Annotated in this window: 105 protein-coding genes and 1 tRNA gene (1 of these 106 only partly in view); 49 read left to right on the top strand and 57 right to left on the bottom strand. The window is 64.7% G+C overall.

The window, feature by feature from the left end; translation table 11 throughout:
• From BJF92_RS02770 to queF, 4 genes are all read left to right on the top strand, one after another.
• Positions 1-1996 carry the 3' portion of an anthranilate synthase gene (locus tag BJF92_RS02770; RefSeq protein ID WP_075633248.1) on the top strand. Its footprint begins 194 nt before the window's first position, so the window shows 1996 of its 2190 coding nt (coding positions 195-2190); its start codon lies off the left edge, out of view; its stop codon occupies positions 1994-1996.
• A complete protein-coding gene (locus BJF92_RS02765; RefSeq protein WP_075633247.1) occupies positions 1993-2520 on the top strand; it encodes a GNAT family N-acetyltransferase in 528 nt (175 codons plus the stop codon). The genes BJF92_RS02770 and BJF92_RS02765 overlap by 4 nt, the downstream gene beginning before the upstream one ends.
• Before the next feature lie 338 nt (positions 2521-2858).
• The gene (locus tag BJF92_RS02760) at positions 2859-3779 is read left to right on the top strand and encodes a cation diffusion facilitator family transporter (RefSeq protein ID WP_075633246.1); all 921 of its coding nucleotides are present in this window, start codon (positions 2859-2861) and stop codon (positions 3777-3779) included.
• Positions 3776-4240, top strand: coding sequence for a preQ(1) synthase (queF, locus tag BJF92_RS02755; RefSeq protein WP_075633245.1), 465 nt, complete (start codon positions 3776-3778; stop codon positions 4238-4240). Before BJF92_RS02760 ends, queF begins: the two co-directional genes overlap by 4 nt.
• Before the next feature lie 117 nt (positions 4241-4357).
• Here queF and BJF92_RS02750 read toward each other — a convergent pair whose 3' ends face one another.
• Positions 4358-5230, bottom strand: a complete 873-nt coding sequence (locus tag BJF92_RS02750; RefSeq protein WP_075633244.1) for a DUF2076 domain-containing protein — start codon at positions 5228-5230, stop codon at positions 4358-4360.
• 404 nt (positions 5231-5634) lie between these two features.
• Between BJF92_RS02750 and BJF92_RS02745 the strand changes: the two genes are divergently transcribed.
• Positions 5635-6216, top strand: a complete 582-nt coding sequence (locus tag BJF92_RS02745) for an ATP-dependent Clp protease proteolytic subunit (protein ID WP_075633243.1) — start codon at positions 5635-5637, stop codon at positions 6214-6216.
• A 75-nt stretch (positions 6217-6291) separates the two neighbouring features.
• Here the strand turns inward: BJF92_RS02745 and BJF92_RS02740 are convergent, their stop codons facing one another.
• On the bottom strand, positions 6292-6705 hold the full coding sequence (locus BJF92_RS02740; protein ID WP_075633242.1) for a type II toxin-antitoxin system VapC family toxin: 414 nt from the start codon (positions 6703-6705) through the stop codon (positions 6292-6294).
• On the bottom strand, positions 6702-6992 hold the full coding sequence (locus tag BJF92_RS02735) for a type II toxin-antitoxin system Phd/YefM family antitoxin (RefSeq protein WP_075633241.1): 291 nt from the start codon (positions 6990-6992) through the stop codon (positions 6702-6704). Before BJF92_RS02735 ends, BJF92_RS02740 begins: the two co-directional genes overlap by 4 nt.
• A gap of 134 nt (positions 6993-7126) precedes the next feature.
• On the opposite strand from BJF92_RS02735, the gene BJF92_RS26235 reads away from it, so the two are divergent.
• Positions 7127-7252, top strand: coding sequence for a hypothetical protein (locus BJF92_RS26235; protein ID WP_280938370.1), 126 nt, complete (start codon positions 7127-7129; stop codon positions 7250-7252).
• 170 nt (positions 7253-7422) lie between these two features.
• Entirely contained in the window at positions 7423-9126 is a 1704-nt protein-coding gene (leuA, locus tag BJF92_RS02730; protein WP_075633240.1) for a 2-isopropylmalate synthase, read from the top strand.
• Between the two features lie 258 nt (positions 9127-9384).
• Here the strand turns inward: leuA and BJF92_RS02725 are convergent, their stop codons facing one another.
• The 3 genes from BJF92_RS02725 to BJF92_RS02715 all read right to left on the bottom strand — a co-directional run bounded on the left by BJF92_RS02725 (position 9385) and on the right by BJF92_RS02715 (position 11871).
• Positions 9385-10230, bottom strand: coding sequence for an anti-sigma factor family protein (locus BJF92_RS02725; protein WP_075633239.1), 846 nt, complete (start codon positions 10228-10230; stop codon positions 9385-9387).
• Positions 10231-10234: 4 nt separating this feature from the next.
• A complete protein-coding gene (locus BJF92_RS25850; RefSeq protein ID WP_210187597.1) occupies positions 10235-10639 on the bottom strand; it encodes a sigma factor in 405 nt (134 codons plus the stop codon).
• A 329-nt stretch (positions 10640-10968) separates the two neighbouring features.
• Entirely contained in the window at positions 10969-11871 is a 903-nt protein-coding gene (locus BJF92_RS02715; protein WP_075633237.1) for a metallophosphoesterase family protein, read from the bottom strand.
• A 446-nt stretch (positions 11872-12317) separates the two neighbouring features.
• Here BJF92_RS02715 and BJF92_RS02710 point away from each other — a divergent pair, with 446 nt between their 5' ends.
• Positions 12318-12821, top strand: a complete 504-nt coding sequence (locus BJF92_RS02710) for an NUDIX domain-containing protein (RefSeq protein WP_075633236.1) — start codon at positions 12318-12320, stop codon at positions 12819-12821.
• Positions 12822-12825: 4 nt separating this feature from the next.
• On the opposite strand, the gene BJF92_RS02705 is transcribed toward BJF92_RS02710, so the two are convergent.
• The gene (locus BJF92_RS02705) at positions 12826-13812 is read right to left on the bottom strand and encodes a glutathione S-transferase family protein (RefSeq protein ID WP_075633235.1); all 987 of its coding nucleotides are present in this window, start codon (positions 13810-13812) and stop codon (positions 12826-12828) included.
• 56 nt (positions 13813-13868) lie between these two features.
• Positions 13869-14120, bottom strand: a complete 252-nt coding sequence (locus BJF92_RS24895; protein ID WP_143523863.1) for a hypothetical protein — start codon at positions 14118-14120, stop codon at positions 13869-13871.
• On the opposite strand from BJF92_RS24895, the gene BJF92_RS02700 reads away from it, so the two are divergent.
• Entirely contained in the window at positions 14103-14612 is a 510-nt protein-coding gene (locus BJF92_RS02700; RefSeq protein ID WP_075633300.1) for a GNAT family N-acetyltransferase, read from the top strand. The two genes, BJF92_RS24895 and BJF92_RS02700, sit on opposite strands and share 18 nt — an antisense overlap.
• Before the next feature lie 176 nt (positions 14613-14788).
• On the top strand, positions 14789-15622 hold the full coding sequence (locus tag BJF92_RS02695) for an alpha/beta fold hydrolase (RefSeq protein ID WP_078057804.1): 834 nt from the start codon (positions 14789-14791) through the stop codon (positions 15620-15622).
• Between the two features lie 6 nt (positions 15623-15628).
• Here BJF92_RS02695 and BJF92_RS02690 read toward each other — a convergent pair whose 3' ends face one another.
• The gene (locus tag BJF92_RS02690) at positions 15629-16051 is read right to left on the bottom strand and encodes a DUF779 domain-containing protein (protein ID WP_075633233.1); all 423 of its coding nucleotides are present in this window, start codon (positions 16049-16051) and stop codon (positions 15629-15631) included.
• Positions 16052-16296: 245 nt separating this feature from the next.
• Entirely contained in the window at positions 16297-17805 is a 1509-nt protein-coding gene (gene adh, locus BJF92_RS02685) for an aldehyde dehydrogenase (protein WP_075633232.1), read from the bottom strand.
• Between the two features lie 250 nt (positions 17806-18055).
• On the opposite strand from adh, the gene BJF92_RS02680 reads away from it, so the two are divergent.
• Entirely contained in the window at positions 18056-18694 is a 639-nt protein-coding gene (locus BJF92_RS02680) for a LysE family translocator (protein WP_075633231.1), read from the top strand.
• Between the two features lie 35 nt (positions 18695-18729).
• On the opposite strand, the gene BJF92_RS02675 is transcribed toward BJF92_RS02680, so the two are convergent.
• Positions 18730-19413 (bottom strand): hypothetical protein, encoded by a 684-nt coding sequence (locus BJF92_RS02675; RefSeq protein WP_143523862.1) that lies wholly within the window; start codon positions 19411-19413, stop codon positions 18730-18732.
• Between the two features lie 466 nt (positions 19414-19879).
• On the bottom strand, positions 19880-20824 hold the full coding sequence (locus BJF92_RS02670) for a GAF domain-containing protein (protein WP_075633229.1): 945 nt from the start codon (positions 20822-20824) through the stop codon (positions 19880-19882).
• Between the two features lie 316 nt (positions 20825-21140).
• Between BJF92_RS02670 and BJF92_RS02665 the strand changes: the two genes are divergently transcribed.
• Positions 21141-22319, top strand: a complete 1179-nt coding sequence (locus BJF92_RS02665) for a benzoate/H(+) symporter BenE family transporter (protein WP_075633228.1) — start codon at positions 21141-21143, stop codon at positions 22317-22319.
• A gap of 9 nt (positions 22320-22328) precedes the next feature.
• Here the strand turns inward: BJF92_RS02665 and BJF92_RS02660 are convergent, their stop codons facing one another.
• Complete coding sequence (locus BJF92_RS02660) at positions 22329-24368, bottom strand: putative bifunctional diguanylate cyclase/phosphodiesterase (RefSeq protein WP_075633227.1); 2040 nt, start codon at positions 24366-24368, stop codon at positions 22329-22331.
• A 456-nt stretch (positions 24369-24824) separates the two neighbouring features.
• Between BJF92_RS02660 and BJF92_RS02655 the strand changes: the two genes are divergently transcribed.
• From BJF92_RS02655 to pth, 4 genes are all read left to right on the top strand, one after another.
• Positions 24825-25439 (top strand): 50S ribosomal protein L25/general stress protein Ctc, encoded by a 615-nt coding sequence (locus BJF92_RS02655; protein ID WP_075633226.1) that lies wholly within the window; start codon positions 24825-24827, stop codon positions 25437-25439.
• Between the two features lie 226 nt (positions 25440-25665).
• Entirely contained in the window at positions 25666-28089 is a 2424-nt protein-coding gene (locus tag BJF92_RS02650; RefSeq protein WP_342585768.1) for an EAL domain-containing protein, read from the top strand.
• A 43-nt stretch (positions 28090-28132) separates the two neighbouring features.
• Positions 28133-28849: a substrate-binding periplasmic protein gene (locus BJF92_RS02645; protein WP_075633224.1), complete on the top strand. Its 717-nt coding sequence runs from the start codon at positions 28133-28135 to the stop codon at positions 28847-28849.
• Between the two features lie 254 nt (positions 28850-29103).
• Complete coding sequence (gene pth, locus BJF92_RS02640; protein WP_075633223.1) at positions 29104-29856, top strand: aminoacyl-tRNA hydrolase; 753 nt, start codon at positions 29104-29106, stop codon at positions 29854-29856.
• A gap of 21 nt (positions 29857-29877) precedes the next feature.
• On the opposite strand, the gene clpS is transcribed toward pth, so the two are convergent.
• Positions 29878-30183 (bottom strand): ATP-dependent Clp protease adapter ClpS, encoded by a 306-nt coding sequence (gene clpS / locus BJF92_RS02635; protein WP_075633222.1) that lies wholly within the window; start codon positions 30181-30183, stop codon positions 29878-29880.
• Between the two features lie 330 nt (positions 30184-30513).
• Here clpS and ychF point away from each other — a divergent pair, with 330 nt between their 5' ends.
• Entirely contained in the window at positions 30514-31617 is a 1104-nt protein-coding gene (gene ychF / locus BJF92_RS02630) for a redox-regulated ATPase YchF (protein ID WP_075633221.1), read from the top strand.
• Positions 31618-31706: 89 nt separating this feature from the next.
• On the opposite strand, the gene BJF92_RS02625 is transcribed toward ychF, so the two are convergent.
• Positions 31707-32252: an adenine phosphoribosyltransferase gene (locus BJF92_RS02625; RefSeq protein ID WP_075633299.1), complete on the bottom strand. Its 546-nt coding sequence runs from the start codon at positions 32250-32252 to the stop codon at positions 31707-31709.
• Positions 32253-32517: 265 nt separating this feature from the next.
• Here BJF92_RS02625 and BJF92_RS02620 point away from each other — a divergent pair, with 265 nt between their 5' ends.
• A complete protein-coding gene (locus BJF92_RS02620) occupies positions 32518-32709 on the top strand; it encodes a DUF1059 domain-containing protein (RefSeq protein WP_075633220.1) in 192 nt (63 codons plus the stop codon).
• Between the two features lie 76 nt (positions 32710-32785).
• Here the strand turns inward: BJF92_RS02620 and BJF92_RS02615 are convergent, their stop codons facing one another.
• The 5 genes from BJF92_RS02615 to BJF92_RS02595 all read right to left on the bottom strand — a co-directional run bounded on the left by BJF92_RS02615 (position 32786) and on the right by BJF92_RS02595 (position 36301).
• Positions 32786-33154, bottom strand: coding sequence for a HepT-like ribonuclease domain-containing protein (locus BJF92_RS02615; protein WP_075633219.1), 369 nt, complete (start codon positions 33152-33154; stop codon positions 32786-32788).
• A complete protein-coding gene (locus tag BJF92_RS02610) occupies positions 33151-33441 on the bottom strand; it encodes a nucleotidyltransferase family protein (RefSeq protein WP_075633218.1) in 291 nt (96 codons plus the stop codon). The genes BJF92_RS02615 and BJF92_RS02610 overlap by 4 nt, the downstream gene beginning before the upstream one ends.
• A gap of 285 nt (positions 33442-33726) precedes the next feature.
• The gene (locus BJF92_RS02605; RefSeq protein ID WP_075633217.1) at positions 33727-34992 is read right to left on the bottom strand and encodes a CCA tRNA nucleotidyltransferase; all 1266 of its coding nucleotides are present in this window, start codon (positions 34990-34992) and stop codon (positions 33727-33729) included.
• Entirely contained in the window at positions 34989-35621 is a 633-nt protein-coding gene (locus tag BJF92_RS02600) for a CoA pyrophosphatase (RefSeq protein ID WP_075633216.1), read from the bottom strand. Before BJF92_RS02600 ends, BJF92_RS02605 begins: the two co-directional genes overlap by 4 nt.
• Positions 35618-36301 carry a DUF1285 domain-containing protein gene (locus BJF92_RS02595; protein WP_075633215.1) on the bottom strand — a complete coding sequence of 228 codons (684 nt, stop codon included), beginning with the start codon at positions 36299-36301 and terminating at the stop codon, positions 35618-35620. Before BJF92_RS02595 ends, BJF92_RS02600 begins: the two co-directional genes overlap by 4 nt.
• A 287-nt stretch (positions 36302-36588) precedes the next feature.
• Here BJF92_RS02595 and BJF92_RS02590 point away from each other — a divergent pair, with 287 nt between their 5' ends.
• From BJF92_RS02590 to BJF92_RS02575, 4 genes are all read left to right on the top strand, one after another.
• The gene (locus tag BJF92_RS02590; RefSeq protein ID WP_075633214.1) at positions 36589-37605 is read left to right on the top strand and encodes an AAA family ATPase; all 1017 of its coding nucleotides are present in this window, start codon (positions 36589-36591) and stop codon (positions 37603-37605) included.
• Between the two features lie 14 nt (positions 37606-37619).
• Positions 37620-38561 (top strand): DUF58 domain-containing protein, encoded by a 942-nt coding sequence (locus BJF92_RS02585; RefSeq protein WP_075633213.1) that lies wholly within the window; start codon positions 37620-37622, stop codon positions 38559-38561.
• On the top strand, positions 38558-41371 hold the full coding sequence (locus BJF92_RS02580) for a DUF4159 domain-containing protein (protein ID WP_075633212.1): 2814 nt from the start codon (positions 38558-38560) through the stop codon (positions 41369-41371). Before BJF92_RS02585 ends, BJF92_RS02580 begins: the two co-directional genes overlap by 4 nt.
• A 98-nt stretch (positions 41372-41469) precedes the next feature.
• Positions 41470-43539: a hypothetical protein gene (locus BJF92_RS02575; protein WP_075633211.1), complete on the top strand. Its 2070-nt coding sequence runs from the start codon at positions 41470-41472 to the stop codon at positions 43537-43539.
• Between the two features lie 9 nt (positions 43540-43548).
• Here the strand turns inward: BJF92_RS02575 and BJF92_RS02570 are convergent, their stop codons facing one another.
• Positions 43549-45447, bottom strand: coding sequence for a hypothetical protein (locus tag BJF92_RS02570; protein WP_075633210.1), 1899 nt, complete (start codon positions 45445-45447; stop codon positions 43549-43551).
• 322 nt (positions 45448-45769) lie between these two features.
• Between BJF92_RS02570 and BJF92_RS02565 the strand changes: the two genes are divergently transcribed.
• Positions 45770-46792: a glycosyltransferase gene (locus BJF92_RS02565; protein WP_075633209.1), complete on the top strand. Its 1023-nt coding sequence runs from the start codon at positions 45770-45772 to the stop codon at positions 46790-46792.
• Positions 46789-47163 (top strand): GtrA family protein, encoded by a 375-nt coding sequence (locus BJF92_RS02560; protein ID WP_075633208.1) that lies wholly within the window; start codon positions 46789-46791, stop codon positions 47161-47163. The genes BJF92_RS02565 and BJF92_RS02560 overlap by 4 nt, the downstream gene beginning before the upstream one ends.
• Before the next feature lie 86 nt (positions 47164-47249).
• On the opposite strand, the gene BJF92_RS02555 is transcribed toward BJF92_RS02560, so the two are convergent.
• The 7 genes from BJF92_RS02555 to lgt form a co-directional block, all read right to left on the bottom strand.
• Positions 47250-48182: a ribose-phosphate pyrophosphokinase gene (locus BJF92_RS02555; protein ID WP_075633207.1), complete on the bottom strand. Its 933-nt coding sequence runs from the start codon at positions 48180-48182 to the stop codon at positions 47250-47252.
• Between the two features lie 323 nt (positions 48183-48505).
• A complete protein-coding gene (locus BJF92_RS02550; protein WP_075633206.1) occupies positions 48506-49411 on the bottom strand; it encodes a hypothetical protein in 906 nt (301 codons plus the stop codon).
• 292 nt (positions 49412-49703) lie between these two features.
• A complete protein-coding gene (locus BJF92_RS02545) occupies positions 49704-50855 on the bottom strand; it encodes a M24 family metallopeptidase (RefSeq protein WP_075633205.1) in 1152 nt (383 codons plus the stop codon).
• Position 50856: 1 nt separating this feature from the next.
• Positions 50857-51645, bottom strand: coding sequence for a peptidoglycan editing factor PgeF (gene pgeF / locus BJF92_RS02540; protein WP_075633204.1), 789 nt, complete (start codon positions 51643-51645; stop codon positions 50857-50859).
• Between the two features lie 356 nt (positions 51646-52001).
• Positions 52002-52733, bottom strand: a complete 732-nt coding sequence (locus tag BJF92_RS02535; protein WP_075633203.1) for a sulfite exporter TauE/SafE family protein — start codon at positions 52731-52733, stop codon at positions 52002-52004.
• A 39-nt stretch (positions 52734-52772) separates the two neighbouring features.
• Positions 52773-53873 (bottom strand): class I SAM-dependent methyltransferase, encoded by a 1101-nt coding sequence (locus tag BJF92_RS02530; RefSeq protein WP_075633202.1) that lies wholly within the window; start codon positions 53871-53873, stop codon positions 52773-52775.
• Positions 53873-54724: a prolipoprotein diacylglyceryl transferase gene (lgt, locus tag BJF92_RS02525; RefSeq protein WP_075633201.1), complete on the bottom strand. Its 852-nt coding sequence runs from the start codon at positions 54722-54724 to the stop codon at positions 53873-53875. The genes BJF92_RS02530 and lgt overlap by 1 nt, the downstream gene beginning before the upstream one ends.
• Positions 54725-54887: 163 nt before the next feature.
• Between lgt and BJF92_RS02520 the strand changes: the two genes are divergently transcribed.
• The 5 genes from BJF92_RS02520 (at position 54888) to BJF92_RS02500 (ending at position 57818) form a co-directional block, all read left to right on the top strand.
• Positions 54888-55184, top strand: coding sequence for an accessory factor UbiK family protein (locus tag BJF92_RS02520; RefSeq protein WP_075633200.1), 297 nt, complete (start codon positions 54888-54890; stop codon positions 55182-55184).
• Positions 55185-55682: 498 nt separating this feature from the next.
• Complete coding sequence (locus BJF92_RS02515; protein ID WP_075633199.1) at positions 55683-56174, top strand: type III secretion system chaperone family protein; 492 nt, start codon at positions 55683-55685, stop codon at positions 56172-56174.
• 5 nt (positions 56175-56179) lie between these two features.
• The gene (proC, locus tag BJF92_RS02510) at positions 56180-57001 is read left to right on the top strand and encodes a pyrroline-5-carboxylate reductase (RefSeq protein ID WP_075633198.1); all 822 of its coding nucleotides are present in this window, start codon (positions 56180-56182) and stop codon (positions 56999-57001) included.
• Between the two features lie 5 nt (positions 57002-57006).
• On the top strand, positions 57007-57348 hold the full coding sequence (locus tag BJF92_RS02505; protein WP_075633197.1) for a tRNA-binding protein: 342 nt from the start codon (positions 57007-57009) through the stop codon (positions 57346-57348).
• Positions 57349-57431: 83 nt separating this feature from the next.
• Positions 57432-57818: a VOC family protein gene (locus BJF92_RS02500; RefSeq protein ID WP_075633196.1), complete on the top strand. Its 387-nt coding sequence runs from the start codon at positions 57432-57434 to the stop codon at positions 57816-57818.
• 41 nt (positions 57819-57859) lie between these two features.
• Here the strand turns inward: BJF92_RS02500 and BJF92_RS02495 are convergent, their stop codons facing one another.
• The 3 genes from BJF92_RS02495 to BJF92_RS02485 all read right to left on the bottom strand — a co-directional run bounded on the left by BJF92_RS02495 (position 57860) and on the right by BJF92_RS02485 (position 60776).
• Positions 57860-59236, bottom strand: coding sequence for an ATP-binding protein (locus BJF92_RS02495; RefSeq protein WP_075633195.1), 1377 nt, complete (start codon positions 59234-59236; stop codon positions 57860-57862).
• A gap of 323 nt (positions 59237-59559) precedes the next feature.
• Positions 59560-60264, bottom strand: a complete 705-nt coding sequence (locus BJF92_RS02490) for a response regulator (protein WP_075633194.1) — start codon at positions 60262-60264, stop codon at positions 59560-59562.
• Positions 60265-60308: 44 nt separating this feature from the next.
• A complete protein-coding gene (locus BJF92_RS02485; RefSeq protein WP_075633193.1) occupies positions 60309-60776 on the bottom strand; it encodes a MarR family winged helix-turn-helix transcriptional regulator in 468 nt (155 codons plus the stop codon).
• Positions 60777-61208: 432 nt separating this feature from the next.
• On the opposite strand from BJF92_RS02485, the gene BJF92_RS25450 reads away from it, so the two are divergent.
• Together BJF92_RS25450 and BJF92_RS02480 are read left to right on the top strand one after the other, a co-directional pair.
• The gene (locus BJF92_RS25450) at positions 61209-61379 is read left to right on the top strand and encodes a hypothetical protein (protein ID WP_176218610.1); all 171 of its coding nucleotides are present in this window, start codon (positions 61209-61211) and stop codon (positions 61377-61379) included.
• 177 nt (positions 61380-61556) lie between these two features.
• Positions 61557-62198 carry an MBL fold metallo-hydrolase gene (locus tag BJF92_RS02480; protein WP_075633192.1) on the top strand — a complete coding sequence of 214 codons (642 nt, stop codon included), beginning with the start codon at positions 61557-61559 and terminating at the stop codon, positions 62196-62198.
• A gap of 98 nt (positions 62199-62296) precedes the next feature.
• On the opposite strand, the gene BJF92_RS02475 is transcribed toward BJF92_RS02480, so the two are convergent.
• The 5 genes from BJF92_RS02475 to BJF92_RS02455 all read right to left on the bottom strand — a co-directional run bounded on the left by BJF92_RS02475 (position 62297) and on the right by BJF92_RS02455 (position 65885).
• Positions 62297-62746, bottom strand: a complete 450-nt coding sequence (locus BJF92_RS02475) for a BA14K family protein (RefSeq protein WP_075633191.1) — start codon at positions 62744-62746, stop codon at positions 62297-62299.
• A gap of 635 nt (positions 62747-63381) precedes the next feature.
• Positions 63382-63597, bottom strand: a complete 216-nt coding sequence (locus BJF92_RS02470) for a cold-shock protein (RefSeq protein WP_075633190.1) — start codon at positions 63595-63597, stop codon at positions 63382-63384.
• Positions 63598-63984: 387 nt separating this feature from the next.
• Entirely contained in the window at positions 63985-64872 is an 888-nt protein-coding gene (locus tag BJF92_RS02465; protein ID WP_075633298.1) for a DMT family transporter, read from the bottom strand.
• Positions 64873-65232: 360 nt separating this feature from the next.
• Positions 65233-65457: a hypothetical protein gene (locus BJF92_RS02460; RefSeq protein ID WP_075633189.1), complete on the bottom strand. Its 225-nt coding sequence runs from the start codon at positions 65455-65457 to the stop codon at positions 65233-65235.
• Positions 65458-65459: 2 nt separating this feature from the next.
• The gene (locus BJF92_RS02455; RefSeq protein WP_075633188.1) at positions 65460-65885 is read right to left on the bottom strand and encodes a hypothetical protein; all 426 of its coding nucleotides are present in this window, start codon (positions 65883-65885) and stop codon (positions 65460-65462) included.
• Positions 65886-66376: 491 nt separating this feature from the next.
• Here BJF92_RS02455 and BJF92_RS02450 point away from each other — a divergent pair, with 491 nt between their 5' ends.
• On the top strand, positions 66377-67579 hold the full coding sequence (locus tag BJF92_RS02450; RefSeq protein ID WP_075633187.1) for a pyridoxal phosphate-dependent aminotransferase: 1203 nt from the start codon (positions 66377-66379) through the stop codon (positions 67577-67579).
• A gap of 215 nt (positions 67580-67794) precedes the next feature.
• A complete protein-coding gene (locus tag BJF92_RS02445) occupies positions 67795-68952 on the top strand; it encodes an MFS transporter (RefSeq protein ID WP_075633186.1) in 1158 nt (385 codons plus the stop codon).
• Between the two features lie 24 nt (positions 68953-68976).
• Here BJF92_RS02445 and BJF92_RS02440 read toward each other — a convergent pair whose 3' ends face one another.
• A complete protein-coding gene (locus tag BJF92_RS02440; RefSeq protein ID WP_075633185.1) occupies positions 68977-69909 on the bottom strand; it encodes a LysR family transcriptional regulator in 933 nt (310 codons plus the stop codon).
• A 93-nt stretch (positions 69910-70002) separates the two neighbouring features.
• On the opposite strand from BJF92_RS02440, the gene BJF92_RS02435 reads away from it, so the two are divergent.
• The gene (locus tag BJF92_RS02435) at positions 70003-71016 is read left to right on the top strand and encodes an NAD-dependent epimerase/dehydratase family protein (RefSeq protein ID WP_245294646.1); all 1014 of its coding nucleotides are present in this window, start codon (positions 70003-70005) and stop codon (positions 71014-71016) included.
• 125 nt (positions 71017-71141) lie between these two features.
• Here the strand turns inward: BJF92_RS02435 and BJF92_RS02430 are convergent, their stop codons facing one another.
• The 4 genes from BJF92_RS02430 to trxB all read right to left on the bottom strand — a co-directional run bounded on the left by BJF92_RS02430 (position 71142) and on the right by trxB (position 75390).
• Entirely contained in the window at positions 71142-72257 is a 1116-nt protein-coding gene (locus tag BJF92_RS02430; RefSeq protein ID WP_075633184.1) for an alkene reductase, read from the bottom strand.
• Positions 72258-72322: 65 nt separating this feature from the next.
• Positions 72323-72616, bottom strand: a complete 294-nt coding sequence (locus BJF92_RS02425) for an ArsR/SmtB family transcription factor (protein ID WP_075633183.1) — start codon at positions 72614-72616, stop codon at positions 72323-72325.
• A gap of 629 nt (positions 72617-73245) precedes the next feature.
• The gene (locus tag BJF92_RS02420) at positions 73246-74142 is read right to left on the bottom strand and encodes a LysR family transcriptional regulator VtlR (RefSeq protein ID WP_075633182.1); all 897 of its coding nucleotides are present in this window, start codon (positions 74140-74142) and stop codon (positions 73246-73248) included.
• 273 nt (positions 74143-74415) lie between these two features.
• Positions 74416-75390 carry a thioredoxin-disulfide reductase gene (gene trxB, locus BJF92_RS02415; RefSeq protein ID WP_075633181.1) on the bottom strand — a complete coding sequence of 325 codons (975 nt, stop codon included), beginning with the start codon at positions 75388-75390 and terminating at the stop codon, positions 74416-74418.
• Between the two features lie 463 nt (positions 75391-75853).
• On the opposite strand from trxB, the gene BJF92_RS02410 reads away from it, so the two are divergent.
• The 4 genes from BJF92_RS02410 to BJF92_RS02395 all read left to right on the top strand — a co-directional run bounded on the left by BJF92_RS02410 (position 75854) and on the right by BJF92_RS02395 (position 79432).
• Positions 75854-76762 carry a glycosyltransferase family 2 protein gene (locus BJF92_RS02410; RefSeq protein ID WP_245294645.1) on the top strand — a complete coding sequence of 303 codons (909 nt, stop codon included), beginning with the start codon at positions 75854-75856 and terminating at the stop codon, positions 76760-76762.
• Between the two features lie 123 nt (positions 76763-76885).
• On the top strand, positions 76886-77353 hold the full coding sequence (locus BJF92_RS02405) for an Lrp/AsnC family transcriptional regulator (RefSeq protein ID WP_075633180.1): 468 nt from the start codon (positions 76886-76888) through the stop codon (positions 77351-77353).
• A 90-nt stretch (positions 77354-77443) separates the two neighbouring features.
• On the top strand, positions 77444-78259 hold the full coding sequence (locus tag BJF92_RS02400; RefSeq protein ID WP_075633179.1) for a glycosyltransferase family 2 protein: 816 nt from the start codon (positions 77444-77446) through the stop codon (positions 78257-78259).
• Between the two features lie 150 nt (positions 78260-78409).
• Positions 78410-79432 carry a glycosyltransferase gene (locus BJF92_RS02395; RefSeq protein ID WP_075633178.1) on the top strand — a complete coding sequence of 341 codons (1023 nt, stop codon included), beginning with the start codon at positions 78410-78412 and terminating at the stop codon, positions 79430-79432.
• A gap of 7 nt (positions 79433-79439) precedes the next feature.
• Here the strand turns inward: BJF92_RS02395 and BJF92_RS02390 are convergent, their stop codons facing one another.
• Both BJF92_RS02390 and greA read right to left on the bottom strand, forming a co-directional pair.
• Positions 79440-80510: a glycosyltransferase family 4 protein gene (locus tag BJF92_RS02390; RefSeq protein ID WP_075633295.1), complete on the bottom strand. Its 1071-nt coding sequence runs from the start codon at positions 80508-80510 to the stop codon at positions 79440-79442.
• Positions 80511-80696: 186 nt separating this feature from the next.
• Positions 80697-81173 carry a transcription elongation factor GreA gene (gene greA, locus BJF92_RS02385; protein ID WP_075633177.1) on the bottom strand — a complete coding sequence of 159 codons (477 nt, stop codon included), beginning with the start codon at positions 81171-81173 and terminating at the stop codon, positions 80697-80699.
• A 394-nt stretch (positions 81174-81567) separates the two neighbouring features.
• Between greA and BJF92_RS02380 the strand changes: the two genes are divergently transcribed.
• Entirely contained in the window at positions 81568-81939 is a 372-nt protein-coding gene (locus BJF92_RS02380; RefSeq protein ID WP_075633176.1) for a hypothetical protein, read from the top strand.
• Between the two features lie 41 nt (positions 81940-81980).
• Positions 81981-82325 (top strand): hypothetical protein, encoded by a 345-nt coding sequence (locus BJF92_RS02375; RefSeq protein ID WP_075633294.1) that lies wholly within the window; start codon positions 81981-81983, stop codon positions 82323-82325.
• A 33-nt stretch (positions 82326-82358) separates the two neighbouring features.
• Here the strand turns inward: BJF92_RS02375 and BJF92_RS02370 are convergent, their stop codons facing one another.
• The 4 genes from BJF92_RS02370 to BJF92_RS02345 form a co-directional block, all read right to left on the bottom strand.
• Positions 82359-83582 (bottom strand): T6SS phospholipase effector Tle1-like catalytic domain-containing protein, encoded by a 1224-nt coding sequence (locus BJF92_RS02370; RefSeq protein ID WP_075633175.1) that lies wholly within the window; start codon positions 83580-83582, stop codon positions 82359-82361.
• 619 nt (positions 83583-84201) lie between these two features.
• A complete protein-coding gene (locus tag BJF92_RS25920; RefSeq protein ID WP_245294644.1) occupies positions 84202-84801 on the bottom strand; it encodes a hypothetical protein in 600 nt (199 codons plus the stop codon).
• Positions 84802-84834: 33 nt separating this feature from the next.
• Complete coding sequence (gene carB / locus BJF92_RS02350; RefSeq protein WP_075633293.1) at positions 84835-88320, bottom strand: carbamoyl-phosphate synthase large subunit; 3486 nt, start codon at positions 88318-88320, stop codon at positions 84835-84837.
• A 183-nt stretch (positions 88321-88503) separates the two neighbouring features.
• Complete coding sequence (locus BJF92_RS02345; protein WP_245294643.1) at positions 88504-89394, bottom strand: LytTR family DNA-binding domain-containing protein; 891 nt, start codon at positions 89392-89394, stop codon at positions 88504-88506.
• A 186-nt stretch (positions 89395-89580) separates the two neighbouring features.
• Here BJF92_RS02345 and BJF92_RS02340 point away from each other — a divergent pair, with 186 nt between their 5' ends.
• The 3 genes from BJF92_RS02340 to ypfJ all read left to right on the top strand — a co-directional run bounded on the left by BJF92_RS02340 (position 89581) and on the right by ypfJ (position 92364).
• On the top strand, positions 89581-90081 hold the full coding sequence (locus tag BJF92_RS02340; RefSeq protein ID WP_075633171.1) for a DUF2306 domain-containing protein: 501 nt from the start codon (positions 89581-89583) through the stop codon (positions 90079-90081).
• Between the two features lie 75 nt (positions 90082-90156).
• The gene (locus tag BJF92_RS02335; protein ID WP_075633170.1) at positions 90157-91263 is read left to right on the top strand and encodes a helix-turn-helix transcriptional regulator; all 1107 of its coding nucleotides are present in this window, start codon (positions 90157-90159) and stop codon (positions 91261-91263) included.
• A 180-nt stretch (positions 91264-91443) separates the two neighbouring features.
• Positions 91444-92364 carry a KPN_02809 family neutral zinc metallopeptidase gene (gene ypfJ / locus BJF92_RS02330; protein WP_075633169.1) on the top strand — a complete coding sequence of 307 codons (921 nt, stop codon included), beginning with the start codon at positions 91444-91446 and terminating at the stop codon, positions 92362-92364.
• 78 nt (positions 92365-92442) lie between these two features.
• Here the strand turns inward: ypfJ and BJF92_RS02325 are convergent, their stop codons facing one another.
• Complete coding sequence (locus BJF92_RS02325; RefSeq protein ID WP_075633168.1) at positions 92443-93651, bottom strand: sugar MFS transporter; 1209 nt, start codon at positions 93649-93651, stop codon at positions 92443-92445.
• A gap of 392 nt (positions 93652-94043) precedes the next feature.
• Here BJF92_RS02325 and BJF92_RS02320 point away from each other — a divergent pair, with 392 nt between their 5' ends.
• Together BJF92_RS02320 and BJF92_RS02315 are read left to right on the top strand one after the other, a co-directional pair.
• Positions 94044-95276, top strand: a complete 1233-nt coding sequence (locus BJF92_RS02320) for a TCR/Tet family MFS transporter (RefSeq protein ID WP_075633167.1) — start codon at positions 94044-94046, stop codon at positions 95274-95276.
• A 159-nt stretch (positions 95277-95435) separates the two neighbouring features.
• Entirely contained in the window at positions 95436-96836 is a 1401-nt protein-coding gene (locus BJF92_RS02315; protein WP_075633292.1) for an MATE family efflux transporter, read from the top strand.
• A gap of 188 nt (positions 96837-97024) precedes the next feature.
• On the opposite strand, the gene carA is transcribed toward BJF92_RS02315, so the two are convergent.
• Positions 97025-98233 (bottom strand): glutamine-hydrolyzing carbamoyl-phosphate synthase small subunit, encoded by a 1209-nt coding sequence (gene carA / locus BJF92_RS02310; protein WP_075633166.1) that lies wholly within the window; start codon positions 98231-98233, stop codon positions 97025-97027.
• A 555-nt stretch (positions 98234-98788) separates the two neighbouring features.
• Here carA and BJF92_RS02305 point away from each other — a divergent pair.
• From BJF92_RS02305 to BJF92_RS02295, 3 genes are all read left to right on the top strand, one after another.
• Positions 98789-99238, top strand: a complete 450-nt coding sequence (locus BJF92_RS02305) for a GatB/YqeY domain-containing protein (protein ID WP_075633165.1) — start codon at positions 98789-98791, stop codon at positions 99236-99238.
• Positions 99239-99513: 275 nt separating this feature from the next.
• Positions 99514-100380, top strand: a complete 867-nt coding sequence (locus BJF92_RS02300) for a DUF4747 family protein (protein ID WP_143523859.1) — start codon at positions 99514-99516, stop codon at positions 100378-100380.
• A gap of 79 nt (positions 100381-100459) precedes the next feature.
• Positions 100460-100885 carry a hypothetical protein gene (locus BJF92_RS02295; RefSeq protein ID WP_245294642.1) on the top strand — a complete coding sequence of 142 codons (426 nt, stop codon included), beginning with the start codon at positions 100460-100462 and terminating at the stop codon, positions 100883-100885.
• 174 nt (positions 100886-101059) lie between these two features.
• On the opposite strand, the gene BJF92_RS02290 is transcribed toward BJF92_RS02295, so the two are convergent.
• Positions 101060-101135 (bottom strand) — tRNA-Ile (locus BJF92_RS02290).
• A 661-nt stretch (positions 101136-101796) separates the two neighbouring features.
• On the opposite strand from BJF92_RS02290, the gene BJF92_RS02285 reads away from it, so the two are divergent.
• A complete protein-coding gene (locus tag BJF92_RS02285; RefSeq protein WP_075633162.1) occupies positions 101797-102534 on the top strand; it encodes an SIMPL domain-containing protein in 738 nt (245 codons plus the stop codon).
• 488 nt (positions 102535-103022) lie between these two features.
• Here BJF92_RS02285 and BJF92_RS02280 read toward each other — a convergent pair whose 3' ends face one another.
• The 7 genes from BJF92_RS02280 to recQ all read right to left on the bottom strand — a co-directional run bounded on the left by BJF92_RS02280 (position 103023) and on the right by recQ (position 111740).
• Positions 103023-103388 (bottom strand): hypothetical protein, encoded by a 366-nt coding sequence (locus BJF92_RS02280; protein ID WP_075633161.1) that lies wholly within the window; start codon positions 103386-103388, stop codon positions 103023-103025.
• A gap of 274 nt (positions 103389-103662) precedes the next feature.
• Entirely contained in the window at positions 103663-104067 is a 405-nt protein-coding gene (locus BJF92_RS02275) for a nuclear transport factor 2 family protein (RefSeq protein ID WP_075633160.1), read from the bottom strand.
• 34 nt (positions 104068-104101) lie between these two features.
• Positions 104102-104524, bottom strand: coding sequence for a secondary thiamine-phosphate synthase enzyme YjbQ (locus tag BJF92_RS02270; protein ID WP_075633159.1), 423 nt, complete (start codon positions 104522-104524; stop codon positions 104102-104104).
• Between the two features lie 369 nt (positions 104525-104893).
• The gene (locus tag BJF92_RS02265) at positions 104894-105433 is read right to left on the bottom strand and encodes a GNAT family N-acetyltransferase (protein WP_075633158.1); all 540 of its coding nucleotides are present in this window, start codon (positions 105431-105433) and stop codon (positions 104894-104896) included.
• A 313-nt stretch (positions 105434-105746) separates the two neighbouring features.
• Complete coding sequence (locus BJF92_RS02255) at positions 105747-106883, bottom strand: DUF930 domain-containing protein (protein ID WP_075633156.1); 1137 nt, start codon at positions 106881-106883, stop codon at positions 105747-105749.
• A gap of 331 nt (positions 106884-107214) precedes the next feature.
• Complete coding sequence (gene rpoD, locus BJF92_RS02250; protein ID WP_075633155.1) at positions 107215-109266, bottom strand: RNA polymerase sigma factor RpoD; 2052 nt, start codon at positions 109264-109266, stop codon at positions 107215-107217.
• Between the two features lie 611 nt (positions 109267-109877).
• On the bottom strand, positions 109878-111740 hold the full coding sequence (gene recQ, locus BJF92_RS02245; RefSeq protein ID WP_075633291.1) for a DNA helicase RecQ: 1863 nt from the start codon (positions 111738-111740) through the stop codon (positions 109878-109880).
• Positions 111741-111867 lie beyond the last annotated feature (127 nt).

Genomic DNA, 111867 nt, shown 5'->3' with positions numbered 1-111867 from the left:
CATTGTCGATCCGCCGCTCGGCATCTCGTCTTTCGGCCGCGCGCTGTGGATCGAGGCCTATAATGAGCGGGGCGAGGTGCTGCTGGAACTCATCGCCGCCCATCTTGAGGGCACGGACGATGTGACGCTCGGCGCGCGCACGGCGCGGCGCCTCGATCTCACCATCGATCCGCCGACCCGCGTCTTCACCGAGGAAGAGCGCTCGAAGATGCCGACCGTCTTCACGGTGCTGCGTGCGATTACCGGCCTGTTCTTCTCGCCCGAGGATGCGAGCCTCGGTCTCTATGGCGCCTTCGGCTATGATCTCGCCTTCCAGTTCGACGCGATCGAACTGAAGCTGAAGCGTCCCGACGACCAGCGCGACATGGTGCTGTTTCTGCCCGACGAGATCCTTGTCGTCGACCATTATGCCGCCAAGGCCTGGATCGACCGCTATGATTTCGCCAAGGGGGATCTGACGACCGAAGGCAGGGACGGCGACGTGGCGCCCGAGCCTTTCCGCACGGTGGACAGCATTCCGCCCCATGGCGATCACCGTCCTGGCGAATATGCCGAGCTTGTCACCAAGGCCAAGGAGAGCTTCCGCCGGGGCGACCTGTTCGAGGTGGTGCCGGGCCAGAAGTTCTTCGAGCGCTGCGACAGCCGCCCCTCGGAGATCTCCAACCGCTTGAAGGCGATCAATCCCTCGCCCTATTCCTTCTTCATCAATCTTGGGGTGCAGGAATATCTGGTCGGTGCCTCGCCGGAGATGTTCGTGCGCGTCTCGGGCCGGCGGATCGAGACCTGCCCGATCTCCGGCACGATCAAGCGCGGCGAGGATCCGATCGCCGATAGCGAGCAGATCCTCAAGCTCTTGAATTCCAAGAAAGACGAGTCCGAGCTGACCATGTGCTCCGACGTCGATCGCAACGACAAGAGCCGGGTGTGCGAGCCGGGCTCGGTCAAGGTCATCGGCCGTCGCCAGATCGAGATGTATTCGCGCCTGATCCACACGGTGGACCATATCGAGGGACGCCTGCGCGACGGCATGGATGCCTTTGACGGCTTCCTCAGCCATGCCTGGGCGGTGACCGTAACAGGCGCGCCGAAGCTCTGGGCCATGCGATTCATCGAAAGCCATGAGAAGAGCCCGCGCGCCTGGTATGGCGGCGCGGTCGGCATGGTCGGCTTCAATGGCGACATGAACACCGGCCTGACGCTGCGCACCGTGCGCATCAAGGACGGTATTGCCGAGGTGCGCGCCGGCGCCACGCTGCTCAACGATTCCAATCCGGACGAGGAAGAAGCCGAAACCGAACTGAAGGCCTCCGCTATGATCGCCGCCATTCGTGATGCCAAGACCGGAAACCGCGACAAGATCGCCCGCGATGTCGCCCCCGTCGGCGCCGGCGTGAAGATCCTGCTGATCGACCATGAGGACAGCTTCGTCCATACGCTGGCCAACTATTTCCGCCAGACCGGCGCCACCGTCGTCACCGTGCGCACGCCGGTGCCGGAGGAGGTGTTCGACAGCGTCAAGCCGGATCTGGTCGTGCTCTCGCCCGGTCCCGGCCGCCCGAAGGATTTCGACTGCAAGGCGACGATCAAGAAGGCGCGCGCGCGCGAGCTGCCGATCTTCGGCGTGTGCCTGGGCCTGCAGGCGCTGGCCGAAGCCTATGGCGGCGACCTGCGCCAGCTTGCCGTGCCCATGCATGGCAAGCCCTCGCGCATCCGCGTGCTGGAGCCCGGCCTGGTCTTTTCCGGCCTGGGCAAGGAGGTGACGGTCGGGCGCTACCACTCGATCTTCGCCGATCCTTCCACCCTGCCGCGCGATTTCATGATCACCGCCGAAAGCGAGGACGGGACGATCATGGGCATCGAGCATGTCAAGGAGCCGATCGCCGCGGTGCAGTTCCACCCGGAATCGATCATGACGCTCGGCCATGATGCCGGTATGCGGATGATCGAGAATGTGGTGGCGCATCTGGCCAAGCGGGCGAAGGTCAAGGCGGCCTGAGCTTCGTGGCCGATGATGGGATCACGATCGAGCCGATCCGCGAGGACCATGTCGAGGGCTTTCACAAGGCTCTCGACATTGTTGCGCGCGAGCGGCTTTATCTGACCTTTCTCGAGGCGCCGCCGCTGGAGAGCACCCGCGCCTTCGTGCGCGACAACATCGCCAGCGGCCATCCGCAGATGGTGGCGTTGGCGCAGGGGCAGGTGGTCGGCTGGTGTGATATCCGCCGCGTGGACCGGCCGACGCGGGCCCATTGCGGCATTCTCGGCATAGGCATCCTCCCCGGATTTCGCGATCGCGGTCTTGGCCGGCGCTTGATCCTGCGCACGATCGCAGCGGGCTGGGAGGCCGGGCTGTCGCGCATCGAACTCGAATGCCATCATGACAATCCGCGCGCGGCAGCCCTTTACTGCAAGGTCGGCTTCCGCGAGGAGGGACTGGCGCGCAAGGCGATCCTGATCGACGGCCGCTTCATCGACGCCATCCAGATGGCGCTCCTGCGCGAGGAGGCGAGCGCGGAGTAGCCATCTTTCGCTGCGTGCTGATGTGGTGCCCTCTGTCACGCCTCTTCTATGGCCGATCAGGGGTCGCGGTTTTCTTTCCGGTCTTGATGGTCTATGAGCCGGCCTTGTCGGGCGATGCCCTCGCGGCCGTCGGTCGCTTCGGTCATTTTGCGGGCTTGCGCTTCGCGGAAAATTGACGGTTTTGCCGGATCGTGCCGCCATCGTCATTCCTCCCTTTGGCAGGAATGACGGGCGCAGCGGCGCTTGTCGTTGCCTGCTGTGGACGGCATCACGATGGCTCCAGCCTTTTACCGGCCGCCGATGCGGCCACAGAGTTGAACCTTCTCGAGGACTTTCCCATGGATGCAGTCAACGCCGCCAGGGTGCGCCGCCTGGCTTTCTGGGGCATCCCGCTGTCGATCGGCGTGCTCGGGCTGAAATTGCTGGCCTGGTGGGTCACCGGCTCCGTCGCGCTTCTTTCGGACGGGCTGGAATCGATCGTCAACGTGGTCGCGGCCGTCATCGCCTTCGTGGTGGTCTCCTATGCCGCCAAGCCCGCGGACGCCTCCCATCCCTTCGGTCATCACAAGGCGGAATATTTCTCGGCGGTCATCGAGGGCGTTCTGATCGTCGTCGCCGCGCTGATGATTGTCTACGAGGCCGCGCCGGCGGTCTTCGATCCGAAGCTGCCGGAAGCGCCGCTCCTCGGCCTGGCGATCAATGCGGTGGCGGGCGTCATCAACGCGGTGTGGGCGAGCGTGCTGATGCGGGCGGCCAAGGCGCTGCGCTCGCCAGCGCTCGAGGCCGACGGCCACCATATCCTCTCCGACGTCGTCACATCAGGCGGCGTGCTGATCGGCCTGGCGCTTGCCTTTCTCACCGGCTATGCGGTGCTCGATCCGCTTCTGGCCGTGCTGGTCGCCTGCAACATCCTGATGCAGGGCTCCAAGGTCATCAGCCGCTCGGTCGACGGGCTGATGGACCGGGCGGTGCCGGAGGACGAGGAAGCGGCGATTAAGGCGGCCATCGCCGCCCATGCCGCCGGCTCGCTCGGCGTTCACGACCTGAAGACCCGGCAGGGCGGCTCGGTGATCTTCATCGATTTCCACCTCGTCGTGCCCGCCGAGATGACGGTGGGGGCCGCCCATGAGATCTGCGACCGCATCGAGGATGCGATCCGTGCCGTTCACGCAACGGCCAAGATCGCCATCCATGTGGAGCCGGAAAGCGAAGAGGCGCACGGCGTGCGCGTGAAACTGACAGGAGGCCGAAAGCCATGACGAAGACGGATGTATCGGGGCTGTCGCTGCTCGGACAGAAGACGGACCTGCCGGCCGGGCCGGACGAGGCGGTGCTGGAGCGTGTGCCGAGCGGCCATCAGGGCACCAATTTCGTAGTGCGCTTCACCGCGCCCGAATTCACCTCGCTCTGCCCGATGACCGGTCAGCCGGATTTTGCCCATATCGTCATCGACTATGTTCCCGACGAATGGCTGGTGGAATCCAAGTCGCTGAAACTGTTCCTGCATTCCTTCCGCAATCATGGCGCCTTCCACGAGGATTGCTCGATCGACATCGCCAAGCGGCTGGTCGATCTCCTGGCGCCCAAATGGCTCAGGATCGGCGCCTACTGGTATCCGCGCGGCGGTATCCCCATCGATGTTTTCTGGCAGACCGGCGCACCGCCGGAGGGCGTCTGGCTGCCGGACCAGGGCGTGCAGCCCTATCGCGGCCGGGGCTGAACAGAGTTTCTCTAACCAAGCAGAAGGCCCGGATCGGCGATCCGGGCCTTCTGGCATTCTGTCGTTTTGGTCCGATGCCGTGTCATACCGTTTCCGGCTGATCAACCGGAAGCCGTGTCAGACGTTGGAGCTGTCGTCTCCGAACCCGCCATCATCGCCAAAGCTGTCGCCGGCATCGGCCTGCTGCCAGCCGCCATCATCCTGGCCGCCCCAATCCTGGCCCGCATTGTCCTGGTTGCCATTGTCCTGGCCCCAGCCTGCGTCAGCGACATTGCCGGCGTCGGAGGCGTTCTGGGCTCCGTCCTCGCCATAGTAATTGTTGACGATCGTGGTTTCCTCGATCGGCGTGCCGGCCAGCATTTCGCCGGGCGCCGTCAGGCCCTGCTGCGCCATATGGCTGCCGAACAGGCCGCTCAGCGAATTGGCCAGCAACATGCCGCCGGCCACGCCGGCCGCCGTGCCCAGAGCGCCACGGATGAAGCTGCCGCCGGCCGAAGGCTGTTGCGGCGCGGCACCCCAGGGGGCAGGGCCGGAATTGCCGGCATAGCCCTGTGGCGCGCCATAGCCCTGCTGGCCGCCATAGGCAGGCTGCGGCGCTGCCCCATAATTGCCGGGCCGCGGACCCCAGGGGCCGCCGGCCGGGGCGGGCGGTGCTGCGCGGTAATCGTCCCGCTGGGGCTGCGGCTGCGGCCGGTTTCCGCTGCCGAAAATCGAGCTGAGGAAGCCGCCGCCCTGTTCGGGCTCCTCGCGCGGCCGAGCGGAGGATTCCAGCGTCCGAACCTTGGCTTCCAGCTCCTCGATGCGGGCGGAGGCCGCCTTCAGGCCCTCTTCCTGGATGATGACCGCCTGGGCCAGATAATAGGGCGCGGAGGGCTGGGCGCGCACCGCCTGCTCGATCAGGCTTTCCGCATCGCGATCGCGCGGGGTGTTTGCCGCTGTCCTGACCCTGTCGAACAGGGCGCTCAAAAGCTGCTTTTCATCCGGGGACATCGTCGCCTCCTTGAAGATACCGTGGGTTTCCGTCCGAAACGGGCATCTTCGTCATTGGTTCAAGCCGCCCGCGCGCATGGTCCTGGCTCTGTCGGATCGCGGCTGCGGCGGCGCCGGTCTGATCGGCCGGTCCATAAGGAGGTAGGCGGCGACGGGCGCAAAAGGAAGACCGTATTTCCTTACATTTGCGTAATCCGATAGACGGGGCGCACCCTGCCTGCCCGCAATGGGAGCGGCGCGCTCGCGCCATGGCCTGATCGCATCGAAGATGGAAACCATATGCGGGGAAAGCGAGGCGCGGGATGCGCGCCTGCGGCGCTAGTTCCGCAAGGCGCATTGTCATCGCGCACGAGTCGCCTTATCTGATGAACGGACACCACGAAGCATCCCTTGGGGAGAGACGCATGAACGAAGACGAAGACGAGAAGAAGACGGAGTTGCCGCTGGGCAAGGAAACCGAGGCGAATCTGTTCAAGTCTCGCTCGATCTTCATCTATGGCGGGATCACGCAGGAACTGGCGCAGAAGGTCTGCTCGCAGCTGATGGCGCTGGCCGCCGCCGGCGATGAGGACATCCGCATCTTCGTCAATTCGCCGGGCGGCCATGTCGAATCCGGCGACAGCATTCACGACATGATCAAGTTCGTGAAGCCGAAGGTCTGGGTCATCGGCACTGGCTGGGTCGCCTCCGCCGGCGCGCTGATCTACGTGTCGGTGCCGAAGGAGCGCCGCCTCTGCCTGCCGAACACGCGCTTCCTGCTGCATCAACCGTCGGGCGGCACGCGCGGCATGGTCTCCGATATCGAGATCCAGGCCCGCGAGATCATCAAGATGAACGAGCGCCTGATCAAGATCTTCTCCAAGGCCACCGGCCAGCCGGAGGAAAAGATCGCCCGGGACATCGACCGCGACTACTGGCTCTCCTCCGAGGACGCCGTCAGCTACGGCCTGGTCTCGCGCGTCGTCACCAATATTTCGGAAATCTGAGGATTTTCGCTGTCATTTGAGATCGAGGCCCTGCCGGCAAAGCTGGCGGGGCCTTTTTCATGGGCGGCGGCAGGTTCAGCCGTTATGCGTTGCCGAGAGCGGATGATCGGCCATCGCGTGGTCGGTGGTCACCAGCCGCAGCCCCTCGATGGCGCATTGGGCCAGCAGCAGCCGGTCGAAAGGATCGCGCGTGGGTGGTTCCGGCTGGACATGGAACAGCGCGTGGCTCGCCTCGACGGGAAGAATCGTCAATCCAAGACGGGCAATGACATCGGGCAGGATGTCGATCGATACACCCAGCCCAAGCTTTCCCAGTCTTACCTTGATCGCCATTTCCCAAAGCGTGGCTACGCTGACGAAAATTTCGTCTTCATCGCCAAGTCGGCCCGATGTCAGCGGATCAAGAATCGCCCTGATGTTTGCCGGTAGCCGGCTTGTCGAGCCCATCAAGATTGAAATGAGGATATGTGTGTCGAGCAGCAGCCTCATTTTTCGCCGTCAAGCGGCGGGAGCGGTGTGATCAGGAAGTCTTCCGGCAGAGGATCATCGAAATCCTCGGCAATATAGGTAAAGAAACGGTCGATCCCTTTTTCCCGCTTATAGGCGCGAAATGCCTCAAGGCCCGGCAGCGACGCAGCCTCCTTGGGCTTTTCCGGCGGCACGAGTTCGATCACCGGCTTGCCGTCGAGCGTCAGCGTGATGCGTTCGCCCGCTTCCACGCGGCGCGCAAGCTCTCTCAACTGGCCTTCGGCCTCGATCAGCGGCAGGATGGTCATGGGTCGCAGAATAGCCTTTCCGGCCGCTCTTGGCAAAGCCGGATCGCCCGTCGGAGAGTGGCCTCAGGGACGGCACTCTGCCGAATTTCACGGCAAGGCTTGCCCTTTATTGCGGCGGCCGATATACAGGGTGCATGACCAAGATCGACGTGACAGAGATGCACCAGAGCCCGCGCGAACGCGACAGCGTCGGCCAGCGCGCCCGTGCCTTCACGTCCCTTCTTCTTCTCGGCCTTACGCGCGGTTGCCGGGTTCTTTGAAGGAGCGCCCGGCAGCCGAAAAGCCTGCCGGCACAGCTCCTTGCAATTCGTCCATTCCTTGAGCCATAGACAGAGCCGAGTGCGTCGCACCGTGCCTTCGCTTGACCCTTTTCGATCCGGGGAGCAAAGGCTGCGCCGCGTCGGTCATCCAGACGAAGAGAACCCGAGACATGATCGTCAAGACCCATCCCGTCAAGCAGGGCATGCCCGATGCCGCGCGCAAGTATCGCCCCTATCCGCAGGTCGATCTGAAGGATCGCACCTGGCCGTCCAAGATCATCGACAAGGCGCCGATCTGGTGCTCGGTCGATCTGCGCGACGGCAACCAGTCGCTGGTCGACCCCATGGGCCACGACCGCAAGGCCCGCATGTTCCAGCTGCTCCTGGACATGGGCTTCAAGGAAATCGAGATCGGCTTTCCCTCTGCCTCCCAGACCGACTTCGACTTTGCCCGCTGGTGCGTGGAAGAGGGCCATGTCGGCAAGGATGTCTCGCTGCAGGTGCTGGTGCAGTGCCGGCCGGAGCTGATCACCCGCACCTTCGAGGCGCTGGAAGGCGCGCATCAGCCGATCGTGCATTTCTACAATTCCACCAGCGAGCTGCAGCGCCGCGTTGTCTTCGGCAAGGATGTCGCTGGCATCAAACAGATCGCCACCGACGCCGCCAAGATGATCGCCGACATGGCCGCCAAGGCCGGCGGCGGTTACCGCTTTGAATATTCGCCCGAAAGCTTCACCGGCACGGAGCTGGAGGTGGCGCTGGAGATCTGCAATGCGGTGGTCGAGATCATCAAGCCGACCGCCGACAACAAGCTGATCCTGAACCTGCCCTCGACCGTGGAAATGTCCACGCCGAACATCTATGCCGACCAGATCGAATGGATGTGCCGCAACATCGACAACCGAGAAAACGTGCTGATCTCGCTGCATCCGCACAATGACCGGGGTACGGGCATCGCCGCCGCCGAGCTCGGCCTGATGGCCGGCGCCGATCGCATCGAGGGCACGCTGTTCGGCAATGGCGAGCGCACCGGCAATGTCGATGTCGTGGCCCTGGCGCTGAACCTGTACACGCAGGGCGTCGATCCGGGCCTGGACTGCTCCGACATCGTGCGCATGCGCGAGGTCTATGAATATTCCAACCAGATGGTCATTCCCGAGCGGCATCCTTATGTCGGCGAGCTGGTCTACACCGCCTTCTCCGGCTCGCATCAGGATGCGATCAACAAGGGTATGAAGGCGATCAAGACCGCCAACCACACGTTGTGGGAAGTGCCCTATCTGCCGATCGATCCGCAGGATGTCGGCCGCTCCTATGAGGCGATCATCCGCATCAACTCGCAATCCGGCAAGGGCGGCATCGCCTATATCCTGCAGGAGGATTACGGCATCAACCTGCCGCGCAATCTCCAGGTCGAGTTCCGCGAGGACATCCAGCGCATCACTGACGAGGGCGGCAAGGAGCTGCCGTCGAAGGCGATCCATGCCCGCTTCCTCGAGCGCTATGTCGAGCAGCCCGGCGCCCGGATGAAGTTCATCGAGCACCACACCTATCCGGCCGGCACCGACCATCGCGGCGTGCGCGTGGTGGCGGCGGAAATCGAGGATCGCGGCGAGGTCAAGCGGATCGAAGGCAAGGGCAACGGGCCGATCGACGGCTTCGTCAATGCGCTGTCGATCTATCTCGGCATCCCCATGTCGGTCGCCGACTATTCCGAACATTCGCTCCAGCACGGCTCGAATGCTGCCGCCATCGCCTATGTCGAGCTGGAACATCCCGGTGGCAAGCTCTTCGGCGTGGGCATCAACACCAACATCGTCGCTGCTTCGCTGGAGGCCATCGTCTCGGCGGCGAACCGGGTGGTGGGCGTCTGATACGGGAATGATGAGGGGCGGGGCAGGCGTCGGCCTGCCTCGGTCTGCTTTCTTCTGCGGGAATCCTCCGCGGTGCCGGTGATTGAAGCGACACGGGCGAACGTAGCGACATGCGCGGCCTCGCATGCCCGTCGCATCAACGGCCGCTTTTCGCGCGATCACGCTGACCACAAGTCCCGGGACAAGTGGCGCAACGCTACCCTGTTGGCATGGGATTTCGCCGCTCACATCTTCCAAAGTGATCGGGCTTTCACCCGATCACATCTGATCGGCGATCTCTTCGGCCAGTGCGCGCAGCTTCGGGTCGGAGGAGGGGCCGAGCACGGCATAGGTGACGCCGCCGGCGTTCCAGGAGAGCATGGCGAGATTGTCGCGCATGGTTTCCGAGAGTGTGCGCGCATTGTCGTCGGGTGTGCCGAGCGGCGCCTTCATCAGACAGAGGGCGATCACGTCGCCATCCTCGGTCCGGTAGAGCAGGGTGGCCACGGGCTTGCCCTCGGCCACGATCAGGCGTCCGCCTTCCAGCGTCAGCGGCCGGTCCTTGATCGTCGGCAGGGTGAGGCTGAGCCCGGCGCCCTGCGAGAGCCACGCGACCAGCCGATCGGGCTCCGTCGCGGTCATTTCCACGAGATGGCCCTGCTGGCGGGTGTGGATGCGATAGGCATCGACGATGTCGTCACGCCAGCTGCGCGCCGGGGCCAGGATGTCGGCGGGCATTTCGTCATTCATGGTCCGGCCGATCAGGAAACCGGTGGAGCCGCCGATCAGCACCAGCCCGACGCCGCCGGCGACAAAGCGCGGCCACAGCTTGACCCGCTTCGGCTTTGCCGTTGCCGCTGGCGTCGCCACGCGTTCCGGCGTGGCGGATGGCTGATCGGTTCCCTGCCGCATCTGGCGCACGAGGGCGAGCGGCAGCGGGTCGCTCAGCATCGCATCGAAAGCCTGCGTGCCGGCCGCGCCCCCGGCCTTCAGCCGTTGATAGAGCCGGCGCGCCTCGTCATCGCTCTCCACGAGACGCTCCAGCTCGCGCCTTTCCGCGTCGTCCACCTCGCCATCGATGAGGGCGGACAGACGCAAGGCAAGGGAGGAACCTGTCGTGGGCAAGGATCTATGCTCGTTTCTCAAATGTTTTCGTCTCTGCGGCCGCAAAGGACAGGCGCGCCTCGGCCACCTGCCGGATCACCTGTTCGCGCGCGATTCCAAGGACATCCGCCGCGACCTCATACCGGAATTTCTCGACATTGACGAGCAGGAACGCCGGTGCCGTGCCCACGGGAAGCGGGATCGAGCGGCTGACGGCGGCGACAGCATCCGGCGGCTCATAGCCCTGATCCACGGTTTCCTGGCGCAGGGCCCTCATCAGCCGATAGACCCAGGCGTCGAGGCGGATGTCGGCCGCGGGCTGGCCATGCGCCAGCGCCCGCAACGTCACCGCGCCGACCATGTCGTCCGCCGCCGATGGGCTGGGGCACAGCGTCATGGCGAATCGACGCAGGCGCGGCAGAAGCGCCACGAGATCCTTCATGAAATTATGGGATTCCGCTGCTGGATGCATCGCTTTCCAACCATCGGTTTGTCGAGTGACAGCCCTGCCGCTCCCTCTCAGCGACCGGGCGCATCGATCCGGTTTCCTTTTGGATTCGCGCGCGCCGTGATCGCTTGAACCCGCATGTGACGGAAAGGCTTCCTTGCGGCCCGGTGACGGCCACCCAGTGGCCGGGACGCAGGAGACGCGCACGAAGCAGTCTATGAATGCCACCCTAGCACAAAAGCCCGGCCTCCGCCATCTTCCACAGCGGACGAGCGAGGTCAGGCTTCACTATGGCCGTTGCGCGACAGGCGTCAGAACATGTCCGTCTGCGCCAGATTGACGCCGCCGCTCTCCGGCGCGATTTCAAAGCGCTGGCGCTCGCAACGCCAGTTCCCGGGGCCGCCATCGATGGAAAACAGGTTGAAACCGGCGGGCGGCTTGTGGCCGCCGGGGCCCTGGGAGGCAGAGGCAATGCCGATGACAGGCACCGGGCGGATCTGGCCGCGCAGCTGGTAGACCGTGTTCAAATGTGTGTGACCATGCAGGACAAGCTCCGCTCCGCCCGACGAAATCACCGCGCCGAAGCGGCGGATGCCAATCATACGCTTGTGCATGGAGGTGGCGCCGCGAATCGGCGGATGGTGGATCAAGACGACGCGAAACAGCCCGGCCTCGCCGGCCGCGCGCAGGAGATTGACCGTCTCGCGCGCCTGGCGCCGGCCGAAATAGCCGCTGGCGGCGAAGGGGGGCGTGGCAACCGCCGTGGAGCAGCCGATAATGGCGACTTGGCCGCGCACGCGCAGATAAGGGAAACAGTGGAAATCCTCGTTCCACGCCTCCGGTCCCCGGTCGCCGCGCATGTAGGGATACCATGCTTTGACCGATTTTTCGTAGGCGCCCGGCACATAGGCATCGTGATTGCCGGGAATGACGGAGATGCGGTCCGGCTTGCCTTCCTCCTGCAGCCAGAGCCGCACCGCCTCGATCTCGCGCGACGAGGCGAGATTGACCAGATCGCCCGTGACCGCGAGATGGTCGGGGTTTGCCGCCTCCACCGCATCCATCAGCACGGACAGCGTGTCGCCCACCATATGCTTGCGCCGGTTGCGGTGCCAGTTGACGAAGCCGGTGATCCGTTTGGAGGCGAGCTCGCGCAGGGAGAGATCGGGCAGGGGGCCGAGATGGACATCGGAAATATGGGCGAGCTTGAACATGAGGCCTAACTAGAGCGGGATGGCGAAAAGTGTGCGCGGTTTCGTCTGGAATTCCGCTCTAAATTTTCTGATAGAGCATCGGACCGAAAAGTGGGAACCGGTTTTCGGAAAAATCCGATGCAAAAACGAAAATATAGAGCATCGCACTGAGGACTGTTTTCAGTCCGATGCTCTAGGGTCAGGACCCATTAAATTCATGCCATCTGTTCGCGCGCATGGGATTGGATGGAAGCAGACAAGCGCAAGGCAAGGCTTTTAGCCTTGCCGAGCATTGGTTGCGATCAGCCGGCTCATGCGCGCGAACAGATGGCATGAATTTAATGGGTCCTGACCCTAGCCGCCGATGGCGCCAAAGAAAACGCTCGGCGCAAGAATTTGGGCGAAAACGCACCGGGCGGGCCGCCAGCCAGCGTACCCCTGTCGATCAACAGAAAGGCCGCATCCGGATGAGCGCAACGAGCGGGCACGCCGCGCCCCGAACATGGCGCCGCTGGCGGCGGAAGCTGCTCTTACGGGCGGTCCACGCCGTCTTCTTCCTCACCAGGGGAATGACGCTGGGGGTGCGGGCCGCCTGTTTCGATGCCGAGGGTCGCATCTTTCTCGTCCGCCATGGCTATGTGCCGGGCTGGCATCTGCCGGGCGGCGGCGTCGAGCGCGGCGAGACGGCGGCGCAGGCGCTGGCCAAGGAACTGCGCGAGGAAGGCAATCTGGTGCTGGGCGACGCGCCGCGCCTGCTGCAGGTCTATTTCAACCGCGCCGCCAGCCGGCGCGATCATGTGCTTCTCTATGTCTGCCGCAACGTGACCCAGACCGCACCGCGCAAACCCGATGCCGAGATCCGCGAGGCCGACTTCTTCGCGCTCGACGCCCTGCCGCCGGAGACGACAGGGTCCACCCGCCGCCGCCTGGCCGAAATCGCCGGCACGCTTTCGCCCGACGACGTCTGGTAGCGCCTCAGCGTTCCGTCAGCGCGTCGCGCCCGTGGGGGCTGTCCAGGTCGAGAAGGGGGCCTGCGGGCACGATCCGGGTCGGGTTGATCGTCGGATGGCTCATATAATAGTGCCGCTTGATATGGTCGAAGACCACCGTCTCCTTCACGCCCTCCACCTGGTAGAGGTCTTTCAGATAGGCTTGCAGGTTCGGATAGTCTGAGATGCGGCGCAGGTTGCACTTGAAATGGCCGACATAGACGGCGTCGAAGCGCACTAGCGTGGTGAACAGCCGCCAGTCCGCTTCCGTCTGTCGATCGCCCATCAGATAGCGCCGGCTGGACAGGCGCGTCTCCAACTCATCCAGCATGGAGAAGAGCGCGGCGACTGCCTCCTCATAAGCGTCCTGGCGGGTGGCGAAACCGGCCTTGTAGACGCCATTGTTGACCGCATCATAGATGCGCGCGTTCAGCGCATCGATCTCAGCGCGCAGATCGGCCGGATAGAGGTCGAGTGTCGACCCCGTCAGCCCGTCGAAGGCGGAATTGAACATGCGGATGATCTCGGCCGATTCGTTCGACACGATCTTGCCTTGCGCCTTGTCCCAGAGCACCGGCACCGTCACCCGGCCAGTGAAGCCGGGATCGGCCTTCACATAGATCTCGGCCAGGGTTTCGGCGTCGAACAGCGGATCGGCGGTGCCGCCGTCGCGATTCTTGAACTCCCAGCCGCGCTCCAGCATCAGGGGATCGACTACGGACAGCGAGATCAGTGGTTCGAGGCCCTTGAGCCGCCGGACGATCAGCGTGCGGTGGGCCCAGGGACAGGCATAGGAGACGATCAGGTGATAGCGCCCGGCCTCGGCCTTGAAGCCGGCTTCGCCGGTCGGTCCGGCGCTGCCATCTGCCGTCACCCAGTTGCGAAAGCGCGAATCCTGCCGCTGAAAGCGCCCCTTGGTCTTCTCCGTGTCGTACCACACGTCCTTCCAGACGCCGTCCACCAGCATGCCCATGATCCGCCCTCCGTTTCGATCCGTTACAGATGTCAGATAAGCCCTGCGCGTGACATTCATAGATCGTCGCGGCTGAACAGTGCGTTTCCGCTTGACCCCGGCGCCAGTTCTGCTATCCGGCAAAGCGTTGCGGTCAAGAGGCCGCCCGCACTCTCTGGAAGAGGACGATCAGGCTTTGTTTCCCGCAGGACGCTCGCGACGACGCTGACCATCAGGACGGCTTTTTCCATCTTGGGAAAAGGCCATTTCCGCCTGTTCGTTTGCCCGCCGATGTTCTGCCAGGTTGCCTGATGTTCCAGAAAAAGCACGATCTCGTCTATCTCACCGAAGACGCCACCCATTCCGACGCCATCGATCTGATCAACCGGGAAGCCTTTGGCCCCGGGCGCTTCACCCGGGCTGCGGCGCGCATCCGGGAGCAGGGGCCGCATGATCGGAGCCTTTCCTTCGTCTGTGCCGATGATGGTGAAACCATCGCTTCGGTCCGCATGACGCCGGTGATGGCAGGCACTGTGCGCGGCCATCTGCTCGGGCCGCTGGCCGTGCGGCCCTCGCACAAGAACAAGGGCATCGGGCGCGAACTGGTGCGCATCGCCGTCGAGGCGGCGCGGCGAAAGGGCTCGGAGGCCGTCTTTCTGGTCGGTGATCCACCCTATTACGGGCCGCTCGGCTTCGAGCCGGTCGCCTATGGCGTGCTGGAATTTCCCGGGCCCGTGGATGCCGCGCGCATTCTCGTCGCGCCGCTCGCCGACAATGTCCATGCGCGGCTTCCCGGTCTGATTGCCTGGCGACCGATCTGATCTTATCCGGCTTATGACATAAGCGCGTCCGCGCCGGGCTTGCGCAAGGCTTTTGTGCATTCGCTTTCCTGTCTTCATATCTTCGTGAGCGGAATTGACCGAAAGGTAAATTGCGTTAGCATTTCGTTATCGGCCGCCGTCGAACGGTCTCGCGTCAACCAGGAAAGTGGTGGAGGATGGTCTCTCGTTTGCGTCTCGGCGCCCTCGCGACGGTGCTGTGTCTGCTCTCCTACTGGGCTTTTGCCATGCCCGCGCCGCGCTGGCGCAACTCCATGCCGCCACCGCCGCTGCCCCGGGCCGACGAGAGCGGCTATGCCGCCGTCAACGGCATTCACATGTTCTACGAGATTTTCGGCAAGGGCCGGGGCGATCCGATCCTTTTGATCCATGGCGGCATGGGCAGCAGCGACGCCTGGGGCTTCGAGGTGCCGGAGCTCGCTAAGACGCATGAGGTCATCATCGCCGACAGCCGCGGCCACGGGCGCTCCACCCGGCTGCGCATGACCTATACCTATGACCTGATGGCTGAGGATTATGTCGCGCTTCTCGACCGTCTCGGCATCGACAAGGTGGCGCTGGTCGGCTTCAGCGATGGCGGCATCATCGGGCTGGACATGGCCATTCACCACCCCGAGCGGCTGAGCAAGCTGTTCGCCCAGGCCGCCAATGCCTCGCCCGATGGCCTGTTCGAGGTCAGCAGCTCGGTCAACGGCCACGACTTCACCCGCGATCTCGATGACGAGGACGATTTCAGGGCGTTCCGCGCGGCGATCGAGACCATGTGGCGCAACGAGCCGAATTTCTCAGAGGACGAATTGAAGTCGATCACGGTGCCGACTGAGATCGTCGTCGGCGATCATGACGAATTCATCCGCCCGGAACATTCACGCTATCTCGCCGAGACGATCCCCGGCGCCAAGCTGGTGATCCTCAAGAATGTCAGCCATCTCGCGCTGGCGCAGGATCCGGCGCAATATCTGCACGCGATCCGGAAATTCATCGGCTCGTAAGCCGGTCTATCCCGCCTTTGCCTCGTCGCCGCGCCGGATGACGGGGATTGCGCAGGCCTCGCCGCCCGAGAAGAGCCGGGACCGGGTGAGGAAGCGTCGCTCTCGACCATTGTCGAGCGAGAACATGCCACCGCGCCCCGGCACCACATCGATGATCAGCTGTGTGTGGCGCCAGGCCTCGAACTGGCTCTCGCTGATATAGACGGGCACGCCACCGATCTCGCCGAGCTTCACATCCCGGTCGCCGACGATGAAATCATCGGCCGGATAGCACATGGGCGAAGAACCGTCGCAGCAGCCGCCCGACTGGTGGAACAGGATCTGCGGGTGATCGCGCCGGATCTCCTCGACCAGCGCCAGGGCGGCGGGCGTGGCGGTGACGCGCGGCTCGCCTTCCGTCTCGGCCGAGAGTGCGGGGGCTTCGATCATGGTGTTCTTCCTCGCAATGATGGGCTCGTCTTAACCGCGAGCCTCGTGGCACTTTGTGTCAAAGCCTCACGCGCAGCCAGTGCTGTTCATGATTTTGGACAAACTCATTCGGAAGCACAGAGCGGACGGCTCCTGGTCGAGGTCCGCCCGTGGCGGATTGGTGCAAGCGAAACGGCGGAGCGCTCGATGACGCTCCGCCGTTGAGAAATCCCCGCCATACGATTAGGGGGGGCGGATCAGTCCGATCAGAAGAAGCCGAGCGCCTTCGGGCTGTAGGAGACCAGCATGTTCTTGGTCTGCTGGTAGTGGTCGAGCATCATCTTGTGGGTTTCGCGGCCGATGCCCGACTGCTTGTAGCCGCCGAAGGCGGCGTGGGCCGGATAGGCATGGTAGCAATTGGTCCAGACGCGGCCAGCCTGGATATTGCGGCCGAAGTGATAGCAGCGATTGGCGTCGCGGCTCCACACACCGGCGCCGAGGCCGTAGAGCGTGTCGTTGGCGATTTCCAGCGCCTCGGCATCGTCCTTGAAGGTGGTGACCGAGACCACCGGCCCGAAGATCTCCTCCTGGAAGATGCGCATCTTGTTATGACCCTTGAACACGGTCGGCTTGACGTAGAAGCCGCCGGCCAGATCGCCCTCAAGCGTGTTGCGCTCGCCGCCGATCAGGACCTCGGCGCCTTCCTGGCGGCCGATGTCCATGTAGGACAGGATCTTTTCCAGCTGTTCGGACGAGGCCTGGGCGCCGATCATGGTTTGGGGATCGAGCGGGTTGCCCTGCTTGATCGCCGCCACGCGGGCGATCGCCTTTTCCATGAAGCGGTCATAGATCTTTTCATGCACCAGCGCGCGGCTGGGGCAGGTGCAGACCTCGCCCTGGTTCAGCGCGAACATCGCGAAGCCTTCCAGCGCCTTATCGAGATAATCGTCATCCTCGGCCATCACGTCGGCGAAGAAGATGTTGGGCGATTTGCCGCCGAGCTCCAGCGTGACGGGGATCAGGTTCTGGCTGGCATATTGCATGATCAGCCGACCGGTCGAGGTTTCACCGGTGAAGGCGATCTTGGCGATGCGCGGATTGGAGGCGAGCGGCTTGCCCGCTTCCAGGCCGAAGCCGTTGACGATGTTGAGCACGCCGGGCGGCAGCAGGTCGCCGACCAGTTCGGCGAAGACCAGGATCGAGGCGGGGGTCTGCTCGGCCGGCTTCAGCACCACGCAATTGCCGGCGGCAAGCGCCGGGGCCAGCTTCCAGGCGGCCATCAGGATCGGGAAATTCCAGGGAATGATCTGGCCGACCACGCCGAGCGGCTCGTGGAAGTGGTAGGCGATCGTGTCGTGATCCACCTCGCCGATCGTACCTTCCTGGGCGCGCACGCAGGAGGCGAAATAGCGGAAATGATCGATGGCGAGCGGAATGTCAGCGGCCATGGTCTCGCGCAGCGGCTTGCCATTGTCCCAGGTCTCGGCCTTGGCGAGCAGCTCGAGATTGGCCTCCATGCGGTCGGCGATCTTCAGCAGGATATTGGCACGCTCGGTGGTCGAGGTGCGGGCCCATTTGTCCTTGGCCGCATGGGCGGCATCGAGCGCGGCTTCCACATCCTCGGCCTGCGAGCGTGCGATCTGGCACAGAACGCCGCCAGTGACCGGCGTGGTGTTGTCGAAGGTCTTGCCGGACAGCGCGTCGCGCCACTCCCCGCCGATATAGTTGCCGTATTTCTGCTTGAACGGGTTTTCGACGATCTTCTGGTGCAGCATGGTGGTTCCTCCTCCGAAAAACAGACTGCAGTCATCTGTCTGAGGGCCAAGGTGGGGCAGAACGCGGCGCATCAACAAGCCGGCATCCTCTCTTGCCCGACATCCCTGTTTCAAAACTGCGACAGCCGCGACGCGACAAGCATGCTGCGCTGCAATGGCCTGCTGATGCTTTGTTGCGAAAAGCCCGGAGAGGGCCTTGCCGCCCGCTCGCTCCTGTGGATTGATCGTGCTGGAAGAGAGGAGATCCATCATGTCGATCGAACACTGGCTTGCTTTCGTCGCCGCCTCCGCCGTGGTCCTGGCCATTCCCGGGCCGACCATTCTGCTGGTCATTTCCTATGCGCTCAGCCATGGTCGCCGCGCGGCAACGGCCACCGTGGCCGGCGTGGCGCTGGGTGACTTCACCGCCATGACGGCGTCGATGCTGGGGCTCGGCGCGCTCCTGTCCACCTCCGCCGCGCTGTTCACGGCGCTGAAATGGGTGGGCGCGGCCTATCTGATCTATATGGGGATCAAGCTCTGGCGTGCGCCGGTGCGCGATCCCGGGCAGGCTGACGGCAGCGAGGGCGCGGCCGCGATGCGCCCATGGAGCATCTTCGCCCATGCCTATGTCATCACCGCGCTCAACCCGAAGAGCATCCTGTTCTTCGTGGCCTTCCTGCCGCAGTTTCTCGATACAAGGCAGCCGCTGGCGCTGCAGATGCTGATCTTTGAAGCCACGTTCCTCGTGCTCGCGTCGCTGAATGCCGCGCTCTATGGCCTGACGGCCTCTGCAGCGCGCCGCTCGATCCGCAAACCTTCCGTGCAGCGTATCGTCAACCGCACCGGCGGCTCGCTGATGATCGGCGCGGGGCTGTTGGCCGCCGGTTGGCGCAAGGCGGCGAGCTGACGCGAACCATGCCGACAATAAGGCCTGGGGCCTGTTCAGCTGGAGGCGATTCGCTGCTCGAGCGCCTGGACCCGGGCGGACAAGTCGCGGATCGACGGGCGGTCGTCCTGACGCTGCTGGGTCAGTGATTGATTGTAATGCGCCATCGCCTCGGCGCGCATGCCGCGCAGATTGACCGAGCCGGTTTCGAGTGTGGTTTCGAGATCGCCGAGGCGGCCGGACAGCACGTTCAGCCGGGCCAGCATGTCGCTGCGAAAGGGGGTCAGTTCGTCGCGCAGGCTCCAGGCATCCTGGCGCATGGACTCCATTTGCTGGCGCACGGTAGAGATCTCCTGCCGGAGCCAGGAGAGCGCCTGGCCGGCGGCGGCCAGATCTTCCAGCACAGCCTCGACGTCCCGATTCGGGCGGGCGCTGTCATCCTCCGTGCGGTCGGCTGGCGCGGCGGGGTCTTCGCCCGGGCCGGAGGGGAAGGCCGGATCCCGTTTCTCGCTCGCCGTCAGCGGCCAGCCGATCCTATGGATAAGTTCCACCCGTTCGGGATTTTCCGCAAGCTGCTGCACGATCTCCTGGATGCTGGGCGTACCAGGAACGAGGGCGGGCGCAAGCGAGGGCAATGCGGCAGGCGCTATGCGTGCCGCTTCGTTTTCGACCCGGTCTGGCGGCTCGTGCCATGATACGGCGCGCTCGCCGGGCCCCTTGACTGCGTCCGTGATGGACATGAGGTTACCCCGAACTAAACCCTCAATCGTCTCCCATCTCGTCTCTCCCCCTCGGCGCCATCATGATCGCCGCTTAACGCCTGGCACGCCCGACCCGTCTCTCCCCGAAGACGAACGTCCCGCAACGCCGAACCCAGATGGGTCCGGGGACAGCCTGTCCACCATGGCCATCGCAGGGTCTTTCGCCGGTGCGGGGCACATGTCGGCCGTCGAGCCGGCTGTCTGCGATTATATCTAGATCAACGGACTTTAAGAATCCGTGCACCAAGCTTTGCGCCATCACCTTGGCGGGTATGCATCGGCCGGACAGTGAATCCGAAGTGGCAACTCTTTCACGTTTTTGCCTGCGTGCCGGCGGACGGGCGTGTGATCCTGAAAATGCGGCTTCGGACGGCAAGAGCTTGCGCCCCGTCCTTTTGCCGCAGGCCATTGATTGCCGGGGTGGTGCGCCGGCGAAGGCACGGCGTCAGTTCACCTGCAGCCGCTTCATCTTCCGGTAAAGCGTGGCCCGGCTGATGCCGAGATTGTCGGCGGCCTGGGAGACATTGCCGCCGCTGCGCGACAATTCTCGACGCAGGGCCGCGCGCTCGGCCTCCAGCAGCGGCTCGCCCCTGATCTGGCTTCCCTCTCCCAGAAGATCGCCCGCCGGCACCCCGGCCGCGATCCGCTCGTCATCAAGCCCCAGGCGCAGCCGCGCAGCGCGGGTGGCACCGAGCACCAGATCGTCCCGGTCGATCGCCAAAAGGGCAGGGGCCGCCTTGTCTGCCGGAACCAGCAGAATGCGGGCCTGCGGAAAGGCGCGGCGGAACAGATTGGTCTCGATCCGCTGGGCCGCTTCGCGCACGGCATGATGCAGCACCATCAGCGCCAGATCATTGGCATCGTCGCGGCAGGTGGAAATATCGATGGCTGCGGCGACCCGACCGCGGTGATCGCGGATCGGCGCGGTGGCGCAGGAGAGACGGGTGTTGCGGCTGAGGAAATGCTGGTCGCGCTCGATCAGCACAGGGCGCTCGTCGGCGAGCGCCGTGCCGATGCCATTGGTGCCGACGCTCGCCTCGCTCCAGACAGTGCCGGACCAGAGGCCGACGCCGCGAAAATCCTTGTCGTCTCCGGCAGCGCCACGTCGATCCAGCGCCACGCCGCGCTCATCCGTCAAAAGCAGGCAGCAGCCGGAACGGCCAACGGTGGAAAACAGCCGGTCCAGCTCGCTGCTCGCCTCCTCCAGCAGCGGCTGACTGCGCTCGCGCGCGGCCAGGAATTCGCTTTCGCCCAGCCGCTCCGGCGCGCGGCTCTCCTCCGGCGAAAGACCGTAAAGTGTCAGGCAGCGCCGCCAGGATGCGGCAACAGGCGAACTCGCGGCTGCCGACGCATGATGCGCGACCGCCTGGACATGATCGGAATGGTTCATCAGCTCTCCTCCCCGAAAGCAGATCGAAACGGACTATAAGCCTAAGCCGCAGGCACGTCCATCCTCAAGCCTTGCAGGCCTCATGCCGGATCAAAAGGCGGACAGCGGTGCGTGATCGGGGAGGGCACTGGCGACTGCGCCCCATTTTGAGGAGACGCCTCCTTTGGAGAAAATGCCGAACTGCCGCACGGGCCGGCAGGCTCCGCGCTTTCCCGCCGCCAGGGGACGCGACATTATTGGGTAGGCAACCCTCCGTCCGGTCTTTAAGAACGGTGGAATCAGCGCTTCTCCCCGTCGATCAGTCCGGATTTCCTCCATGCTGCGTGATCTTTCGGCCCAAAGCACCGTCATGGGTCTTCTCGCCGCCTTTGTCGGCTTTGCCAGTTCCTTCGCCGTCGTCCTGCACGGGCTGGTCGGTGCCGGCGCGAGCGAGGCGCAGGCCGCGTCCGGCCTGGCGGCTCTGTCGATTGCCATGGGCTTCTGCGCCATCCTGCTCAGCCTCTGGACGCGCCTGCCGATCAGCATCGCCTGGTCCACGCCCGGGGCGGCGCTGCTGGCCGCCACGGGCGGGATCGAGGGCGGTTTCCCGGCCGCTATCGGCGCCTTCATTCTCTGCGCGCTCCTGATCGTCGCGGCCGGCTTGCTGAAGCCCTTCGGCCGGCTTGTCGCCGCCATTCCGCCGGTTCTGGCGAGCGCCATGCTTGCCGGCGTGCTGGTCGGGCTCTGCCTGGCGCCGGTCAAGGCCGTCGCCTTCGATCCCCGGCTCGGCCTGCCGATCGTGCTCGCCTGGGCCGTGGCCGGGCGGATGCACCGTCTGGCAGCGGTGCCCGCGGCGCTGATCGCCTTCGGCCTGGTGGTGGCGCTCGGCGTGGAGATTCCCGCCAATGCCGGCGCGCGCCTGGCGGACAGCATCGGCCTGCGCTTTGAATGGGTCACGCCGGTCTTCACCTGGTCCGGCCTCATCACGATCGCGCTGCCCCTCTTTGTCGTGACCATGGCCTCGCAGAACATTCCCGGCATTGCGGTGCTCAATGTCAGCGGCTACCAGCCGGCGCCGGGCCGCCTCTTTGCCGCCACGGGCGTTTTCAGCCTGTTCAGCGCGCCTTTTGGCGGCCATGCCGTCAATCTCGCCGCAATCACCGCCGCCATGTGCGCGGGCGAGGACGCCCATGCCGACCCGCGCCGGCGCTACTGGGCGGCGATCGTCGCGGGTGTTGCCTATATCGTCTTCGGTGTTTTGGCGCCCACCATCACCGCGCTGGTGGCGCTCGCCCCGGCAATCCTGATCGAGGCAGTGGCCGGGCTTGCGCTGATCGGCGCTTTCGCCGGTGCTGCGAGTCTCGCCTTCAGGGAGCCCGCGACTCGTGAGGCCGCGGCCGTGACCTTTCTCGTCACCGCCTCCGGCGTGTCTTTTGCCGGCGTCTCCGGAACATTCTGGGGGCTGGCCGCCGGCGGCGCCATGCTGCTGATCGCCCGGGCGGGCCGCCGCGTCTGAGCCGCTGCCTCAGGCGGCCGAAGCGGAAACGGCCATGCCCGTGACGGCAGCGATCTGCTCGGCGGTCTGTGGCTTGCCGAACAGGTAACCCTGGACACAGAGGCAGCCTTCCTGACGCAGGAAGTCCATCTGCTCCTCGGTCTCCACACCTTCCGCCAGCACGGGAATGTCGAGACTGTGCGACAGGATGATGGTGGAGCGGACGATGGCCGCCGAGGGACGGCTGACGGCGACGGCATCCACGAAGCTGCGGTCGATCTTGATCTTGTCGAAGGGGAAGCTCTGCAGCATCGACAGCGAAGAATAGCCGGTGCCGTAGTCGTCCATGGCGATGCGCACGCCCAGCTGCTTGAGCTGCTGGATGATCGCCAGCGCCTTCTGCTGGTCGGCGATGATGCCGCTTTCGGTGATTTCCAGCTCCAGGCGGCGCGCGTCGAGCCCGGTTTCGTTGAGGATCTGCTGGACGCGCAGCGGAAAGGCGATATCGGCGAGCTGCGCCGGCGCGACGTTCACGGCGATCGACAGGGGCCGGGCCCAGCCGGCCGCTTCCAGCGCAGCGGTTTTCAGGACCCAGTCGCCGAGACGATGAATGAAGCCGGTGCTCTCGGCCAGCGGAATGAATTCGGAAGGCGGGATCAGCCCGCGCTCTGCATGGCGCCAGCGCACCAGCGCCTCGTAGCCGACGACCGCCCGGCTCTCAACATCGTTCTGCGCCTGATAGACAAGGAAGAATTCGTTGCGCTCGATCCCCGTCTGCAACGCCATCGTCATCTCCACATGCGCGCGCGTCAGGTCGTCGATCGCGCGGTCATAGACCCGCACGGCACCGGCGCCGGCCTCTTTCGCCCGGTCCAGCGCCATCGTTGCTTCGGTCAGCAGTTGCTGCGAGTCCCTGCCCGGAGCGCGGCTGAGCGTGGCCAGACCGGCATGGGCGCCCATGGCCAGATGCGTCCCATCCCACATCATGGTTTCGTTCAGCACCTTGACGAGATGGTGGGCCAGCCGCTGGGCCTCCGTCTTTGTGTGGCGCGATACGCAGACCACAAGCGCATCCGCCGTCCCGCGCGCCAGGAAGGTGTCGCTGTCCAGGGCGAGGCGCAGCCGCTGCGCCGCGGTGCGCAGCAGGGCGTCGGCCGCGGAAAACCCGTGGCGTTCGGAGACGTGCTTGAGTTCGCTGAGGCCGATCTTGATGAGGGTGAACTGCCCCGCCTCGTCATCGCGCGTGATCACGCTGTCGATATAATCGACAAGGCTGCTGCGGTTCGGCAGGCCGGTTACCGCATCATGCAGCGCCAGATGGCGGAAGCGCTCGGCCGTGTTGCGCTGGGTCTGCATGTCGATGAAATAGGCCGCCGTGCCGAAGCTGATGATGATGATGGTGATGGCGCTCACGAGAACGGCCATGAAGTCATCGGGAACGAAGCTCGATGAAACGGCGACGGTGGGATCGGGCACGATCGTCAGGGCGGTCATCGCGGTAAAATGCATCGTGACGATCGCCAGAATCAGGGCTGCCGTGCCGCCATGGCGGCAGAAGCGCCAGATCGGCCGGGCGATGCGATTGCACATCAGAATGCCAAAGGTGGCGCCGAGAAGGATCGAGGCGGTTGCCATGCCAAGGTCCCAGACCTTTTGCCCCTCGACCTCATAGGCGGCCATGCCGGTAAAGTGCATGAGTGCGATGCCCAGGCCGATGATCAGGCCGCCAAGTTCGATCGCCGGCCCCTTTGTGGTCAGCGTGCTGACGACCATGCCCAGAAGCGTCGCCGTGATCGCCATCACCAGCGAGACGAGCGTCAGATCCGCGGCGAAGGCATGGCGAACCGTCGGCTCATAGCTCATCATGGCAACGAAATGCGTCGTCCAGATCGTCGATCCGCCGATGATGCCGGCCATGAAGAGCCAGCTCATCCGCTGGAGACTGATTGTGCGCCGCCCGCGCGCATAAAGCTGCGTGGTGATGATGGAGCCCAGGATGCAGATCAGAGCAGCCACCCCGAAAAGAAGGGGGTCGTGCTTGGTCCCGATGCAGGATAGGACTGTCATCATCGGCGGCGTTCCAATCCTGCAGATGCGCATGCACGGGCGAAAAGCGCCGAGGCATGCCATGCCCCAACCCGTTTTTCAGACTTCACGATTGACCCCATGGTCCTCTGCCTGCCAATTGTCACCGCGCATGACCGGTTACGCCGCTGCTGTGCGCGCGGAGCACGGGAATCATAGCGTCGTAACAGATCTCCTGCGCCGCACCATGCATCAGGGCTGTTAATCTTTTGTGCCCGGCACCCGCTAAAATGCGCAACAACTGAACGAAATGGCGCAAATTCGGCGAGATGGCGTTCGCTGCTGTTGAAAAACGGCGGGATCTCGTCTATGGAGCCGCGTCTGCGCGGACACCCTTGGAGGCAAACGCGGACGGAGCGCTTCGGCGACTCCCGCCTGATGCGGCCCTGCCGCACCGAAGGGCGACTCTCCAGCATTGAAGATGAAAAATAAGGTATCGCCATGAGCAACGCATCCTACGAGCTCAAGGCCCAGAAGCGCGACCGGGTTGGTAAGGGGTCCTCCCGCGAACTGCGCCGCAACGGGCTTATTCCCGCCGTGATCTACGGCGACAAGCAGCAGCCGATTTCCATCGCGCTGTCCACCAAGGACGTCACGCTGAAGATTCACGCTGGCGGCTTCATGACCACGGTTGCCACGATCGACGTCGATGGCGAAAAGATCCGCGTCCTGCCGAAGGACTACCAGCTGGATCCGGTCCGTGACTTCACCATGCATGTCGACTTCCTGCGCGTCAGCAAGGGCAGCTCCGTCGATGTCGACGTTCCCGTCCACTTCATCAATGAAGACCAGGCTCCGGGCATCAAGAACGGCGGCGTGCTGAACATCGTACGCCACACGGTCGAGCTGACGGTTCCGGCAGACGACATTCCGGCCTCGCTCACCGTTGACCTGGCCGGCCTGAACGTCGGCGACAGCGTCCACATCTCGCAGGTCGAGCTGCCGAAGAATGCCGCTCCGGTGATCTCGGACCGCGACTTCACCATCGCCACGATCGCCGTTCCGGACGTTCTGCCGGAAGCCGAAGAGGGCACCGAAGGCGAAGCCTCCGCGTAAATCATCATGATTTAATGCCTTTTCGCGATGAAGCGCCGACCCCTTCGGCACCTCATTGCTGAGATCAGCCCGCTGCTGCGCAAGCACAGCGGGCTTTTTGTTGCGATGCGCAATGTAGCGTGCATTTTCAGGACTGCTTAAGCTTTTCTTGGTTCAATGGCCGCATGAGAAGACCGGACAATGATTGAAGCCGGTTGTGTGAGGCTGTGGGACGCAACGAGGGATGATGCATTCTGTTGAACGCCGATTCGTTGCGACCATCTGCGCGGCCGTTGCCATCGTGGCGACGCCGCTGATCTTTTTGTTTCTCAGCCTGTCGGCCGAGCGTATCGCTCATGAACGGATCGACAACGCCAAGGCCCTGCTTGCCACCAGCGCCAGCGCCGTGGCCAAGCCGCTCTGGGACTTTGACCGTGAAGCCGTGGAAACCGTCCTGTCCGCGCTCGTCAAGCATGACGACATCGCAAACGCGGCCCTGACGGATGCGAGCGGCGGTCTTTCCATGGCGCTGCCCGAGGCCGGCTCGCGCGTCTCGACGGATGTCGAGACACTGTCCCTGCCGGTCACCTATGAAACGCCGAAAGGCCAGAAGGCGATCGGCCGGATCGAGATCGGCGTGCGCAAGCTCGGCATGATCGGCCGTCTGGGGCTGAGCGATCTCGGGGCCTTCGCGATCTTCCTCGTCGCCCTGTGCGCGATCTTCCTCGCCGCGGTGGTCAGCAACCGTATCACGATCATGCGCCCGCTGGCGCGCCTGGCCGATGCCATCGACGCCACCCGCTTGTCGGGGTCGCATCATCAGGTCCTGTGGGATTCCGATGACGAGATGGGCCGCCTTGCCAGCAATTTCAACGATATGCAGGCCCGGCTGAAGCGCGACGAGGCCGAGCTTCTGGAAGCCCATCGCCGCACCACCGAGATCTACAACATGACGCCGGCCATGCTGTTCTCGATCGGCCAGGGCAACAGGCTGACAGCGGTCAGCGACTATTGGCTGCAGGCGACGGGCTACGAGCGCGAGGCCGTGCGCGGCAGCATCTTCACGGATTTCCTGCTGCCGGAGGCGCATGAGGCCTATATTGCCCATCGCCTTGCCGTGATGTCGCAGAGTTGCGATCTCTGCCAGGTCACGGTGCCGTTCCGCAAGGCCGACGACACGATCATGACGGTGCTGATCGTCGAGCGGCGTCAGCCCGACGGCATTGATGGCGAACATTCCACGCTCTCGGTCATGACCGATGTGACCGCTCTGAAGCAGGCGGAAAGCCGCAATCACCTGCAGGCGATGACCGACCATCTGACCGGCCAGCTTAACCGTCAGGGTTTCGAGATCGCCCTGGGCGACACGATCCGCGCCGCCGATACGCTCGGCGTCAGTCTGGCCTGTCTCTTCATCGACCTCGACCGCTTCAAGTGGATCAACGACCAGCTCGGTCATGCCATGGGCGACATCGTCTTGCGCGAGACGTCGCAGCGCATCCGCTCGGTGCTGCGTGACCAGGACAAGCTGGCGCGGCTTGGCGGCGACGAATTCGCGATTCTCATTCTCGACCGGGACGCCATGGTCATCGCCAAGACGCTCGGCGAGCGGATCTGCGAACGGCTGGCCGAGCCGCTCGAACTCGGCAGCACCGTGGCCACCATCAGCTCGAGCATCGGGATTGCCGTCTATCCCGACCATACGAACAGCGCTGCCGATCTTCTGCTCAAGGCCGATATGGCCATGTATGCCCGCAAGCATGACGGCAAGAACGGTGTGCTCGTCTATCATCCGAGCCTGATGGACGCGGTGCGCGAGCGGCTGGAGATCGAGGCGGCAATCGAGCGCGGCCTGCGCGAGGACCTCTTCGACGTCTATCTCCAGCCGATCATCGACCTCGGCACGGGCCGGATCGCCGGCTTCGAGGCGCTGATGCGGCTTGACCAGCCTGAAGAGAGCGCCTTTGCCTCCTCGCGCATCATCGAGATCGCCGAGGAGACCGGGCTTATCGGCAAGATTGGCGAGCGCGTTCTGGAAAAGGCGGCACAGCACCTCAAGCGGCTCAGCGCTCTGGACGGGATCGAATCGACTTATCTCGCCCTCAATTTCTCGCCGCTCCAGTTCGAGCCATCGCTGCCGACCCGGCTGGCCGCGTTGCTGCTCAAATATGAAATCGCCTCCACCCGCATCGTCATCGAGATCACCGAGGCCGTGCTTCTGGCCGACAATGCCGAGATGCATACGGTCATGGCGCAGCTCAGCGCCTTTGGCTGCCGCATCGCGCTCGACGATTTCGGTACGGGCTATTCCTCGTTGAGCTATCTCAACCGGTTCCAGGTGGACATCGTCAAGATCGACCAGTCCTTCACCCGGACGCTTGCAAGCGACCAACCCGAGGTGCGCCGCAAGAGCCGGATGCTGATCAAGGGCATTCGCACGATCTCTCAGCAGATGGGGTGCACCGTGGTGGCCGAGGGCATCGAGAACAATGAGCAGTGGCTGTCCCTGCGCCGTCTCGGCATTGACCATGGACAGGGTTATCTTTTCAGCGCGCCGCTTTCGATCGATGAGATGATGGGCATGCTCGAGGAGAAATCCGAGGTCAAGAACCAGAATTCCGCGCGTTCCACGGAGAGACATTATCGTGACAAGGCGAACGCGAGCGCCTGAGCGTCCCTCTGGCGGGCGCCGCCCGCGCCGGCTGGCGCGCATTATGACACTGTCGTTCCTGGCGGCTCTCACGGCTCCGTGGGCCTCGGCTGCGCCCGTCGATCTGACGCTCTACACAGAGGTCTACCCGCCCTTCAATTACAACAATTCCGGCCGCCTGACCGGCAGTTCGGTTGAGCAGCTGAAGCTGATCCTCGCGGAAACGGGGCTTTCCTATACGATCGAGATCCTGCCCTGGGCTCGGGGCTACAACCTGGCCGAGATGGAGCCGTCGACCTGCGTCTTCTCGACCATGATCACGCCCCGGCGCGCCAAGCGCTTCAAATGGGTTGCCCCACTCTATCGCGAGACGCAGGTTCTGGCCCGCAGGCAGCAAGACCATGCGGCGCCGGTCACGCTCGCGCAAGCGCGCAGGAGCGTTGTCGGCGTCTATATCAACGATGTGGCCGCGGAACTGGCGCAAAGCGACGGCTTTGAGCAGATCGACACCTCGCCCAGCATGAACACCACGGTGGAAAAGCTGCTGAACGGCCGGGTTGATTTCATCTACATGGCGCATTCGACAGTCGATCGGCTGAGGGAGCAGGGCGTCGCCATAGAGACGGCGGTCGAGGCCTATCACGCCGTGGGTGGTCTGGCCTGCAACGCCCAGACGCCGGATGCGGTGATCGCGCCCCTACAAAGCGCGCTCGACCGCATGATCGCCGATGGGCGACAGGCGGAGATCCTCACGCGATTTGGGGTCAGCACCACGCCGTGACCGGGGATTGCAGGTCCGTGAGCGGCTTGCCGAACACCCTCGGCATCCGGCCGACATAGATGCTAAGCCAAACCGGGGCGATCCGATCCCGAGGCAAGAGCGAAAAGCCGATTCCCCTTTTCCACCCGATGTTCTAAATCCTCATGCCGACGGGGCTTGCCCCGACGGGCAACTCCGGCTCGGACGGCCTTGGCGCCGCGCCGGGTGTTGAGCGCCTGGCGTCAGGCGGTTGATGACAAGAAGGAAACAGGGCGATGCGCCTCCTTGCCGGGCTCGGAAATCCGGGCGCGCAATATGCCGGTCACCGGCACAATATCGGCTTCATGGCGCTGGACGCGATCCATCGCCGCCATGGCTTTTCGCCCTGGTCGAAGAAGTTCAAGGGCGAAATCGCCGAAGGCAGCCTTGCCGGCGAGAAGGTGCTGCTGATCAAGCCGCAGACCTTCATGAACCTGTCGGGCGAATCGGTCGGCGAGGCGATGCGCTTTTACAAGCTTTCCCCCGCCGATCTCACCGTGATCTATGACGAGCTGGATCTTGCCCCGGGTCGCGCCCGGATCAAGACCGGCGGCGGCCATGGCGGGCATAATGGCATCAAGTCGCTCGACGCCCATTGCGGCACGGACTATCGCCGCCTGAGGCTCGGCATCGGCCATCCCGGCGCCAAGGAGCGCGTGAACGGCCATGTGCTCGGCGATTTCGCCAAAGGTGATCGTGACTGGCTGGAGCCGCTGCTGGAGGCTGTGGGAGACCATGCCGACCTCCTGATCCGGGGCGAGGAGTCGCAGTTTCTCAACAAGCTGGCGCTCGCCGTGGGCGCGCCGGCGGAGGCCCAGGGCCGGCCGGGCAAGCCTGCAAAGGAAGGACCGGCCAGGGAAGGTCAGGCGAAGAAGCCCCAGGGACAGTCGCATATCCGCCAGGCGCGCGGGTCTGGACCAAAGGCCGTGCCGGAAACCGGGCCGATGGCCGAGATGCTCAAGAAAATGTTCGGCCCGCGCGAGAGCTGAGGCCGGCGACGGGGCGCCGCCCTATTCCTCAGGCTCCGTCTTCATCAGCATGGGGAAACCCGCCTCCTTGGCGAGATCCATGGCCTCGGCGGCCTTGGTCTCGGCAATGTCCTTGGCGCAGACCATGACGACGCAGGAGCCGAGCTTGTGCGCCGTCATCATGATGCGATAGCCGGTCTCCTCGTTCAGGCGGAAGACCGCGCGCAGCACCAGCGTGACGAATTCGCGCGGCGTGTAGTCGTCGTTGAAGAGAATGATCTTGTAGAGCTTCGGCTTTTCCAGCTTCGGCCGAGTGGTGGTCTTCGGTTTGGTGGTGCTGTCGCTCATGGCGGCCTCGACCTGTGCTTGCTCCCGCTGCGGCGCGCATCTGCGCGGGCGGAGGCTTTCGTTTCCGGGCAATCTGCGGGCAATCCGACGGTGCGGTTGTGCATGATGGTGTGGCTGCCTGCGGCTGGCCCCGCGTCTCTTCGCACGACCGCAGGGCGTCCGCCGCGGCCTTCAGGAGCGTTGCCGACCGTATGCCGCTCGCGCGCCGATGCCACTACGCCCGGGAAATTAAGCCTCCCGTCCCGGTTCGGCAAGGGCCGGGCGGGCTTGACCGGCCCCGGCGTTTCGCCCATAGCCACGGCAACACCAACAATCGACGGATTTCGGCCGATGGGCTTCAAATGCGGTATCGTCGGGCTGCCGAATGTCGGCAAGTCCACCCTGTTCAATGCGCTGACCAAGACGGCGGCGGCCCAGGCGGCCAACTATCCCTTCTGCACGATCGAGCCCAATACGGGCGAAGTGGCGGTGCCGGATCCGCGCATGCGCGCGCTCGCCGATGTCGCCAAGTCCAAGGAAATCATCCCCACCCGCATCTCCTTCGTCGATATTGCCGGCCTGGTGCGCGGCGCGTCGAAGGGGGAGGGGCTCGGCAACCAGTTCCTCGCCAATATCCGCGAAGTCGATGCCGTGGTGCATGTTCTGCGCTGCTTCGAGGATGACGACATCACCCATGTCGAAGGCCGCATCAATCCGGTGGCCGATGCCGAGACGATCGAGACCGAGCTGATGCTCGCCGATCTCGACAGCCTGGAGCGGCGCACCGAGCAGACGCGCAAGCGCGCCACCGGCAAGGACAAGGATTCGCTCGCCGCCCTGCCGATCATGGACGCTTCGCTGAAGCTCCTGCAGGAAGGCAAGCCGGTGCGCACGCTGCTCTCCAAGCTCGATGCCGAGGATACGCGCATCCTGCAGGGTCTCAACCTGCTGACGGCGCACCCCGTTCTCTATGTCTGCAATGTCGCCGAGAGCGATGCGGTGGACGGCAATGTCCACACGCAGGCCGTGGCCGAGATGGCCAAGGCGCAAGGGGCGGAGACCGTCATCATTTCCGCCGCGATCGAATCCGAAGTGGCGCAGCTGCCGGAGGACGAAGCCAAGGACTTCCTCTCCGCGCTCGGGCTGGAAGAGGCTGGCCTCGACCGGCTGATCCGCGCCGGCTACAAGCTGCTCGATCTCATCACCTATTTCACCGTGGGACCGAAGGAAACGCGCGCCTGGACGATCCAGCGCGGCACCAAGGCCCCGCAGGCCGCCGGGGTCATCCACTCGGATTTCGAACGCGGCTTCATCCGCGCCAACACAATTGCCTATGAGGACTACATCCGCCTGGGCGGGGAAACCGGCGCCAAGGAAGCCGGCAAGGCGCGCGACGAAGGCAAGGAATATGTCGTGCAGGATGGCGACGTCATCCATTTCCGCTTCAACACGTAAGCCTCTTAAGGCAGCGGGCCGGTCTCGGTCCGCTGCCTGATCTTTCAATGCGATTGCGTGGGCACTATCGCGCCCGGACGCTGCGGCGCTCAGTGGCCGTCGAATTCCACCAGCGTGCGCACCTCGACGCCCAGCGCCTCGAGCTTCCTGCGGCCACCGAGTTCCGGCAGGTCGATGACGAAGCAGGCGGCGACGATCTCCGCGCCCATCTGGCGCAAGAGCAGGCAGGCCGCTTCCGCCGTGCCGCCTGTCGCGATCAGGTCGTCCACCAGAATGACCTTCTCGCCGGGAACGATGGCGTCGCGGTGCATCTCCATCTCGTCCACGCCATATTCCAGGCTGTAGGCGATGCGCACCGTATCGTGCGGCAGCTTGCCCTTCTTGCGGATCGGCACGAAGCCGGCGGAGAGCTGATGCGCGATGGCGCCGCCGAGGATGAAGCCGCGCGCTTCGATGCCGGCCACCTTTTCCACCCGGTTGCCCGCGAAAGGATGAACCAGCTCGTCCACGGCGCGGCGGAAGGCGCGCGGCTGGCCGAGAAGCGTGGTGATGTCGCGAAAGACGATGCCGGGCTTCGGATAGTCCTTGATCGCACGGATCGAGGCTTCGAGTTCCTGTTTCAGGGAAGCGGTCATGGGAAGCATAAAGCCTTCACAAGCTGTTTTTGACGCCGAGGCATAGCATTCCCCGCAGCGCTTCGCACATGTTTCTTGGCGCCTGGCGCCGCTTTCGCCCGGAACAGCGGAAGGGCTGCGGGAACCGAAGCCCGACGCTGCGTGTTCCACCCTCAAGCCGGCGCGTGCTCCGCGCGGGAACGGTCGATCGCCACGGTTCAAGGAGGGCCTGATCGCCCATCCCGCGGACGACGGACCAAGGGCCGGCCGGACATAGGAGGACATCATGCGACTGTTTGAATGCGGCACGCTGGTGCCGGGCTGCGACTGGCACACCCGTGCCGACAACGATGCCGAAGTGGTGCGCCGGGCCGTCGATCATCTGCGCCAGACCCATGGCGAGGCGATGATCCGCGAGACCATGGTCAACAACATCAAGGCGCGCATTCGTGATGCGGCGGTCGAGCCTGCCGCGTAAGTGCGCTTCCGAGGCGAAGAGCTGCAATGAGACCACCGGAGAGGCTGGGCCAGGATTGCCTGGCCTTTCTGTTGGGCTACGTACGGTTCTCTGCTCTGGCAGCATCTTGAACTCTCGGAAGCGCAGATAACAGATCGGCGAGTGCGGTTTTCACGGTATCCCAGACGATATCGAGATTGATGTCGAAATAGCAGTGAGCAATGCGATTGCGCATACCCTTCATCGCAGACCACGGAATTTCGGGGTGTCCGCGTAGAAAGCCGTCATAGTCCTTCAACAGCCGCGTCGCTGCTTCGCCAATTATGACGATGTTGAGGATGACGGCCTGCTGTGTTCGCTTGTCGGCGAGGAAGTCCTGCTTTTCCATGCCCTTGACATAGGCGCAGGCTTGGTTGGCAGCGTCGAGCATGTGCGAAAGATAATCGCTTAGGCGATTTTCAATCATACGGGACAAGCGTCCTTCAATGCGTCGGCACGAAACATCTCCGGAAGATCGCCCGGCGTAAGAAGATCGACGGGCACTCCCAGCATCGTTTCAAGCGTCACCTGAAGGCCACCGAGATCGAACAGCGTTGCGCCCGGCAGAGCATCAACGATGATATCGAGATCGCTGCCGTCCCTGTCGTCTCCGCGCAGGACAGACCCGAAGACGCGCGGGTTTGCCGCCCGGAAGCGGCCAACCACGGCCCTGATGGCTTCACGATTCTGCTCCAGCGCAACCGAAGGCTTCATGCGGTGACCTTTCCACCGGGTGATCCTACGAAAACTCAAGTCGTCCTGCAATCTGGCAGCATAGAGGTTCCCATTCCGAGCGGTCAGGCGGAACAGGGTCCGATCATCGGAACAACTGCATGACAGCGGGACAATGAATTTGACAGTTCAGACCCATCTGCGGCGGTCGTCAGGATCAACCATCAAATTTCTCATCACCAGAGCGCCTGAATAAATAGCTGCCGTGGTGCCTTGAGCCGGGGCGAAGCATTATCCATGCTCGCATCCAACAGCCGGCCGACGCCCCTAATTGCCGGCCTTGTCCGCTTCCGCCTGCAGCCTGGCCAGCAAGGTCTTGCGGTCGGCGGCGAAGTTCTCCGCCACCCAGGCCTCTTCCAGCCCCGCCAGCAGCTCCCCGACCTTTGGGCCAGCGGCAAGGCCGGCGGCCAGCACATCCGCGCCCGAAAGCGGAAAGCGCGGCTTTTCAAAGCGCTCGGCGCGCGCGAGAAGCCGCTGCAGCGCGGCGATGCGGGGCAGCGCCGCCGTCTCCGTCTCCCGCTTGGAATGGGCGAGCGCCAGATCGAGCCGCAGCCGCATGATCGCCCCGTCCGGTCCCTCGCGATAGAGCCGCCGGTCGAGCGCGCTTTCCGCCGTGCCGTCGGGGATCGGCAGGCAGGCGGCCCAACGTGTCAGCCGCGCGGTCTCGGCCTTGGAGAGCTTCAGCCGCTGGCACAGCGCGGCGATCCGCTCGGCGTCCGGCGGCAGCATGGCGGCCAGGCGCAGCAGCGGATCGGGCGCCCAGCCGAAGGCGCGTTCGGCCTCAACCAGGCCGGGGATCGCATCGATGCCCCATTTCTCCGTCTCAGGCAGAAGCGCGGTCAGCACGCCGACGGTGCGCATCCACAAAAGCGCGCGTCCGGGATCGGGCGCAGTCATCAGCTTCTTCAGCTCCGACCAGACGCGTTCGGCCGAGAGTGTGGCGAGATGGTCGCGCGCCCGGGCGCAGGCGCGCAGACCCTCGGCATCCGGCCGTCCCGCGCCATACCAGGCGAAGAAGCGGAAGAAGCGCAGGATGCGCAGATAGTCTTCGGCCACGCGCGCGCTAGCATCGCCGATGAAGCGGATGGTGCGGCTCTCGATATCGGCCAGCCCGCCGACATGATCGGTGATGCGGCCTTGCGCATCGGCATAGAGCGCGTTGATGGTCAGATCTCGCCTTTGAGCATCCTCTTCCCAGTCTGTACTGAAGGCGACTTCGGCATGGCGACCATCCGTGGTCACGTCGCGGCGCAGCGTGGTGATCTCGAAGGGCTTGCCGTCGATGACCAGCGTTACCGTGCCATGGGCGATGCCGGTGGGAACGGCCTTGATGGAGGCTGCCTCCGCCCGCTCAAGCACGGCCTGCGGCAGGAGCGTGGTGGCCATGTCTATATCGGAGACCGGCCGACCCATCAGCGCATCGCGCACGGCGCCGCCGACGATGCGGGCCTCGCCGCCCTCGGCATCGAGCAGGGCGAAGATGCGGCGCAGCGGCGCGGCCTTGAACCAGGCCTCATCGGCGAGCGAGATCATGCGTAAAGCCTTTCATAGAGCATGCGCAGAATGCCTGCGGTGATGCCCCAGATATTGCGCCCTTCAAAGGGCATTTCATAAAAATGCCGCTCCTCGCCGTTCCAGAGCCGGCTGCCGCGGCGATGATTCTCCGGATTCATCAGGAAAGCCAGCGGCACGTCGAACACCTCGTCGACCTCGTCAGGATTGGGTGTCAGCGTGAAGCCGGCTTTGACGGTTGCCAGAACCGGGGTGATGCGAAAGCCCGACAGCGCGCGGTAATGCGGCAGGCGGCCGACAGGCTCAACGAAGTCGCGGGCAAGGCCGATCTCCTCCTCCGCCTCGCGCAGCGCCGCCTCCTCGATCGAGGCATCGGTGGCGTCCACCGCGCCGCCGGGAAAGGCGATCTGGCCGGAATGCTTGCGCAGCTTGGCCGTGCGGCGCGTCAGGATCACCCGTCCGTCGCGTGTCCCCCCGTCGATGACACCGACCAGCACCGCCGCATCCTTCAGCGCCATGCTTTCCAGAACCGGCAGGATGCCGGGATTGATCAGCATGTCGCCATGGTCGCGCCAGGCGGTGTCCACCGGATTGCCGGCCTGCTGCGCCGCGCGGGCGCGGAAGGCTTCGGGCGAAAAGGGCGCGCTCATGCCGTCCGTGAGTCCAACCCGGATGCGTCCAGGGCGGAGGCCTCCAGTTCCGCCATGCGCAGGACGGGGAAGACTGTACCCTGCGAGCGGAGCGCGAAGACGGGCGCGCCGTCGATCTCGATCTCCTCGCCCAACGCCATAAGCTCATGGGTCACGGCGCGCGAGAGCAGCGCCTCCAGCCGGCCGCGCACATGCAGATAGGGCTTGAGCGCCTGCGTCCCGGGATCAATGGTAAAGCGCAGAGCGTGATCCGGCCCGGCGGTGACGACATCGCCCACCTGGGTGCGGAAGGTCAGGCTCTGGGCCTCGCCGCTGCCCTCGGCATGCATTTCCACCGCCAGGAAATGGGCATCGGCCACGCGGATCTGCAGCTTTTCCACCGGGGTGACGAGATAGGTCACGCCATCCTCGTCCTTGCGCAGCACGGTGGAAAACAGCCGCACCAGCGGCGCGCGGCCGATCGGCGTGCCCAGATACCACCAGCTGCCGTCTGCGCGGATCTCCATATCGATCTCCCCGCAGAAGGGCGGGTTCCAGCGCTCGACCGGCGGCGGCCCCTTGCCGCGCGCGCCTGATTCCTCGCTGGCGCGCGCGATCAGGCCCGACAGGCCGTCCATGGCGGGAGAGGCCCCTTGCGTGCCCGCGGCTGCGGCGATGTCGTTTCTCTCGGCCTCTGCCATCGTTCCGTCCCGTTTCGTCCTATGCTGGCGGCAACGTGCGGCCGCCGGCAAAATCATGGCCTTGCGTTTCACGAGATAGTGCGGCGCACGCGTCTTGTCAGCGGGAACCCGCCGTCTAAGTTGGAATTTGGCCTTCGGATACCGTCAGGTTGATTCGCGCGCCAGCCCCAAAGGGGCACATCGGATTTTCTGCATCATCCGTTTTCCTTCGATGAGCGAAGACAGGATGCAACGGCCCATCCTGCCGCGCCCGCCGGGCCGCGCAGCTGATCGCAAGGAGACGAAGCATGGGCGTGATCGCCTCCACCGAAAGCCTGCTCGATGAGAAGGCCGTGATCGCGGCGGCGGAAAAGGCGCTGGAAGAGATTGCCGTGGTCCGCCGGGAGGTGGGCAAGGTGATCTTCGGGCAGGAAAGCGTGGTCGAGCGCACTTTGCTCGCCATTCTCTCCGGCGGCCATGCGCTGCTGGTCGGCGTGCCCGGCCTTGCCAAGACCAAGCTGGTGACGACGCTCGGCGCGGTTCTGGGGCTGGATGCCAGCCGCGTGCAGTTCACGCCCGACCTGATGCCCTCGGATATTCTCGGCTCCGAAGTCATGGACCAGGACGAGACGGGCCGGCGCTCCTTCCGCTTCGTCTCCGGCCCGATCTTCACCCAGCTGCTGATGGCCGACGAGATCAACCGCGCCAGCCCGCGCACGCAATCGGCGCTGCTGCAGGCCATGCAGGAATATCATGTGACGGTGGCCGGCCAGCGCAACGACCTGCCGCGGCCTTTCCACGTGCTGGCCACGCAGAACCCGCTGGAACAGGAAGGCACCTATCCCCTGCCGGAAGCGCAGCTCGACCGTTTCCTGCTGCAAGTGGATGTCGACTATCCCTCGCTGGCCGCCGAACGGCAGATCCTTCTGGAAACCACCGGCACCGGCGAGAGCGCGGTGCGCAGCGTGATGACGGCGCGCCAGCTCCTGGAGATCCAGCAGCTCATCCGCCAGATGCCGGTTTCCGACAGCGTGGTCGATGCGATCCTGGCCCTGGTCCGCTCCGCCCGCCCCGGCCAGGGCCATGCCGAGACCGACCGCCACGTGGCCTGGGGTCCGGGCCCGCGCGCCGGTCAGGCGCTGATGCTCTGCGCGCGCGCGCGCGCGCTGTTCGACGGACGTCTGGCGCCGTCGATCGACGATGTGGCGGCGCTGGCCGAGCCGGTTCTGCAGCACCGCATGGCCCTGACCTTCGCCGCGCGGGCGGAAGGCATGTCGGTGCGGGATGTGATCGGCGGGCTGGTGAAAACCATCCGCGCGTCCTGAGGCGGGGTGGCTTGATGGCAACGATCGGCCAAACTGTCGCGCGTACCCCCTCCGGCGAGGTTCTCTCCCGCGCGCAGGCCCGTGCCCGTCTGGTGCCCGATTGCCTGGTCGAGGCGCGCCGCATCGCCAATACGGTGATTTCGGGCTGGCATGGCCGGCGCCGGCGCGGCATTGGCGAGAATTTCTGGCAGTTCCGGCCCTATAGCGACGGCGAGAGCCTCTCGCGCATCGACTGGCGCCGCTCGGCCCGTGACGACCATACCTATGTGCGCGACCGCGAATGGGAGGCCGCGCACACGATCTGGCTCTGGGCCGATCTCTCGCCCTCGATGATGTACAAATCCACCTTCGGCGCGGTCTCCAAGGAGAGCCGGGCGCTGGTAATCATGCTGGCCCTGGCGGAAATCCTGGCGCGCTCGGGCGAGCGCATCGGCTGCCCGGGTGTGATGGAGCCGGTGGCGGCGCGCAACGCGGCCGAGCGGCTGGCCACGGCACTCATGCATGCGGATCTTTCCGACGGCCTGCCGCAGACCGGCATGGTGAGGGGGTTCAGCGATCTCGTGCTGATCGGTGACTTTCTCGATCCCGCCGAGCGGGTCATGGCGCGGCTCGGCCCGCTCGCCCGGCGCGGGCTGACGGGGCATGTGGTCGAGATCGCCGATCCGGCGGAGGAGACCTTTCCCTATGCCGGCCGCACCGAATTCACCGATCCTGAGACCGGCGAGAAGCTGACGGCGGGGCGTGCCGAGGCGCTGCGCGAGGATTATCAGCGCGCCTATCTCGCCCGGCGCTCCAGTCTGGGCGAGGCGCTGCGCCATCTCGGCTGGACCTTCACGCCGCATCGCACCGACCATCTCGCCTCGGAGGCGCTGGTGGCGGTGCATATGTATCTTTCGGGCATGCCGGCGGCCGAGCGCCAGGCTGGTATCGGCCGTGGGCAGAAGGCGAGCTCATGAATTTCCTGCCCTTCGTCTTCACCAATCCGCTGGTCCTGGCCGGGCTGATCGCCCTGCCGGCGATCTGGTGGCTGTTGCGCATGACGCCGCCGCGCCCGGTGACCGAGGCCTTTCCGCCTTTGCGCATTCTCGCCAGCGTCATCCGGCGGGAGGAGACGCCGTCGAAGAGCCCCTGGTGGCTGACGCTCCTGCGCATGCTGATGGCGGCGGCGCTGATCGTCGCGCTCGCCGATCCCGTGGTCAATCCACGTGCCAACAGCCTGTCCTCCGACGGGCCGCTGGCGCTTGTCATCGACAATGGCTGGGCCACGGCAGGCGACTGGACGCGACGCGTGGAAACGGCCGAGGCGCTTGTCTCCGATGCCGAGGAGGCGCGTGACGTGCCTGTCTCGATCGTCTTTACCGCCGAGCGCGAGCAGAATGCCGTGCCCGGCACGGCGGCTGAGGCGCGCACGCGGCTTGCCGCCGCCCGGCCACAGCCTCTGCCTGTCGATCGCATCCGCGCGCTCGATGCGCTTTCTACCGCCCTTGCCGGCACGCGGCTGGGCACGCTGGCCTTTCTCACAGATGGTCTTGCGGAAAACGATGCCCGCGTGACCTCGGCCATCGTCGCGTTGCAGCCGGCCAATACCCGCATCATCAGCGGCGACACCGGCAGCCTGGTGGCGCTGACCAAGGCCGACAACGATGCCGATGGCATGCGCATCACCGCCACGCGCCTGCCGTCATCAGAGCCGCGCAGCGTGGCGATCAGCGCGCTGGATGCGCGGGGGCGGGCGATCGCCAATGGCACGATCGACTTTGCCGCCGGCGCGGCGACCGGAAGCGGCGTGCTCGCCGCCCCCTTCGAGCTGCGCAACGACTTTGCCCGTATCACGCTGGCCGAGCCTGAAAATGCCGGCGGCGTGCTGCTGCTGGACGATGGCTTCCGCCGCCGCCGCGTGGCGCTGCTCTCGGGCGAGGCGCGGGACCAGTCGCAGCCACTGCTCTCGCCGCTCTACTACATCAACCGCGCGCTCCAGCCCTATGCCGACCTGATCCAGCCGAGCGAGTCGGATCTCTCCGTCGCCGTGCCGGAGCTTCTGGCGCAGAAGCCCTCCATGCTGATCATGGCCGATATCGGCCGCCTGCCGGACGAGACGACCGGCGCCGTGCTGCAATGGCTGCGCAATGGCGGCACGCTGGTGCGCTTTGCCGGCCCGCGCCTTGCCGCCGCGCCTGCGGGTGATCCGCTGGTGCCGGTGACGCTGCGCCAGGGCGAGCGGGCTCTGGGCGGCGCGCTTTCCTGGTCGCAGCCGCAGCCGCTTGCCGATTATCCGGCCGGCAGCCCGTTCGTCGGCCTGCGCCGGCCGGATGCCGTCACCGTCAATCGCCAGGTCCTGGCCGAGCCGACCGCCGATCTCGCCAGCCGCACCTGGGCAAGCCTTGCCGACGGCACGCCGCTGGTGACGACGCGCAGCGAAGGGGCTGGGCGGATCGTGCTCTTCCATGTCAGCGCCGAGGCCACCTGGTCTAACCTGCCGATTTCGGGCGATTTCGTCGAAATGCTCCGGCGCGTGGTGCAGCTGTCGCGCAGCGGCGGCGTGGGCGAGGCCGGCGGCGGCAAACCGCAGGCCCTGCCGCCCTATCGCCTGCTGAATGCCGAGGGCGTGCTGGTGAGCGAAACCGGCCGCGCCCGGCCGCTGGAACTGGCCGGCACCGCGGTGCCTTCCGCCGATTATGACCATCCGCCGGGCCTTTACGGTTCCGAGGAAGGCTTCGTCGCCGTCAATCTCCTGCCGCGCGAGACGGCGCTGGCGCCGATCGATCTCTCCGGCCTCTCCGTGCCGCATGCCGCCGAACGGCTGATCGGCGCGGAAAGCTGGTCGCTGAAACCGGCGCTGCTGACGCTCGCCATGCTCCTGCTGCTCGTGGATACGCTGATCGTGCTCTTCATGGGGGGCGCTCTGTCGCGCCTTCGCGGTCGGCGGGCGGCAACGGCGCTGGCTCTGGTGGGGCTGACCGCGCTTGTCGCCCTGCCGCCGCGCGCCGCCAAGGCGAGCGACGTCAAGCCGGGCGACGAACAGCTTCTGCAGGTGCTGGACAAGACCCATCTCGCCTATGTCGTCACCGGTGAGGCGGAGGTGGACAGGCTGTCGGAGCGGGGGCTTTTCGGTCTCACCGAGTTCCTCACCTACCGCACGACGCTGGAGCCCGGAGCGCCCGTCGGCCTCGATATCGCCAAGGACGAGCTGTCGGTCTATTCGATGATCTACTGGCCGATCTCTGCCACGGCGCCGATGCCGAGCCCGCAGGCGATCAGCCGGATCGACGCCTATATGCGCGCCGGCGGCACGGTGCTGTTCGACACGCGCGATCAGTTTTCCACCCTTGGCGGCGAGCAGTCGACAAGCCCCAATGGCGAGCGGCTGCAGGCGATCCTGGCCGGGCTCGACATTCCGCCGCTGGAGCCCGTGCCGGCCGACAACGTGCTGACCAAGTCCTTCTATCTCCTGTCGAATTTCCCCGGCCGCTACACCGGAAGCCCGCTGTGGATCGAGGCGCAGCCGCGCAGTGACGGCGAGGAGACGGGACGGCCGGCACGCTCCGGCGATGGCGTCACGCCGATCATGATCACCGGCAATGATCTGGCCGGGGCCTGGGCGATCGACGACAGCGGCCGTCCGCTTCTGCCGACCGTTCCGCCTGACGAGATGCAGCGCGAATATGCCTACCGCGCCGGCGTGAACATCATGATGTACATGCTCACGGGCAATTACAAAGCCGACCAGGTTCACATCCCCGCGCTGCTGGAGCGGCTGGGCCAGTAGACCCAGTCGACCCAGTAGACAGGGGGTTCGCATGGATCCGCCGGGGTGCCGGTCTCGGCCCTCCATGCCCCCCTCCATGCCCAAGGACATAGGACGCGATGACGATCGAATTCTCTCCCCTCCTGCCGTGGATCGCGATCGGCGCGCTTGCCGCGCTTGCCGCGCTGCTGGCTGCGCTGGGCCTCGTCCAGCGGGTGCGGGGCACGCTGGTGCGCGCGGTCGCGCTCGCCGTCGTCGCGCTGGCGCTGGCCAATCCCATCCTGTCGCAGGAGGAGCGGGCGCCGCTTTCCACCATCGTCGCCGTCGTGGTCGACCGCAGCCAGAGCCAGCAGAGCCCCGAGCGTATCAGGATGACCGACGCGGCGCTGCAGGGGCTGAAGGACCGGCTGGCGCAGTTTCCCCAGATCGAGGCGCGCATTGTCGAGGCGGCCGACGATCCAGACACCGAGAGCCCATCGACCCGGCTGTTCACGGCGCTGAACAGCGCGCTCTCCGACGTGCCGCCAGCGCGCGTCGGCGGGGCGATCTTCATCACCGATGGCCAGGTTCATGACGTGCCCGGCATCAACCAGCCGCTCGGTTTCGATGCCCCCGTCCATGCGCTGATCACCGGCCGGCCGGACGAATTCGATCGTCGCGTGGAGATCGTCAGCGGTCCGCGCTTCGGCATCGTCGGCGAGGAGCAGGTGGTGACCTACCGGGTCATCGATGACGGGCCGACGCCGGACGGACCGGCCGAGGTGACCATCAGCCTCAACGGCCAGGAGATCGCCCGCCAGCCGGTGACGCCCGACACCGACATTCCCTTCCGCTTCACCGTGCCGCGCGGCGGCAACAATATTCTCGAAGTCGCCGTCGCGCCGCTGGCCGGCGAGGTGAGCGCCGCCAACAACCGCGCCGTTCATGTGCTGGACGGGATCCGCGAGAACCTGCGGGTGCTCCTGGTCTCGGGCGAGCCGCATTCGGGCGAACGGGCCTGGCGCAATCTGCTGAAGTCGGACGCGGCCGTCGATCTCGTCCACTTCACCATTCTGCGGCCGCCGGAAAAGCAGGATGGCACGCCGATCAACGAGCTGTCGCTGATTGCCTTTCCCACGCGCGAGCTTTTTGTCGAGAAGATCGACCAGTTCGACCTGATCATCTTCGACCGCTACCAGCATCGCGGCGTTCTGCCGATCATCTATTACGACAACATTGCCCAATATGTGGAAAAGGGCGGCGCCCTGCTGATTGCCGCCGGGCCCGAACATGCCGGACCGGATTCGATCGCCACCACGCCGCTGGCCGCCGTGTTGCCCGCCAGCCCCACCGGCAGCATGACCAATGAAGGCTTCTATCCGCGCCTGACCGACGAGGGCAAAAAGCATCCCGTCACGCGCGGGCTGGAAGGGGCCGATTCCGAGCCGCCGCACTGGGGCCGCTGGTTCCGCACCGTGGATGTGGACCGTCCCCAGGGGCAGACGGTGATGCAGGCGGCCGATGGCCGGCCGCTCCTGGTGCTGAACCGCGTCGGCAAGGGCCGCGTCGCCATGCTGCTCTCCGATCAGGGCTGGCTCTGGTCGCGCGGTTTTGAAGGCGGCGGGCCGAGCGTGCCGCTCTATCGCCGCATGGCGCATTGGCTGATGCAGGAGCCGGCGCTGGAGGAAGAGGCGCTGACGGCACACGCCACCGGCCGCATGCTGGAAATCGACCGCCAGACGATCAAGGGCGATCCCGGTCCCGCCACCGTGACCCTGCCCTCCGGCCGGCAGGAGACCGTGACGCTGGGCGAGGCCGAGCCCGGCCTTTACCGCACGCGCCTGCAGACGGCCGAGACCGGTCTGTTCGAGATCGCCAATGGCGACCTCAATACCCTTGTCCATGTCGGCGCGGTGGATGCGCCGGAGTTCAAGGCCACCGTCTCGACCACGGCGCTGCTGCAGCCCTGGGCCGACAAGACCAAGGGCCTGGTGCACCGCGTGGCGGGCGAGGGCAATCAGGTGGATCTGCCGTCGATCCTGCCGGTGCGCGGCGCCGTGCGCGTGGCCGATGCCCAGCGCCTGTCGCTGCGCATGACCGACGAGACGGTGCTGAAGGGCGTGACCTCGCTGCCGCTCTTTGCCGGCTTCCTGGGTCTTGCCGCATTGCTGCTGGTGCTTTCGGCGACCTGGTATCGCGAAGGGCGCTGACCCCGCGCCCTATGCCGGCTTGACGCGATAGAGCCGGATCGGGCTCTCGGTCACGGTCTCGACCGGCGTCAGATAGTCCGGGATGCGACCCGCCAGAAGCGCCGCCGAAAGGCCGTCCGGCGCCTCGCGGGCGAGCAATTCGTCCGAGCCTTCTCCGGGGCAGAGCAGCACCAGCGTCACCTGCGCCTGTCGTATCAGCGCCAGCGCGTCCTCCGGTTTCGCCATGCCGATCCGCAATTGCGCGAGCATGCCGGCCTGGTTGCGGTGGTAGGGCGCCGAGAGAACGCGCTGGTCGGTGTAGCGCAGGATCGCGGTTCCGAGATCGACGGAGGCACTGACCCGCCCAACCGGCTCTGCCTGAAGCGGGGCCAGCGCAGCAGGCGCGATGCAGGATTTGCGGATCGCCTTGTCGGCGCCGCGCATGGATGTGGTGATCGCGCCCGGATTGCGGGTCAGGCTGATGGCGAAAAGCGACCAGACGAACGGCACGCTGGCGGCGAACAGCCCGAGAAAGGCGACGGTCCTGAGCGCGCTGGCGCGAAAGGCAGGCGTGCGCGGCCTTGCCTGCGCCGTCTGGCGCAGACGCGTCAGGGCGTCAGACAGGGGAAACAGCGCGATGAAGCAGGCGAAGATGCCGCCGCGCACCTGAATGGCGGCGACGGTCAGCTGGATCAGGAGAAGGGCGAGCAGCGTCAGATGCGCCTCGACTCGCCGGCGCTGGACAAGCGCGACGAGGCAGGCGACCACCGCGATGACGCCGACGGCATAGGCGCCAGGAACGAGTTCCGGCGCGTTATGCCAGAGAGCGGGCAGCGATTGCGCTTCCGAGACATAATCCAGCCAGAGCCGGCGCAGCAGCGGATCGAGATTGGCAAGCGGATCGGCGAGGCATTGCGGCGCGATGGCGCGGGCCAGGATGAGCACGACAAGCGCCGCAACGCCCAGGGCGCTCGCACGAACGGCGCGCGACCGGCCGCTGAGCGTCAGTGCCGCGCCCGGCAGCATCGCGCCCCCCGCCGCCCCGAGCGAGACGAAGCCGATTGACAGGTTGTCGCAGGTGACCATGCCATAATGGCTCGGCGGAATGGTGAGGAAGAAGGCAGCGCTGAGCGCTGCCGCCAGCGTCAGGCCGAAGCTTGCGGCGGCGCGCGCCATGTCGCGACCATGCCAGACCCAGGCAAGGGCGACGCAGCCGCAGGCCGCCGCCATCAAGGGCGCGGTCTCCGCGCCCACCGCCATGGCCAGGGCGACGCAGAGTCCGGCGATGGCATGGCTTGCCGCGCGCCGGCGCGGATCGAGCAGCATGGCCGTCAGCAGCGAGACGAGTGCGATCTGCACATTGTGATGGTCGATGGCGCCGGGGTCGAAACGGGCGGTGCCGACGATGAAGAACAGGCCGAGCAGGCAGGCGATCGACACGGTGTCGCGGGTGCCGAGATTGCGCCCGCCGAGTGCAAGCCCCCAGAAGACCGGCAGGATCAGGCAGAGTGGCCAGACGGCGAGCGCGGCGGCCTCCGCCTGGAGCGGGGCGAGGAACAGGGAGAAGCCACGGATCAACAAGGCGATCGGCAGATCGATGAAGCGCGACCAGTGCATCAGCGTGCCGCCGTCAAGGCCGAGGCGCGGCTGTACCATGTCGAACCAGCTCTGGCCGGCCAGGAGATCGCGCACCTCGATCAGCCGCATCACATCGTCATTGTCGGCGCCGACATAATCGCCGGGATTGAGGAGATGGGGCAGGGCGGCAAGGGCGATGGACAGCAGCGCATAGAGGCTGGCAAGCGCCAAAGGCGGCAGGCGATCCAGCCATCCGCGCCCTGCCGGCCTCTGGCCCGGCGAAACTGGCCTCGCGTTGTTGGCGGGCTCGGTCCGGGCGGATGCGCCGCAGGTCTCGCGGGTGGTGGCCAAGGCTGCTCTCCGTGGCGGCGCTTGGCCGCGTGGACGGCAGGGCCGGCGGTTTACGAATTCTTAAGCACAGGACAGGGCTTCCGGCGCCCGTCGCGCGGTCTCAACCTAGGCTTAACCTGCATAAGAAAGGGTGAATGCATCGGTCCATGACGGACCTTCGAGACGACCGGACCTCAGCGCGCGTGGATTGCCGCTCAAGCGAGGCCCTGTCTGATCCCGTTACCGGAGCGTGTGGCTGTCGCGACCCCGGAGCAATCCAGGCTCTGGCGGTGGCACGGTCGCAAGACGGATGCTGCCGGCGCGGCAAGGAGGATGAACAAGGATGCGCGACATCGCCTGGACCGGGCTCAGGCTCGCCGTGCTGCTGCCCTGCTATAATGAAGGGCCGACCATCCTTTCCGTCGTCACCGGCTTTCGCACGGCGCTGCCCGGCGCGCGCGTCTATGTCTATGACAACAATTCGACCGACGACACGGTGTTGCGGGCCGAGCTTGCCGGCGCCACGGTGCTGCGCGAGCCGCGCCAGGGCAAGGGCCATGTGGTGCGGCGCATGTTCGCCGATGTCGAGGCCGATCTCTATGTGATGTGTGACGGCGATGGCACCTACAGGCCCGAGGATGCGCCCGACCTCGTGCGACGGCTGCTCTCGGAAGGCGCCGACATGGTGGTCGGCACGCGGCGCGGCGTGACCGCGGATGCCGGCCGCCAGGGCCACGCCCTCGGCAATCGTCTGTTCAACCGGCTCTATCGCGGCCTGTTCGGTGCGGATTTCACCGATATCTTTTCCGGCTACCGCGTCTTTTCCCGCCGCTTCGCCAAGAGCTTTCCGGCGGTCTCCGGCGGTTTCGAGATCGAGACGGAAATGTCCGTCCACGCCTCCCGGCTGAAGCTGCCGGTGGCGGAGATGGTGCTGGACTATGGCCGGCGGCCCGAGGGCTCCACATCGAAGCTTTCGACCTGGCGCGATGGGGCGAAGATCCTGTGGATGTTCGCCATGCTGATGAAGGAGACGCGGCCCTTCATCTTCTTCGCCGCGCTGGCGGCGGCCCTGCTCGGGCTCTCGGCGCTGCTCGCCGTGCCGGTTCTCATCGATTATGCCGAGACCGGGCTCGTGCCGCGCCTGCCGACCTGGATGCTCTCGCTGGTGCTGTCGCTGATGGGCTGCCTGATGCTGATGGCGGGGCTGATCCTTGACAGCCTCGCGCGGGCCCGAGCCGAGCAGTTGCGCCTGCACTATATGCAATTGCCGTCGCCCGCCCGTTTATTGGACGATCTCGCGGCCGCCACCGCCATGGAAGAGCGCGAGCCCACCGTCGTGCCGATCGGCAAGGCGGGCGCGGCGTGAGCCGCACCTTGCGCTTTCTCGGCGTCGGCGCCTTCGGCTTTCTGGTCGATGCCGGCACGACTTTGGCGCTGGTGCATCTCGGGCTGAACCCTTTTGCCGCGCGCCTCCTCGCCATTCTCGTGGCGCTTGGGGCCACATACCTCGCCAACCGCACGGTGACCTTCCAGGTCGAGGGCAGGGCCAATGTCGCCGAAGGCGCGCGCTATGGCGGCGTCGGGCTGATGACCAGCGCCATCAACTATCTGGTCTATAGCGCCGCGCTGGCGCTTCTCCCCTCGCTGCCGCCGCTTCTCGCCTTGGCCACGGGCTCGGCAGTGGCGATGGCGCTGTCCTATCTCGGCTATTCCCGGCTGGTGTTTCGTCCGCGATAGCGCATCGCTTTTCTCGGACCTTGAACGACAAAAGCCCGCGCGATGGCTCGCAGCGGGCCTTGTTTTGCGGATCGATTGCCGATCGATCAGTCGAACAGGCTCGAAACCGACTTTTCCTCGCTGGTGCGGTTGATGGCCTCGCCGAGCAGGCCGGCCGTGCTGATGACGCGGATATTGTGCGCGGACTGGACGGCTGTGGTCGGCTGGATCGAGTCGGTGATCACAAGCTCCTTGAGCTTGGAGGAGGCCACGCGGGCCACCGCGCCGCCCGAGAGCACGCCGTGGGTGATATAGGCCGTGACGCTGGTCGCGCCGTTCTTCAGCAGCGCTTCCGCCGCATTGCACAGCGTGCCGCCGGAATCGACGATATCGTCGATCAGGATGCAGTCCTTGCCGGCGACATCGCCGATGATGTTCATGACCTCGGATTCGCCGGGGCGGTCACGGCGCTTGTCAACGATGGCCAGAAGACAGTCGAGACGCTTGGCCAGAGCGCGGGCGCGCACCACGCCGCCGACATCGGGCGAAACGACCATGACATTGCCGAGATCGTAATGCTCCTTCACGTCGCGGGCGAGAATGGGCGCGGCGTAGAGATTGTCGGTCGGGATGTCGAAGAAGCCCTGGATCTGGCCGGCATGCAGGTCGAGCGTCAGAACGCGGTCGGCGCCGGCTTCGGTGATCAGGTTACAGACCAGCTTGGCGGAGATCGGCGTGCGGCCGCCGGTGCGGCGGTCCTGGCGGGCATAGCCGAAATAGGGGAGCACGGCGGTGATGCGCTTGGCCGAGGAGCGGCGCATGGCATCGATCATAATCAAGAGTTCCATCAGATGGTCGTTCGTCGGAAACGAGGTCGACTGAATGATGAAGATGTCTTCGCCGCGGACGTTTTCCTGGACCTCGACGAAGATCTCCTGGTCGGCGAAGCGGCGGACCGTGGCGCGCCCGAGCGGGAGATTGAGATAGTTGCAGATCGCCTCGGCCAGAAACCGGTTCGAGTTGCCCGAGAAAACCTTCATGAAACGCCCGCCTGTCTGACTTACAGCGCAGCACCTCATGGCGCGAAGGACGCTGTAGCCCAATCGATCTACCGCTTGACCCCGTCCGCTTTCCCTCGTCGGGAAAGGCACAGGATCCTGCATGTCCGGCTCCCAGGAAGCGCGAAACTGGCCGCTGGCGGGGAGCGTCGTGTCGAGAACCTTCAACACCGGCCCGTTCGACGCTGAACGCCTCTTCAAGGGAGATAGCAGGGGCCGATTGGCCGCTTCTTAACGCCGATCTAGCCGAATGCAAGGGCCTTGCAAGGCTCTGTCCCGCTTTATCCGAAAAAGATTAATCCCGCTCAGCCCCGGTTGCCCGAGCGCCAGGAAAGATAGGCGGCAATCGTCTTGCTGCCGATGGCCTGCATCGTCTCGGCGGGCACGGCGGACCAAGGATCGCGGGCGGTGCCGCGCACGCTTTCCTGCCCCTGCAGCCGCGTCAGACGGTTGCCGGAGGCATCCAGCACGTCCCAGACATAGGTCACCGTGGTCTTGCCGCCGTCCGACAGGGCCGACAGATAGCCCTTGAGCATATGGCGCGCATTGGGGTCAGCCGATGTTTTGAGCTTCAGCCCGTTGGAGCGGGCATCGGCGCCGAGCGCGCGCGACAGCGGCTCGACCGCGCCGACGGGCGCGCCGATGATCGGCAGGAAGCGGACAGTGGCCGCATCGCCGCTCTCGGCCGGCGCAAGCGCAGCGGTTTGGTCGGCGGGGGCCTGTTCGGCGGCTGGGGGGGATGCCTGACGGCGGGCGGGCGGCAGGTCCTCGGCGGCGGCGGGCTCGGCCAGCGCGGCCGTCTCGCGCACGGGGCCGCGGCGGGGTGCCGTCTCTTGCGTGTCGAGCCGGTCGGGCCCGCGCTGCAGCCGGGCGGCCTGCGCCTCGAGCGAGCCGGCGGGGTCGCGATAGCCGGTCGAGGGGGCGGCATAGGCGACATCCGACGGCGGCAAAGGCTGGACCGAACCGGTGGACACGGGGGCGAGGGGGCTTTCGGAGATGGGGGCCATGGAGGCCGCGGCGCGGCGGCTTGCGGCGTGCACCACCTCCGGCTGGTGCTCGACGGCGGCCAGATCCGATTGCGTCACCGGCGGCGAGTTGATCGAGCTTTCGCCGACATCCACCTTTGGAATCAGCGCATCCGTGGTGTTGCAGGCGCTGAGCGTGGTGGCGATCAGCAGGCCTTGTGCCACGAGGCCGGTCATTCGGCTCATCCGGACCCTCCTCTTGAGGTTCAAGAGCGGGCCACGGACGCGTCATGCGCCAAGGATGCGGCCCTTCACTCGCAAGCGCGCGGTCCGGTTTCCCGGTGCCCAGAAACAGGGCGCCGGGAAAATTCACCGCATGCTCTTAAGGAACGGTAGCAGGATTTCCTTACCCATCGGTGAAGCCGGGACGAGCGGGGCCGGACATGCCCCGCCATGGTGCAGAAGCGGGAGGCGGGGCTTACAGTTTGTTCCAGAATTGCCATTTGCAGGCGGCCAACGGCGATTGTTGGAAAGACTGTCAGACCTCGATGAAATCAAGCCCATAGCGCGACAGGGCCCGGGGCGCGCCATCGGTGGTCAGATAGGTCTGGCCGAGCGTCATGGCCGTGCCGCTGTCGGAATCCATGATGATCATATGGACGAAGAGCGACATATCCGGCTCGATCGGCTGCGGATTGCCGGCATGGAACATCTGCTGCTCCATCCAGGAGGGCGAGAAGCGGGCGCCGAGCGAATAGCCGCAGGCATTCAGGCGGTGGCGGGTGAGGCCGCGCTCGTCCATGATCTTCGCATGCACGTCGAAGACGGTGCCGAAGCTGTTGCCGGGGCGAAGGACCATTTCGATCGCCTGGATTGTTTCCCGCGCGGCGCTGTAAAGCTCGCGATGGCGGTTGGTCGGCTCGCCGATCACCACGGTGCGCATCATCGCCGCGTGGTAATGCGCGGAGACGCCGGCCCATTCCAGCGTCAGCTGGTCATTGTCGTCGAGCAGGCGCCGGCCTGCCTTGTAGCGGCACAGAAGCGCATCCGCGCCGGAGCCGATGATGAACTCATTGGCCGGATAATCACCGCCGCCGGCAAAGACGGCGCCCTGCATGGCGGCAAGGACCGCCGCCTCGCTGGCACCGGGGCGGATCAGCGGCAGGGCGGCGTCGAGCGCGTCATCGGCCAGCGATGCCGCCTTTTCCACATGCAGGATTTCCGCCGGGCTCTTGATCAGCCTGAGACGGCCGACCAGCAGCGAGGCATCGACAAGCTCGCCGAAGGTGGAAAGCTGGTGGTCGAGCAGGCGGGCGATGCGGCCGGTCATGCCATGGGTGTCATATTCGACGCCGATGCGGCAGCCGAGCAGGTCCAGCTCGCTCAGGAGGTTCTTCAGGTCCATGGTCGGGTCGGCATTGACCCTGTCGACCCAGATTTCGATGCGCTTGATGTTGGAGGTGTGCCGCGCCTGGCGCAGATCGGCCGAGCGGGTGAGCAACACCATCTCGCCATCGGCTTTCACCACCAGCGTCTGAAAGAAGCAGTAGCCGAAGGTGTCATAGCCCGTCAGCCAGTACATGCTCTCCTGGGCGAAAAGGAGCATCGCATCGAGCTTCTCCTCGCGCATGCGGGCGGTGAGCCGCTGCAGCCTTGCGGCATATTCGTCGTCGCCGAAATGAAGGGCCATTTCAAGCCTCCTTCAGGGAAATTGCGGAAATCTGCCGGCCGTAATCGGGTTCGCCGGCATGGGTGGTGCGCCGATAGGAGAAGAAGCGCGTGGGATCGCCATAGGTGCAATCCGCGAGCGATTCCGCCTGGATACCGTCCCGGCGAAGACGCGCGAGCGTATAGGCCGGCAGGTCGAACATGAAATGTCCTTCCTTGATCGACGGCGTGAAGAAGCCGGCATTGGCGCTGTCGGCTTCCAGGAAACGGGCCACGAATTCGGCGCCGACCTCGTAATGCGCCGCGCTGATCGAGGGCCCGAGACAGGCGACGATGTGGCGGCGCTCGGCGCCGATCGCCACCATGGCGTCGATGGTGGATTCCAGAACGCCCGTCAGCGCGCCTTTCCAGCCGGCATGCGCCGCGCCGATCACGCGCGCCTGAGGGTCGCAGAACAGGATCGGCCCGCAATCGGCCGAGAGCACGCCGAGCACGATACCGGGCGTTGCCGTGACAAGGGCATCTGCCTCCGGGCGCTCGGTCGCGTTGCCGGCGTCGACAGTGACGGCGCGAGGGGAGTGAACCTGATGCACGGTGGCCAGGTGGTCGATATCGGCGCCGAACCAGGCGGCCACGCGCGCGCGGTTTTCCGCCACCTTCTGCGGTACGTCGCGGGAGCCGAGACCGACGTTCAACCCTGCATAGAGCCCCTCGGAGACGCCGCCTTCGCGCGTGAAGAAACCATGGCGGGTGACGGCGCCGGCGCGCTCCGCCAGAAGCGGGCTCTGGACCGGCGAAAGAGCATGGAGCATGACGTGGGGGCCTTTCGGAGCATGGGATGTGCCGGCGCGTGCCACCGGCCGGGATAAACGCCTGATACGGGAAACCGGTTCGCGCGGATGCGTCAGGATTCAGGCAGGGAGAGCGAAGGGTGCGGGCGGTGTCAGGGCCTCATCATCTCAAGCCATGTCGATCTCAAGGCCTCTTGGAGCTGCAGCCTCACGCCCATTTCTGGAAAAACGCGGAGGGTTGCTGCGCCGGCCTCGATCTGGCGGCGGCCGATGCGCCCGGCCAAGCCTGCCAGATCATCGCCCTATGTTGGTCGCCGCGCTTCCTACTGTCAATCACCCTCGCCGTGACGGACGCAGGCCATCACAGCAAGGGGCCATCACAGCAACGGGCGCAGCGCCATTTCCAGGCCCAGCAGCAACAGGCAGACAAGAAAGCCGCGCCGGAAGGCTGCAGGGCTGATCCGCTGGCGGATGATCTGGCCGAGGGCCATGCCCGCCAGCGCCGGCAGGACGGCCGCGCTCGACCACAGGAGATTGTCAGCCTGGAAGGCGCCATGCCAGGCAAGGCTTGCCGCCAGCGCCACGGTGGAAACGGTGAAGGACAGGCCGAGCGCCTGCACGAGTTCGTCCTTTTCCAGCCCCAGCGCCTGGATATAGGGCACGGCGGGCACGACGAAGACGCCCGTGGCGCCCGACAGGACGCCGGTGACGAGGCCGATCAGCGGTGAGAGCCAGCGCTCGTGCCGCGCCGGCACGCGGCGGGGCCGGGCGAGCAGCGCATAGAGCGCATAAGCCGAGAGCACCACGCCCAGCGCGCCCGTCACCTGCCGCACCGCGCCGCCGACCATGAAGAAGGAACCGGCAAAGGTGCCCGCGAGAATGGCCAGCATCATCGGCGCGAACCGGCCTATCAGACCGCGCACCGGGCCGCCGGCGATCAGCTGCCAGAGATTGGTGACGAAGGACGGCACGATCAGCAGACTGGCGGCGGCAAGCGGCGAGATCAGTGCCCCGAGAACCCCCATGGCGACCGTCGGCAGCCCCATGCCGGTCACGCCCTTGACCATGCCGGCCAGGAGAAAGGTGAGGGTGATCAGCAGGACCGACATCAGGGCAGGATCCTCGCGGCAGCAGACGGCGGAAGAGGGTCAATCTCGGTTGCGGAAGGGCGGGATCGGCACCTTCGGATAGCTGACGGCCAGCACCTTGAACAGCTCGCCCATCTTGCCTTCGCCGACGCCGACCAGCCGCTCGACATCCTGGCGAATGCCGTCCTGGACGCCGCTATCCTTGTCGCGCCCCAGCGCGCCGGCGCGCTCGGACAGGCCAAGGGCCAGCAGGAAGTCGCCCTGATGGCCCATGCCATTGACTGTCAGCCCTTCGGTGACGGCACGCCGGGCCAACTGCTCGAAATCGACATGGCTGGTGATGTCGGCCTCACCCGGATGGGCGAGCGGAGGATCGTAGCTGTGGTCGCGCACCGCCTGCAGCGTATCGCCGAAGCTGGTCGCCAGATGGCCGTAATCGATGATCAGCGCGGTGCCGCCATTGTCCCTCAGCCGCGTGCAGAGCGCCTGCATCACGGCATCGCGGGCCGGCGCGATCTCGAAGATCGTCCCTAGGGGGACGTTCTGCGCCGGGCTCGGCAGAAGCGCGGGGTCGAGCGTGGCGATACCGGCGGCAAAGGTCAGCCGGTCCTCGCTGTCGAGGCCGACCAGACGCTCCTTGAAACCGGTCGCCGTCTTGACGAATTGGCGGATCGGAATGGCATCGAACAGTTCATTGGCCACCAGCAGGGTGAAGCCCTCCGGCAGGCTCTCGAAACTGTCGTGCCAGGTGACCTTGAACTTGTTCTCGATCAGGGTCTGGGCCTGCACCTTGCGCAGGCGCTCGCTGGTTTCGACCAGCTGCACGTCCAGCCGCTCGAACAGCTCGGGCGCCAGGCGGGCGATGACGCGCAGGATATCGGCCATCATCGTGCCGCGGCCGGGGCCGATCTCGACGAGATGCACATCCTCCGGCGTGCCGTGGCGCTGCCAGACCTCGATGAGGAAAATGCCGATCATCTCGCCGAAGAGCTGGCTGATCTCCGGCGCTGTGATGAAATCGCCCTGCAGGCCGAAGGGCTCGCGGGTCTTGTAATAGCCGAATTCGGGATCGGCGAGGCAGAGCGAGAAATAGTCGGTAACGCTGATCGGTCCGTTGGTGCGGATCAGATTGGCGATCTTGCGAGCGAGCGGGGTCGGCATCAGCGCGCTCCTTCCAGGGCCGCGGCGCGGCGCGCGCGCCAGATGGCCCACAGGCCCGCGGCCACCATCGGCAGCGACAGGAGCATGCCCATGGTCAGCCAGCCGCCCAGGAGATAGCCGAGCTGCGCATCCGGCTCGCGGAAATTCTCGACCACGATGCGGGCAAGCCCATAGCCCGTGACGAAGACGCCGGCGATCAGGCCCGGTGTCTTCAGCGCACGGCCGCGATAGATCAGCACGGCCAGCACGATGAACAGCACGATGCCTTCTAGCCCGGCCTCGTAAAGCTGGCTCGGATGGCGGGCGAAGGGGCCGCCGGTGGGAAACACCATGGCCCAGGGTACATCGGTGATGCGGCCCCAGAGCTCGCCATTGATGAAATTGCCGAGCCGCCCGAAAAACAGGCCGATCGGCACCACGGCCGCGACGATATCGAACAGGCTCCACATCGGGATCGCCCGCTTGCGGGCGAAGAGCACCATGGCAAGGGTCGTGCCCAGCAGGCCGCCATGGAAGGACATGCCGCCATTCCAGATCTGCAGCGCCCGCAGCGGGTTCTCGACCACGGCGGCGAAATCGTAAAACAGCACATAGCCGATGCGGCCGCCCAGAACGATGCCGGCGGCCACCCAGAGGATGAAATCGTCGATCGCCTCGAGGCTCGCAGGCGGCGTGTCGCGCCGCCACAGGCGCGGCGTGGCCAGCAACATGCGCGCATAGCGCCAGCCGACGAGAATGCCGGCGACATAGGCCAGCCCATACCAATGGATTTTCAGCGGGCCGATCGCCACGATCACCGGATCGATCTGGGGAAAGGGCAAAATCGACAAAAGGGTCGCGACGGTGTGCAAAAGCGGTCTTCCAGCCTTGTCTCGGCTGGACCATGACGGCGCGCGGCCGAGCGGTCAAGCCGGGGCAGGGCGGTTAAGGCTGTCGATTCACTGCTATTTTCCTTGCAACGGATGCGCGCTCCCCCTACCTCAGGAACAGGTCCCATGAGAGCCGGAGATTTCGATGACCACAGGCACCAATCGCATTATGGATGACTTCGCCAAGTTGATGACCGATGCGGCCGGCGCTGCCCAGGGCGTCCGGCGCGAGATGGAAACCGCCTTCAAGGCGCAGACCGAGCGCTTCCTCAACTCGCTTGATGTCGTCAAGCGCGAGGAATTCGAGGCCGTGAAGGAAATGGCCCTGAAGGCGCGCGAGGAAAACGACGCGCTGACGGCCCGTCTCGCCGCGCTCGAAGCCAAGCTCGCCGCTGCCGAGCCGGCGCAGCCGACGGAGGGCGGGACGGCGACACCGCTTTGAGCGGTTGCCTCTGTCTCCATCTGTTTGAAAACGGCGCCGCAACGGCGCCGTTTTTGCGTTCGGCGGCGGGGCTTCCTTGCGCTTTGGAGGCTCGTTCCCGTTGCGATTCATGAAAAAATCGCAGCCTGTGGACATGTGGCAAAAACGCTGTTCGCTGAATCATTTATCCCGGCTCGCTGAATCAATTTTCCAAGCTGAAACGCGGCCTTGCACGGCTTTTTTGCAGCCGGGGGCTGGTTTGCGGAATCCGTCATTATACACTGATTTTAAATGATGATTCGGAACGGATGGCGCAGTGCCCGGCAGGCTTGAAAGCAGGCCCGGGAAAATGTCTCGCCCTCGGTGAAATCATGAGTTTGCTGTTTGCCGATGCAGTTTCGCGGGCTTTCGCCGCCCGTGGGCGCGATGTCGCTTGGTCTTTCGGCAGGCGAAGAAGGAAGATGCCGTGGGGAAGGGGAAGCTCCTTCTCCCGCTGGCCGAACATGGTGCGAGAGCCCGATGAGAATGGAACTGCAGCGTCAATCCAACCCGGTCGACATGATCGAGTTCGTCGCCGCCAACAATGACTGGAGCTTCGAGCGCTCGGGCGAGGACGAGATTGCCATGGCGGTCGCGGGCACCTGCGCCGACTACCACATCTCCTTTTCCTGGATGGAAGAGTTCGAGGCGCTGCATCTGGCCGTGGCCTTCGATCTGGCGATCCCCGATAGCCGGGTGAGCGCGGTCAACGAGCTTCTGTCCCACATTAACGGGCAGGTGCTGATGGGCCATTTCGATCTCTGGCGGCAGGAGGATGTGGTGATCTTCCGCCAGTCGCTGCTGCTCGCCGGCGGCGCCGAGCCGACCGACCGCCAGGTCGAGGTGCTGCTGTCGAGCGCTCTCGATGCCTGCGAGAGCTATTTCCAGGCCTTCCAGTTCGTCGTCAATTGCGGCGTGGATGCGCGCACGGCGGTGGAAGCCGCCCTGTTCGAAACGGTTGGCGAGGCGTGAGACCGATGCAGCAGACGGGTGACGGGCCGATCGTTCTCATCGGCGCGGGCAATATGGGCGGCGCCATGCTCAAGGGCTGGCTCGACAGCGGCGTCGATCCCAGCGGCATCGTCGTGGTCGATCCCGGCGGCGCCAAGGCGCTGGCGCCGCTGATCGCCGAGAAGGGCGCGCGGCTGGAAACGGAGGCGCCGCAGGATCTGACGGCCGGCATTTTGTTCCTCGCGGTCAAGCCGCAGATCATGGATGATGTGCTGCCGCCGCTGAAGACCCTCGTCGGGCCGCAGACGACCGTGGTCTCCGTCGCCGCCGGGCGCACGCTCGCCTATTTCGAAAGCCTGCTCGGCCCGGCCGCCATGGTCAGGGCCATGCCGAACACGCCGGCCATGATCGGCCGCGGGGTCACCGGCGCCTTTGCCAATGCCGCCGTCGATGCCGCCGCGCGCGCCCGCGTCGATGCGCTTCTCAAGGTCAGCGGCCCGGTCGAATGGGTCGAGACGGAGGCCGATATCGATGCGGTCACGGCCGTCTCCGGCAGCGGCCCGGCCTATGTCTTCTATCTCGTCGAATGCATGGCAGAGGCCGGTCGCAAGGCCGGTCTCCAGGCGGACCTCGCCATGCGGCTCGCGCGGGAAACCGTCGCGGGGGCCGGTGAACTGCTTCACCGGTCCCCCGACACCGCGGCCACGCTTCGACAGAACGTTACCTCTCCCGGCGGCACCACCGCGGCGGCACTGTCCGTGCTCATGGCCGAGGATGGCCTGCAGCCGGTGTTCGACGCCGCCATTGCCGCCGCCCGCCGGCGCGCGGAAGAACTGGGCAAGGCCTGAATCCGATGAGCGACACCATTCCCTTTTCCGATTTCGAGAAGGTCGATATCCGCACCGGCACCATCGTCGAGGCGCAGCCTTTTCCCGAGGCGCGCAAGCCGGCGATCAAGCTGGTGATCGATTTCGGCCCCGAGATCGGGCTGAAGAAATCCTCCGCGCAGATCACCGTCCACTATACCCCTGAGGGGCTGGTGGGCCGACAAGTGCTCGCTGTGGTGAATTTCGCCCCGCGCCAGATCGGTCCGTTCCGTTCGGAAGTGCTCACGCTCGGCTTCGCCGACGAGAACGGCGCCATCGTTCTGGCGAGCGTCGAGCGGCCGGTGCCGAACGGCCATCGGCTGATGTAGGCGTTTCTGGACCGTTATCGATCTCTGCCGGCGGCATCCATGATGGCTGACGGGTGGAGTGCGGCCGGAAACAGGAGTGCGCCATGCTGCATCATGTCGAAATCTACGTCTCCGATCTCGATGCCTCCTTCGACTTCTGGTCCACGCTGCTCGCGCAACTGGGCTATGAGGAGACGGCCTTCTGGGGTGAAGGTTTTACCCTTGGAAACCACAGGGATGCCTACCTCACCTTCGTTCAGGTCAAAGAGAGATATCGGGAGCAGACCTATCACCGCTGCGGAGTCGGCCTCAACCACCTCGCTTTTCGCGTCGAAGGCCGGGATGCGGTGGATGCGCTGCGGGCCTTCTGCCTGTCATCCGGAATTGTCTCACTTTATGACGAGCGCTACCCTTTCGCCGGCGGCGAGACGCATTACGCCCTTTATGTCGAGGATCCGGATCGGATCAAGGTCGAGTTCGTGGCCGTGTAGGACCTTGAGCGAGAGCTCCAGCCTTGTTCGTGGCTCTCTTCTCACGCAGGCACCCGCACCACGGCCCTGAGCCCCCCGAGCGGGCTGTCGCCGAGCGTGACATTGCCGCCATGGCTGCGGGCGATGTCGAGAGCAATGGCCAGGCCGAGGCCCGTGCCGGAGCTGTCGAGATTGCGGGCCTCGTCCAGCCGAAAGAACGGTTTGAACACATCGTCGCGCGCGCTTTCGGGAATGCCGGGGCCGTCATCGTCGAAAGTGATGGTCAGCCAGCGGGCGCTGTGGCGGGCCTCCACATGCACGCGGTCGGCATAGCGATAGGCGTTGGAGGCGAGATTGGCGACGAGCCGGGTGAAGGCGTTCGGGCGCACGGCGATGAGATCCTCGCCTTCGACATCGACGGTCAGGTCCTTGCCATGCAGCTCGGCCTCCACCTTGAGACGGGTCATCACGTCGCTTAGCCGCAGCTCGCCCACATCCTCCTCCGCCTCGCCGCGCGCGAAGGCCAGATAGCCCTCCAGCATGTTCTGCATGTCGGCGACATCCTCGTTCAGCCCCTGCAGGTCGGGATTGTCGCCGGCCAGCGCCAGCTGCAGCTTGAAGCGGGTGAGAATGGTGCGCAGGTCATGGCTGACGCCGGTCAGCATGGCCGTGCGCTGCTCGATCTGCCGCTCGATGCGCTCGCGCATCTGGATGAAGGCGAAGCCGGCGCGCCGCACCTCTTCCGCCCCGCGCGGGGAGAAATCGTCGATCTTCTGCCCCTTGCCGAAGCTTTCCGCCGCGCGCGCGAGCGCGAGAATAGGGCGGATCTGCCCGCGCAGAAACAGGATGGCGATGGTCAGCAGCACCAGTGACGCGCCGACCATCCACACCAGGAAGATATGGGTGTTGGACGCATAGGCCTGATTGCGGCGCACGAAGACGCGGGCCATGCGGTGATCGTCGATCCTGATGCGGATCTGCACCGTGTCGCCGAAGGTATCGAGCCAGAAGGGCTTCTTGATCTGGTCCTCGATCTCGTCGCCGAGAATCCGGTCGAGAATGCCGAAAAGCGGGCGTGGACGCTCCGGCGGGAAGGGCTGGATCGGCTCGATGATGACGGTCAGGTTCATATGCTCGCGCGCGATGCGCACGATATTGTCATATTCCTGCGGCGGCGAGCTTTCGATGAGTTCGATGATGCCGGCGATCTGACCGACGACGGCGGCGGAGAGCCGCTCGGTGACGAGCTGCCAGTGGCGCTCCATGAAGACCGAGGCGACGACGGACTGCAGCAGCACCATGGGGATGATAACGATCAGCAGCGAGCGCGCATAAAGGCCCATCGGCAATTGCCGGCGCAGCCAGCGGGTGGCGCGGCGATAAGGGCCAAAGCCGGAAGGCGGCTTCACCCCGGTGGAAACGGTGTCGCTGATGGCCATCGATCTTCCCTTCGCATCCCCGGATGACACCATCCATGGGGTGTCGCGCTTCGCGCGCCTAATACCAAGGCTCGCTGATATGAACTCATAGGATGGCACAGGCTTGATCGCTGGCTCGGCGCGGTGCGCAGGGCGATGCTACCGCATCGTCCAAGCGACGCAACGACGCCAGCGGTCAAGCCTGTGCCACCTCCGGCCGTCTTCCCGACGCTTCCGGCGGTGTCGACGCCCTCGACCGATGCAACGGCATCGCTCTTCGGACCTCTCCTAGCCGGAAACGACGGGAAGACGGTCCTATGGGTTCCTATCAGCGAGCCTTGGTATTAGTCCACGCTCAGCCTGTAGCCGATGCCGCGCACCGTCTGCAGGAAGATCGGGTTGGACGGGTCGTCCTCGATCTTGCGGCGCAGGCGGTTGATCTGCACGTCGATCGTGCGCTCGCCGACCTCGGCGTCGTCGCCCACCAATTCATGACGTGGGATCGTTTCGCCGGCGCGCTGGGAGAAGAGCATCATCATCTCCTGCTCGCGGTCCGTCAGCCGGATATGCTCGGCCCCGCGCCGCAGTTCCTTGCGCACCACGGAAAAGGTGAAGGGGCCGAAGATCACCTGTTCCACCTTGGGCGAGATGGCGGGCGCATGGCGGCGCAGGATATTGTTGATGCGCAGCACCAGTTCGCGCGGGTCGAAGGGCTTGGGCAAATAGTCGTCGGCGCCGGCCTCAAGCCCCTCGATGCGGGCGTTCTGCTCGGCCAGCGCGGTGAGCATGATGATCGGCACGGTCTTGATCTTGCGCAGGCTCTGTGTCAGCGACAGGCCGGTCTCGCCCGGCATCATCACATCGACGATCAACAGGTCGAAATCGACGCCATCAAGCCGCCGGCGCGCTTCCGGCGCATCGCTTGCCGTGGTGACCCGGAAGCCCTGGTCGACGAGATAGCGGTTGAGCAGATCGCGGATGCGGCGGTCGTCATCGACGACGAGAAGATGCGGCGCATCGTCAGCAACGCGGATCAATTTCGGCTCCATGCTCGTCTCTCCTGCCCAATGATCGCGCAGCAGCCATCCGCCGCTCAGCCGTGCTCGGAATTGCGCATGGCATTGAGAAAGCGGATTACCGTTTCGCGCGCACCGGGGCCCGAGCGCGCCAAGGCCTCGGCGATGCGGCGCGATTGTGGCTCGGCCAAGGCGCGGGCCAGTGCCTTGCCCTCCCGCGTGGTGTAGAGCTTGCGCTGGCGCCGGTCTTCGGGCCCGGCCACCTGATGAATATAATTGCTGTCGATCAGCTGCTTCAACACCCGCGCCAGGCTTTGCTTGGTGATGTTGAGCGTATCCAGCAGATCGGCCACCGTCATGCCAGGTTCGCGATCGACGAAGTGCAGCACGCGGTGATGAGCCCGGCCGAAGCCGCGCTTTTCCAGGATGACATCGGGATCGCCGGTGAAGTCGCGATAGGCGAAGAAGAGCTGCTCGATGATCTCGTAGTCGAGCGCGGGATCGCCGGCCGCGGAATCACCCGTCTTGTCGGCCCGCGCCGCCATAGCTTTCATCACCGATCTGTCGTCTCGTGCTGTCACACCTTGATCCAATGGCTTTACTGCAGGCGGCAAGACCGTCGCCCGCTTACGTCCTCTTCAGGTCAGTACAACATGTCCGGCGCGGTGGGTAACCTCTTTTCACGTCAATCCTGCCAGAAAGCGCGAGGATGCGGCCGAGGGCGCTGTTCCTTGCAGGAAATTTCGGCCGGTCAAACGCTAATTTGTGGCGTTTTTGCAACGCCTGTCCGGCACAAGGCGCGGCTGCGCATTGTGCTGTGCAAAAAGCGGAACCAAATCGCAAAAAGGGCCGTTTTCGCCGCAAATCACCTGATGCGCGCAGGCGGCTGGTTCCCGGATACGACGCGCGCAACGCTGCTTTCACATGAATGACGTTGGCCCGGATGCTACCGGGCGCGTCGCCAAAGGACAGAGATGATGAACCCCACCGTCTGCGACCCGTCTTCCTCCACCGCGCGCCAGCTCCGCCCGATCGTCATGGCCGTGATCGCCGCCAATATTGCCGTCTTCTCGCTGTTGATGACGACGATCAACCTGCCCGCGCCGCAGATCCAGCCCGGCGAAGTGGTCGCGGCCGACGTGGAGTAAGGAGGCTTGCAAGAGTGTCGGATTGGCTGCTGTGCTCAGTCCGCCGCTCACGGTCCGGGCGCAGGAGCCGCCTGTGCGACGACGGCGTGGCATGCATCGCAGCCGCGCCGATGTTTCCAGAACCGTCTGATCGCTTTATAGAGGCAGGGAAACGCTTCAAACGAGAAGGCGCGACCCATGCTGCAAGCGGGCATCATCCCCGTTACCCATTTCCATCAGAATTGCACCATCCTGTTCGACAGCGAAACCCGAGAGGGCGTTGTTGTCGATCCCGGCGGCGATGTCGATGTGATCCTTCAGACGCTTGACGAAAATGCCGTGACGATCAAGGCGATCTGGATCACCCATGGCCATATCGACCATGCGGGTGGCGCCAAGGAGTTGAAAGAAGCACTTGGGGTCGAGATCATCGGTCCGCACAAGGACGATGCGCCCTTGCTCGCGCGGCTGGAAACGCAGGCGGAGCGCTTCGGCCTGTCCATGAAGGTGGAGAATGTCGTGCCGGACCGCTGGCTGGAGGAGGGGGATGCCGTCTCCTTTTCCGGCCATGTCTTCGAGGTGCTGCATTGCCCGGGCCATGCGCCCGGCCATGTCGTCTATGTCAACCGCGCGCAGAACTTCGCCCATCTCGGCGATGTGCTGTTTCATGGCTCGATCGGCCGCACCGACCTGCCGGGCGGCAATCACGAACAACTGATGGACTCGATCCGCACCAAGATCCTGCCGCTCGGCGACGAGATGGGCTTCATCTGCGGCCACGGCCCGGGCGGGCGCATTGGCGAGGAGCGGCGCAGCAATCCCTATCTGCGCGGTTTGTGACGGTCCGCTGCTCCCGGAGCTCGATAACGCCTCTTTGTCACCAACGAAAAAGGCCGGGACGAACCCGGCCTTTTTCCATGTCCTGAACGCCTCGGCGATCAGCCGGCCGTGCAGAAATGCGAGCGGCCGTCGAGGCCGATATAGGTGCCGGAGCGGCTGTCGAAGGAGCGATAACGGTCCGCGCAATAGCGGTACCAGGACTGGCTCCAGGGCTCCAGCGTGCCATAGGTGCGAACCACGGTGCGCTGCTGGTAGACCGGCACGCTTTCCTCAACATAGGTGTAGCTCGGGCGATAGACCGGCGGCGGCGGCGGAGGAGGATCGATATAGACACGATCCTGATAGACCGGCTGCGGCTGGCTGGCGACCGCGCCGCCGACGATCAGGCCGGTGGCGAGGCCAAGCGCGCCGATGGCAACGGCATCACCGGTGGAGACGCCATGGCGATGGTGGCGGTAGCGCCAGTCATCCGCATGGGCGGCGGTGACGGGCAGAACGGTTGCCGCGGTGGCAACGGTGAGAACAAGAGCTTTGATACCCTGTTTCATGGTCTCGATCCTTGCGGGTGCCGGACGATTCCGGCGGATGATGACAGGACCTTACATCAGTCTGGCTGAACCGGGCCTGAACGAAAATGGCGCACCGCAAGGTGCGATCCCTTCCGCTTATTGAGGATCTAGGAGCCGCTTGTGGCGGCGGCAAGGCATGCGCCTGCGCCAGACAAACGTCACCCGACAAAGATCGCTGGACAAAGATCACCTTGGGCAGGGCGGAGCGATAAAGCCTCTGCGTCATCTGCCATGTTTCAATTCCGCCTCGCCCGCCTTGCGACCTTGTTTGTCGCATCGCGCGATTGAAAACTCGGTGACCCGTTTTGCGCGACAGGCTCCGGCGGGACCAGAGCGAGACGGCAGACGGAATGTCACGTCCCGAGAACTCTGGACAAGGAGCCCTGCGGGACAGCGGAACGGATCAGTTGTGACGATGGCGCGCAGGCGTAGCAGGCGGGAATGTTTGTTCGGGAACCTGCCGCCTTTTCGCGACGAACTTACTCCCGCAACCGGCAAAACGCCGGATATAAAGTGATAAAAATTCCAGATCCAAATGCTTATACGGGAGGCCTCTTGAAAAGGCCGCCCGCCGTCTTGCAGCAAATTTGCGGGCTTGAAATGCGGCTACCGCGTCAGCCGGCAATCTGGAGATTGACGGCCTTGGGGCCCTTGCCGCGACGATCCGGCTCGGTGTCGAAGCTGACCTTCTGGTTTTCAGACAGGCCGTTCAGTCCCGATGCCTGTACAGCCGAAATATGCACGAAGATATCGGCGCCGCCATTGTCAGGCTTGATGAAGCCGAAGCCCTTGTCAGTGTTGAAGAATTTTACGATGCCAGTTTCGGCCATGCGTCAGGTCCTTTTTCCTCTGCCCGGTGTCCTTGCGGGCAGCATTCGAATGTTAAGCGTGCGGCAGGCAGGTCTCGACTGTGAGGAAAGGATCCTGTTCTTGCAGACAGGGGAAACGCGGGCGTTTCTCATGCCTACCCGGAAGGTTTTTTTGCGCTTCCGGCGCGCATCATTATTGGTCTTCCCGTGTTCGCAGCTTGCCCGAACATCATTAGCTTGCTGTGTTTAGTGCCAATAAGCAAGCAAAAGTTTTCTGACGGTAATACGACGTTATTTCATCCACAAGACGCCTAAAAGCGCAGCATATCGGCGGTTTTGCTAGGAAAGCACAAGCCTTTGAAAAACAAATGAATTCAATTAGATTTTCCTCATATTCCGCATGGCTGCCTAGCTTGTGAGCTTGCGCCTGCCCCAATAAGGACCAAGTTCGGCCAGGAGAATACCGGCGAAAATCGCGGCGCAGCCGAGATAGCCGGCGGCGGGGATGCTCTCGCCGAGGAGAAGGGCCCCGAAGAGGGCGGCGAACAGCGCCTCGCTCGACAGGAAGATCGCGGCCTGCGGCGCCGTAGTAAAACGCTGGCCGACCACCTGAAGAATGAAGGCGATGCCGCTGGAGAAGATGCCGGCATAGAGGATTTCCATGCCTGCGCCGGTGATCGCCGCCATGCTGATCGGCTCGAATGCCGCGGCGGCGATCAGGCTGGCGACCGCGCAGACGAGGAACTGCGCCAGCGACAGGGCCATCGGCCTGCCGCTGCGCGCGGCGAAGGCTCCGACCAGGAGAACCTGCATGGCCCAGAACAGCGCGCAGAGCAGCGTCCAGGCGTCGCCGGGTCTGAAGGCGGTCAGCGAGCCGCCGCTCAGAAGGAAGATGCCGACAAAGGCGAGAGCCGCCGCCGGCCAGATCAGCCGATGCGGCGCGCGGCGCAGAACTAGCAGCGACAGGAGCGGGGTGAAGACCACATAAAGGCTGGTGAGAAAGCCGGAATTGGTCACGGTGGTCGTCAGCAGGCCGATCTGCTGGGTGACGGCGGCGGTGAACAGAGCCAGCCCCGTGGCGAGAAAACCCAGCCAGTCCCGGCGCGATACCGGCGCGGCCGCCTGCCGCGCTTCCCGCCAGGCGAGCGGCGCGGCGACCAGGCTGGCCAGAACGAAGCGCAGGCCGATGAACCAGAGCGGGCCGATCGCGGCCATGGCGGTGGATTGCGCGACGAAACCCGCGCCCCAGATGGCGCCGGCAAGCAGCAGGCAGAGATTGGCGTTCAAACGGGTCATGGCAGCAGTTCTCGCAGCGATCGGCATGCCGGCCGCGCGACCCACGCGCCCGGTGCGCTGCATGCGTCCGACCGCCCCTGGCGCCGCCGGCCGTGAGGCCTGTCCGACTATCAGGTGAAACGCTGCGCTTCAAGCAGAGGTCGAGCCGGCCTCTTCGTTGTTCTCGCGTGACGGCAGGAGAACAGCCTCGCCTGGATCAGGCCCCTTGATCAGGCATCGGCGATGGAAGCGCGAAATTCTGAGCCGATGCCGGCCCCCGCCGCATCCTCCGCACGATTCCGATTTCCGTGAGATCAGGGCCGCTCTCCCCGCGCACCCGGAAGGGAAAAGCCGCTTGCACTGGAAACGGCCAAAGCTCCGTCAGGCCGTCGTGCCGCTCTGCTCCCAGACCGGACGACCTGCGCTGAAGAAGGCGCCGTCGCTTTTCAGGATCAGTCCCTTCGCGATCATCAGCAGGCCGGCCAGCGCCACGAGTGCGATGACGGCGACGATGATGGTTTCCAGCGCGTTCAGCCCGGCCAGAAAGCTGGGGCGCGCGGCCGCTTGCTTGGCAGGGGGAAGGGTGCGGGCGTCATTCTCGGCCATGCTCATGCCTCCGCCGTCCAGCCGCGCAGCTGCCAGCGCCACAGGCCGAAGGCGGTCGAGGCCATCATGGAGACGGCTAGAAGCATGGCGCCGAAGAGGATATGGCGGTCGGCCGGCACGTGACGCTCTTGCCAGAGGGCGCGCGATGGGGCGATGGAGCCCGTGATCGTGCGATCCACGGCAAAACGATCGGCGGCGCTCACCACGCCGACAAGGGCGGCGGCGGCCGACTGGCCGTCATCGGCCAAGGCTTCCGTCATGGCTTTTGGCGTGCCGAGCGGAAAAAGCCGCTGCTCGACGGTGACGGGCGCTGTCGGCTCGGTCTGCGCTGCCGCGGCGGACAGCGGCGCGAGGGCGGAGAAAAAAACGGCGGCGCAAATGGCGCGAGCGCGCCAGGACGCGCGTGCGGCTGGACGGAAGGGCGGCATGTGGGGGCTCCATGAAGCGATTCATCGCAACACTGATGACTTAAGGCCTGCAAGACGGCGTCATGGCGACGGAATTGTGGCGGACGGGGCCATTTTTCATGGTGAAACAAAGGCGTTGAAACCTCTGTTAAGTCCATGGAGATATTAAGGATTTGGTAGGTTTTCGGTCAGCGTCGCGCCGCCCCGCGATTCGCTGTTTTTCAAGGCCCTGTGACGCCAGGCCCACACCGCCGGCAGCGGCTTTTCCTGAACCGGCCGCGCCTTTGCGCTTGAAGTCCCCCGCCACATTCGACATACAGCTTGATCGTCGGTCGGCCGGCTTTTACGGGGGACGGCCGATCCACGCGGCATGTCGTCGTCAGCACCTTCCGCCCGGTGGCGATCCGCCGGGTCGGGCGTCGCCCTTTGCGGGACGACGGGTGGGGCTTGATGGTTTCAAGAGGACAGCGCCGCTGCCAGACCCCCGTGACAACGACCCAGGACCTTAAATCATGGCCTTCCTTGCCGATGCCCTTTCCCGCGTGAAGCCGTCCGCCACCATCGCTGTTTCCCAGAAGGCGCGCGAGCTAAAAGCCAAAGGCCGCGATGTGATCGGGCTCGGCGCCGGTGAGCCGGATTTCGATACGCCTGACAATATCAAGGATGCCGCGATCGAGGCGATCAAGCGCGGCGAAACCAAATATACGCCCGTTTCCGGCATTCCGGAGCTGCGCAAGGCGATTGCCGCGAAGTTCAAGCGCGAAAACGGTCTCGACTATACGCCCGAGCAGACGATCGTCGGCACAGGCGGCAAGCAGATCCTGTTCAACGCCTTCATGGCGACGATGAATGCCGGCGACGAGGTGGTGATCCCCACGCCCTATTGGGTCTCCTATCCGGAGATGGTGTCGCTGTGCGGCGGCACGCCCGTTTTCGTCGCCACCACCCAGGAAAACAAGTTCAAGCTGACGGCCGAGGACCTGGACAAGGCGATCACGCCGAAGACCAAGTGGTTCATCTTCAACTCGCCGTCCAACCCCTCGGGCGCCGCCTATACGCATGACGAGCTGAAGGCGCTGACCGACGTTCTGATGAAGCATCCGCATGTCTGGATCCTGACGGATGACATGTATGAGCACCTGACCTATGGGGACTTCAAGTTCGCCACGCCGGCCGAGGTCGAGCCCGGCCTTTACGAGCGCACGCTGACCATGAACGGCGTGTCCAAGGCCTATGCCATGACCGGCTGGCGCATCGGCTATGCCGCGGGTCCCTTGGCGCTGATCAAGGCCATGGACATGATCCAGGGCCAGCAGACCTCGGGCGCCTGCTCGATCGCCCAGTGGGCGGCCGTGGAAGCGCTGAACGGCACGCAGGACTTCATCCCCGAGAACAAGAAGATCTTCGAGGGACGCCGCGATCTCGTGGTTTCCATGCTGAACCAGGCCGTGGGCATCGAATGCCCGTCGCCGGAGGGCGCCTTCTATGTCTATCCCTCCTGCAAGGGGCTGATCGGCAAGACGGCTCCTTCGGGCAAGGTGATCGCAACGGACGAGGACTTCGTCTCGGAACTGCTGGAATCGGAAGGTGTCGCGGTCGTGCACGGCTCGGCCTTCGGCCTCGGCCCGAACTTCCGCATTTCCTACGCCACCTCGGAAGCCCTGCTCGAGGAAGCCTGCAAGCGCATCCAGCGCTTCTGCGCCGCCTGCCGGTAAGGCTTCGCGGAACCATTCCTGACAGATCGATGCCCACCGGGGACTTGTCGCGGTGGGCATTTTTCTGACCGTCTGATCTGGTCATGATTGCTCTGCGGCAAGGTCTTCGCTCTTGCCGCAGACCTGCTTGATCTTGCCCTGCGCTCTTGTGAAATGGCATCGTTGCGCACACTGTCGGCAGACATTTCCTCCGGGCATTTATGACAAGGCATTTCATGCAGTTGGCGCAGCATCACCGTCTTTATCTCTGCTTCTTCCTGTTTGCCCTGAGCCTCGGCGCGCTCCTTGCGCGCATGCCGGATCTGCAGGAGGGGCTCGGCATCGACAAGGCCGAGCTGGGGCTGACGCTGATCGGCATGTCGATCGGCGCGCTGATTTCGCTGACCGTCTCCTCGCCGCTGATCGCACGCGCCGGCGCCCGCAAGACCGCGCTCGTCACCGTTGTCGGAACGGCCCTGTGCTATGCGCTGGTGCCCGTGATGCCAAATGCGCCGACGGTGTTCGCCGTGCTCTTCTGCGCCGGGCTCATGGCCGGGGCGCTGGAGATCAATCTCAATGTCGAGCTCGGCCGGGTCGAGGCGGCCACTGGCCGGTCGATCATGAGCCGCGCCCATGGCTTCTGGAGCGCCGGCTTCTTCGTCACCGCGCTGCTCGCCTCCTTCATCCGCCAGGCGGAGATCTCCATGGCGCTGCATCTGACGACCGCTCTTGTCGTGGTCGCCGTCTTCGGCGTGCCCGTCATGCGTGGGCTCATCGATTCGGCGCCGGCGACAGAACAGGCGGCCGAGGCTGCGCCGCGCTTTGCCTTTCCCACGCTCGGGCTGCTGCCGCTCTGCCTGATCGGCATCGCCGCTTTCCTGGTGGAGGGGGCGGGGGTCGACTGGTCGGCGATCTATATGCGCGACATCTATGCCGTGGAGCCCGTCATCGGTGGCCTGGGGCTGACGCTCTTCACCTTCTTCATGGCGCTGGCGCGGCTCACGGCGGATGGGGTGGTGGAGCGTTTCGGGCCACGCGCGGTGGCCACGGCTCTTCTCTGCCTCTCGGCTGCCGGGCTCGGCGCGGTTGCCTTCTCGCTGCATCCGGCCATGGCGCTCGTCGGCTTCGCCATGCTCGGCGCCGGCTGCAGCGCGGTCTACCCGCTGGCGGTTTCGGCCGCCGCGCAGAGGACGGATCGGCCCGCCCATGTCAATGTCGCGGCCATCGGCCAGGTGACCTTCGTCATCTTCTTTCTCGCGCCGCCGCTGCTCGGTTTCGTCGCCGAGCAGGCGGGCATCCGCGCCTCCTATCTCGTCTGCCTGCCGCTGGTCTTCGTGGCGCTTGCCTGCGTGCCCGCTTTGAAAGGGCGCGCGCTCGAGGCGCGGACGGCGTAATTTCCCCGTCAGCGGCAGGCGGTGTCAGCGGCCGGCTTCCAGGCCTTCCCGCGCGCCGGCCGTCCTGCCGGCGATATAGACGGACAGCCCCTCGGCGAGCGCATCGAACACGGCCCGGCAGCGCGGGACGGTGCGCAGGTTTTCGTGCATGACGAGGTAGGTGGGCAGCGGAAAGGAAAAGTGTTCGCCGAGAACACGCCTCAGGTCCGGGTCGCGTTCGGCCAGCCGCACCTGGCAGGCGCCGATGCCGAAGCCGGCCCGCACAGCCGAAAGCTGCGCCAGATTGCTGTCGGTCCGCAGGGCGAAGGAAAGCTGGTCCAGGATCGGCACCCGGCGGCGCACCGCCTGCAGGAAGGCGCTGTTGCGGTCGAAGCCGATCACCCTGTGATCGGCCAGATCCGCCTCCGTCTGCGGCAGGCCATGGCGCGCGATATAGCGATGATGGGCGAAGAGGCCGACTTCCAGCGTGCCGAGCGCGCGCGAGACCAGCGCCTCCTGCTGGGGCGCCACCATCCGAACGGCCACATCCGCCTCATGGCGCAGCAGATCTTCGACCATGTCCGACACGGACAGCTCGAGCACCAGCTGCGGATGCTGCTCGGCAAGCTGCGCCAGAATGGCCGGAATCACCTCGATCGCCATCACCTCGCTGGCGCTGATGCGCACGCGCCCGGCCATCGGCCCCCGGGCGCTGGCCGCCGTGCGCAGGAATGCGGCGGCGCTCGCGGCGATCTCCTCGGCGAACGGTGCGAGCGTCAGCGCCGCATCGGTCGGCGTCAGTCCCGTGGCGGAGCGCAGAAACAGCGGCGCGCCGGCGGCCGCCTCCAGCGCATCGATATGCCGTCCGACCGTCGGCTGCGTCAGGCCAAGCGTCCGAGCGGCAGCCGAGAGCGAGCCTTCGCGCAGCACATGCAGGAAGGTGCGGTAGTGGTCCCAGCTCGGCTCCATCGGGTTCATGGATTTTTGTATAGCAGCGCCAGAAATTCATGCAATTTCCTTTCGGCTGTGCCGGCGCCATTCTCCAGACATCGAAACGGTCAGGAGACAGTCATGCAAAAGATGGGACAGGGCGACACGGTTCTGGTGCTGGGAGCCACCGGCGGGATCGGCGGGGCAATGGTTGAGGCGCTGCTGGCGCGCGGCGTTTCGCTGCGCGCGCTGCATCGCCAGGCCGCCCGGCAGGCGCAGCGGGATGCGCGGATCGACTGGCGACAGGGCGATGCCATGGTGGAAGGCGACGTTCTCAGCGCCGCCGAAGGTGTCCAGGTGATCATTCATGCGGTCAACCCCCCGGGCTACCGCGATTGGAACAGGCTGGTGCTGCCCATGCTCGACAACACCATCGCCGCAGCCCGGGCAACGGACGCAACGGTGCTGCTTCCCGGCAATATCTACAATTTCGGACCAGATGTCTTTCCGCTGATCCGCGACGGTGCGGCGCAGAACCCGCAGACGGCAAAGGGGCGGATTCGCGGCGAGATGGAAGAGCGGCTGAAACAGGCGGCGGAGACCGGCCTGCGCAGCATCGTCCTGCGCGCGGGCGATTTCTTCGGGCCGGGCGCCGGGAACAGCTGGTTCGGCCAGGCCGTCGTCAAGGCCGGCCAGCCGGTGCGGGCAATCACCCAGCCGGGCCGGGACGGCGTGGGCCATCAATGGGCCTATCTGCCCGATGTCGCAGCCGCCATGCTGGCTCTGCTCGATCGGCGCGACGAATTGGCCGGCTTCGAGGCCGCTCAGTTCGGCGGACATTGGGATGAGGACGGGACGGCGATCGTGCAAGCGATCCGTCGGGTGGTCGGCCACCCAGACCTGCCGGTTCGCCGCTTTCCCTGGTGGCTGCTGCCGCTGGCAGCGCCCTTTTCGCAGACGATGCGGGAGCTCTGGGAGATGCGCTATCTCTGGCGACAGACGATCCGGATGGACAATGCGCGGCTGGTCTCGCTGATCGGCACCGAGCCGCACACGCCGCTGGACGCGGCCGTGCGCGCAAGCCTGGCCTCGCTGGACTGCCTGAAAGAGCCCGCTGCCGTCGTGCCGGTGGGGCGGCAGATCGCGGCGCAGTGATGCGGATAGCGCGCTCCGCCTGGCGGCAGGCGTGCGGTCCGAAACGGTGAGGCGAGCGGCACGAGAAGGCAAAGGCCCGCCAACGGGGGCGGGCCTTCGGTCTCACTTGCAGAGCGGAATGCGCCTTATTCGGCGGCCTCCTGGGTCAGTGAGGGATAGTCGGTATAGCCTTTGGCGCCGCCGCCATACATGTTCTCCTGGTCGAGCGCGTTGAGCGGCGCGTTCTCCTTGAGGCGGCGCACCAGGTCGGGATTGGCTATGAAAGGCTTGCCGAAGGCGACCAGATCGGCCTTGCCGCTTTCAACCGCGTCCAGCGCCATCTGGCGGTCATAGCCGTTATTGACCATCCAGGCCGCCTTGCCGCCGGCAGCCTCATAGGCCTTGCGCAGGGCATCGTAATCGAAGCCGGCAAAGGCGCGGTCGCCGCCGGTGGCCCCTTCGATCACATGGATATAGGAGAGGCCGTAGCGGGCCAGGCCCTCGACCACATAGGTGAAGAGCGGCTTCGGATCGTCGTCGCTGACATCATTGGCCGGGGTGACGGGGGAGATGCGGATGCCGGTGCGACCCGCACCGATCTCCTGCGTGATGGCATCGACCACCTCGAACAGGAAGCGCGCGCGGTTCTCCACCGAGCCGCCATAATTGTCCTCGCGCTTGTTGGCGCTGGAGCGCAGGAACTGGTCGATCAGATAGCCATTGGCGGCATGGATTTCCACGCCGTCGAAACCGGCATCGATCGCTGCGCGGGCGGCCTTGCGGTAGTCCTCGACGATGCCGGGTATCTCGCTGGCCTCAAGCGCACGCGGCTCGGAGGTTTCGGCGAAGGTGCCGGTGCCGTCCTCATTGATCAGATAGGTCTTCGACTTGGCGGCGATGGCCGAGGGGGCGACCGGCTGGCCGCCATCGGGCTGCAGGCTTGTGTGCGAGATACGGCCGACATGCCACATCTGCACGACGATCTTGCCGCCCTGCTTGTGCACGGCTTCGGTCACCTTGCGCCAGCCATCCAGCGCTTCCGGCGTGTAGAGGCCGGGAACGTCGGCATAGCCCTGGCCCTGATGGGTGATGGCGGTCGCCTCGGTGATGATCAGGCCGGCGGTGGCGCGCTGCTCGTAATAGGTGACGTTCAGCGTGTTCGGAACGGCTTTGGGCGAGCGGTTGCGCGTCAGCGGCGCCATGACGACGCGGCTGGAGAGCGTAATGTCGCCGATCGTGATCGGATCGAAGAGAGAGGGCATGAACAGGTCCTTTCGTTGGGACGGGGAGGGTGACGGGGAAGGCCAGCGGGGAGGGGCAGCGCGGTTCACAGCGCTTCGCCGAGATCCTTCAGGAAGGCCGCAATCGTTTCCTCATTGCGGCGGTAGAAAATCCATTGGCCGACGCGCCGCGTGGTGACCAAGCCGGCGCGTTGCAGCACTTGCAGATGGGCGGAGACGGTGGATTGCGACAGGCCGCAGCGCTCGAACTGGCTGGCGCAGACGCCCATGGACAGCGGATGCTCCTGGCTGGAGAAATGCGCCTCCGGCTCCTTCAGCCAGGCGAGAATGTCCAGCCTGGCCGGGTTCGACAGGGCTTTGAGAATCTCGGCGCGGTCCACGATCGGTCTCCTGTGCGGTGGGGGGATCTCACCGTTTCAAGGGTGATGGATCCCGCCTGCTATATCGAAAAAATTCGATATAGCGATATGTAGATCGCAAGAAGACGTTTTAAAGGGCGGCCGCAAAAAAAAGGCCCACAGCATGCGCCGGGGCCTCGTAGGTGTGAAGGTTCTGAAACCTCCAGAGGGGAACAGCTGAAGCGATGGCACTGGGAGGTGGCCATCAAGTGCCTCAGCTATGACTCGATATGGTGCAACGCCCAATGGAAAACAAGGGGAGCCGGCTCAAAAAATGGCAGAACGCTGAAGAACCGGCAAAAAAAGAGGCCCACAAGTAAACTTGGGGCCTTTAAGTGTGAAGGTCTAAAACCTCCAGAGGGGAACAGCTGATGCGGCGGCACTGGGAGAAACGACCGCCATGTGCATCAACTGAGTGCGGTATGCTCGTTTTTTGCGCTGCAAACAATCAATAAATATGCATGTCAGCCATGAGGGAAGCGCAGCCCTGCCCGGAAATGCGGCAAACGACAACACCCCGCGCAGGGGCTGCGCGGGGTGTCGGGGAAAAACTTCAGGCTTCTAAGCGTTTAATTTGGTCCGTCGCCCTGCATAAAAACGAGGCAGGCCTGTCAGAAGCTCCAGTTTCTGGCCTTGGCGACGATGAAGTCGCGGAAAACCTTGAGCTTGGCGGCGTTTTTCATCTCGTCCGGGTAGCAGAAATAGGTATCGAAAGAGGGAATATCCGCCTGGATCGGCAGCTGGATCAGGCCCGGATCGCGTCCGACGATATAGTCCGGCATCATGGCGATGCCGATGCCGAGCAGGCAGGCGCGCTTGATCGAGGTCTGGCTGTTGATCTGCAGATGTGAGGGGCGGGGATTGTCGCTCTCGCGCCCGGCGATTTCTAGCCAGTTGACGTCGAGCAGATAGTTGGGGGCCGGCTCGCCGAAGGTGATGATCCGGTGATTGTCGAGATCGGCGATCGAGTGCGGTTCGCCATGCTTGTTGATGTAGGACGGCGCGGCATAGAGATGCATGTGCACGGTGAACAGCTTGCGCTGGATCAGGTCCGACTGCTGCGGCTGGCGCAGGCGGATGGCGCAGTCGGCATGGCGCATGTTCACGTCAAGCTCTTCATTGTCGAGGATCAGCTGCACCTGCATGTCGGGATAGAGCGCCAGGAATTCCTGCACCTTGTCGGTCAGCCAACCCTGGCCGAGACCCACAGTTGTCGTGATCCGCAGCTTGCCGCTCGGCTTGTCGGTGGTTTCCGTCAGCTGGACGCGCACGCTCTCCAGCTTCATCAGCACTTCATGCGCCGTGCGATAGAGGATCTCGCCCTGCTCCGTCAGAATCAGGCCGCGGGCATGGCGGTGAAACAGCTTGATGCCGACATCCTGCTCCAGCGAACTGACCTGGCGGCTGATCGCCGATTGCGACAGATGCAACTTGTCGGCCGCGTGGGTGAACGATCCGGCCTCCGCCGCCGCATGAAAGATGCGCAACTTGTCCCAGTCGAGCGGCATGCCGTCTCCCCGATATGGGGGCGGGCAGTGGCGAACAGCTCTGTTGCGCCGCTTTCCTCCCTCTCCCCCTGTTTCCGTCCGCGGCATTCGGTTCCGCGGTTCACATGGTCGTCTGCTGCATTCGGCGCTGCCTGATGCCGGCGCGCCGAATGCCTGGTCTTGCCTCAGTCCGTCTTGCCCCAGTCGGGCTTGCCTCAGTCCGTCTTATCCTGCCCGTCCTTCGCCGCGCAGCCGTGCAGCCGCACACCGAACGACCGTCGGTGGCCGCCGTCTCTATTCCGCGGCGATCGCGACAGGAATATGACCGGCCAGATAACGCTCCGCCTCCAGCGCCGCCATGCAGCCCATGCCGGCGGCCGTGATCGCCTGCCGATACTGGTCGTCCGTAACGTCGCCGGCTGCATAGACGCCGGCAATGTCCGTCGCGGTCGAATCGGGAGCCGTCCAGAGATAGCCATTCGGCTTCAGCCGCAGCTGGCCCTTGAACAGGTCGGTCGCCGGCGCATGGCCGATCGCCACGAACACGCCGTCCACGACCATCTCCGTCGTCGCGCCCGTCTTCACATTGCGCAGCGTCACGCCGGTTAGCGAGGCGGGCATGGGCGGCTTGGGCGCACTGCCCTGATAAGCGGCGATCTCGTGATCCCAGAGAATGCGCACATTCTGCTTGGCGAACAGCCGGTCCTGCAGGATGCGCTCGGCGCGGAAGCCGTCGCGGCGATGGACCACGGTCACGCTCTTGGCGAGGTTCGACAGATAAAGCGCCTCTTCGACCGCCGAATTGCCGCCGCCGACAACGATCACGTCCTTGCCGCGATAGAAGAAGCCGTCACAGGTGGCACAGGCCGAGACGCCGAAGCCCTTGAAGGTCTCCTCGGTCTCGATCCCCAGCCACTTGGCGCGGGCCCCGGTGGCGATGATCAGCGTGTCGGCGGTCCAGGCCGTGCCGCTGTCCGTCGTCAGGCGGAAGGGGCGCACTGAGAGATCGACGCCGGTGACGAGATCGCTGACGATCTCCGCGCCCACATGGGTGGCCTGCTTCAGCATTTCGCCCATCAGCCAGGGGCCCTGGATCGGATCGCCGAAGCCGGGATAGTTTTCCACATCCGTGGTGATCATCAGCTGGCCGCCTTGTTCCATGCCGGCGATCAGCACCGGTTGAAGCATGGCGCGGGCGGCATAGATGGCGGCCGTGTAGCCGGCCGGGCCGGAGCCGATGATCAGCACCTTGGTATGGCGGGAGGTCATGCATAGTCCTCGACTGGCGGAGATCAGGGGAAAGGGCCTGACGCCGCTATGGTTTTGTTCCCCTAGTTTAGGGAGTATCCCCGTCCCCTTTCAAGGGCGCAACCGGCTTAACCACAAGCGCGAGCCCATTTTGCGCTGCGCAAAGTGGGCTGTTGACCAATTTTTGATCGTGCGCCATGCGGGCCATGCCCGTGATGCGACGCGTGCATCACGGCGCTGCGGCATGGTTTGACAGCGTCTCCTCTTCTTCCTATCGGTGCGCAAGCGCCGCGACGAGCTTGCCGTCCGCTTTCGCGCGTCGCGCAATGACCCTTTGCACCCAGGGAACGCCCGCTTGCCTCCACGCTCTTTCCCCTATCCGCCTTTATCGCCGCGGGCCGTTCAGCGCAGCCTGCTGGAGCGCCTCCGCTCGGACTGGGAGACCCGCCGCGTCAGCCGTCGCCGCGCGCGTGCAAGCGAAAACGTGCCGCTTTTACTCGCGACGGGGGCGGAGCCGCGTCCGCTTTCGGCCGCCGACCTGCCGCTGGTCACGTTCACGCACAATGATGCGAAGTTTCTGCGCTCATTCCTGGCGCATTACCGCCGGCTCGGCATCAGCCGCTTCATCATCGTCGACGACCGCTCGGATGACGGGACCGTGGAGTTCCTGACGCAACAGGCCGATGTCGATCTCTGGCGCTCGCCGCTGCGCTACAAGGAGGCGCGGCGCGGCAAGCTCTGGCGCGAGGCGCTGATGGCGCGCTACGGCGTGAACCGATGGTATGTCTCGATCGATTCGGACGAATATCTCGTCTATGATGGCTGCTTCGACCATCCCCTGCCGGCGCTGATCCGCCAGCTGGAAGCGAAGGGACAGAAGCGACTCTTCGCGCCGATGCTCGATCTCTATCCGCGCGGGTCCGTGGGCGGCTTCGCCTTTGCCGGAACGGACGAGACCATGCCCTGGCAGGTGGCCGACGGCTATGATGGGGACGGCTATGCGCTTGCCCCCAACCATCGCTTCCTCAGCCTGAAGGGCGGGCCGCGCCATCGCCTGTTCAACACCGAGGCGGAGCTTGCCAAATATCCTCTGCTCTACTGGGATGCGGACTGCAGCTTTGGCATCAGCGTGCACCAGCCGCTGCCCTTCGCCCGCAATTTCGTCGTGCCGCAGGGAATGCTGCTGCATTTCAAGTTCTTCTCGGACTATCGTGACAAGACCCGCGCGGCCGTGGCGCAGCAGCAGCATTTCGGCAATGCCGAAGTCTATCGCCGCATTCTCGGCCATGTGGAGGAGGGCGGCGACCTGAACTTCCTTTATCCCGGCACGCGCCAGTTCACCGGGCCGCAGGATCTGGTGGCGCAAGGCTTCATGCACAGCCTCTGGGCCTGATTTCCTGTCAGCGCCCGTTCCTCACAGGGCCGGCGCTTGATGCAGCGCGGGAGACATGGCACATCTGCCCCATCCCGAGCCTGCGGCACCGGGAGGCAACCAAGAACAAGAAGGTGGGGACGTGTGCTCAGGGCCGAGCTCGACGCGATCGATCTGAAGATCCTGCGCGAATTGCAGGAGGACGGGCGGATCACCAATGTGGATCTGGCCGAACGCGTCGGCATTTCCGCACCGCCCTGTCTGCGCAGGGTGCGCAAGCTGGAGGAGGCCGGCATCATCCGCGGCTATCGCGCTTTGCTCAACGGGCCGGCGCTGGGCTATGATCTCGTGGCCTTCTGCATGGTGGGCCTGAAGCATCAGGCCGAAGCCGATCTCAAGGCCTTTGCCGCGCGCACGCGCGACTGGCCGATGGTGCGCGATGCCTGGATGGTGTCGGGAGACAGCGACTATCTCCTGCATTGCGTGGCGGAGAATCTGGCCGCCTTCCAGGATTTCGTGCTGGAGCGGCTGACGGCCACGGACAATGTCGATACGGTCCGAACCATGCTGACCATTCGCAAGGTCAAGGAAACGGTGCCGGTGGGGCTTTGAGCGCCAGCCGCGCCGCTTTTTGCTTACACGCCGGATTCTCCGAAACCGGTTTCCGCTTTCCGGACCGATGCTTGAGGAGAAGCCGTGCCGATGTCTGAACCCCGCTTGCCGCTCTCGGCCTTCATCATCACGCTGAACGAAGAGGCCTATCTCGGCGCCTGTCTCGACAGCCTCAAGGATTGCCGCGAGATCGTCATCGTCGATTCCGGCTCGACGGATGGCACGCGGTCGCTGGTGGAGCGTTATATCGCCGAGGGCTGGCCGATCCGCTTCGTCTATGAGCCCTGGCGCGGCTATGCCGGGCAGAAGCAGCTGGCGCTCGATCTGTGCACGCAGCCCTGGTGCCTCAACATCGATGCCGATGAACGGCTGGATGGCGCCCTGCGCGCCAGCCTGCCGAAGCTCCTGGATGCACCGGCTTCCATCGTCGGCTGGAAGATCGCCCGGCGGCCCTATCTGATCGGCTATGGCTACACGCCCGAAAAGGTGAAGGAGCGTAAGAACCTGCGCCTGATCCGCGCAGGGCGCGGCCTTTATGACCTGACCCAGGCCGTGCATGAAGGCATCGTGCCGCAGGGCAGGGTGGCCAAGGCAGAGGCCGGCAGCCTGCTGCATTTCCGTCCCTTGCCGCTCGACGAGCAGATCCTCAAGGAGAACAAATATTCGACGCTGAAGGCCGACCAGCAGACAGCAGAAGGGCGCAAGCCGAAGGCGGGCAAGCTCGTCTTCTCGCCGATGCTCTATTTCCTGCGGCTTTATCTGCGCAATGGCTTGTGGCGCTGCGGCCTGCCGGGCTTCATCGAGGCCATGACCGGGGCGGTCTATGCCTTCCTCACCCAGGCAAAGCTCTATCAGCGCGCCGCGCTGCGCCGCCGGCCGAACGAGGACGACGCCGGCGCGCATTGAGGCGGCCATGGCAAAAGCCGCACTTCGGGCTTGACTTGGCAGGCCCGCTCATCCCAAGGCTCCCGCATCCGCCTGCCGGGCGGGCCGGCATCGAGAGGTCGGCGCCTGCGGCCGGCCGGGCTGCGCAGCGCATTGGTTGAAGAGGCCCCCATGAACATTTTCCACTTCCACTTCGGCAAGGATGGCGGCGCGGAAAAATTCTTCGTCCATCTGGTGGGCGCGCTCGGCCGGCGCGGGGTGAAGCAGACCGCCGTGATCCGGCCCAACCGGATCTGGCGCAAGGATATCGATCCGCATGCGCGCATCATCGAAAGCAATTTCCGCAACACCACGCCCGACCGCCTGCTGCTGCCGATCCGCGTGGCGCTGATGGCGCGGCGAGAGAAGCCCGATGCGATGCTTTCCTGGGCCACGCGGGCGAGCCGGCTGATGCCGGCCTATCGCGGCTGCATCAAGCTGTCGCGCCTCGGCGATTATCCGACCCATCTCGGCTATTTCCGCAACACCGACGTGCTGGTCTGCAACACGCCGGGCATTGCCGACCATGTGCGCCGCATCGGCTGGACGCGCGGCGTCGAGGTGATCTCGAACTTTACCGACACGCAGGCCGTGGCCCCGGCGGCGCGCGCGGCCTGGAACACGCCCGAGCAGGTGCCGCTGGTGATGTCCATGGGCCGCTTCGTCCGGCGCAAGGGGTTCCACACGCTGATCGAGGCGGTGGCGCGCCTGCCCGATGCCCATCTCTGGCTGGCCGGCGACGGCGAGGAGCGGGCGGCGCTGGAGGCGCTGGCGGCGGAAAAAGGCATGAGCGGGCGCATGCGCTTTCTCGGCTGGCAGAAGGATACGCGCCCTTTCGTCGCTGCGGCCGATGTCTTCGTCATGCCCTCCACCCATGAGCCGCTGGGCAATGTGATTCTTGAAGCCTGGGCGCAGAAGCGGCCGGTGATCTCCTCCCGCGTGGAAGGCCCCGCCTGGTTCATGCGCGATGGCGAGAACGGGCTTCTGGTGCAGAGCGAGGATGTGGACGGTTTCGCCCGGGCCATATCGGCGGCGCTCAACGATGCGGGGCTGGCCGCAGGCCTGGCGGAGGGCGGGCATCAAACGCTGATGGCGCAGTTCTCGGAAGAGGCGATTGCAGGCGCTTACATCGACCTGTTCAAGCGCCGGCCATGACGCTGTCCTACGGTTTCCGGTCTGATGAGCCGGAAACCGTATCATAGACGGCGCCGATGGCCGTTGCCTCGCCCTCGATGGTGAATTGCGCGGCGACATGCCGGCGTCCGCGCCGGCCGGCCGCAATTCGGCGCTCCGGATGGTCCATGAATTCGGCGCAAGCGCCCATCAGCCCGCCCATCTGGCCCGCCGGCACCACGATGCCGGTTTCCTCGGCCCCGATGACCACAAGCTCGCTGAAAGCGCCGACATCGGTGGCGACCACGGCCACTTCGCTCGCCATGGCCTCAAGCGGCGTCAGGCCGAAGCCTTCCCAGCGCTGCGGCGCGACGAAGAGATCGAGCACGCCGTACCAGTCGTTGATGTTGGTGTGCTCGCCGACGAAAAGGATGCGGTGGGACAGTCCCGCGCGCGCCACCTTCTCTTTCAGCTCGCGCTCGAAGGCGACATGCTGTGCGGTGGCGCGCCCAGCGATGACGGCAATCCAGTCCGGCCGGATCGGCAGGAGGCTGATCATGGCATCGACAAAAAGGTCGGTGCCTTTCTGCCGACGAACCCGGCCGAAGCAGCCGACGATCTGCGCCTGTTCGGGCAGTTTCAGCGCGCGCCGGGCGGCCGCCTTGTCCTTGGCGGGCGCGAAGCGCTCGATATCGATCCCGTGGCGGATCACCGTGCTGTCCCGGTCGAGATAATGCGCGGTGCGCTGGCTGGTGGAGATCACCGCATCCATCCGGCTGATCAGGAATTTGGTCCAGCCGGTGTGACGGCGCTGCGAGGCGGAGGTGAACACCAGACGCAGCGGCATGCGCAGGAGATCGCGCAGGATCAGGCCCGGCAGCATCTCGATATTGCGGCGCGCATGCCAGACGCGCGCTGGCCGGCCGGCCGGCGGCGTCCAGAGCTGGGTGAGATCGCGCCAGTGCAGATGCGGCAGGCTTGTCGGCAGGCCGGGGCCGAGCACGGCAATGCGCCGCCCCAGGCGGCGCTGCACCGGCACGAGCTGGATGATGGTGGAGGTTACGCCCGACAGGCGCCGCTTGAAGTTCGGCGCGATCACGTCGATGGCGGCGGGATCGATCCTGTCGCCATCGACGTTCCCGACAGCGCGCGCTGGCGCGGCCAGAGATGCTTCCGGCAGGTCCTGCCAGTCCGCGCCTGAGACATCCGGCCCGCGGGCGGGCCGGACATCATCCCCGGCATGAGGCAGGGAGTCGGACTGAACAGGATTGGCCGAGGCGTCGCGGGCATCAGGCTTCACGCGGCCTCAACCCCAGTTGATGCCGATGATCTCATAGGCCTTGGACCCGCCGGGCGCGACGACCTCGATGCTGTCGCCCACTTCCTTGCCAATCAGGGCGCGGGCAATGGGGGAGGAGATCGAGATGCGGCCAGCCTTCACGTCGGCTTCCTGGTCGCCGACGATCTGGTAGATCTTTTCCTCGTCCGTATCCTCATCGACCAGCTTCACCCTGGCGCCGAACTTGATGGTCGAGCCGGACATCTTGGACAGGTCGATCACTTCCGCCCGTGCCACGAAATCTTCCAGCTCGCCGATGCGGCCTTCATTCAGGCTCTGGGCTTCCTTCGCGGCGTGGTACTCGGCATTTTCCGACAGGTCCCCATGGGAGCGTGCTTCGGCGATCGCCTCGATGATCCGCGGACGCTCTTCCTGCTGGCGCCAGCGCAGCTCTTCCTGCAGCTTCGCAAAGCCGGTCTGCGTCATGGGTACTTTTTCGACCATTTCCCTGTCCTTCACTGCTCGCGCGCAGGCCCGCCCAGCCTTAAGAGGCGGCCCCAACGCAAAAATAAAACGGTTTGCGAAGCGCGAGCTCCGAAACCGTCCAAACACCAGGCTGTGGCTTATAGCAGAATGAGACCCGCAAAAGCCAGAATTTTCGGGCGCCGGGCCTGTTGCGCCTTGTTGCGCGCGGCTCTTGACGGGAACTCTTGGCGCCCGTCCGGCGTTGATCGGCGGCACATTATCGCTGCGACCGATCGACAAGAGATGGAGCAGAACGAGGCCGGCTTCAAGGGCCATGACCTGTTCAATCCACCTGTGTCATCCGGCCCGACATGCGCATCTGACGGTCTGTCTCGCTTAAGGCGAGCGGCCCGCGGGAGGAGAAAAGACCGCTATGACGAGTGAGACCGCATCCACCATAAATACCGAAAGCGGAATGCAGCTCGAAGGCCGGCTCAACGCCTATCGCCGCCTGCTGATTGGCCTTGCCACCGAGCTTGCCCGGCGCGACGACGGACGCGCGGCGATCGAAGCCATGCTGGCCGATGCCGAAATCGTCGACACGCAGGAGGAGGATCCGGGCGTCCTCCCCGATCAAGCCTTTGCCGGCCAGGAGATCGCCACGGAAGAAATTCGCACCGTGCTGACCGCAGCACTTGCCCGGCGCGATGCTCTCGACGCGCAGGCCCACGCGACCGGCGCCGCCGCGCAGCCAGGTTTCGCCCTGCCAACTGGCGCCGCATCGGAACGGGAGGCAGCGGAATGAGCAGCCCCAACAGCGACCACCTGACTGATCCGTTCCCTGCGATGTCTGAAGGACCCGACCGCCCGCTATATCTCTACCGTCTCGTGCCGACCGCCGCGCCGGACTATCCCCGCTGGGACAATGCCCCCAGTCACGGCGAGGTCTTGGTGCGTGCGCATTCGCCGGCCGATGCCCGCATCACTGCCGCCGAAGCTGAACTTGACTTTACTGAAATCGACGCCAAGCCGGCGGAGGGCACCGATACCCGCATGGCCAGCGCCTTTCGCGACGAGAAGCTCTACACGGTGATCGAAGCCGGCGAGGAGTGCGGCTTTGCCGCCGCCGGCGCGCGCGGGGTGGTTCAGGGGCTGGTGCGGGTCGATACGATCAAGCCGACGCAGGTGTGACCAGCGGCCGTGTCGGGTCGCGGAGCAGAGCGCTCAATCGACAAAATTCGGCTGCTTTGGAAGATTGGGAGGCGCGTAATGCGTGTCCTTGATGCGCCGCTCCACCGACCTATGAATGAAGGCATTAGGCGCGATGTAGCGCCGGTCCTCCAGAGGAATGTAGTAGCTGCTCTTCTTCAGCGCCTCATTGCGCCAGGATGACATAGGGACCTTGCGGGGAACGAATTCCAGGAGCTTCCAGCCGACATTCATGGAGTTATGCAGCCGTGCCAGCGCACAGGGCCGCTCGTATCCCTTGCCATCTTCGCCTTCTCCGAGAATCAGCGTGGCAATGGTGCCCGTATTGAATTCGAGGCCCAGGCCGCGCGTTTCCTCGATCATCCATTGCAGTGGAATCTTGATCGCCGCGCTTTCGCTTTCGGGATAGCCGCCGCCGATATCGCCATGGACGCCGGCGAACCAGACTTCCTTGAAATTCTGAGGTTTTGTTTCCCCAAGCTTCGGCGTGAAGGGTCCGCCATAATAGTCCTGACCGGCGCGCCATAGCTCGGGCTGAAACATGGTGCGGCGTTCATCGATGGCTACCGCGTGGCGCACAACCTCCACGCTCGGATTGTGATGCGTGAAAGGATGGGATCGGGTTTGCGGCAGCCACTTCCCCATCTCGATCACCGAGGCGACCGTATCGAACAGGCCGAGCAGCTTGATCGGCGGGCGGATGTTGCGCAAAGTCCGCTCGTAAAGGCGCATGGTGCGGAAAGCAGAGGGGGCAGGGCCTTCCGCCGAGATGTCGTCGCTTTCCTGCTCTTCCACAGGAATGCTTTTGTAGGCGCGATAGGCGTAGTCGAGCAGGTTCAGATGGATCTTCTTGGTCAAGCCGAAGGCGTTGATGAAGCCTGCCAGCACACGTGCGGTATAGGCGCCGCGGCTGAAGCCGAAGAGGAAGATCCGGTCCGGATCGGGATGATGGCCTGCTTCGTCCGGCTGGCCCGGATCGTACACATCGACCAGCATCCGGTAGGCTTCCTTGACATTCTCGTCGAGCCCCCAGCCGGTGGCCAAACCCCAGATTTCTGCAGCTTGTCGCGTCCTCTTCGACCAGGCATTATCGGCCCCGAAGGTGCCAACGCCGGGATCATAATAGACGAGCTGCCTGTCGTTCCGCTCCAGAATGCCGAACAGGCGAAGAACATTCGTTCTGTCCGCGGAGATTTCGTTCGAGGTCCCATCGAACAGAATGACAATGTTCTTCGCCATTGCGCCACCCCCTGAAGATAATCAGAGGGTGGCAGAAGTTAAGGAAATTTCAACTTCTATTTTTATGCAGAATATCCGATGAAGGGCGGAGCGCTTAGAAATAGCTCTGCAGCGGCCGCACTTCGAGATTGGCACGCCTTCCGTGCCGTGATCACCGCCGGGGACGACCACGTTCTTGAAAGATCGGAACAGTCAATCTACGCAATGACAGTCATCGTCCATTGGACGAAGCTTTTCCCAATGGCGGTGCCGCTGGAGCATCGGACCCAAAAGTAAGTAGTGATTTTTAGTCTGATCTGCAGTGGTGCGATCCTGACAGATCCATACCTACCTGTCAGGACAAATCGCCCCACCAGATCAATCCTTTGTGGGCTGGCTTGTCGAAACGGAGGGGACCATCCGTTTCGGTCAGACCACTGGCGCTTCATGCGCGAAAACTCGCTCTCCAATCGCGTCTTCAAATCGGAGGATGACCTCGTCAACCGTTGCTGCGATGCCTGACGAAAGCTTGAGCGCCAACCTTGAAGAACGTTCTGGTGAAGCCGAAGGTTTGAAAATCCTGCTCTCTTCACCAGCTGTTGGCGTTCAGAGATAGCCATAAGCTTTCAGCCGAAAGAGTTCATTTGCCCGTCGAAGTGCACTGGCCGACATCCGACGGCCGCAAGCGCCCGTTCTTCAAATCCGACAGCGTCGGCATCGACTTGTCCGGTCCGCCAACGTGGTTTTCGTAGGTCACCCTGTCGACTTTGACCATGCGCCCCGAGGAGGTGAAGGAGACCAGAGTTTTTGCGTCGGCAATGGCAAGGCCAACATTCAACTTGCAGAAGTATTTCCTGCCATTGCTGGTCACGAACCAGCCCGCAAGTCCCGCCTGATTTTCGGTCATCTTGCTGACCGTTGCGCCGTTTGCGGTCAGCTGAGAAAATGACTCGGCGTTGGCCTCAAGCGGCAGCATGACAGAGACAAGCGTGCTTAAAATAGCCAAATTTCTGTAAATTTTTTTCATTTCAGGCCCCACGAAAATCAATTGCCCAGCTGGTTCGCAACACGCCGTCAAGCGTGTTGCATGCACAGTATCGAATACAAGGCAATTGAGAGTCAATCCCAGGTTGGATGCCGTGTCATTTTTGAAACGGTATCGTTGCAGGGCGATTGTTTTCGAGGAAGCAGGTAACATCAGGCGATACCCGCGCCCACCCTGATTGTGATGCGCGAGCATGGCTGGACATCCAGACGTTCCGGATCTCCTGTCTCAGAAATAGCTCTGCAGCGGCCGCACTTCCAGATTGCCCGCCTTCAGCGCCTTGATCGCCGCCGCGGCGGCTTCGGCGCCGGCCATGGTGGTGAAATAGGGCACCTTCTGCATCAGCGTCGCCCGACGCAGAGACTTGCTGTCCGAGATCGCCTTGTTGCTATCCGTCGTGTTGATGACGAGCTGGACCTGGCGGTTGCGGATGGCGTCCTCGATGTGCGGACGGCCTTCCTGCACCTTGTTGACCTTGGTGGCGGCAATGCCCTGCTCTTCGAGGTAGCGGGCCGTGCCGCCGGTTGCCAGAACCTTGAAGCCGATCTCGGTCAGGAGCCGGATGGCGCGCAGCACACCGACCTTGTCATCGTCGCGCACCGAGACGAACACCGTGCCTTCGCGCGGCAGGTCCACGCCGGCGCCGAGCTGGGCCTTGGCGAAGGCAACGGCGAAATCGGTGTCGAGGCCGATCACCTCGCCGGTCGAGCGCATTTCCGGCCCGAGCAGGATGTCGACGCCGGGGAAGCGGGCGAAGGGGAAGACGGCTTCCTTGACGGCGATGTGCTTGAGCTTGCGCGGATCGGGCTTTTCGCCATAGGCGGCAAAAGCCTGGTCCAGGCTCTCGCCGGCCATGACGCGCGCGGCGATCTTGGCGATCGGCGCGCCGATGGTCTTGGCGACGAAGGGCACGGTGCGCGAGGCGCGGGGATTGACCTCGAGCACATAGACCGTGCCGTCCTTGATGGCGAACTGCACGTTCATCAGGCCGCCGACCTTCAGTGCCTTGGCCATGGCTTCGGCCTGGCGCTCCAGCTCGTCCAGCATTTCCGGCGAGAGCGTGCGCGGCGGCAGCGAGCAGGCGCTGTCGCCCGAATGGATGCCGGCTTCCTCGATATGCTCCATGATGCCGGCGACATAGACCTGCTTGCCATCGCACAGGCAGTCGACATCGACTTCGATCGCCTGGCTCAGATAGCTGTCGAACAGCAGCGGGTTCTTGCCGAGCAGCGTGTTGATCTGGCCGGTCTTGTCGTTGGGATAGCGCTGCTTGATGTCCTCGGGCACCAGTTCCGGCACCGTGTCGAGCAGGTAGCCCTGCAGCTGGCCTTCCGAATGGAGGATCTGCATGGCGCGGCCGCCGAGCACATAGGAGGGGCGCACGACCAGCGGGAAGCCGATCTCGGAGGCGACGAGGCGCGCCTGCTCCACCGAATAGGCGATGCCGTTGTTCGGCTGGTTCAGGTCGAGCTTCATCAGAAGCTTCTGGAAACGGTCGCGGTCTTCGGCAAGGTCGATGGCGTCGGGCGCGGTGCCGAGAATCGGAATGCCGTTCTTTTCCAGCGCTTCGGCAAGCTTCAGCGGGGTCTGGCCGCCGAACTGGACGATGACGCCGACCAGCTCGCCCTTTTCCTGCTCGGCTTTGAGGATCTCGATCACGTCCTCGGCCGTCAGCGGCTCGAAATAGAGCCGGTCTGAGGTGTCGTAGTCGGTCGAGACGGTCTCGGGGTTGCAGTTGACCATGATCGCCTCGAAGCCCGCATCCTTCAGCGCGAAGGCGGCGTGGCAGCAGCAATAGTCGAATTCGATGCCCTGGCCGATGCGGTTCGGACCGCCGCCGAGAATCACCACCTTCTTTCGGTCGGAGATGCCGGCTTCCGAGCGGGCCTGGCCGACGAAGGGCGTCTCATAGGTGGAATACATATAGGCGGTCGGCGAGGCGAATTCGGCCGCACAGGTGTCGATGCGCTTGTAGACCGGGCGCACGTTGAGCCCGTTGCGCAGCTCGGCCACTTCCTTGGGCCGCTTGCCGGAAAGCGTGGCGAGGCGGGCGTCGGAGAAGCCCATGGCCTTCAGACGCCGCAGGTTTTCCGCGTCGCCGGGCAGGCCGTGCTCGCGCACGCGCGCTTCCATGTCGATGATGGCCTTCAGCTGGGCGATGAACCAGGGGTCGATCTTGCAGCTTTCATGCACCTCTGCCTCGGAGAAGCCGAAGCGCAGCGCCTGGGCGACCATGCGCAGCCGGTCCGGCGTCGGCCTGCCGATGGCGGCGCGGATCGCAGCCTTCGAGCCCTCGCCGTCGTCGATGCCGGGGATCTCGATTTCGTCGAGGCCGGTCAGCCCGGTTTCCATGCCGCGCAGCGCCTTCTGCAGCGATTCGGCGAAGGTGCGGCCGATGGCCATAACCTCGCCAACCGACTTCATCGCCGTGGTCAGCACCGGCGAGGCGCCGGGGAACTTCTCGAAGGCGAAGCGCGGGATCTTGGTGACGACATAGTCGATCGACGGCTCGAAGGAGGCCGGCGTCGCGCCGCCGGTGATGTCGTTGTCCAGCTCGTCCAGCGTATAGCCGATGGCGAGCTTGGCGGCGATCTTGGCGATGGGAAAGCCGGTGGCCTTGGAGGCGAGCGCGGAGGAGCGCGAGACGCGCGGGTTCATTTCGATGACGACCAGGCGGCCGTCCTTGGGGTTGACGGCGAACTGAACGTTCGAGCCGCCGGTCTCCACCCCGATCTCGCGCAGCACCGCGATCGAGGCGTTGCGCATGATCTGGTATTCCTTGTCCGTGAGCGTCAGCGCCGGGGCGACCGTGATCGAATCGCCGGTGTGCACGCCCATCGGATCGATGTTCTCGATCGAGCAGATGATGATGCAATTGTCCGCCTTGTCGCGGACGACCTCCATCTCATACTCCTTCCAGCCGAGCACCGATTCCTCGATCAGCACCTCGGTGGTCGGCGAAGCATCAAGGCCGCCGGAGACGATCTCGAAGAATTCCGAGCGGTTATAGGCAATGCCGCCGCCGGTGCCGCCAAGCGTGAAGGAAGGGCGGATGATCGCCGGCAGGCCGACATGGTCGAGCGCCTGGGCGGCAACTGCCATAGCATGGCTCATATAGCGCTGCTTGCGGTCGGTCTCGCCGAGGTTCCACTGGTTTTCGAGCGCGTCGAGCGCCTTGTCGAGTTCGTCGCCCGAAAGCGTCTCGCGCAGCTTGGCGCGGGCGGCCTCGTGGCCCTTGCGGTCATGGTCCTTGATGTCGGTGGCATTGGCCAGCATCGAGCGCGGGGTTTCCAGGCCGATCTTGGCCATGGCCTCGCGGAACAGTGCGCGGTCCTCGGCCTTGTCGATGGCCTCGGGCTTGGCGCCGATCATCTCGACATTGTAGCGGTCGAGCACGCCCATGCGCTTGAGGGAGAGCGCGGTGTTGAGCGCGGTCTGGCCGCCCATGGTCGGCAGGAGCGCATCCGGGCGCTCCTTGGCGATGATCTTGGCCACCACCTCGGGCGTGATCGGCTCGACATAGGTCGCATCGGCCAGGTTCGGATCCGTCATGATCGTCGCCGGGTTGGAGTTCACCAGAATGACCCGGTAGCCTTCTTCCTTCAGCGCCTTGCAGGCCTGGGTGCCGGAATAGTCGAATTCGCACGCCTGACCGATGACGATCGGGCCAGCCCCGATGATGAGAACGGATTTGAGGTCTTGGCGCTTCGGCATCGGCTTTTTCCATCCAGCGGGCTCGCGCGAAAAGCCGGCAAGGCGGATGTCCACCGGCCGGGTGCGCAAGCTTTTTATCAAATTCAGGCTAGAAGCGGCTTATAGGGAAAGGGCGGCGGAAACGGAACCCCATAAATCGCGCGATCGACAGCAAAAGGGGCCCATCCCGTTCAGTCTCCCCGCTCAGGCGCGGGCGAAGCGCTGGCGCACGCTCTCCTGAAAGCTGCGGCTGACGGGCAGGCTGCCGCCATCGCGCGTGACGACGAACAGCCGCCCGTCCTCGCGCTTGAGATCGGCGACGAAGGCATCCGCCACCCAGTGGGAGCGATGGACCTGCAGCCCCGGCGTGCCGCCCACTTCGCGCAGCGCATCGGAAAAGCGCAGGAGCACGAGTTCGCGCCCGCGCGCGGTGACGATCTCGGTATAATGATCCTGGACCGAAAGCCGCAGCAGGGCCGCGCGATGCTCCGGCTTCAGCCGGTCGAGAAGGGGAACGGCGGGCGACGCGGCGGCGGCCGGCGGAAGGGCCGTGGAGGGCGAAACCGGGGATGACGCTGCGGCCGCCTGCTCGGGCCGCTTCCCGGCCGTTTCCTGCTCCGCCATCGGCCAGTCGAGCAGCGAGCCGCTGGAGCGACGCTCCGGCTCCGGCCGCAGGGTGAGAATCGTCAGGATGCAGAAGAGCGCGCAGAGCGGAAGCGCCTGGACCGCGCGCCAGAGCACGTTGTCCAGCATCGGCGGCACCCCGCGCATCAGCGCATCCAGCCCCACCAGCGCCAGGCCGATCGGCAGGGCGGCAAGGAGCGAGCCGAGCATCATCCGCAGCACGGGCCCCTCCAGATGCGGCTTCAAGGCAAGATCGGCAAGGATGCTGGCGCCGATCGCGATCGTCCAGGTCACGGCATGGACAGCCAGCCAATAGCCCAGCCGCTCGGCCGGCTGCATCATCTCGCGCGTGCCATAGGGGCCCGTCACGGCGAAGAGCGCGACGATCGTGAGAAAGGTGCCCCAGAAGCGCGGCGCGCGCAGAACGGCCTGCATTTCACGAAGCGCGGATGGCAAGAGCGGTTGCTTCACGAAGTCCTTCCGTCAATCGCGCCAATTCGGTTGAGCGCGCATCCTTCTTGGCCGAAAGCGCATCCAAGTTCAATCGCCGGCCGGCAATGCCCCCGCAATGCCCCCCTCGCAATGCCTTGGTCTCTCCGGGAAGAGAGCGGGGCCGCGCCGGCCGATAGGCTTGTTCTGCATCATCAAGGAGGTTTCATGACGCTTCAGCCGCTTTTGGATGCGCCGCTTGCCGTGCAGATCCACGTCGCTACCGTGCTGCCGGCTGCCGTGCTCGGCATCGTGCTTCTGCTCGGCCGCAAGGGAACGCGGCTGCACCGGCTTTTCGGGCGGATCTGGGTCGGGCTGATGGCGGCGACCGCCCTGGCGAGCTTCTTCATTCACGAGATCGGCGGCGTCTTCGGCTTCAGCCCGATCCATCTTCTCTCTGTGCTTACGCTGTTCGGCCTGTGGGATGCCGTCGCCCGCGCGCGGGCCGGCGATCTTGCCGGGCATCGCCGGCGCATGCGGCAGCTGAACCTCGGCGCCATCGGCCTTGCCGGCCTGTTCACGCTTCTGCCCGGCCGGCGCATGGGCGCCGTGCTTTTCGGCGATCCGTCCTGGCCGGAGCTCGGCCTCTTTGCCGGGCTCGGCCTCCTGCCGGCCCTGGCGGCGGGCGTGTTCCTGCGGTCTCAGGCCATGCGCGTGCGGGGGCGTTAACGGGGCCGGCAATCGATGCTTGCCAGGCTTCACGATCTGTTGTGTGTTGGCAGGCGTGCCGCCGGAACCACGCCCATGCTTGATCTCACGAGCAGAATCTACGAAGCCGCCTTCCTGTCCGATCTCTGGCAGCCCGTGCTCCATGATCTGGCGGGGGCGGTGGCGGCGGAAGGTGCCGTGATCGCCAATATCAGCGATCCCGCCATTCCCTATATCGCCAGCCCCGGCGTGGCGGCGCTCTATGACGAATTTCTCCGGGGAGGCTGGCTGCAGAACAACGCCAAGACCAAGGCGCTCCTGTCGCAGCCCGCCGGCGGCTTTTTCTGCGATGCCGACCATCTCAGCGATGCCTGGATGGCGGAGCAGCCGGTCTATCGTGATTTCTACTGGCCGCGTGGCTTCGGCTATGCGGCGGGAACGGTGATCGAATCGCCGAACGGCGATCGCGTGACGATCTCCATCGAAAAGAAGCGCGGCGAGCGCGGGCTCGATCGCGGCGAGCTGGACTTGCTCAACGATCTCAGGCCGCATCTGGCGCGGGCCGCGCTGCTGGCCTGCCGCTTCGCCCTTGCCCGCATCGAGGCATCGCTGGAGGCGCTCGCCCTTGCCGGTCTGCCGGCGGCGTCGATCCGGGCCGATGGCCGGGTGATTGCCGCCAACGCTCCGTTTTCCGGCATTGTCGATCAGGCGACGATCGAAAGCCAGGACCGTCTTCTGGTGCGGCACCGCGAGGTCAACCAGGCGCTCTATGCCCTTCTGGCGCAGGCACGCCAGAGGTCGGCCGAAGGCGCGCCGCCGAGCCGCTCCTTTCCTATTCCGTCCCGGCCGGGCAGCCTGCCGGCCGTGTTGCATCTCCTGCCGGTGACGGGGGCGGTGCGCGATATCTTCGTTAGTGCCGCCTTTTTCGTCGTGATCACCCCGCTCAAGCGTCAGGCGGCTGTCTCCACCGACATTCTGCGCGGCCTGTTCGATCTGACGCCGGCGGAGGCGCGCATCGGGCAGAGCCTGGTGGAGGGCGCGACGATCAAGGAAACGGCCGACAGCTTCGGCATTGCGGTGGAGACCGCCCGCAGCCATGTCAAATCCATCCTCGCCAAATCGGGCATGAGCCGCCAAGGCGATTTCGTCGCTGCGATCTCTGCCTTGCCGCAGATGCATGGTGGGGCGGATTTGCGGCGCTGATCAGGGTGCGCAGGGCGCTCCCGCAGGAAAACAGGGCGGGAGGACGGAAAGGCATGGACACAAAACGGTGTTTGCCGCGTTATCTCGCCGCATGTGCCCCTTGCCTCCTGTCAGCCTGTGTCCATCAGGTCGTCCGCTGTCAGGCTGGGCGGGGCCGGTCGGTGGAGAGGGAGATCATCCATGGAATGGAAAGGGCGTCGTCAGTCCAGCAATGTCGAGGATCGTCGCGCGGAGGGTCCTGTCGGTGGCGGGCTCGGCGGCGGTTACAGGCCGGGCGGCGGCTTCCGCATTCCCGTGGGCTCGGGCCGCGGCGGCGGTTTGAGCATCGGCACGATCATCTTTCTCGTGGTGATCTATTTCATCTTCAAGGCCATGGGCATCGACTTGCTTCAGGTCGTGAGCGGCGAGGCGCCGCGCCCGTCCGGCTATGAGCAGAGCGCGCAGCAAAGCAGCAACCCGGGCGAGGAGGAGACCAAGGCCTTCGTCTCGACCGTGCTGGCCGAAACCGAAGAGACCTGGAACGGTATCTTCAAGGCCAATGGCCAGACCTATAGCGAGCCGAAGCTCGTGCTGTTCCGCAATGCGATCCGCTCGGGCTGCGGCAATGCCTCTTCCGCCTCCGGCCCGTTCTACTGCCCGGCGGACCAGAAGGTCTATCTCGACATGGCCTTCTTCGACGAGCTGTCGCAGCGCTTCAATGCGTCGGGCGATTTCGCCCAGGCCTATGTCATCGCCCATGAGGTGGGCCACCATGTGCAGAATCTGCTCGGCATCCTGCCCAAGGTCAATCAGGCACGCGAGCGCATGAGCGAGGCCCAGTCGAACCAGATGTCGGTGCGCACCGAGCTGCAGGCCGATTGCTTCGCCGGGATCTGGGGCAAATACACCGCGCAGAAGGGCCTGCTCGAACAGGGCGACCTGGAAGAGGCGCTGAACGCCGCAACCCAGATCGGCGACGACACGCTGCAGCGGCGCAGCCAGGGCTATGTCGTGCCCGAAAGCTTCAACCATGGCACCTCGCAGCAGCGCACCACCTGGTTCAAGCGCGGCTACGACAGCGGCAAGCTCTCGGCCTGCGACACGTTCAACAATCCGGTCTGAGGGTTGAGAACGATCACGACAGCAAAAAAGGGCGCCGATGGGCGCCCTTTTCACGATGTGATCTGCCTTTGCCGCGGCTCAGGCGGCCGGCTTGCAGCCCTTCAGGCCGTAATAGGCGATGTAGATATAGCAGACGATCGGCAGAACGAAGGCGTGGTGAACGCCGATGGCGTCGGCCAGCGCGCCCTGGGCAAGCGGGATCAGCGCACCGCCGACGATGGCGAGGCACAGAACGCCCGAGCCTTCGCTGGTGCGGTCGCCCAGACCGTTCAGCGCCAGGCTAAAGATGGTCGGGAACATGATCGAGTTGAACAGGCCGATGGCCAGCACCGACCACATGGACAGCGGGCCGGTGGTGAGCACGGCGATGGCGAGCAGCAGGCCGGCGATCACGGCGTTGAAGGCCAGAACCTTGCCGCCATCGATCGTGCGCATGACCACGGCGCCGATGAAGCGGCCGACCATGGCGCCACCCCAGAAATAGGTGACGTAATGCGCGGCAGAGGCTTCCGGCAGGCCAGCAATTGCCGGATCCGCCATGAAGTTGATCAGGAAGCTGCCGATGCTGACCTCCGCGCCGACATAGACGAAGATGGCGACGGCGCCGAGAACGAGATGGCGATAGGACCAGATGGAGGCCTGGCCGTGCACGCGCACGGCGGGCGCTTCTTCCTGAATCACGGGTAGCTTCAGAAGCGCGAAGATGGCGGCGAGCACGAAAAAGGCGCCTGCCAGCATCATATAGGGCCCGCGCACGGCATCCGCGCCATCGGCGGCGGAGGCCGCGGCATCGCTGCCGCCGAGGATCAGCATTGCGCCGAACATTGGCGCGACGGTGGTGCCGAGCGAATTGAACGCCTGGGTCAGCGTCAGCCGGGCCGGGGCGGTCTTGGGGTCGCCGAGCACGGTGACATAGGGGTTGGCCGCGACCTGGAGAATGGTGATGCCCGAGGCGAGCACGAAGAGCGCGCCGAGGAAGAAGCCATAGACGCGCATGGAAGCGGCAGGAATGAACAGGGCGCAGCCGATGGCGGCGATCATCAGGCCGGCGACCACGCCGCCCTTGTAGCCGATGCGCTTGACCAGTGCGCCGGCCGGGATCGACACGATGAAATAGGCGCCGAAGAAGCAGAACTGGATCAGCACCGACTGGGTGTAATTCAGCTCAAACACATTCTTCAGATGCGGAATCAGAATGTCGTTCAGGCAGGTAATAAAACCCCACATGAAGAACAGGCTGGTCAACGCCACGAGCGCGGGCGTGTAGGAACCGGCGGCAGCAGCCATAGGCGCTTGCGCGGCCTTTCGATTTTGCGTGATCGGAGCCACAGGAAATCCTTTCGACGGAAATTGGGACCGGGAGTTCCTAGGACCAGACGATGGCCGCGATCAGCCTCCCTCGAAACGCTTCAAACCGTAAACGATATCTAAATTCAAGTGATAAATTCGCTTATGCGAAAACAGGCGACATTGATTGCTGCTTTGCGTTGAGCCTTGGCCAGGGGAGGGCGGCTACGCGGTGCCAAGGGCACGGCTCCCACTCCCTTATTCGGAGTCCTTGCCGGGCTTCCATCGCCCGCCGGGCGCCCCCACGCGATTGCAGCCGCGCTGCAACTGGGTTACCGCTGGCGCCGGCCCGCGACTGTGGGATTGGACAAGGGCTGGAGAGGACGAACCAGATGGATCAGGCGGAGGCAAAACCCGCGCCCGTGGCGGCACGGCGCGGGCTGATGGTGGTGTTCGCCATCATGCTGCTCGACATCATGGGCATCGCCATCATCATGCCGGTTCTGCCGACCTTTCTCCAGGAACTGACCGGCGATCAGGCGGCGCAGGCCGCGCTGGATGGGGGCTGGCTGTTGTTCGTCTATGCTTCCATGCAGTTTCTCTTCGCGCCCACGGTCGGCAATCTGTCCGACCGATTCGGGCGGCGGCCGGTGCTGCTCGTCTCAGTGCTGACCTTCGCGCTCGACAATCTGATCTGCGCGCTCGCCGGCAGCTATTGGGTTCTGTTCGTCGGGCGGGTGCTGGCCGGCATCAGCGGCGCCAGCTTTTCCACCGCCTCGGCGTTCATCGCCGATGTCAGCGACGACCGGACACGCGCGCGCAATTTCGGGCTGATCGGCATCGCCTTCGGTGTCGGCTTCACGCTCGGGCCCGTCATCGGCGGTCTGCTCGGCAGTTTCGGGCCACGCGTGCCCTTCTTCGGCGCGGCGGCTCTATCCTTCGCCAATTTCTGCGCGGCCTATTTCCTTCTGCCGGAAACGCTGCCGCCGCATCTGCGCCGGGCCTTTGACTGGCGCCGCGCCAATCCGCTCGGGGCCATCCGGCAGATGCGCTCCTATCCGCGCATCCTGCCGGTGCTCGCCGTCTTCTTCCTGGTCTATCAGGCCCATGCCGTCTATCCGGCCGTCTGGCCGTTTGTGACGAGCTATCGCTATGGCTGGTCGGAGGGGCAGATCGGCCTGTCGCTCGGCGTCTATGGCATCTGCACCGCGCTGACCATGGCGCTGATCCTGCCGCGCATCATCGCCGGCATCGGCGAGCGGCGCACGGCCGCGCTGGGGCTCATTGTCGGCGTCATCGCGCTGATGGGCTATGCCTTCGCCTGGGAGGGATGGATGGTCTATCTCGTCATCCTCGCCACGCCGCTGGAGGCGGTGGCCGACCCGCCGCTGCGCAGCCTTGCGGCGGCACAGGTGCCGCCCTCCGCGCAAGGGGAGCTGCAGGGCGCTCTTTCGGGCCTGTCCTCGCTGACCTCGATCATCGGTCCCCTGATGTTCGCCTCTGTGTTCGAGCTGGGCACCCGGACGGATCTGCCATGGTCAACCCCCGGCGCGCCCTATGCCCTGGCCGCCACGCTGGTGGCGGTCGCCTTCGTGGTGTTCCTGCGCAGGGTCGGCCTGCGCTGATCCCCGGATCGGGGCTTTCGCTGCGACAGATCATAAATCCTGATGGATTGCATAAAATTTACGCATTTGCCTTTCTGTGCAACCTTCCTGTAGAAGAGCACGGTCGCGCCGGGCAGGATGGTCCATGGCGCCTTCAGCCATGTTTTCAAGGTTTTCCTCATGCACGCTCACACCGGCGCGATGCCGCGAGGCGGCATTTCCGACAATTCCTGGTGGACGCATTTTCGCGCCAGCCTGCTCCTGGGCCTGCCCTTCATCGCCGCGCAGGTCGCCCAGGTCGCCATTCACACCACCGATATTCTGATGATCGGCCGTCTCGGCACGGTCGAGCTGGCCGCCATGGTGCTTTCGGGCCAGGTGTTCTTCACGGTCTTCGTCTTCGGCTCCGGCTTTGCCAATGCCGTCGTGCCCATGGTGGCCCAGGCCAAGGGCCGCGGTGATCCCGTGTCGATCCGCCGCTCCGTGCGCATGGGCCTCTGGGTGGTCCTGCTATACGGGCTCCTGACCGCGCCGCTGCTCTGGCATGCGGAGCATATCCTGATCCTGATGGGGCAGCAGCCCGATGTCGCCGCGCTCGTCGGCCGCTACATGCGCATCGCGCAATGGGGCATCTTCCCCGCGCTCGGCTTCATGGTGCTGCGCGCCTTTCTGAGCGCGCTCGAACGCGCGGGCGTCATCCTCTATATCACGCTCGCCGTTCTCGGGCTCAATGCGCTCTTTTGCTACATCCTGATCTTTGGCCATCTCGGCCTGCCGGCGCTCGGCATGGAAGGGGCGGCCATTTCAGCACTGCTGGTCAATCTGATGAGCCTGGTTCTGGCGGTGACCTATCTGCGCCGCCTGCCGGAGACGCGGGACGTGGCGCTTTTCACCCGCTTCTGGCGGCCGGACTGGTCGGCTTTCTTCGAGGTGGTGCGGCTCGGCCTGCCGATCGCCATCACCATTCTCGCCGAGGTCAGCCTGTTCACCGTCGCCTCGCTGCTGATGGGCATGATCGGCACGACCGAGCTGGCCGCCCATGGCATCGCCCTGCAATTCGCCTCGATCGCCTTCATGGTGCCGCTGGGCCTCGCCCAGGTGGCGACCGTGCGCGTTGGCCTGGCGCATGGGCGGCGGGACGGGGAGGGGCTTGTGCGCGCCGCCGTCGCCGTTCTCGTGCTCGGCTGCCTCTGCGCGCTGGTCGGCAGCCTGATCTTCGCGCTCTTCCCGGTCGCGCTCGCCTCGCTCTATCTGGATACGAGCCGGAGCGATGCAGCCGAGGTGCTGGCGCTGGCCGCGCCCTTTCTCATCGTCGCCGGCGCGTTCCAGCTGGTCGACGGCCTGCAGGCGCTCGCCTCCGGCGTGCTGCGCGGGTTGAAGGACACGACGGTGCCCATGGTGCTGGCGCTGATCTCCTATTGGGCGATCGGCTTTCTCTCCGCCTGGGCGCTGGCCTTCCCGCTCGGCTTCGGGGGCATCGGCGTGTGGTACGGCTTCCTGATCGGCCTAACGGCCGCCGCCGTCTCGCTCAACTGGCGGGTCTATCGCTTCGTGCGGCGCGAGCGCGCTTTGCTCGGCTGAACGCCAGAGCATCGGACTGAAAACAGTCCTCAGTTCGATGCTCTAGATTTTTGTTTTTGCATCGGATTTTTCCGAAAACCGATTCCCACTTTTCGGTCCGATGCTCCAGCCAGCCATTCCCCTCCGTCCAACAAAAATGCCGCCCTTTCGGGGCGGCATTTTTGATTCCGTGCGAAGCAGAAGAAAGGTCAGGCCCGCTCGGCCAGCGCCGGCTCGCCCTTCTTTTCCCGCAGCAGGTTGATGAAGCGGCGGAAGAGATAGTGGCTGTCCTGCGGGCCAGGCGAGGCTTCCGGGTGATGCTGGACGGAGAAGACCGGCTTGCCGGTGATCTTCAGGCCGCAATTGGAGCCATCGAACAGCGAGACATGGGTCTCCTCCACGCCCTCGGGCAGGGAGGCGGAGGCGACCGCGAAGCCGTGGTTCATCGAGACGATCTCGACCTTGCCGGTCGTATGGTCCTTGACCGGATGATTGGCGCCGTGATGGCCCTGATGCATCTTCTCGGTCTTCGCGCCCAGTGCCAGGCCGAGCATCTGGTGGCCCAGGCAGATACCGAAGATCGGCAGGTCGGTCTTGATCAGCTCCTGGATCACGGGAACGGCATATTCGCCCGTGGCGGCCGGGTCGCCAGGGCCGTTGGACAGGAAGACGCCATCCGGATTGAGCGCCAGAACATCCTCGGCCTTGGCCGAAGCCGGCAGAACCGTGACCTTGCAATCGAGCCCGGTGAACAGGCGCAGAATGTTGCGCTTGACGCCATAATCCAGGCAGACGACGTGATAGGCGGCCTCTTCGGGCTTGGCCTCGTCATAGCCTTCGTTCCAGACCCAGGGCTTCTCGTTCCATTGCGAGGACTGGCCGGAAGTCGCTTCCTTGGCCAGATCCAGGCCTTCCAGCCCGCTCCAGGCCTTGGCGCGCGCCTTCAGCGCCTCGATGTCGAACTGGCCGTTCGGATCATGGGCGATCACCGCATTCGGCGCGCCGTTCTCGCGGATCCAGGCCGTCAGCGCGCGGGTGTCGATGCCGGAGAGGCCAATGACGCCGCGCGTCTTCAGCCACTGGTCGAGATGCTGGGCGGAGCGGTAGTTCGAGGGGTCGGTGATGTCGGCCTTAAAGATCACGCCGACCGCGCCGCGCCGGGCGGCAGGCGTCAGGTCCTCGATATCCTCGCCATTGGCGCCGATATTGCCGATATGCGGGAAGGTGAAGGTGACGATCTGGCCGAGATAGGAGGGATCGGTGAGGATTTCCTGATAGCCGGTCAGCGCCGTGTTGAAGCAGACTTCCGCCTCGATGACGCCGGTGGCGCCCACGCCCTTGCCCTCGATCACGGTTCCATCCGCCAGCACCAGGAGGGCGGTCGGCGTCTCAGTCGTCCAGGGGGTCGTCGCGCTCATCGTCTTCAGTCATCCCGTTCCGGCGGGCGGCGGCGGGCTCCCTCATGAAGCCCAATCGCGCCATCAAAGGCCCGCGCGCCATTCCTGCCCGAAGCGGCGGCGCGGGTCGGCGCAGCGCTTCGCGGCGTGTTCGGCAAATTTCGTGCAGGTGCCGGACATAGACCCTGGCATAAGACCGGTCAACCCCGCGCGCGGCCGTGGGCAGGCGCTTGCAGGCTTTATCCCGTCACAAGACCCGACCAACCGCTTGTTTCAGAGGCCATCTTGGTGTCGCTCGGCGCCATGCGACCCGCCGTGCCGACAGGCGCTTGGGAACGGCGCTTCGCCCGCCTATATCAAGCCGCAAGACAGGCTTTGTCTTCCCGCGATGATTCCATCGAGGGCAGCGGACGGAAAACCGGTTCCCACGTTTCGGTCCGATGCTCTAAAAGACCGCCAGGCGCTGGCGCCTGATCGGATCGGCGCGAGAACACAGCCAGCAAACCAGGCCTGCCCCGCACAGCGCTTTACGGAAAAGCCCGCGGCGCCGGCGCACGAGATGAAAGGATGACGACGATGCGTGATGCAATCAGCGAGGCCCTGAAGACGGCGATGAAGGCCAAGGATGCCCTTCGCGTGTCCACCCTGCGGCTTGTCCAGGCCGCGCTGAAGGACCGCGACATCGCCAATCGCGGCGCCGGCAAGGAGGCCGCCAGCGACGAGGAGCTGCTGCAGATCCTCGCCAAGATGGTCAAGCAGCGCGAGGAATCCGCCCGCGTCTATGACGAGGCCGGCCGCCCGGAACTCGCCGCGCAGGAACGCGCGGAAATCGCCATCATCAGCGAATTCCAGCCGGAGCAGTTTTCCGAGGAAAAGATCCGCGACGTCGTCCAGGCCGCCATCACCGACGCGGGCGCCACCTCGCCCCGCGACATGGGCAAGGTGATGGCCCTGCTTAAAGAGCGCCACGCCGGCCAGATGGACTTCTCCAAGGCTTCGGGGGTGCTGAAGGAGCTGTTGAAGTAAGGAAGGCAGGGCGGATGGCTGGCCAGTTCATCCTGTCTTTAAATGCGTTCGAGGCCTCTTCGAGAAGTTTTCAATGTTTCCGATCGAGGAGGTCGATTGTGTCTATTCGATCAGTGGGAATGGCCTTAGCAAGCATGTGAAAGAGGTAATCATTTCCAATGAAGAGCCTCCCGGCTGAGCAAGGGTATCGGCATCCAGCTTGAACTACGGATAAATCACGTTGGGGCGGAGAAAAACATGTGCTTATCTGCACCAGAGAGGTTGTGGGGGGCTCCATGCAGCGTAATCCATCTATCGAGTACGCAGTTCTTAACATCGCCGCAAACCCGCACCCAAGTGGGATTTACGTGAGCCTTCTAGAGCGAGCAGCAAAAAAGAAGGTGAACTACCTTGGCTCTCATTTCGCGACAGTTTCAGCTCCTCGCGAAGCAGATGATGGCTTTTTCCAAGGAAGGCTAGCCACATGGGTCGAGATCGACACCACTGAGCAGGCAATGAATCTCGATAATCTAGATCCGGTCGATTTCGACGACTTGGACCTGGAACTTCCCCCCAACATCGGTTTCAACGGGAGGGTCTTTTTTTACACACTGCGTGTCCAGGACCACATGCTGTTCCTTGAGACCAGGAACGAGTTCGGAAAGCGCCTATCTCCCGGCAGCGCCGCAAAGATCTTTCGAAAACTATTCAGTCCAGAAATAATTGGCAAAGACATGCCAGCCGTGGAAGTGACAGTCGTGCCTGAAGAGGATGCCCTCAAACGGATCTTGTCGATGCCCGTACTTAAGAGACTTAAGATCCACCTAGTCCGGCCCAATGCAGACGACATAGATCCAGCTACTGTACTTGATGAACTGATGGAGCAGGGCGCTCGCAGTCAGGACATCATCCTAGTGGCGGCGGCCCAGTCTGAAGGTATCGACCCTAATCAGCGGACACGAGCGCAGGCCGAGGTTGCCGAAACAAATGGATACGTCGAAGGAACCGGGAGAGACGACGATGGCAACAAAATTGAGTTCAGCACCCGAGCCTATCCTCGTGTCATCCGTAAAGCCCTGGGAGAAGTTGGTGGTTACCTTGCTCTCGCACTTCAGGTCGCTAAAGAAACGATGGTCCGCAAAGCCGGCAGTCAAGATCTTTAGAACCTACTGGTTGTTATACGGCGGATTTAAAGCGCTTTTCGGGTCACCTTACCTATATATCGCTGCCGGACTGACTGGGTTGCTGTTTCCATTCTGGCGAAGCGTCAACAATGAAGGACAGCGGTTATGGGCGCAAACAGCTATCGACACAGTTCCAAGCATGCTTGGATTTTCGATGGGCGGCATGGCCATCATGCTGGCGTTCTCTAACGCCAGCATCTTTCGCGCCATCACCCAAAGTGGCTCCCCGACGTCCTATTTTGTGACGGTCGTCGCGAACTTTTACCACTTCATCCTGGTGCAAACCCTGGCGATTATTTTGGCGCTTCTTTGCATGGCCTATCCGAACGATGGCACGTCAGTTGTAGGTTTTCTGAGTTTTACGTATGCGATTCTAGTTGGGCTTGCCACCGCAGGCCAGCTGTTGGGTACTGCCCAGATTTTTAACGCCAGCGGCTCATTGCCCGAGAGGGACGACCCCTCGAAGCCCTCCGATGACAATTAAGTACAAATCTAGAGGCATTCTAAAATCCGAAGAGTGAGCAGGCGAAAAAGCCACTATGTTGCTTACGCCAGAAAATCAAAATTCCAAATTTACGTGTCAAAATTTCGAAAAGTCGCGTTTGGTTACACGCTGATCGCCAAAGCACATACCGATCATCATCAGAGGCAACATGAATGGTGGGCCCGGAGGGACTCGAACCCCCAACCAAGCGGTTATGAGCCGCCGGCTCTAACCATTGAGCTACAGGCCCGGCCCGGGCCTTTATGACAAAGGCGGGCGGTGGCGGCGTCAATGGGCGCCGGCCGTGTTCTGGCTCTAGACGAAATCGGCGCAAGCGGCAAGGGATGGTCGTAATCACCGCACATTCCTGATCTAGGGATGTTTGGCCTGATCAAGGGATGTTTGGCTTCGTGTTCGGCGGATCCGGCTGCGGCCGGCGGAGATCGCGGTTTGCGCATGGTGCTCGTCGGCAGCTCTCGGCTTCTCAGCGCAAATCATGCGGAATTGCTGTCCTGCTGGCTTGTTGGTCGGACGCTTTGTGTCGGGCCGGGTTTTGCCTGTCGCTTGGAAGGAATTTGACGTTTGATAGCCACCTGCAGCGATCTCGAGGATCAAATGTCAAGATCAGACCATGAGCGAGGCGCGCGGCGGCATGCCGCCATTTTTATGCCATGCGCGATAGGTGTTGGATGTCTCGCCAGTGCGGCTGGATGATTTCGATGGGTGCTTTATGTTCCCGGGATCTGGGAGAATTTCGCGTGCCCGAGTCGGTTCGCCGCGCGCGATGCGGTTGACATGAATTGGGGGAGCCTCTGCCGTGAACCCGTGCACGGGAGAGGTGTCGTCATGGCGGGCCGAGGGGTGAGCCCGAGAGCCTGCCGATTGGAGGATCCGTTTTGGAGATGCGTTTGATGAAGCTTGTGTCTGTTTTCCGTCCGCTGCCCTGCGCCGCCCTGCTTATGGCCGGTGTCATGGCCTTTTCCCCCGCGGCCCATGCCGAGCCGGAGCGTCCGGTCATCGCGGTGACGGGCACAGGGCAGGCGAGTGCGGCGCCGGATATGGCGATGGTGAGCTTCAGCGTCGTCACGCAGGAAAAGGAAGCGCGCGCTGCGCTCTCCGGCAACAATGCGGCCATGGCCAAGGTGCTGGAGGCGATGAAGGCGCAGGGCATCGAGCCGCGCGACCTGCAGACCTCGGGCTTCGCCATCAATCCGCAATATGTCTATCCGCAGAACAAGGAGGGCGACAACCATCCGCCGCAGCTCGTTGGCTATCAGGTCGCCAATACGCTGAGCGTGCGGGTGCGCCAGATCGACAAGCTGGGCGAGATCCTCGACCAGGCGGTGACGCTCGGCGTCAACCAGGGCGGCGGCATCCAGTTCTCGATCGATAAGCCCGAAGCCCTGCAGGAAGAGGCCCGCAAGGCGGCCGTTGCCGATGCCATGGCCAAGGCGCGCACGCTGGCGCAGGCCGCAGGCATCACGCTCGGCAAGGTGGTGGACGTGCGCGAGCAGGCCGGGCGGATGGAGCCAGTGCCGATGATGGCGCGCGCCATGGCCAAGGATATGGCCGCGGAAGCCGTTCCTGTCGCCGCCGGTGAGAGCAGCGTCACCGTCAATGTCGATATGCAGTTCGAGATCGTGAACTGACGGTCTGGCTGAGAATCGCCGTCGGCCTACGCAAAGCGTGAAATCGAAGGGCCGAGCACAGCGTGCTTGGCCCATGCGATCATCTGACGCCCAGACATGGCCATTTGCCATCGGCAAGCGGCACGTCTTGGATGGCCTGTGCGCTCGATATCATTCCCTGAGGGAGCAGCTGATGCCGGCGCCGGGTGCCGCAGGCCTTTCGGCGCCCAAAGACACAGAGCGGTCATTGTAAAGAGGGCTATGACACCCGCGCGGTCTCTATCGAGCGCTGCAATGCAGCTGGGCTGGCTTGCGGGCGAAGAAAGTGCTTGGTTTGCCTGCCAGCCTGCGATCAAGGCAGATCAGGGATGGTGACACCAGACCGCGCTCTTGCTGTTGCCTGCCCGACCTCCCGCCCGTCCGTCGCGCACTGCGCCCGTCTTTAACGCCATCGGCCCGCATCAAGCATCTTGATGCGGGCCGATCCATGAGCAGATTGTTCGTGGCGCTTATCGCAGCGCAGGGCAGCCGCGGACATTGGCGAAGCTGATGCGACGGAAGTCGCCAAAGCGGCGGCCTTCGACGATCACCCGGCGGGGCGTGACGGCGACGACGCGGGTGCGGCGCAGGCCATAGGCGCGGGCCTTGTCTTCCGCCAGCCAGGGCGCGCAGCGGCCGGCACGCTCGGGCCGCCAGCCATGGCGAGGCCCGGGAGGCGGGCCGCCGCGCCAGTCGCGCTCATCGCGATACTGAACCGGCATGGCCTCGCCGGCATAGATGCCGACCGTCAGGTTTCCGGCCGAGGCCTGGGTGGCGGCAAAGCCGGACAGGGTAACGAAGCCGGCAAGCGCCAGGCGGGCAAGCATGGTTTTCATGGTGTCGATCTCCCTTGCTTGGACCCGCCGTCCTGCCTGCCGAGGCAAACGTGGCGGATCCGGATAAACCGCGAAGCGCAGGGTTTATCGACCCCTTGAGCTCCGCAGTGTCATTGTGCCTTATGCCGGCAACCTTCGATTTTACGGGGCCCGACCGGCTGGCATGGTCACACCTTATGTCGGTGAAACTGAACGCAAACGGAACCGGCCGTTCACCCCAGGTTCAGCCGGTATGCCCCGGCTCTTTGGCCGTGAGGCGGGATGCCGCCATGCGCTAACGCAGAAGCTGCGCCTCGAACAGGCGCAGGTTGCGGTAGTGCGAGACGCGGATGATCAGGCCGGCCTCCACCTCGAACACGAAGAGGCTGGGGATCGAATAGGATTGGTCCGCGGCCGGCGGAAAGCCGTCCTGCGTTTCGCGGTAATGGCCGCGCGCAGTGGTGTCGATGGCGGCGCGCTGGCCATAGGCGTCATGAAGCACCACGATATCGCCGAAACTCTCATCGAAATGGCGCAGATACTGGATCACCGCCAGGCGAAAGGGTTCCGCGCCCACGACCCGGACGCCGGCCAGGGCATCCAGTGCGGCGTCCTCGTGGAGCAGGGTGGCGATCGCGCCGAAATCGCGGGCGTTCAGCGCCTCCATGAAGCGGCTGGCCAGGGTCTGTGCGTCCGTCATCTGCTCTCCTCTCCCCGGGTTTCGCCCGTCCGTCTCAGGCGCTGAGATGCGCCACGATCTCGCGCCGGTGCGGTCTGTCGCGATGTTCAAAAAGATAGAGCCCCTGCCAGGTGCCGAGCAAGGGCCGGCCGCCGCCCACCGGCACGCCGAGCGACACGGCCGTCAGCGCCGCCTTGATATGGGCCGGCATATCGTCAGGGCCCTCGTCGCGGTGGACGATCCAGCCCATGCCGGGGTCATCGGCGGGTGGCACCAGCCGGGCGAAGAAGGCGTCGAGATCGCGCCGCACATCGGGATCGGCATTTTCCTGGATCAGCAGAGAGCAGGATGTATGGCGCACGAATAGGGTGAGCAGGCCTTCCTGCACGCTGCTGTCGCGCACGAACTGCGCGGCCTCACGTGTAAACTCGTAAAGACCGGCGCCGCGGGTCTGGAGGGTGAGAAGGGTCTGGGGCATGGGGCTCCTCCAAGGGGATGGCGCCGGATCTAGCAGATGGTTCCGGCAGGATTGCGCGCCGACCGGCGCTTCCTCATCGGCTTTCGAGGAAACGGCCTCGGACCGCCGCAGGGCTGGGCGTGTCCTGCCCTGCCCTGCATTCTGTCGATCGTCCTGCAAACATGCTGCAGGCATTCAGGCTTTCAACCGGAAAATACGGCCCGGCTTTGTCATACGGTTTCCGGCTGATCGCTTCGCCAACCGGAAACAAGCACCATCGAAAATCTCTGGCCGGAAGGCCAGATTTTCGATGGGAAGAATACGGTTTCCGGTTTGAGCAACCGGAAACGGTATCACTTGCTTCCGTTCAGCCAAAGCTTGCCGATAATATCACGCCGCCGCTGCGTGTCCGTCCACTTGCAGCGCCATGGCCAGCACATCGGCATAATCGCCCTCGCGGAAGGCATAGCCGCGCAGGCGGCCTTCCTCCACGAAGCCGAAGCGGCGGTAAAGCGCGATGGCCGGGTGATTGTCGGTGAAAACGGTGAGTTCGACCCGGCGGATCTGCAGCCAGTTGAAAGCGCTGTCGAGCAGCGCGGCCAGCAGCGCCCGGCCGACACCGCGCCGCTGCCAGGCGTCATCCACGCCGATGCCGAGCTCGGCGGCATGCTGGCGGCGGCCCTCGAAACGATGCAGCCCGCCGGCGGCGACAACCGATTCCCCTTCGACCGCGACGAGCGCGAGCCGTTTGGCGCCGCCGGCCGTCAGCCATTGCCGGGTTGCCTCCTCGCTCTGGAAGGGCGGGCGCAGTGTTCCATGGCGATAGCCCGGCTGGTTGGAAAGCCGTGCCAGGCCGATGGCATCGCACGGCTCGGCGGCGCGTATGATGATTCCTGAGGGAGCGGAGACGTCGAAAGGGGCATGGGGCATGACAGGGTCCTTGAAAGACGAGAGCCGGGACCGGTGCCATTTTCTGTCGCGCAGCCGGTCCGTGAGGGCCGGTTGCGGGCAGTCAGATCATTTTCAGCGCATGACCGACCGCCCACGTCCGGCAAGGGACGTGCAAAGCACGGTCGTGAGCATGAGGCGGGCGATGATCATGGGAAGAGAATGGCGGAGGCTGCTCGTCTTTGTCAAGCAAATGCCCGGAAAGGAAGAGGGCGCCGCGCCCGCAGAACGGTCACAGGCTCTGCCCCATGTGATCCGCGAGCGATCCCTTGACGTCCCGTGACGCCCCCTTGCGCTACTGCGTCTTTTCCGTCCTGGCTGGCAGCTCGGGCCCCAGGCGAAAGCGGAAATCCGTCACGGTGAGGTTGTTGAGGTTGACGGTGCAGGTGAAATCGATGCGGTACTGCTTGCCGCGGCTCCGGTAACGGCTCTCCGGCGCCGTCAGGGTGTTTCCAACAGGGTCGCCCAGCCAGAAGCCTTCGGGATTGCTGTCCGGCCGCGCGCGCCGCACCTGAGCTGCTGCCTCGAACACGCAGAGGTTTCTGATCTGCTGCTTGCGCGGCATCTGCCCCAGAGCGAAGCGGGCGAGCGGGTCCCTCAGCATCGGCGCGTCGTTCATGACCTTGGCTGCCTTCAGCGCGCGGCCGCCGCCCGCGCCGGCAGATGCATCGGCCGAGGCCGGGCGGGCGCTCGGCGTGGGTGCGTTCCGGTCGGGCAGGGTGGGCGAGAAGCCGTCATCGGCGGGCGGCAGGCTGGCCTGGGCCTCGCCCTCGTCGCTCGTCGGTGCTTCGGCAAGGGCGGCGGGGTCGGCCTTGGCCGCATCCGGCGGCGGCTCCGTGCTTGGCTGAGCGACCGGCGGGGCGGAACGGGCCGGTTCCGGCTCTGCAGCGTTCGGCGTTGGCGGCTCGGAGGCGCCGCCGCCCGGCGCCCTGTCGGGCGCGCTGGGTTGATCGGCCGTCTGGGGGTTTGCGGCCTCGGTCTGGTCGGGGCGTGCGTCGGGGCCGGTTTCTACCGTCTTGTCCGTGCTTTGCGTCTCGCCCAGCTGATCCTCGCGCTCCGGCGCGGTGCTCAGCTTCGGGCGGATCGCCACCCGGGGCGGAGGCGAGACGGGCGGCGGCGTTTCAGCCTTTTTCTCCGGCTTTTTGTCTTCCGGTTTGGGCTCTTCCTTTTTCTCGGGCTCGGGCTTTTTCTCCGGCTCGGGCGGCGGCACCATCTCGACGGTGACGGCCTCCTCCTGCGGTGGCTTGAGATCCGGCAAAGCGGGGCTGGCGAGGAAGCCGGCAACGAGCAGGAGATGCGCAAGCACGGAGAGGACGAGACCCCAGCGCGCAGCTTTGCGCGCAGGTTCGGCGTGTGCCGCCAGGGGCGGCCCTGACGGCGTTTCCACGGGCGCCACCGAGGGAGCGCCTGTATCCTTGGGTGTCTCCTGCATTCCCGCGTTCATCCCAAACCGCCGCGATCCCTGGCCTGTCCTCATGCGCTGTCGCGAGGAACATCATGGCCGGCCGGGCCGTCTTGCGGCACATGCCTTCGCAAGAAGCTCTAACCACGAAACGGCCGGCAGGCGAGGGGCGGGCATTCACAAAGACTGGAGCGGTGAAGGTTTTCAAAAGGGAAGGCTGCTCTTTCCGGCAATCCGGCTTCCAAAAGCTGGCACAGAAGAAACCAGATCAACAGACCGCAGGGCAAGAAAAAACCCGGCCAGTGTCCCGGCCGGGTTTCATCAGGAGAGTGGCTGGCGCAAAGCGCTGTTTGAGACAGGCTCAGCTGTCCAGGAAGCTGCGCAGCTTGCGCGAGCGGCTCGGATGCTTGAGCTTGCGCAGCGCCTTGGCCTCGATCTGGCGAATGCGCTCGCGCGTGACCGAGAACTGCTGGCCGACTTCTTCCAGCGTGTGGTCGGTGTTCATCCCGATGCCGAAGCGCATGCGCAGAACACGTTCCTCACGCGGGGTGAGCGAGGCGAGCACGCGGGTGGTCGTCTCGCGCAGGTTCGCCTGGATGGCGGCGTCGATCGGCAGCAGCGCGTTCTTGTCCTCGATGAAGTCGCCGAGATGGCTGTCTTCCTCGTCACCTACGGGCGTTTCGAGCGAGATCGGCTCCTTGGCGATCTTCAGGACCTTGCGCACCTTTTCCAGCGGCATGGCCAGCTTCTCGGCCAGCTCTTCCGGGGTCGGTTCGCGGCCGATCTCGTGTAGCATCTGGCGCGAGGTGCGCACGATCTTGTTGATCGTCTCGATCATGTGCACCGGAATGCGGATCGTGCGGGCCTGGTCGGCGATCGAACGGGTGATCGCCTGCCGGATCCACCAGGTGGCATAGGTCGAGAACTTGTAGCCGCGCCGGTACTCGAACTTGTCCACCGCCTTCATCAGGCCGATATTGCCTTCCTGGATCAGGTCCAGGAACTGCAGGCCGCGATTGGTGTATTTCTTGGCGATGGAGATGACGAGACGCAGATTGGCCTCGACCATTTCCTTCTTGGCGATGCGCGCCTCGCGCTCGCCCTTCTGCACCATATGGACGATGCGGCGGAATTCCGAGATCGAAATGCCGGTTTCCGTCGCCAGATTGTGGATCTCGGCGCGAATCTTGCTGATGTTGCGCTCTTCCTTGGCGGCGAAATCCTTCCAGCCGCGCTGCGGCAGGACGGCGATGCCCTTGACCCAGTTCAGGTCGAGCTCGGAGCCGGTGTAGTTCTCGAGGAAGGAGTCGCGCTTGACGCCATAGGATTCGGCCAGGCGCAGCAGACGACCTTCGTTCTGCACCAGACGCTTGTTGATGTCGTACAGCTGCTCGACGAGATTGTCGACGCGGTTCTGGTTGAGCGACAGCGACTTGACCGCCGTGATCAGCTCGTCCTTCAGCTCCTTGTACTTCTTCTCCTGGGCCGGCGAGAGCGTGGCGGCATCGCTCAGGCGCGCCTCCACCTGCTGGTCCTGCAGCTTGCGCAGCTTCTTGTAGGTCTCGGCGATGCGGTCGAGCGTCTCCATGACCTGCGGGCGCAGCTCGGCTTCCATGGCCGCCAGCGAGAGGTTGGACTCGTCGTCGTCCTCTTCCTCTTCTTCCGGCGGCGGCATGTCGCCACCAATATTGGTGATGTCGTCATCGGCCATCGGACGCGGACGACGGGTCTTTTCCTTCTCCTCGGCAGCCTTGCGGTCGGCCTCGATCTTCTCGGGGCTCTGGAACTGCGGCGCCGCCTTGGCCTCGGGGCCGGAATAGGTGGTTTCGAGATCGATGATCTCGCGCAGCAGCGTCTGGCCTTCGTTCAGCTCGTCGCGCCAGATGATGATGGCCTGGAAGGTCAGCGGGCTTTCACAGAGCCCGGCGATCATGGTCTCGCGGCCGGCCTCGATGCGCTTGGCGATGGCGATTTCGCCCTCGCGCGACAGAAGCTCCACCGAGCCCATCTCGCGCAGATACATGCGCACCGGATCATCGGTGCGGTCCGTCGGTTCCTTGCGCTTGGTCGTGGCCACGGCGGTGCTGCCTGTGGTGGCCAGCTCGCCGCCCTCGCTCTCGCCTTCCTCGGAGGATTCCTCCTCCTCGCCGGCTGCGTTCTCGTCGACCTCGTCATCCTCGACGACATTGATGCCCATGTCGGACAACATGGCCATCGTGTCTTCGATCTGCTCTGAGGTCACCTCTTCCGAGGGCAGGACGGAATTCAGCTCGTCCATGGTGACGTAGCCGCGCTTCTTGGCGGCCTTGATCATCTTTTTGACCGCGTCATCGGAGAGATCGAGAAGCGGACCATCCGGCGCACCGTCGCGTTCCGACTCAGCTTCTTCGTTCTCTTTGACCTTGGTTGCCATTCTTCGTCGCTTTCCTTGGACAGGCCTTTAACGCATTTGGCGGTGCGCCTTGTGACTAAGGCCCGGGACGATTCCTGTCCCACCGCTCACTTAAGTTCCCTGACGTAAAGGGTCGGTCTTTAATTCTGGATTAACCACGCACATCATCGTGGTCCAGCCGACAGGCTGCGACAGCAGCACGCGTTCAACATCACTTGCATGATGGCCGTATCCGCCGTATCCAACTCGCACTGGGTCCAAAAATGGTGATTCCCAGAATTTCCCCAACAGTCAAGCTTTTCCAGCGAAATTTAGCGGCGGCTTCGCAAAAAGGTCGGGGCGCGAGCGGATCCTTTGCCTGTCATACCGTCGCAACATGTAGGAATGCCTGGGAAAAAGACAAGGCCGCCCGCCCGCCCAAGCCTTTCCTTCGTTTCGATCAAAACCAGGTTCGTCCTGTGGATGACCAAGGATCGAATCCTTGATGGAAGGCCGGAAGGCCAGTTTACGCATGTTCCATCGACAGCGGAAGACGAGTGCGAATCGCTCCAACCGAAGGATTCCCCTGATAACGCCATGGATTGGCCAGGATTGGCCGATGGCATCCGTATCCCGCAGGCCGGTCCAATCCTTCAGGAGGCCGCGCGAATGGCGTCCAGGAAGGCGTCTCCGAAGCGCGCGCGCTTGGTCTCTCCGATCCCTGGAATGCCGGTCAGCGCCGAAAGACTGGCCGGCCGCGCCTGGGCAAGCGCGATCAGCGTCGTATCTGGGAAGATGACATAGGGCGGGACGTTCATCTCCTTGGCCAGCTTTGCCCTCAAGGCGCGCAGGTCCTCGAACAGCGCGAGATCGCGGCCGGAGAGGGTCGAGCGGGCGCTGTCGGCTCCTTTGGTGCCCTTGGCCGCGCGCTTGCCGGTTGCCACCGCCCGGTCCTTGCGCAGGAGCACGGTCCGCTCCCGGCGGAAGACGGAGCGGGCATCCTCCTCCAGTTTGAGCGCGCCATAGGCCGTGTGGTCGACCCGCACCAGGCCGGCTGCGAGCAGCTGGCGATAGACCGACTGCCAGACCTTGGGCGCCAGATCCTTGCCCGCGCCGAAGACCGGCATGGACGTATGGCCGAAGCGCTGCGTCTTCTCGTTCTCCACGCCGGTGAGCACGTCGATCAGATGGCCGACGCCGAAGCGTTCCCCGGTGCGGTAGATGGCGGCCAGCGCCTTGATCGCGGCTTCCGTGCCGTCCCAGGTCTCCACCGGATTGAGGCAGGTGTCGCAGGCGCCGCAGCCGCCGGGATGGGCCTCGCCGAAATGGGCGAGGATCGCCTGACGGCGACAGGTGGCGGTTTCGCAAATGGCCAGAAGCGAATCGAGCTTGCCGCGCTCCACCCGCTTGATCTCATCGGCGGCATTGCCCTCGTCGATCATCCGCCGGCGCTGCATCACGTCGGCCATGCCATAAAACATCCAGGCCTCCGACGGCAGGCCGTCGCGGCCCGCGCGGCCGGTCTCCTGGTAATAGGCCTCGACCGATCCCGGCAGGTCGAGATGGGCGACATAGCGTACATCGGGCTTGTCGATGCCCATGCCGAAGGCGACGGTGGCGACGAGGCACAGGCCCTCCTCCTTCAGGAAGGCATCCTGATGGGCGTCGCGCAGCGCGCGGTCCATGCCGGCGTGATAGGGCAGGGCCTTGATGCCCTGCATGTTCAGCCACTCCGCCGTTTCCTCCACCTTAGCGCGCGAGAGGCAATAGACGATGCCGCTCGCGCCCTCATGGCGTGACAGGAAGCGCAGGAGCTGCTGGCGCGGCTGTTCGCGCTCGGCAATGGCATAGGAGATGTTGGGCCGGTCGAAGCTGGTGGAGAACACCGCCGCGCCCTGCAGCCCCAGCCGCTCGATAATATCCTCGCGGGTGTGCGGATCGGCCGTTGCCGTCAGCGCGATGCGCGGCACGCCGGGAAAGGCCTCGCGCAGGAGGCCAAGCGCGCGATATTCCGGGCGGAAGTCATGGCCCCATTGCGAGACGCAATGAGCCTCGTCGATGGCGAAGAGCGCGATATCGAGGCCAGACATCAGCTCCATGAAGCCCGGCGTGGTGATGCGCTCGGGCGTGACATAGAGAAGCTCCAGCGTCCCGTCCGAAATCGCGCGCCGGATCTCGGCATATTCTTCCCGCGACAGGGCGGAATTAAGCGCTGCAGCCCTGACGCCCAGCTGTTTCAGCGCCTCCACCTGGTCGCGCATCAGGGCGATCAGCGGCGAGACGACGATGCCGACGCCGCGCCGGCAGAGCGCCGGGATCTGGAAGCAGAGCGACTTGCCCGCACCGGTCGGAAACAGCACGACGGCATCGCCGCCGCCGGTCACATGCGACACCACATCGGCCTGCTGGCCGCGAAAGGCAGGATAGCCATAGACGGACTTGAGCACGTCGAGCGGGGCACCGCGCCCTTGGGAAACGGCGCGGTCGAACATCGTCATGATGGGAGATGAGGTCATGGTGCGGCGCATTCTGCCTGATTCCCCCTGGCGCGCCTATCGCTTTCTAAGGCGCGTTGACATTCATTTGAGTCGAAGGTGTGTCGCGCGCAGGAAGATCCAGGCCATGAAGCTGACGTCCGTCTTG

The sequence above is a fragment of the Xaviernesmea rhizosphaerae genome (assembly GCF_001938945.1).
GTDB lineage: Bacteria > Pseudomonadota > Alphaproteobacteria > Rhizobiales > Rhizobiaceae > Xaviernesmea > Xaviernesmea rhizosphaerae.
The sequence above is the reverse complement of the archived record's forward strand: the minus strand, read 5'-3'. Positions and strand labels throughout refer to the sequence as shown.

Excerpts from the sequence above, each read along its gene's own strand:
- BJF92_RS02375 (WP_075633294.1), top strand. The coding sequence starts at position 81,981 with ATGTCTGAAGGACCCGACCGCCCGCTATATCTCTACCGTCTCGTGCCG.
- BJF92_RS02320 (WP_075633167.1), top strand. The coding sequence starts at position 94,044 with ATGGATCAGGCGGAGGCAAAACCCGCGCCCGTGGCGGCACGGCGCGGG.
- BJF92_RS02340 (WP_075633171.1), top strand. The coding sequence starts at position 89,581 with ATGACGCTTCAGCCGCTTTTGGATGCGCCGCTTGCCGTGCAGATCCAC.
- BJF92_RS02420 (WP_075633182.1), bottom strand. The coding sequence starts at position 74,142 with ATGCCGCTCGACTGGGACAAGTTGCGCATCTTTCATGCGGCGGCGGAG.
- BJF92_RS02620 (WP_075633220.1), top strand. The coding sequence starts at position 32,518 with ATGCGACTGTTTGAATGCGGCACGCTGGTGCCGGGCTGCGACTGGCAC.
- BJF92_RS02505 (WP_075633197.1), top strand. The coding sequence starts at position 57,007 with ATGAGCGACACCATTCCCTTTTCCGATTTCGAGAAGGTCGATATCCGC.
- BJF92_RS02625 (WP_075633299.1), bottom strand. The coding sequence starts at position 32,252 with ATGACCGCTTCCCTGAAACAGGAACTCGAAGCCTCGATCCGTGCGATC.
- BJF92_RS02695 (WP_078057804.1), top strand. The coding sequence starts at position 14,789 with ATGGTCTCTCGTTTGCGTCTCGGCGCCCTCGCGACGGTGCTGTGTCTG.
- BJF92_RS02670 (WP_075633229.1), bottom strand. The coding sequence starts at position 20,824 with ATGAACCATTCCGATCATGTCCAGGCGGTCGCGCATCATGCGTCGGCA.
- BJF92_RS02465 (WP_075633298.1), bottom strand. The coding sequence starts at position 64,872 with ATGACCCGTTTGAACGCCAATCTCTGCCTGCTGCTTGCCGGCGCCATC.
- BJF92_RS02605 (WP_075633217.1), bottom strand. The coding sequence starts at position 34,992 with ATGATCTCGCTCGCCGATGAGGCCTGGTTCAAGGCCGCGCCGCTGCGC.
- BJF92_RS02595 (WP_075633215.1), bottom strand. The coding sequence starts at position 36,301 with ATGGCAGAGGCCGAGAGAAACGACATCGCCGCAGCCGCGGGCACGCAA.
- BJF92_RS02690 (WP_075633233.1), bottom strand. The coding sequence starts at position 16,051 with ATGATCGAAGCCCCCGCACTCTCGGCCGAGACGGAAGGCGAGCCGCGC.
- BJF92_RS02565 (WP_075633209.1), top strand. The coding sequence starts at position 45,770 with ATGCGCGACATCGCCTGGACCGGGCTCAGGCTCGCCGTGCTGCTGCCC.
- BJF92_RS26235 (WP_280938370.1), top strand. The coding sequence starts at position 7,127 with ATGACCAAGATCGACGTGACAGAGATGCACCAGAGCCCGCGCGAACGC.
- BJF92_RS02745 (WP_075633243.1), top strand. The coding sequence starts at position 5,635 with ATGAACGAAGACGAAGACGAGAAGAAGACGGAGTTGCCGCTGGGCAAG.
- BJF92_RS02280 (WP_075633161.1), bottom strand. The coding sequence starts at position 103,388 with ATGAAAACCATGCTTGCCCGCCTGGCGCTTGCCGGCTTCGTTACCCTG.
- BJF92_RS02650 (WP_342585768.1), top strand. The coding sequence starts at position 25,666 with ATGCATTCTGTTGAACGCCGATTCGTTGCGACCATCTGCGCGGCCGTT.
- BJF92_RS02735 (WP_075633241.1), bottom strand. The coding sequence starts at position 6,992 with ATGACCATCCTGCCGCTGATCGAGGCCGAAGGCCAGTTGAGAGAGCTT.
- BJF92_RS02610 (WP_075633218.1), bottom strand. The coding sequence starts at position 33,441 with ATGAAGCCTTCGGTTGCGCTGGAGCAGAATCGTGAAGCCATCAGGGCC.
- carB (WP_075633293.1), bottom strand. The coding sequence starts at position 88,320 with ATGCCGAAGCGCCAAGACCTCAAATCCGTTCTCATCATCGGGGCTGGC.
- BJF92_RS02430 (WP_075633184.1), bottom strand. The coding sequence starts at position 72,257 with ATGCCCTCTCTCTTCGATCCGATCACGATCGGCGACATTACGCTCTCC.
- BJF92_RS02530 (WP_075633202.1), bottom strand. The coding sequence starts at position 53,873 with ATGCCGACCCCGCTCGCTCGCAAGATCGCCAATCTGATCCGCACCAAC.
- BJF92_RS02440 (WP_075633185.1), bottom strand. The coding sequence starts at position 69,909 with ATGAACCCGATGGAGCCGAGCTGGGACCACTACCGCACCTTCCTGCAT.
- BJF92_RS02285 (WP_075633162.1), top strand. The coding sequence starts at position 101,797 with ATGAAGCTTGTGTCTGTTTTCCGTCCGCTGCCCTGCGCCGCCCTGCTT.
- queF (WP_075633245.1), top strand. The coding sequence starts at position 3,776 with ATGACGAAGACGGATGTATCGGGGCTGTCGCTGCTCGGACAGAAGACG.
- BJF92_RS02485 (WP_075633193.1), bottom strand. The coding sequence starts at position 60,776 with ATGGCGGCGCGGGCCGACAAGACGGGTGATTCCGCGGCCGGCGATCCC.
- leuA (WP_075633240.1), top strand. The coding sequence starts at position 7,423 with ATGATCGTCAAGACCCATCCCGTCAAGCAGGGCATGCCCGATGCCGCG.
- BJF92_RS02575 (WP_075633211.1), top strand. The coding sequence starts at position 41,470 with ATGACGATCGAATTCTCTCCCCTCCTGCCGTGGATCGCGATCGGCGCG.
- BJF92_RS02665 (WP_075633228.1), top strand. The coding sequence starts at position 21,141 with ATGCTGCGTGATCTTTCGGCCCAAAGCACCGTCATGGGTCTTCTCGCC.
- pgeF (WP_075633204.1), bottom strand. The coding sequence starts at position 51,645 with ATGCTCCATGCTCTTTCGCCGGTCCAGAGCCCGCTTCTGGCGGAGCGC.
- BJF92_RS02435 (WP_245294646.1), top strand. The coding sequence starts at position 70,003 with ATGCAAAAGATGGGACAGGGCGACACGGTTCTGGTGCTGGGAGCCACC.
- greA (WP_075633177.1), bottom strand. The coding sequence starts at position 81,173 with ATGGTCGAAAAAGTACCCATGACGCAGACCGGCTTTGCGAAGCTGCAG.
- BJF92_RS02660 (WP_075633227.1), bottom strand. The coding sequence starts at position 24,368 with ATGATGACAGTCCTATCCTGCATCGGGACCAAGCACGACCCCCTTCTT.
- ypfJ (WP_075633169.1), top strand. The coding sequence starts at position 91,444 with ATGGAATGGAAAGGGCGTCGTCAGTCCAGCAATGTCGAGGATCGTCGC.
- clpS (WP_075633222.1), bottom strand. The coding sequence starts at position 30,183 with ATGAGCGACAGCACCACCAAACCGAAGACCACCACTCGGCCGAAGCTG.
- BJF92_RS02705 (WP_075633235.1), bottom strand. The coding sequence starts at position 13,812 with ATGGGCATGCTGGTGGACGGCGTCTGGAAGGACGTGTGGTACGACACG.
- BJF92_RS02300 (WP_143523859.1), top strand. The coding sequence starts at position 99,514 with ATGCAGCGTAATCCATCTATCGAGTACGCAGTTCTTAACATCGCCGCA.
- BJF92_RS02325 (WP_075633168.1), bottom strand. The coding sequence starts at position 93,651 with ATGGCTGCTGCCGCCGGTTCCTACACGCCCGCGCTCGTGGCGTTGACC.
- BJF92_RS02370 (WP_075633175.1), bottom strand. The coding sequence starts at position 83,582 with ATGGCGAAGAACATTGTCATTCTGTTCGATGGGACCTCGAACGAAATC.
- BJF92_RS02490 (WP_075633194.1), bottom strand. The coding sequence starts at position 60,264 with ATGGAGCCGAAATTGATCCGCGTTGCTGACGATGCGCCGCATCTTCTC.
- BJF92_RS02750 (WP_075633244.1), bottom strand. The coding sequence starts at position 5,230 with ATGTCCCCGGATGAAAAGCAGCTTTTGAGCGCCCTGTTCGACAGGGTC.
- BJF92_RS02760 (WP_075633246.1), top strand. The coding sequence starts at position 2,859 with ATGGATGCAGTCAACGCCGCCAGGGTGCGCCGCCTGGCTTTCTGGGGC.
- BJF92_RS02710 (WP_075633236.1), top strand. The coding sequence starts at position 12,318 with ATGAGCGCAACGAGCGGGCACGCCGCGCCCCGAACATGGCGCCGCTGG.
- adh (WP_075633232.1), bottom strand. The coding sequence starts at position 17,805 with ATGCTGCACCAGAAGATCGTCGAAAACCCGTTCAAGCAGAAATACGGC.
- BJF92_RS02255 (WP_075633156.1), bottom strand. The coding sequence starts at position 106,883 with ATGCAGGAGACACCCAAGGATACAGGCGCTCCCTCGGTGGCGCCCGTG.
- BJF92_RS02600 (WP_075633216.1), bottom strand. The coding sequence starts at position 35,621 with ATGAGCGCGCCCTTTTCGCCCGAAGCCTTCCGCGCCCGCGCGGCGCAG.
- BJF92_RS02500 (WP_075633196.1), top strand. The coding sequence starts at position 57,432 with ATGCTGCATCATGTCGAAATCTACGTCTCCGATCTCGATGCCTCCTTC.
- BJF92_RS02305 (WP_075633165.1), top strand. The coding sequence starts at position 98,789 with ATGCGTGATGCAATCAGCGAGGCCCTGAAGACGGCGATGAAGGCCAAG.
- recQ (WP_075633291.1), bottom strand. The coding sequence starts at position 111,740 with ATGACCTCATCTCCCATCATGACGATGTTCGACCGCGCCGTTTCCCAA.
- BJF92_RS02655 (WP_075633226.1), top strand. The coding sequence starts at position 24,825 with ATGAGCAACGCATCCTACGAGCTCAAGGCCCAGAAGCGCGACCGGGTT.
- BJF92_RS02380 (WP_075633176.1), top strand. The coding sequence starts at position 81,568 with ATGACGAGTGAGACCGCATCCACCATAAATACCGAAAGCGGAATGCAG.
- BJF92_RS02460 (WP_075633189.1), bottom strand. The coding sequence starts at position 65,457 with ATGGCCGAGAATGACGCCCGCACCCTTCCCCCTGCCAAGCAAGCGGCC.
- BJF92_RS02645 (WP_075633224.1), top strand. The coding sequence starts at position 28,133 with ATGACACTGTCGTTCCTGGCGGCTCTCACGGCTCCGTGGGCCTCGGCT.
- BJF92_RS02480 (WP_075633192.1), top strand. The coding sequence starts at position 61,557 with ATGCTGCAAGCGGGCATCATCCCCGTTACCCATTTCCATCAGAATTGC.
- BJF92_RS02615 (WP_075633219.1), bottom strand. The coding sequence starts at position 33,154 with ATGATTGAAAATCGCCTAAGCGATTATCTTTCGCACATGCTCGACGCT.
- BJF92_RS02455 (WP_075633188.1), bottom strand. The coding sequence starts at position 65,885 with ATGCCGCCCTTCCGTCCAGCCGCACGCGCGTCCTGGCGCGCTCGCGCC.
- BJF92_RS02590 (WP_075633214.1), top strand. The coding sequence starts at position 36,589 with ATGGGCGTGATCGCCTCCACCGAAAGCCTGCTCGATGAGAAGGCCGTG.
- BJF92_RS02275 (WP_075633160.1), bottom strand. The coding sequence starts at position 104,067 with ATGACGGACGCACAGACCCTGGCCAGCCGCTTCATGGAGGCGCTGAAC.
- BJF92_RS02535 (WP_075633203.1), bottom strand. The coding sequence starts at position 52,733 with ATGTCGGTCCTGCTGATCACCCTCACCTTTCTCCTGGCCGGCATGGTC.
- BJF92_RS02450 (WP_075633187.1), top strand. The coding sequence starts at position 66,377 with ATGGCCTTCCTTGCCGATGCCCTTTCCCGCGTGAAGCCGTCCGCCACC.
- BJF92_RS25920 (WP_245294644.1), bottom strand. The coding sequence starts at position 84,801 with ATGCTCGCGCATCACAATCAGGGTGGGCGCGGGTATCGCCTGATGTTA.
- BJF92_RS02470 (WP_075633190.1), bottom strand. The coding sequence starts at position 63,597 with ATGGCCGAAACTGGCATCGTAAAATTCTTCAACACTGACAAGGGCTTC.
- BJF92_RS02400 (WP_075633179.1), top strand. The coding sequence starts at position 77,444 with ATGTCTGAACCCCGCTTGCCGCTCTCGGCCTTCATCATCACGCTGAAC.
- ychF (WP_075633221.1), top strand. The coding sequence starts at position 30,514 with ATGGGCTTCAAATGCGGTATCGTCGGGCTGCCGAATGTCGGCAAGTCC.
- BJF92_RS02395 (WP_075633178.1), top strand. The coding sequence starts at position 78,410 with ATGAACATTTTCCACTTCCACTTCGGCAAGGATGGCGGCGCGGAAAAA.
- BJF92_RS25450 (WP_176218610.1), top strand. The coding sequence starts at position 61,209 with ATGAACCCCACCGTCTGCGACCCGTCTTCCTCCACCGCGCGCCAGCTC.
- BJF92_RS02270 (WP_075633159.1), bottom strand. The coding sequence starts at position 104,524 with ATGCCCCAGACCCTTCTCACCCTCCAGACCCGCGGCGCCGGTCTTTAC.
- rpoD (WP_075633155.1), bottom strand. The coding sequence starts at position 109,266 with ATGGCAACCAAGGTCAAAGAGAACGAAGAAGCTGAGTCGGAACGCGAC.
- BJF92_RS02700 (WP_075633300.1), top strand. The coding sequence starts at position 14,103 with ATGTTCCAGAAAAAGCACGATCTCGTCTATCTCACCGAAGACGCCACC.
- BJF92_RS02585 (WP_075633213.1), top strand. The coding sequence starts at position 37,620 with ATGGCAACGATCGGCCAAACTGTCGCGCGTACCCCCTCCGGCGAGGTT.
- BJF92_RS02265 (WP_075633158.1), bottom strand. The coding sequence starts at position 105,433 with ATGCCCCATGCCCCTTTCGACGTCTCCGCTCCCTCAGGAATCATCATA.
- BJF92_RS02740 (WP_075633242.1), bottom strand. The coding sequence starts at position 6,705 with ATGAGGCTGCTGCTCGACACACATATCCTCATTTCAATCTTGATGGGC.
- BJF92_RS02475 (WP_075633191.1), bottom strand. The coding sequence starts at position 62,746 with ATGAAACAGGGTATCAAAGCTCTTGTTCTCACCGTTGCCACCGCGGCA.
- BJF92_RS02315 (WP_075633292.1), top strand. The coding sequence starts at position 95,436 with ATGCACGCTCACACCGGCGCGATGCCGCGAGGCGGCATTTCCGACAAT.
- BJF92_RS02520 (WP_075633200.1), top strand. The coding sequence starts at position 54,888 with ATGACCACAGGCACCAATCGCATTATGGATGACTTCGCCAAGTTGATG.
- BJF92_RS02550 (WP_075633206.1), bottom strand. The coding sequence starts at position 49,411 with ATGAGCCGAATGACCGGCCTCGTGGCACAAGGCCTGCTGATCGCCACC.
- trxB (WP_075633181.1), bottom strand. The coding sequence starts at position 75,390 with ATGACCTCCCGCCATACCAAGGTGCTGATCATCGGCTCCGGCCCGGCC.
- pth (WP_075633223.1), top strand. The coding sequence starts at position 29,104 with ATGCGCCTCCTTGCCGGGCTCGGAAATCCGGGCGCGCAATATGCCGGT.
- BJF92_RS02445 (WP_075633186.1), top strand. The coding sequence starts at position 67,795 with ATGCAGTTGGCGCAGCATCACCGTCTTTATCTCTGCTTCTTCCTGTTT.
- BJF92_RS02680 (WP_075633231.1), top strand. The coding sequence starts at position 18,056 with ATGTCGATCGAACACTGGCTTGCTTTCGTCGCCGCCTCCGCCGTGGTC.
- BJF92_RS02545 (WP_075633205.1), bottom strand. The coding sequence starts at position 50,855 with ATGGCCCTTCATTTCGGCGACGACGAATATGCCGCAAGGCTGCAGCGG.
- carA (WP_075633166.1), bottom strand. The coding sequence starts at position 98,233 with ATGAGCGCGACGACCCCCTGGACGACTGAGACGCCGACCGCCCTCCTG.
- BJF92_RS02580 (WP_075633212.1), top strand. The coding sequence starts at position 38,558 with ATGAATTTCCTGCCCTTCGTCTTCACCAATCCGCTGGTCCTGGCCGGG.
- BJF92_RS02495 (WP_075633195.1), bottom strand. The coding sequence starts at position 59,236 with ATGGCCATCAGCGACACCGTTTCCACCGGGGTGAAGCCGCCTTCCGGC.
- BJF92_RS02335 (WP_075633170.1), top strand. The coding sequence starts at position 90,157 with ATGCTTGATCTCACGAGCAGAATCTACGAAGCCGCCTTCCTGTCCGAT.
- BJF92_RS02515 (WP_075633199.1), top strand. The coding sequence starts at position 55,683 with ATGAGAATGGAACTGCAGCGTCAATCCAACCCGGTCGACATGATCGAG.
- BJF92_RS02715 (WP_075633237.1), bottom strand. The coding sequence starts at position 11,871 with ATGTTCAAGCTCGCCCATATTTCCGATGTCCATCTCGGCCCCCTGCCC.
- BJF92_RS02555 (WP_075633207.1), bottom strand. The coding sequence starts at position 48,182 with ATGAAGGTTTTCTCGGGCAACTCGAACCGGTTTCTGGCCGAGGCGATC.
- proC (WP_075633198.1), top strand. The coding sequence starts at position 56,180 with ATGCAGCAGACGGGTGACGGGCCGATCGTTCTCATCGGCGCGGGCAAT.
- BJF92_RS02675 (WP_143523862.1), bottom strand. The coding sequence starts at position 19,413 with ATGTCCATCACGGACGCAGTCAAGGGGCCCGGCGAGCGCGCCGTATCA.